Here is a 115,343-nt window from a genome sequence, read left to right on the forward strand (position 1 = left end):
TGGTTCATTGCCCATGAAGAAATTGCGGGCCACGGACATCAGCGGGATCATCGCCAAATGCTGGTGCACCGTTGCGATACCAGCGGCGATGGCGTCACGCGGGTCATCGAACTGCAGGGGCTGCCCTTCAAACTCGATCTGTCCTTTGGTCGGTTTGTGGACACCTGACATGGTCTTGATGAAGGTGGATTTGCCAGCACCGTTATCGCCGAGCAGACAATGACATTCACCGGCATATACTTCCACCGTAACGCCGGCCAGCGCGATGACGGAGCCAAAGTGCTTTTCGATATTCATCATCCGGATGATGGGATCGGACATCAGCGTTCTCCCGTAATGACACGGCGGATATAAGTGTTCAGGATCACTGCCATGAGCAGGATGCACCCGAGGAAGACGCGAAACAAGGAACTCTCCACGCCAGCAAAGAACAGGCCCTGTTGCACGACGCCGAAGATCAGCGCTCCGAGTGCCGCACCGATGACCGAACCATAACCGCCGGTCAGCAAGGCTCCGCCGATGACAACGGCAATAATGGCCTCGAATTCTTTCAGCAGGCCGCGATCGGCACCTGCGGATCCGAATTCCATGACCTGGCAGGTGGCGAAGACGGTCGCGCAGAAGGCCGTGAACATGAACATCAGGACCTTGACCCGAGCCACCGGCACGCCGGAATTGCGGGCCGCCTCTGCGTCGCCACCGGCAGCGAAGATCCAGTTGCCGAACCGGGTTCGGGTCAGGAGAACATGGCCGAAAATGATGAGCGCGAGAGCCCAGACGACCAGCATCGGAATGCCATCAACCACGGGCTTGCCAATATTGGTGCCACGATCAAAGACGGTGAGGATGCCGGCATCGCCCAGCCATTGAAACAGCGGCGCCCCGATTTTTCCGCCGAAGACCGTCGCGAGCCAATCGCCTTCAGCCGCATCGCGTATGCCGCCGATGATGGTTTTACGCTCGATCGTTTGCGGCAGGTAAATGGTGAACCCGCGTAGGATGAAGAGAGAGGCAAGTGTCACAATAAAGCTGGGAAGTCCGGTGCGAATGACGATGTAGCCATTGAGGGCACCGATGAGGACACAGATCACAAACGTGACGATGATGACGATCCACATCGGCCAGGCCAGTACCACGCCGAAGATCGCGATCATCATGCCCGCGAAACCGATCATGGAGCCGACCGACAGGTCGAACTCGCCGGCGATCATGAGCAGGCAGGCGCCAACCGCGATGATCATGAACTGGGCCGAGACCAGTCCCCAGTTGAGGATGCCCTGGCCTGAGAACATGCCGCTGCCGGAAGCAAAAACGGCAAAAACGGCAAAAACGATGATGGTTCCGCAGATCCCGCCCAGTTCCGGCCGGATCAGCCAGCGGCGAAATGCCGACATTTCTTTGATGCGCTCGTCGATGACGGCGTCGCCTTGTGTGGCGTCAGACATGGCCTGTCCCCAGTTTCACTCGTCGATTGATGGAAGTGGCCGCGCCCTGCAAGGGCAAGCCGCAGCCAAGGCGGTCCACACGCCCAAGGCGTGTGCACGCGCCAGAACGATCCTCAGACCGTCGGGATCAGCGATACTCGCCGGCGAACTTCTCGACCTTGACGAGACCGTCCTTGGTCACGAAGCCCGGGCCGGAGTTGATGTTGTTGCCCGGCAGCACGCCGTAGCGATCCCAGTTGGCGAGGATCACGACGGGCATGTAGGCCTGCAGGAACGGCTGCTGGTCGATGCCCCAGTTGATCACGCCGTCCTTGATCGCTTTGACGATTTCTTCGCCGAGGTCGAAGGTGCCGAAGTGGACGGCGCCGGCCATCCCGTTTTCCTTGAGCGCCGCGATGGTCGGATCGGCGGAGACCGGCCCGAGCGTCAGGATCCCGTTCACGTCCGGATTGGCGGAAAGATAGGCAAGCACCTTGTTCTTGATTTCCGCCGGGTCGGTGCCGGAATCCATCATGGAATTGCCGAGATCGATGCCGAGGCCGTCGGCGTAGCCGCGGCAGCGTTCGCCGACAGTCGGTTGCTGGATGGCGTGGTTGACACAAAGGAACTTTGTCACGCCCTCGCTCTTCGCTCGCATGCCGGCGGCGACGCCGGCATCGTATTCCGGCTGCCCCACATACATCAGCGCACCCACTTCGCGCGCCTGGTCCGGGGTCCCTGTGTTCATGATGATGACATCAATGCCCTGGTCGACGGCGGCCCTGATAGGCCCCTTGAGCACATCGAAGTCTGCGAGTGTGGTGATAATGCCGTCCGGCGCCGAGGCCGCAGCCTGCTCGATGATGCGGGCCATGTCGGCAATATCGCCGGTCGGCGGATTGCGGTATTCGACGTTCGCTCCGACCTGCTTGCCGGCCAGCGCAATGCCGTTCTTGATGGTGTTCCACCAGGTGTCGCTGTCTGGCGCGTGGCTGACAAGCACATAGGTTTCGCCCTCGGCTTGGGCCGTCGAGACAGCCATCAGCGGGGTCAGTGCGACGGTCACCGTCGCCAGAAGTGTCTTCATCACGGATTTCATGGTGTTCCTCCCGGGTAAATATCCTCGCGGGGCGGCAATCCTGTTCCCTTGACCGTCCCGCCACATTAGGGAACCACATCTTGCGGAATTTTGCAACCGCTTGCAAAAATTGTATTGCCCCTGCGGCCATGATACAGACCGGATGAGACCCCAAGCAAACGACTCGGATGGAGACAATGACTTGCCGGTGACCTTGAACGATGTGGCTGCCCGCGCCGGCGTTTCGCCCTCCGCGGTATCGCGCACTTTCACCGAGGGCGCCTCGGTCTCGCAGAAGACCCGACACAAGGTTGAAAAGGCGGCGCGCGAACTGGGCTACACGCCAAGCGCCCTGGCCTCCGCCCTGAGCACCGGGCGCACCAAGCTGATCGGCCTCGTCTCAAACAACTTTCACAATCCGATCTTCCTGCAGGTCTTCGACCTGTTCACCCGGCACCTGCAGGAGCGCGGGCTTCGGCCACTGCTGGTCAACCTCTCGAACGAGATCGACCCGGCGCAGTCGCTGCGGATGCTTCGACAATACTCTGTCGACGGGGTGATCGTGGCCTCATCCACCCTTCCCCCGCATTTTGCCGAGGCGTTCAAGAACGCCGGCATGCCTGTGGTTCACTCCTTCGGGCGCTGGTCTTCGTCCCCCAACGTCAATGTGGTCGGGATCGACAACGTCACTGGCGGCCGTATCGCTGCAGACACGCTGATCCAGCGCGGCTACAGGCGGGTGGCTTTTCTTGGCGGACCGGAGCAGGCGACATCGACGATCGACAGGCGCGCGGGATTCCACGAGGCGATCCGCGCGCATCCCGCCATGCGCTACACCGAATCCTTTGCAAGCGCCTATTCCTTCGAGGCGGGGCGGGCGGAAATGCAGCGCCTGATGGCGGCGGGAGATCTGGCCGAGGCCTATTTCTGCGGCGACGACGTGCTGTCGATCGGCGCAATGAGCGCGCTGAAGGACGGCGGCCTTGCCATTCCCGACGACGTCGGGATTATCGGGCTCAACAATATGCAGATTGCCGGCTGGGAAAACATCGCCCTGACGACCATCCATCTGCCGGTGAAGGAGATCATCCAGTCATCGATCGAACTGGTCGTGTCACTGATGGAGGACTCCGAGCGCCACCCCGAAGCCCGCATTTTCCCGTGCCGGCTGGTGGAGCGCAAGACCTTGCGCCCCCTGCCCTAGCGGATCCTCAGCGAAACATCGTTGGCCGAGCATCGACCCAGACACCGCCGCGCCCGGCCGAGTCCACCGCAGCGTGCACGGCCGCCATCGAGCGCAGCCCGTCCGCAGCGCTCGGCAGCGCCGCCCGGTTTTCCCCGGCAATGGCAGCCGCCAGATCGACATAGATATTGGCGACGGCCAGCGGGAAGCCTTCCGGATGGGCGATCGCGACGCGGCTGAGGCGGGTCGCCTCGTCCGACAGGCCGGACTCGCCCTTTTCCATGATCTGCGTCCGACCGCCGACCGGAGTGTAATACACTTGGTTCGGCTGCTCTGACGCCCAGCGCATGCCGCCGGTCTCACCGAAGACCTGAATGTCGAAACCGTGCTGGCGGCCAATGGCGACCGACGAGGTCCATAGCCGCCCGACGGTGCCGCCCTCCATGCGGAAATTGACCATCGCATCGTCTTCCAGCGTACGGCTATCGATGGTGGAGGCAAAGTCCGCCGACAGCGAGCGCACCTCGTCACCGGTGATGAACGATGCCATGTGCAGGGCATGGATGCCGCAGTCGGCAAATTGGCCGGAAATGCCCGCCATTGCCGGGTCGTAGCGCCAGCGCACGCGCGGATTGTCGGCATCGGCTGCATTGCCATGGTGGCCATGGCTGAAATTGGTAATGACGAGCCGCACCTTGCCGATCTGGCCGCTCGCCACCATGTGCCGCATCTCGCGCACCATCGGATAGGCGCTGTAGCAGTAATTGACGGCGCAGATTCGGCCGCTTGCCCGCGCCACACGTACGATCTCCTCGCCTTCCTCGACCGTCATCGTCATCGGCTTTTCGCAAAGGACGTTGAATCCGGCCTCAAGGAAGGCCTTGGTGATCTCGAAATGGGTGGAGTTCGGTGTGGCTACCGTAACGAGATCGACGCGGTCGTCACGGCCGCGCTCGCCGGCCAGCATTTCCGTCCAGTCGCCATAGGCCCGGTCGGCGGCACAGCCCAGGCGCTGCGCATATTCGCGTCCCTTCTCCGGATTGACGTCCAGCGCCGCCGCGGTCAGGGCGAACAGGCCATCGGCCTGGGCGCCGAGCCGATGAGCCGGGCCGATCTGACTGCCCTCCCCGCCACCGATCATGCCCCATTTCAGCTTCTTCATGTCAGCGCTCCTCACTTGAACCCGATTGATTCGAGATATTCGCGGTTGGCAATTGCATCGACCACCGGCCTGCCTCCGAGCGTCGGATCGCAATCCTGCTCGACGGTGCACCAGCCTTCGAAGCCATGATCGACCAAAACGTCGCGTACCGCCGAGAAATCGACGCTGCCCTTGCCGAGATTGCAGAAGATCCCCTGGCCGCAGGCATCGTAGAAGCCAGTGCGATTGGCCACCACATCGGCGCAGACGACAGTGTCTATATCCTTGAAATGCATGTATGAAATTCGTCCGGCGTGGCGCTTCATGAACGCCACGGGATCGAAGCCTGCATAGGTGTGATGGCCCGTGTCGAAGCAGATCTTCAGCACGGACGGATCGACCTCATCAAGCAGTCGCTCCAGTTCCGGCTCGAAATCGATGAAGCCGGCGGCATGGGCGTGGATGCCAACCGTCAGGCCGAACTCCTCCGCGCCCAGCCGCGCGACGTGGGCGATGCGGTCGCGGAAGGCCCGCCATTCATCCGGCCCCATCTGCTCGGCCTCGCCGGCACGCCCCGCTGTCGGCGCACGCCGCGGCGAGATGCTGTCGATCAGCACGAGATGCCGGGCACCATGCGCGACCAGCGCCTTGCAGGTGCGCACGGACGCGTCAAGCACGTCGTCCCACTGGGCCGGATCATGAAACGGCCGGAACACGACGCCACCGATGAGCTCAAGATCGTGCTCGTCAAGGGCCTCGGCCAGCACCGCCGGGTCTTCCGGCATGAAGCCGACCGGCCCCAGTTCAATGCCCTTGTAGCCGGCCTGCGCGCATTCCTTCAGCACCGTCTGCCAGCTGGGATTGCGCGGGTCGCTGGCAAATTCGACGCCCCACGAGCACGGGGCATTTCCGATACGGATCGTCATCGGACAGTTTCCTTTTCTAGATCGATGAGATGGCAACCCACCGTTTTTCGGCGGCAGAGTGCAGGGCGGCGGCGACGATCTGATTGACGATCATGCCGTCTTTGAAGGAAGGCCAGGCCGACTTTCCTGTGGCGATAGCCTCAAGAAAGTCGCGAGCCTCGATGATGATCTGGTCCTGGTAGCCGGTGCCGTGGCCCGGCCCCTGGCAGAACGGCTGGTAGTCGGGATGTTCGGGGCCTGTCAGGATCTTGCGAAACCCACGCTGTGCGGCCGGCCCTTCGGCGAGATAGAGCCAGAGCGCGTTCTGATCTTCCTGATCGAAGCGGATCGCGCCCTTGGTGCCGTGCACCTCGTAGGCGTATCCCATCTTCCGCCCGGTCGCCACGCGGCTGAAAAAGAGGTGACCCATCACGCCGCTCTCGAAGCGGCACATGAGATGCGCCTGGTCGTCGTTGGTGACCGCGCGCATACCCTCCGGCGATGGGCGCTCCTTGTGAACGGTCTCGATCTCTGCGCTGAGCGACGCGATAGGGCCGAGCAGGGTCAAGGCACAATTGATCATGTGCGGGGCGAGATCGCCCATCGTGCCATTGGACACGCCCTCGGTCCGCCAGGTGGCCGGCGCCAGCGGATCAGCCAGGAAGTCCTCGGTGTGCTCGCCCCGGAACCAGGTCACTCGGCCGATCGCCCCATCCTCGATCAGCTGCCTTGCAAATTGCGTTGCCGGCGTGCGGATGTAGTTGAAGCCGACCAGGTTGACGGCACCCGCCTTATCCGCCGCCTCGACCATGGCCTGGCTGTCGGCCAGCGATGCGCCCAGCGGTTTTTCGCAGAACACCGGTTTGCCGCGCGCGAAAGCCGCTTCGGCGATCGCGCGATGCTGCGACTGCGGCGCCGCGATGACGACGGCCTGAACCATCGGGTCATCGACCAGTTCCTGCCAGTTTGCCGTCGCCCGCGAAAAGCCGTAGGCGGCCCGATAGCGCTCCGCCGTATCGGGGCTCGAGGCGGCGACCATCTCCAGGCGCGGCCGAAGCTCGGTGTTGAACACGGCACGCACGGCCGCATAGGCGACCGCGTGGGCCTTGCCCATATAGCCGCCGCCAATGATGCCGATTCCGATCTCGGTCATGCTTCCCTCCCATCCGCCAAAAAAACTTTTTGCAAGCGGTTGCAAAATTGGTAACGTGGGTTCAAGCTTTAATCAACGGCCTAAATGTGTCGGCTAGCCAAAAAAAGATAGCCGGTCGAGGGAGAGACATGACCAAGCCCGTAGAAACCGTACGCCTGACGACCGCGCAGGCGATCGTGCGCTTCCTGGTGAACCAGTACGTCGTGATCGACGGGCGGGAGACAAGGTTGTGCGGCGGCGGATTCGGCATTTTCGGCCACGGCAATGTGCCGTGCCTCGGCGAAGCCCTCTATGCCGTTCGCGACGAGCTGCCGCTCTATCGCGGCCAGAACGAGCAGAGCATGGGCTTCGCCGCCGCCGCCTATGCCAAGTACCACCTGCGCCAGCGCTTCATGTTCTGCACCGCCTCGGCCGGACCAGGCACCGCCAATCTCCTGACGGCCGCCGCACTGGCGCATGCCAACCGGCTGCCGATGCTGATGCTGTGCGGCGACAGCTTCGTCACCCGGCTGCCGGATCCGGTCCTGCAGCAGCTCGAACACTTCAACAACCCGACGCTCGGCGTCAACGACGCGTTCAAGTCCGTCACGCGCTACTGGGACCGGATCACCCACCCCGCGCAGATCATCCAGGCGCTGCCGGCGGCAATCGCCACCATGCTCGATCCGGCCGACTGCGGCCCGGCCTTCATCGGACTTCCGCAGGATGTTCAGGGCTGGGCCTACGACTACCCGGTCTCCCTGTTCGACAAGCGCATCCACCGGATTCGCCGCCAGACCCCTGACGTCGCCGAGATCGCCGACGCCGCCGCGCTGCTGAAGACGGCACAGCGGCCGATGATCATCGCCGGCGGCGGCGTGCAATATTCCCAGGCCGTGGCCGAGCTCACCGCCTTCGCCGAGCGTCACGGCATCCCCGTCGTCGAAACCATTGCCGGGCGCGCGAACCTCCTCAACGATCATGAGCTCAACATCGGCCCGCTCGGCGTCACCGGTTCGAACAGCGCCAACGCCATTGCCGAGAAAGCCGATGTCATTCTGGCTGTCGGCACCCGCATGCAGGATTTCACGACAGGCTCCTGGACTGCCTTTGCTCATGACGCCCGCATCATCGGCCTGAACGCGGCCCGTCACGACGCGATGAAGCATCTGTCGCTGCCGGTCGTCGGCGACGCGAAACTCGGCCTGCTCGCGCTTGGCGAGGCGCTCGGCACCTATCGGGCGCCCGGCACATGGGTCGAAGCCGCCGCGGGCGAGCGCAAGGCGTGGAACGCCTATGTCGCGACGAACGTGGCGCCCGGCAACCGGCCCAACTCCTATGCTCAGGCGATCGGCGTCGTGAACGCACTGTGCGACAAGCGCGACCGCGTTGTTGCTGCGGCGGGTGGACTGCCCGCGGAACTGACGGCCAACTGGCGCACGCTGGAGGTCGGAACGGTGGACGTCGAGTTCGGCTTCTCGTGCATGGGCTACGAGATTGCCGGGGGATGGGGTGCGCGCATCGCCCAGTCGGAACGTGAACCGGACCGGGACACGATCGTCTTCGTCGGCGACGGCTCCTACCTGCTGATGAATTCCGACATCTACTCCGCGGCGCTGACCGGCAAGAAGCTGATCATCCTGGTGCTGGACAATGGCGGCTACGCCGTCATCAACAAGCTGCAGAACAACATGGGAGGCGACAGCTTCAACAACCTGATCGCCGATTGCCCGACCATTCCCGCCCCGTTCACGGTGGACTTCGAGGCCCATGCAGCCGCCATGGGCGCCGAGGCCGTCTCCGTGACCAGCCCGGAGGAACTGGGCAACGCCTTCAAGGCGGCCAAGGCCAGCAGCCGCACCAGTGTCATCGTGATGAAGGTCGACCCCTACGAGGGCTGGACGCAGGAGGGACATACCTGGTGGGAGGTCGGCACGCCGCAGGTCTCTGGAAGTGAGCGCGTTCTCGACGCCCACAGGAAGGTCGAAGACAGCCGCCATCGTCAGAGGAAGGGCGTATGATGGACCGGGTATTGTCCGGCATCGGACGCAACAGCTTTCTCGTCGTCGGCCGCGTAGGCATGGATACTTTCCCGGAACCGCCAGGCACGGCCATCGAGGACGCTGAACTGCTGCGCGTCGACATCGGCGGCTCGGCCGCCAACATCGCCGTGGGGCTCGTCAAGCTGGGCGGAGTGGCCGCGCTCGCCACCCGCGTCTCCGACGATGCTGTCGGCCGCTATTGCGTCGCCAGACTGCGGCGATACGGCGTCAGTGCCGATCACGTCCACCCGGTCTCCGGTCCCGGTGCCTCTGAGCGCCGCAATTCCTTCGCCATCTATGAATCGCGACTGGAAGGGCACCAGAGCGTCATCTACCGCAATGGCGCCGCCGACTTCGAGATGGATGCCGCCGACATGGACGCGGTCGACCTGGCGCCCTATGGCGCGGTGATCGCGGCGGGCACGGTGTTCGCCGCCGAGCCGTCACGGAGCGCGGCCTTCCACGGGTTCAAGCGGGCAAGGGCCGCCGGCATGCCGGTGATCTTCGATGTCGACTACCGGCCCTATTCCTGGCCCTCGCCGGAGGTCGCAAGTTCGGTCCTGTCGGAAGCGGGTGCGCTTGCCGACATCATCGTCGGCAACGAGGAGGAGTTTGGCTTCATGGCCGGCGGCATCGACCGCGGCCTGGACATGGCCCGCGACCTGGCGCGCACGAGTGCTGCCATGGTGGTCTACAAGATGGGCCATCGCGGGGCGATCACCCTGGTCGGCCAGACCGAAACCCGGACCGGAATCTACAAGGTCCAGGCGCTCAAGCCGACCGGTGCCGGAGACAGCTTCATGGCCGGCCTGCTGTCGAGCCTTGCTGACGGCCGTGAGTTGACGGAAGCGGTCCTGCGCGGATCGGCCTGCGCGTCCATCGTCGTCTCGAGGCCAGGCTGCGCCCCGGCCATGCCGACCCGCCTGGAACTTGACGCGTTCCTTGCCTCGCATCTCGGCCCTGAACTGGTCGACTGAAACGGAGAGCCCCTTCATGCACATTCCGCCCTATGACAATCGCAACGAGCCGATCGTCGGCATAGACCACAAGCTGGTTCCGCTGAACTATTTCAACATCGTCAAGCTCAGGCGCGGAGAGACGTTCGACTACCGGCTCGCCGGTTACGAGACCTGCATCGTTCCCGCCACCGGCACAGTAACTGTGGAATGCGCCGGAGAGACATTCGCCGACATCGGCACCCGCGTCACCGACGTCTGGGATGGCGATCCGGAAGGCGTCTATGTCCCGACCGATGTCGCTGCCCGCATCACTTGCCGGAGCGAAACGGCGGAGGTCTTCGTGGCGGGGGCGAAATTTGCCGAGACGCTCAAGCCTTTCGCCGTGCGCGCCCAGGATCTGGACGTGGTCCAGTACGGCTCGGACGAGACCAAGACCCACCGCAAGATCAAGCATGTTCTTGGAAGCGCCTACCACGACCGGGTCGGTCGTTTGCTGGTCAGCGAACTCTACACCGTCGGCACTGGTGGCTGGTCGGGCTTTCCCAGCCACAAGCACGACACCGACCGGCTGCCGGAGGAGACCCGGCACGATGAGACCTACAATTTCCGCTTCAAGCCCAACCATGGCTCCGGTCTGCAGATGCTGCAACGTGTCGACAACGAACCGGGTGACGCCTACCACGTCGTCGACGGATCGACGATCGTGCTCGACAAGGGTTACCACCCGTGCTGCGTGCTGCCGGGTTACGAGATGTACTATTTCACCGTCCTCGGTGGCCTCAGCCAGCGCAGCCTGAAGCAGTATTTCCAGCCCACACATGCCGATCAGTTGAAGACCATTCCGGGCATCATGGACATGGTGGCGAGGTTCAAATGACCGTCGCCACCCTGGCCGAAGCCCTCCAGCCCGCCTTGCAAGGCGGCTATGCCGTCGCCGGACTGGTCTGCCTCGGCTGGGAAGACATGCGCGCCTATGCCCAGGCGGCCGAGGCGGAAGCGTGTCCCGTGATCCTTCAGGCAGGACCCGGATGCCGGGCGCATACCCCGCTCCCGGTACTGGGGGCGATGATGCGTTGGCTCGCCGAAAGCGTCAGCGTGCCGGTCGTGCTGCATCTGGATCATGCCTACACACGTGCCGAATGCGAAGAAGCAATTCGTTGCGGCTTCACCTCGGTCATGTTCGACGGATCGAAGCTTTCTCTGGAGGATAATATCGCGCAAACCCGCTCCATTGTGGCCATGGCACACGCTGCCGGGGTCTCATGCGAAGGCGAGATTGGCTTTGTCGGATATGCGGGAGGCGCAGGATCGAAGGGGACTGAGCCGGCAGAAGCCGAGATCTTCGCGCGCGAGACGGGCGTCGATGCCATGGCCATTTCGGTCGGCAATGTCCATCTTCAGATCGGGGTCGATAAAGGCCTTGATGAGGATCGCATTGCTGAGATTTCCGAGCGTACCAGCGTTCCGCTCGTCATTCATGGAGGATCGGGGGTTCCCGTCGCACAACGCGCCCGCCTGGCAAAGAGCACGACGATCTGCAAATTCAACATCGGCACCGAACTGCGACGAGAATTCGGAGCAGCGCTCCGCCATTCTCTGGCGGCTCAGCCCGACAAATTCGACCGCATCGAACTGCTCAAGCCCATCCACAAGCCCCTGATGATTGCGGCTCGACAGATAATCCGCAACATCTCGAAGCCTATGGTGAACGATCAGGATGAGTGAGGTCGTCGACATCTTTCCAAACGACGATGCCATTGCTCGTCTCGTCGACGCGCTGCGCGATCGAACAGAACGATGAAGGGTTGTCCACCGGCCCCGCGACGTGACACTGGAACCCATCGCCTGATGAGCGATGATCGGTTCATCAGCCGGCCAGCGGCACGCTGACCCGTTCCCGGCTCTGTCCGGAGAGCACGGCGAGGCCAATGCCCAACCGTGTTACGGAACAGACACACGACTGAAACGACCGCGATACCGGCACGACCAGGCGGATTGAGGCGCAGTCAGCGAGGACTGCCGATCAGCCCCTGGCGACAACACCATATCGGCGCAGGATCTCCGCAATCTTCGCGTCCTGCTCCGGATCCGGCAGCAGCGCCGGCTGCCGACTGGCGCCGACTGTCGCATCCTGCAGGTAAAGCGCCCGCTTGACCATGGCCGGAGCGAAACCAAGGGCGTAGAGATCCGTGCGAAAGGCGGCAAAGACCGCCTGCTGGCGCTCGGCCTCGGTGAGATCGCCGCTATTGTAGCCCCTCAGGATACCGGCCAGCACATCGGGCAGGGCATTGCCGAGACCGGAAATGCAGCCCGCAGCGCCGTTCTGCAGCGCCCAGAGCACGAGATGATCAGGACCGGAATAGACATCGAAGCCCGGCATGTCGCGAGACACGGCGAGATAGGCTTCCAGTGTCTCCTTGGCACCACCCGAGTCCTTGATGCCGGCGATGTTGCCATGGGACGCAAGCTTGCGCGCCGTCTCCGGCTCGATGTGGTTCTGCGTGCGGGCCGGAATGTCATAGAGATAGATCGGCGTCTTTACCGCATCCGCAACCGTCGAGAAATGCCTGACAAGGCCGTCCTGGGTGCAGGCGATGAAGAAGGGCGTGATGACGGCGATGGCCGTCACGCCAATACGGTCAAATTCCTTCGCGAGCTTGATCGTCTCGAAGGTCGCAGGCATGCCGGCATTGACGATCACGTCGACGCGCCCGCCGACTTCGTCGACCACCGCTTCGGCAAGCGTCACCTTTTCCTCAAAGGTCAGCGCCGAGAAATCACCATTGGTGCCGGCACACATGATGTTGTTGCCAGCCGCGACCTGACGGCGGACTTGCGCACGTGTGGCTTCGTAATTGATCGTCTCGTCCTCGTTGAAGCAGGTGACGAGCGCGACGAAGGCCTTTTTCGACATGGGTATTCTCCGGTAATTCTAAAGGTTAGGAGGCGCGGCTCAGACGGGCAGCGCGGTTCTGCGCCTGCACATCTGGATCGGGATCGAGCCCGGCAGCGAGCAGCGCCTGGGTATAAGGCTTCTGCGGTGTGTCGAAGATTTCGCGCACGGTCCCAAGCTCGACGACCTCGCCCTTCTGCATGACCATGACGTGATCCGCGAAGTCGCGCACCACGGGCAAATCATGCGCGATGAAGATGAAGGCGATGCCCATCGTCTTTCGCAGCCCGTCGAGAAGCGCGATGACCTGCGCCTGGACCGACACGTCGAGCGCGGATACGGCCTCGTCGCAGATGATCAGCTGCGGCTCGAGCGCAAGCGCCCGAGCAATCGCGATGCGCTGGCGCTGTCCGCCGGAAAACTGGTGCGGGTAGCGACCCATATGCTCAGGCCCCAAGCCCACCTGGGTCAGCAGTTCGGCAACCCGGTCCCGCCACTTCGCCTTGGGCAAGATATCGGGGTGGATGACCCAGGCTTCTGAAATGAGCTGGTAGACGGTCATGCGTGGATTGAGCGACTGGGTGGGGTCCTGGAAGACCATCTGCAGGTCGCGCCTGAGCTTGTAAAGCTCCGCCGGCGACAGCTGGAACAAGTCCCTGCCCTTCCACAGCGCGGTGCCCGAATCCGGTTCGTCGAGCCTGAGCAGGATGCGGGCGAGCGTCGATTTGCCCGAACCGCTTTCGCCAACAATGGCAAGAGTCTCGCCGGCCAGAAGGTCGAAGGATACACCCTTCAACGCCGTGAAGGCACCATAGTTCTTATGCACGTCCCGCACACGCAAGACCGGTTCTTTACCCTTCAGCGGTTCATGCATCTCGCCCTTGCCGGGCGCTGCAGCGATCAGCTTTTTCGTATAGGCATGCCGCGGGTTCTTGTAGACCTCACGCACCATGCCGGCCTCGACCAGAACGCCCTTCTCCATCACCACGACACGGTCCGCGATCTCGGCCACTACGCCGAGATCGTGCGTGATGATAAGGACGGCCATTCCGGTCTCGCGCTGCAACTCCTTGAGAAGCGCCAGCACCTCGGCCTGCACGGTGACATCGAGCGCGGTTGTCGGCTCATCCGCGATCAGAAGGTCGGGACGCAGGGCGAGCGCCATGGCGATCATGACACGCTGACGCTGACCGCCGGAGAACTCGTGCGGATATTTGTCGAGCGCATGCGCGGGGTCGGGAATGCCGACGCGTCCGAGAAGCCGGAGCGCCTCGGCCTGCGCCTTCGCGCGCTCTGTCCCATGGGTGGTGAGGGCCTCCCGGATCTGCCAGCCGACGGTGTAGACCGGATTGAGATGGCTGAGCGGATCCTGGAAGATCATCGCAATCTTGCGACCGTTGATTTCGCGGCGCTCCGACAGGGGCATCGTCAGCAGGTCGACACCATCAAGCAGGATCTCACCCGAGGAGATGCGACCGGGCGGCATGTCTATGAGGTCCATGATCGCCGAAGCCGACACCGACTTGCCCGACCCGCTTTCGCCGAGGATCGCCAGCGTCTCGCCGCGATCCAGATGATACGACATGTCGCGTACGGCCTTCACCACGCCAACCGCGGTATGAAATTCGACCGAGAGGTTGCGGACTTCGAGAAGATGGTCAGCCATGCTTGGCCCCTTTCATTTCCAGGCGCCAGCGCTGCACCGGATCGAGCGCAATCCGCAGCCAGTTGGACAGAAGGTTCAGCGACATCGTCGTGAGGATGATCGCGAGCCCCGGCCAGAAGGAAAGCCACCAGGCATTGGTGAGATATTGGCGCCCCTGGCTGATCATCAGGCCCCAGGTGATCTCCGGCGGCTGGATGCCGATGCCGAGGAAGGACAAGGCACTTTCGGCAAGCATCACATAGGCAAAGTCGAGTGTGGCGAGCGTGGTCAGGGTCGGGAGAACCACCGGCAGGATGTGCCGGAACAGGATGCGCTTGCTCGATGCACCCATGACACGTGCCGCCTGCACGAACATGCGTTCGCGGATTTCCAGCACCTCCGCGCGTGTGGTGCGCAAATAGACCGGGATCCGGGTGATCGCGAGCACCATCATCAGATTGAGGATCGAAGACCCCAGGATATAGAGGACGATTACAGCGATAAGCAGCGACGGAAATGACATGATGACGTCTGCGAGACGCATGATGATCTGGCTGACGCGCGGCGTGGTAAAGCCGGCGATCAGGCCCAGAACCGTCCCGACGACAGCCGAAATCAGCACGGCACCGGCCGCGACCATCACGGTGTTCTGGGTAGCCACGATGATGCGGGCCAAGAGCGGCCGACCGAGCGCGTCAGCCCCCATCCACCAGACCCATGCCCTCTCGAAATCGAAGGGCGCTGCATTTCTGCCACGCAGGTTCTGCTTGGTGGCAAGATCACCAAGCCAGCTGGGGCCAATGACGGCCATCACCAGGATGATGAGAAGAAAGATCGCGGCGCAAAGCGCGAACTTGTCGGCGAGCAGCATGCGGAACATGCGTTTGAAGAAGGGAGGCTCGTCGATGATGACGGTGGCGTCGATGGACATCGTGTCCTCCTCAGTTCCGGATGCGCGGATCAAGCAGCGCATAGGCGAGGTCGATCAGCAGGTTCATGAGGAAGATGGCGAGCGCCGTGACAAGGATCGCGGCAAGCACGACGTTGAAGTCGCGCTGCAGGATGGAATCGATCATCAGCTTGCCGACACCGGGAAAGCCGAAAATGGTCTCGATGATGACGGCGCCGTTAAGCAGGCTCGCGGCCTGATCACCGATCACGGTGATGACGGGCAGCATGGCATTGCGCAGCGCATGAATGAAGATGATCGGGGTGGATTTCACACCCTTGGCCCGCGCAGTCTTCACATAGGCCGAGGAGAGCGCGGTGATCATCGAACCCCGCACGACCTGAACGATAATGCCAAAGGGGCGGACGAAAAGCACTGATATCGGCAGGATCCAGTGCCAGATCGAACCGGTCCCCGAAGTCGGCAGCCAGGCGAGGTTTACGGCAAAAACGACTATGGCAACGATCGCCAGCCAGAAATCGGGAACCGAGGCCCCGACGAGGGACACGATCGAGGAAAAGCGATCGAAGAAGCCGCCGGCCCGGAAAGCGGCCAGCGAGCCGACAACGATGGCTGCAACCGTCACGAGGCTCATGGTGATGACCGCGAGCCACAGGGTCCAGACGAAAGCCTCAAGCACGACGTCCAGTGCCGGGCGCGCCTTGCGCAGGGATTCGCCGAGGTCTCCTGTCATGACATCGCCGACGTAGCGGCTGAACTGCACGAGCAGGGGATCATTGAGACCATGCAGTTCCCGGAACTGGTTCTTCATCTCCTCCGAGGCTTCCACCGGCAGGAAGAGGGCCGCCGGATCGCCTGTCAGTCTGGAAAGGAAGAAGACCATGACCACGAGCCCGATCAGGGAGATCAGACTGGCCACAGCGCGTTTTCGGATGAAGCTCAGCATGGCGTCCTCGAAGAAAGCGGTGCGGCGGGATCATCCCGCCGCAGGACTTGCAGTGAACAGGACGGCGCGTGCCGCCCGACGATTACTTGATCTTGATCTCGGAGAGCTGGAGCATGGAATTCGTCGCCATCGTCGGCTTGAAATCCAGTCGCTCGGAAACCCGCGAGAAGCCGACCATGTGGAAGAGAAGCACATCTGCGACCACTTCGTCATGCAGATAGGCGATCAATTCCGACCAGAGCTTTGCCCGTTCGTCACCGACGGCAGCAGAGGCGCGCGTGATCAGATCGTCCACCTTCGGGTCGGAGAAGCCCGACTGGGTGCCGTCCGTCGCGTATTTGAAGAACATCGAGAAGGACGGATCACCTTTCGAATTGTCGTGCATGGCAGCGACGATCCGAGGGCCCCGGCCTTCTGCAAAGGGCTTCGAATAATACTGCTCGTGTTCGGCCACTTCGACGAACTTCAGATCGATCTTGAACCCGACCTCCTGCAGCTGCTGCTGGATCGCCTCCATGATTTCGGTGACGTTCGGGAAGTTTGCCGAACGGGCGACGATGGTGATCGGCGTATCGACCTTCACGCCGTCCGACTTCGCCTCCTCGATCAGCTTCTTGGCAGCATCAGGGTCGTAAGCGGGCACCTTCACGTCCGGATTCCAGCCGAGCGTCGGCGGGGGCACGATGGCCGTGGCGAGCAGTGCGCTGTCCGGCAGCAGGGTCCCGAGGAAGGCTTCGCGATCGACAGCAAGGTTGAGTGCCCGGCGAACACGGACGTCGTTCAGCGGCTCGATATTGTGGTCAATGCGCAGATAGACGGTTTCGCTGTCGAGGTAAGAGAAGTCGGTCGCCGGATTGGTGGCTTCGACCTGCGAGATCGACGGCGACAGATCTGCCTCGCCCGCCTGAACCATGGCTGCGCGTACGGCAGGGTCAGCGCGGAACAGATAGGTGGCTTCGGTCACCTCGGGCTTTGCGCCCCAGTAATCGTCGCGGCTCGTGAGGACAATCTGCTGCCCAGGTGTCCAGTTGCTCAGCTTGTAGGGGCCTGTGCCAACCGGTTCGCGGACGAATTCCAGAGGTGTCTCCTCGGGCACAATGGTGACGAGCGACAGAAGCAACGGCAGGATCGGCTGCACCGGATCGGCCTTGAAATCGACGGTGTAGTCATCGACGACCGTCGGTGTCACGGTCATGCCGCCGAAGTAGCGTCGGGATTCGCAGCTGTTCTTGTCACTCATGATGCGGTCAAAGCTGTGCTTGACGTCCTTGGCATCAAAGGTGCTGCCGTCGGAGAACGTCACACCCTGGCGCAGATGAAAACGCCAGCTGCCATCGGCATTCTGCTCCCACTTCTCGGCAAGGCGCGGCTGGACGCCGGTGCCGCCGCGCACATCGAGCTCGGTCAGCGTCTCGCTGACGTTTTCCATGATGATGCGGCCGATGTTCGAACGCGTCGCCATGCAGGGCTCAAGCAGATCGGCCTCTTCCGGCAACACCACCTTGATCGGCCCAGAGCCGGCATAAGCCGGGGAAAGGGTGGTGCCCATGACCAGGGCACACAGCAATGCAGTCTTTCTCATTTCCATTCTCCTCCCAGATGAATTCAGTTTGAAGCTTTCACGCCTTGCGGGCGCCCAGCCATGAGCGCGGCGAGACAGATCGGGATCGCTCCGACCACAGTGGTCAGAGCAATGCTTTCGTTGAACAAGGCAGAACCGCCGAGTGCCACGAGAGGTAGGCGCAGAAAATCGATCGGCGCGACGACGCTTGCGGGAGCAATCGACAGGGCATGCGTCATGAGGCCCATGCAGCTGGTACCGACCACGCTCTGAAGGGCGAGCAGCGCCAGCTCCCAGTTTCCCGGCATGGCGAAGAAGGCCACAGCGAGCGATAACGAGATCGGCACGGCCAGCGACAAGCTCCAGACGACCAGGGTCGAGGTCGCAACGCCACGCGTCATCGATTTCAGGATCAAGTGGATACCGGCTTGCAGAAGCGCGCCGACAAGACCGAGCCCGATAGCCGGCGCAAAGCCGGACTGAGACGTGCCGACAATGATCATCGCACCGGAAAATCCGGCCAGCCCTGCAGCGAGCACGGCACTTCCGTGGACATGCAAGTTCCCGACGCCGGACGCGGCCAGCACCGCCGCCGCCCCGGTCGCGAAGAGCTCTGCTGCGGAAACCCGCTCGCGCCTCCCTTCTACCTGCATGACACCCTCCCCGGCCGACCTCCACGTCGGCATGCCCAAACCATCCAACTTCCACCCGTTTTTGTCAAATGATTTTCCAATGTAAAAATTCGCCATGCGACGACGTCATTATTTACTATTTATTTTCAGCTTGTTAGATTATTTAATTTTCACAGGTAACCAATTTTACGACATAAACAAACTTGACAACTTTGTAGAAATGGCAGATTTCGGAGGTCAAGAGGAGCGTTCCATGACACCTGATGACATCGCCCGGCGCATGACCGGCGCACTCACCGCGAAAGATGCGGGCCGGATCGAGGCGCTGCTTCCATCCCCGATGGTCCAGAACCACGCATCCTTCCTCCACAGGCAGGCGAACGGAAGCCTGATCTGCGCCTGGTTCGGCGGATCGCTCGAAGGAAAATCCGACATTTCGATCTATGCTTCCGTGTTGCCAGAGGGCGCATCAGCCTGGGGACCGCCGCAACGGCTGAGCTCCGACCCTGACCATTCCGAGCAGAACCCCGTCCTGTTCCAGGCACCTGACGGTCGTCTGCTCCTGCTTCACACGTCGCAGCCTTCGGGAAACCAAGATGAATGCCGGATCAGGATGGCGGAGATTAAGACGGATGCCGCCGACCCGACGCGGTTGACCGCTGCGGAAGGGCGCTATCTCGACCTGCCCCAGGGCTGCTTCGTGCGCGCGCCGGTCATGATCCGCGAAGATGGCGCATGGCTTCTCCCCATTTTCCGCTGCATCCCGCGCCCGGGGCAAAAGTGGAATGGCAGCCATGACACCGCAGCCATCGGCATCAGCAAGGACTCTGGCGTGACCTGGGCGCTCGACGAGCTCCCCCGGTCGATCGGCTGCGTGCACATGTCTCCTGTAACCCTTGGCGAAGACAACATGGCCGCCTTTTTCCGCCGTCGCCAGGCAGACTTCGTCTACCGCACCGAGAGCAGCGATGAAGGTCAGACCTGGAGCATCCCGGCACCGACAGACCTGCCGAACAACAACTCCTCGATTGCAGCAATCACGCTCAGTAACGACCGCATTGCGATCATCTGCAATCCTGTCAATGCCGCGGCCTCCCCTGACCGTCGAACCTCTCTCTATGATGAACTCGGAGAACAGGACGACAGGCCGGAGGCGGACCCGACCGGCGGCTGCACCCCCATCTGGGGCGTGCCGCGCGCGCCTGTTTCCGTTTGCATCTCGCACGACGGCGGTCGCACGTTCCCTCATCGCATCCTGATCGAGGATGGACCGGGAACCTGCCTGTCGAACGATTCCACCGATGGACGAAACAAGGAAATGTCCTATCCATGGCTCCTGGCCGAACCGGACGGATCCCTTCACATCGCCTATACCTATCACAGACGCGCGATCAAATACGTCCGGCTCGCCCCCGGCTGGGATCGTCCCGAAGACGGAGCATGACATGAGCGGCACTATCGGCATCACCATGGGCGATCCCTGCGGCGTCGGGCCCGAGATCTCGGTCCGGGCTCTGGCCGAAATGTCGGCCGAGGATCGCACAGCGACCCGGATCTACGGCAATCTGGCAACCCTCGAAGCGGCACGAAAGGCACTGAAGGTCGATCTGGACCTCACGCCTTATGTTGTCGACATCGAGATTGAGGGCGCCCCGCTTCCCTGGGGCACACTCAGCCCGGTCGCCGGCGACGCGGCCTTCCGCTTCATCGAAAGAGCCGTTCGCGATGCCGAAGCCGGAAAGATCGGCTGCATCGTTACCGCCCCGATCAACAAGGAAGCGCTGAACCTCGCCGGCCACCATTATGACGGCCATACGGGCATGCTGCGCAGCCTGACGGGGTCCAGGGCGGCCTACATGCTGCTTGCCTCCGAACGCCTGAAGGTCATTCACGTCTCGACCCACGTCTCGCTTCAGGAAGCTATCCGCCGGGCGACCACCGAACGCGTTCTGGCAACCATCAAGGCCGGCAATGATCATCTCAAGCGCATCGGCTACGAGAAACCGCGTATCGCGGTTGCCGGCGTCAATCCGCATTGCGGCGAGAACGGTCTTTTCGGCACGGAAGATGACGATCAGATCGCGCCCGCAGTCGCAGCCGCCCGCGCCGAAGGCATCGATGTGCTCGGACCGATCTCGGCCGACACGGTCTTCTACCGGGCCTATTCCGGCGCCTTTGATCTTGTCGTCGCCCAGTATCACGATCAGGGCCATATCCCGATCAAGCTGGTTGCCTTCGACACGGCGGTGAACGTCTCCGTCGAACTGCCAATCGACCGCACCTCTGTCGACCACGGCACCGCCTTCGACATCGCCGGCAAGGGCATTGCCAATCACGGCAACATGAATTCGGCCATTGCCTATGCCCGCAAGCTGGTCGCCGGCAAGGTCAAGCAAGGATGACACCGATGACCGCATCCATCACCCTCCACCAGCCGCGCCGCCTCATCGTCGGTGCAGGCACGATCGGTGAGGTCGGCAGCCTCGTCTCCGACGCCACATCTGCCTTGGTCATCGCGACACCGATCACAGCAGGTTTCATTGATCGCCTGAGCCTATCCGGCAAGATCGAGGTCTTCGACGCCATTCCCGGAGAACCGGATGTGGCGACCCTTGAAGCGGCGCTTGCGGTGGCGCGCCGGGTCAGACCTCAGGTCGTCGTCGGCCTCGGCGGCGGCTCCGTGCTTGACGTCGCCAAGCTTGTCGCGGTCCTCTGGGACAGCGAACAGACACTCATCGACGTCGCGGGGCCCAACAAGGTCAACGGCCGCAACACCCGGCTCGTTCAGGTGGCGACGACGGCCGGCACGGGCTCGGAAGCCGGCATCCGTTCGCTGATCACCGATCCAGTGAAGGGGAACAAGATTGCGGTCGAGAGCCCCCACATGATTGCCGATATCGCGGTCCTCGATCCGCAATTGACTTTCACTGTGCCGCCGGCCGTCACGGCTGCCACTGGCGTCGATGCCATGGCCCATTGCGTCGAGGCCTTCACCAACAAGCGCGCCCATCCGATGATCGATGGCTTTGCCCGCATGGGCTTCCGCCTGGTCGGCAAATATCTCGCCCGCGCCGTCAAGGATGGCTCGGACACCGAAGCCCGCGAAGCCATGATGCTCGCCTCATACTATGGCGGCATCTGTCTGGGCCCGGTCAACACGGCGGCTGGTCACGCCATCGCCTATCCGCTCGGCACGCGCCTTGGCCTGCCACATGGCCTGGCCAACGCAATCGTCTTCCCGCATGTGCTCGCTTTCAACCAGCCTGCGGTTCAGGACAAGACGGCGGAAGTGGCCGAAGCACTCGGCTTCAGCGCCGGATCACGCGACGCCCTGCTCGAAAACGCCTGCCGTTTCTGCACCGAACTCGACATCGAGATGCAGCTCTCTCGGCACGGCGCGGACGAGGATGCTCTGGCAGGCTACGCGGCAGAGGCCCACGCCAATCGCCGACTGATGGACAACAATCCTGCCGACATGGCCGTCGAAGATGTGTTGGCGATCTATCGAGCAGCCTATTGAGCCGTCCGGCGTCGCGGCAGAGTGAAAAGGGCCGCCGGCCCCTTGTTCCCTTCAGGATTTCGCGCGTCTGAAGGTGGGCACTCACCCCTCGGACTGGGCTGCCAGAGAAGCACTCGTCTGGAAGAGACGCGCACGCGAACCGGTCAGATGGGCATGCATGAGTTCTTTCGCCCGGGCGCCTTCCCCTGCTGCGATCGCCGTCGCAATCGCTTCGTGCTCGGCAAACACGCGCGACAGCCCGGCAGCGTCACGCTTGACCGAGACACCGTGGAAACGCATGCCGACGGCAATGTGGTCCTTCAGGGCCTCCATGGCGGTCGAGAAATAGGTGTTGTTGGCAGCACGGGCGATGGCGACATGGAACTGGAAGTCGGCATCCTCGCGATGGGCTTGACGGTTGGTGGCATCGCGCATCAGTTCGAGCGCCTCGCGGATCGAGGCGAGTGCCGCAGGCGTGTGGCGCATGGCGGCAGCTTCTGCCGCAGCCGGCTCAAGCGTCAGGCGAAACTCATAGCAATTGAGAAGATCCGCAACATTTTCCAACTGGCCAAAGCCGAGCGGCTGTTTCATGCCCACGGACCGCACGAAACTGCCGGCACCACGCCGGGAGTAGATGAAACCCTGCTCGCGAAGCCGGCGCAGGGCTTCCCGGATAATGGGGCGCGACACTTCGAATTCGATCGCGAGATCATGCTCGGTCGGCAGCCGTTCGTCCGGTTGGTAAGACCCCGACTTGATTGCCCGATGCATGCGCTCGAACACCTGATCCGCCAGGCTCTTGCGTGCCGTTCCGCTCTGAAGTCCCATTCCTAGCCCCTGACCCCGTCCAGTTTTCCAGCAAGCTTCGCCAGGGTGTCCGGCTGCCCGAAGCCCCCCGATTTGGCGATGATACAATGACCTTTGGCATGAGCCAGACCAAGGCCCGGCATGCATTCGCCCTCCAGGCGGAAACATTCAATGCCCATTCTATCCAGAACCTCTTCTGCTGTCGCACCGCCACACAGGAGTATGGTCTGCGCCTCGCTCGTCAAGCGCGGATGAACGCTCCTTGCCAGATTGGCCGAGACTTCCTGGGGCGAAATTCGCGTCTCCCCATCGGTCGCCTGCACCAGGATCATGGGTGCAGAGCCTGGCACCGAAGGCGCCATGACACCGTTTGGAGCGGGATTGAAGGCAACCATGTCGAGCTGTCGCAATTGCTCCGCCTGCTCGACGGTAATCCGGTCATGCGAGCCGATGACGAACAGGCCTTTTCCAACAGGCGGCGCGACAAGCTCGCCATCAGCCCGCCCCGTCATGCGACAGGCGAGTGCCTCGGCAAGGCCCCTTGCCCCGACCAGGAGATCGACACCGCCGGCCTTGGCCGTTTCCAGCACCTCGAGCAGGTCTTCCTGTTGCAGCGCGTCAGGAATGAGTGCGCGGGCTGCATGCTGCCCCAACACGTCTGCGATGGAGATCGGCGTCGCAACGCCGAAGCCCTCGATATATCCATCTCGCACCACCCGTTCGAATGCGGGGATGGCAGGCGCGACCAAAGCGCGCCGATAGGAAATCGCATCCAATTCCCGTGAGATATGACCTTTGAGCCGAGAATCGATCTTCTTGAACAGGGTAACCTGAGGAGGCAGCAACCCGAGGGCCTGTCGCATCGCCTGAAACGCCTTTTCCCGAGACCCCTCGCGGGACGCCAGATTGATCGAGAGAACCTCCGGTGACAAGGCCAGTCCCTGGGCGACCGCGCCGACTTTCAGGACGACTTCAGTGCGAAGTCCCCGTGCCGCGAAAGGGGCGGCTGTATCCAGTGCGCCGGTAAGATCGTCGGCAAGGATGACGAGCACGAAATCATTCCTAGTTGTTATCTTCGTGTTCGGAATATGGCTTTATTTTCATGGGAATGCAAATAAATACTAACAAATTATCGCCAGACACGTGCCGCTTCGTCACAGTCGAACGACCTTGGAAACATGAAGCAATCTGCATGCGAGAATACGAAGCAGCGCTCGCATGTTGAGCGCTGCTCCGTATCCAAGTTCGGGCAACAGATCGCTAAAGTCGCGAATGTGGTTGTCGACATTGCGACTGCGTGCTTTCGGCCTTCCGGTGTATCCCGGGCAAGGGCCGTGGCGATGAAGGCGCAGACAGCCCGGCGCCCGCTCTTTCCTGCAACTGCTGAATGCCCCCGTCGGGGCCTTCAAGGCGAACCGGCGTGGTTCGAAAGCTCGGGAAACAGCTGCCGGTGCGAAACGGCAGCATTGCGCGAGGCGCCGTTGCAGACCCAAAAAACCTGCGTCGACCGGACCGTCGGGAAGATGGACCGCCAGCGCAACCGGCAAATGCCGGCTTTTCTGACGACCCCGCCACCTGTTCCCTCAGCCACCGCCTCAGCGGCCCAGCCAGCCACCATCAACCATCATGACGGTCCCGTTTACGTAATTCGACGCGGAGGACGAGAGAAACACGACCGGTCCGGCGAAGTCTTCCGGCTGCCCCCAACGGCCAGCCGGTATCCGCTCAAGTATGGATCTCGAGCGATCAGGATCGTTGCGCAAGGCTTCGGTATTGTCGGTGTCAATATAGCCAGGCGCAATTGCGTTGACATTGACGCCTCGACCCGCCCACTCATTGGCGAAAGCCTTGGTCAACTGACCGATAGCGCCCTTCGAGGCAGCATAGCCAGGAACGGTGATGCCACCCTGAAAGGTCAGCAGTGAGGCGGTGAATATGATCTTGCCGCTGCCGCGCTCAACCATATGTCGCCCGATTTCCCGGGTCAGGACGAACTGCGAGGACAGATTGACCTCGATGACCTCATCCCAGATCGCATCGGAATGTTCTGTAGCAGGTGCGCGTCGGATCGTGCCGGCATTGTTGATCAGAATATCGATCCGGGGATTGTCCGCCAGAATCTGCGCGGCAAACGCCGTCACGGCCTTGCGATCGGCGAAATCGCATTGATAGCCGCGAAAGGATCGACCAGCGGCCAGAACATCGCCTTCGACGTCACTTCCGCTTGTTTCAAGGCTGGCGCTTACGCCGATAATATCGGCTCCCGCTTCGGCGAGCGCCTTGGCCATGCCGCGCCCAATCCCGCGTTTGGCGCCGGTAACAAACGCGGTTTTCCCGGAAAGATCAAAACTTGTCATAACGCTCATGCCGGCTCCTCCGAAACCTGAATCATCGACTTCATCGCATTGGGGTTCTTGGTCAGCGCCTCAAAGGCACCCTGAATCGCGTCGAGCCGTTGAATATCGGTAATGAAATTGTCGCAATCCACAACTCCGTCTTCCAGCAGAGCCATGGCCTGCTCGAAATCCTGCGGATGATAGACCCGCGCGCCAAGCATTTCCAACTCGCGCCAGAAGAACTGGAACAGATCGATCTGCGGCTTGCTGGCATGGATCGCCACCATCACGATCCGGCCGCGCGTTGCCGCAACGGCCGTCATCAGGTCGACACCGGGCTGCGTGCCCGACACCTCGAACACGACATCCGCGCCCTTGCCGTTCGTCGATTCCGCGACAAATGCCGCGGCATTGACCAGCTTGGGATTGACGGTGCGGAAACCCAGCTTTTCAGCGAAGGCCAGCCGGTTCTCATTGATCTCCGAGATCGTGACTTGGCCGCCGGCATGGCGGGCAACCAGCGCCACCAGCAGGCCGATCGGTCCACCGCCAATGACCACCACATCCTCGCCTGGCTGGAGGCGCGCGCGCTTGACGTCGTGGCAGGCCACCGCCAGAGGTTCGATCAGGGCCGCATGCCGCAGGCTCAGATTGTCCGGCAGGACATGGATGGTATGGGCCGGCACATTCCACTTCTGCTGGAACGCGCCCTCCGTATCGATGCCAATGAATTTCAGGTTATGGCAAATGTGCTGATGCCCCGCATCACAAGCCGGGCAATGGCCACAGGCGTCGAGCGGACGCACGACGATACGCTGTCCGGCGGCGAGCCCCTCGACGCCCTCACCGATCGCTGAGATCGTGCCGGACATTTCATGGCCGACCGTGCGCTCGAAGCCGACGCGCTTGTCCATGTGCCCGAGATAGATATGCAGGTCGGTTCCGCAGATGCCGCAATAGGCGACATCGATCTGAACTTCGCCTTTGGCCGGCGGCGCAACCTCGCGGGCTTCGAGTGTAAACGTCTTGTTGCCGCGATAGACGGCCGCTTTGCTGGTCATGGGAACCTCATGCTTTCAAAGTGTTTTCGGATTCGAGCTTCGCCCAATCGAAGGTGACCCCGATACCAGGAGTGTCAGGAGCCACGGCCATCCTGTCTTCGACCACAAGCGGCCGGGTGGTATATTGGTCGATGGGAAAGGAATGGACCTCAATCCAGCCCGCATTGCTGCGCGCCGATACCAGGCTGACATGGAGCTCCTGCATGCCGTGGCTGCAGATCGGCACGCCATGTTCCAGCGACAGATCTGCGACCTGCAGGAAGCCGGTGACGCCACCGCAATTGGAAGCGTCGGGCTGCACGAAGCTGAGTTTGGCTTGGTCGAAGGCATAGCCGAACTCGTGGATGGTGTGCAGGTTTTCGCCCATGGCGAGTGGCATGCCGGTTGCTTCGGCGATGCGCGCATATCCTGCATAATCGTCGGGAATCGTCGGCTCCTCGAACCAAAGCAGATCATAGGGCGCAAAGGCCTTCGCCGCCTCGATCGCCTGATCCACGCTCATTGAGTAGTTGGCATCGACCATGAAGGCGACATCGGGGCCGATCAGCTCGCGCACCGCCCTGATGCGCTCCAGATCCTCTGCAAGGCTTGGCTGACCGATCTTGATCTTCACCCCGTCGAAGCCGCGCGCGATATAGCTGCGGATACTGTCCAGAAGCTTGGGCAGCGGGAAGTTCAGGTCGATGCCTCCGCAATAGGCGCGGCAACGATTGGAAGCGCCGCCCGCCATCTTCCACAGCGGTTCGCCCAGACGCCTGCCGCGCAAGTCCCACAGTGCGATGTCGATAGCCGAAATCGCGAACGAGGCGATGCCGCCCCGCGCGACATAATGCACATGCCACTGCATGGCATCATAGAGCTCCTCGACCGGTTCGGCATCGCGGCCGATCAGGAACGGCGCCAGATCGTGTTCGATCATCGCCGCGATCGCGTGACCACCCTTGCCGCCCGTATAGGTATAGCCCGTCGCGGTAGCGCCATTCTCCAGCGTGACAGTGGCTGTGATCAATTCGAAATGATGGTGATCGCCATGCTTGGCATCAACCAGCACTTCGGCAAGCGGAATATGAAACAGTCTCACTTCGATTGTGCTGATCTTGGTCATTGCGTCATGCCTGTCTTGCGCGGACCGGAGATCCCGCGCGTTTGAAGAAGAATAACTGCAAACAGGAAGCCACCCCGGATAACCATCTGCCAATAGGCGCTCATGCTGATCGTGCCCCGGCCATTCTCGAAATTGAGGATATTGAACACCAGGCCGAGCAGCAGCGCACCGGCAATGGTGGCCGGGATTGACCCGATGCCGCCCGTCAGGAGAGTCCCGCCAACCACGACGGAGGCGATGGCGGAGAGTTCCCAGCCGACGCCCTCAAGCGGTTGACCGGCGCCGAAACCGGATGCGAGGAAGACACCCGCCAGTCCGGCACAACCGCCACTCAGCGCATAGACGAAGAGCTTGGTGCGATCGACATCCAGACCCATCAGTCGCGAAGCGTCTTCCGAACCGCCGACGGCGAGCACGACGCGGCCCAGTGAACTGTGCTCGAGAAGCACCCACAAAGCGATGGCAACGCCGGCGACGATCAGGATAGCCCACGGAAAGAGCCCGAATGCGCTTTCCATGCCGAGACGGGTGAAATTGGATCCCCAATCGACCGCAATGGTCTCCGCGCCAGAGATGATCAATGCCCCGCCCTTTGCGCCCAGCATGGTGGCGAGCGTGGCGATGAACGGCGGAATGCGCATACCGACGATGAAGAAGCCGTTGAGAACTCCGATCAGCACGCCGGTGGCGACACCGCAGGGCAGCGCCACCTGAATGCCATAGGGCGACATATAGGCGGCAACGACAGAGGTGAACGCCGCCACCGAGCCGACCGACAGATCGATACCGCCGGTCAGGATGACGAAGCACATGCCGAGCGAAATCAGGATGAACATCGCATTGTAGTTGAGGAAGGAACTGAAGTTGTACGCCCCGCCGAAGTTGTCGTAGCGCAGCAAGCCAAACAGGATGAGCATGGCAAGCGCGATCCAGACGCCGGTGGTCTGCGAGTTGCCGCGCAGATAGCGGCGCAGATCGAATGCCGATTGATCAAGCATCTCCTAGTCCTTTCGTCCTTGCTGGATGTAGACGGCGAGGATGATGATCCCGGCCTTGGCGACCAGAGCGACTTCGTCCGCAACGCCGTTTGCGAGAAGCGTGTATCGAACCAGCTGGATGATCACCGCTCCGAGGATGACGCCGAAGACAGGGGCACGCCCCCCTTGCAGCAGGGCGCCACCGACCACGGCTGCTGCAATGGCATCCAGTTCCATCAGATTGCCGATGCGCGCTGCATCAGAGGCGGAATTGATGGCCACGACGATCAGGCCGGCGAGTCCCGCCAGACCGGCGCAGATGACATAGGCGCCGATCTTGATGCGCTTGACCGGCGCGCCCGTCAGCCGTGCTGCCGTCTCGTTGCCGCCGACAGCGAGCAAGTAGCGACCGAACAGGGTCCGGTGCACGAGCCACCAGATGACAATCGCCAGAGCCAGGACCAGCCAGCCCTGAAACGGCAATCCGAGGATCTTGCCCGTTCCGAGATAGCTGAACGCCTTGTTGCTGAAGGTCTGCAGATTGCCGTTGGTCAGCACCTGGGCGATGCCCCGGCCCGAGATGAACAGGATCAGCGTGGCAATGATCGGCTGCACATTCAAAAGGCTGACGAGCGAGCCGTTGAAGACCCCGCAACCGAGCGCCACCACCAGCGGCACGGCGATAGCCGCCGTCAACCCGAGAACCGGATAGGCCTGGGCGAATTCGGAGGTGAAGATCAACGGAGCCAAGGCCCCGGCCAAGGCCATGACAGCGCCGACGCTGAGGTCGATGCCGCCGGTGGCGATCACCAGCGTCATGCCGACGGCGACGATCGAAATCGTCGCCACCTGACTGATGTTGACGAAGAAGGTTTGCAGGCTGACGAAATTCGGCGTGACCATGACATTGAACAACAGGATCAAGGCAAGGGCGATCAGGCTGCCATGCTGCCGGACAAAACCGGCGCCAGACGCATATGTTCGCGACGGGCTCGCGAGAGGAAGCTCGGTAGTGCTCATGCTGCATCTTCCTGATGATGGTGGGCAATAGCTGCAACGAGCGCGTTCTCGGTAATGCCGGGATTCTGTAGCTCCGACACGGTATGCCCGGCCTGCAGCACGACGATCCGGTCGGCACCCTCCACGAGTTCCTCAAACTCGGAACTGATCAGCAAGACACTGCCGCCTTTCGATACATAGTCACGTATGATGGACTGAATCTCGAGCTTGGCCCCGACATCCACACCGCGGGTCGGTTCGTCGAGAATGAGCAAGTCCGGTTCATTGGAGAGCCAGCGCGCCAGCAGCACCTTCTGCTGATTGCCGCCCGACAATTCTCTGATCGGTTGCTCCATGCTGGAGGTCTTGATACCGAGAACCTTGATGTAATGTTCGACCAGAGCGCGTTCGCGCTTGCGGTCAATGGCGCCGGCCCAGGTCAGTTTGGGCAGAAGCGCCAGCGTCAGGTTCTCGCGAACCGACATGTCGGGCACGATGCCCTCGGCCTTGCGGTCTTCTGCGAGGTAGCCGAGACCTGCTGCGATCGCATTGGCCGGGCTCCTTGGCTGTGACAGTTGATCGCCGATACGCATCTCGCCCTTCACCAGGGGATCGACACCGAAGATCGCCCGCGCCACTTCCGTGCGCCCGGACCCCAAGAGACCACCGAGGCCCACGATTTCACCGCGCCGAACCGTCAGCGATGCATGGCGCAGGCTGCGGCCCGTTGCGATATCGGTTGCCACCAGCAGCAGTTCGCCAGGTTCGCTCTCCGCGCCGCCAAGGCTGGTCATGCCAGCCGCGGCGATATCGTCCGGATTGCGGCCGAGCATGTCCGCGATCAGGTCCAGCTTGGTGCAATCGGCAATGTCACGACGACCGACCGTCACGCCATCGCGCATGACCGTCACGCGGTCGCAGATCTCAAACAGCTCTTCGAGAAAATGGGAAATGTAGAGCACCGCAATGCCAGCAGCTTTCAGCGTCCGCACGACGTCGAACAGAATGGAAACCTCTCGGTCGTCCAGCGATGACGTCGGCTCGTCCATGATGACCAGCTTGGCATCCAGCGACACGGCTCGGGCAATCGCAACCAGTTGCTGGACCGCCGTGGAATAGCTGCCAAGCGGCGCGCGCACATCGATGTCGATACCGAAACGCGTGAGGATCTCGCTCGATCGCCGATGCGCTTCCGGCCAGTCGATCAACCCGCCGAAGCGGCGCGGTTCGTAGCCCATCACGATGTTTTCGGTGACGCTGCGCAAGGGCACCAGATTGAGTTCCTGGTAGATCGTGGCGATCCCTGCATCCTGCGCCTCGCGCGGACCTGCTATGTTGAGTTCCTTGCCGGCAAAGTGAACAGAGCCCGCATCCCGGCGATAGACCCCCGTCAGGATCTTCACCAACGTCGACTTGCCAGCGCCATTCTGGCCAATCACGGCATGCACCTCACCGGGCGCAATTTCGAGCTGCGCTGCCATCAGCGCTGCCACGCCTCCAAAGGTCTTTGATATTCCGTCCATACTGACAAGCGGCTGCATTCCATACCTCACGATCGCGCCGGGAAAGGAGCCAGGAGAAATGCCCCAAGGCACCTCCCCTGGCACGGAAGGATCAGTAGGCTTCAGCGATATGATCGGCCGCGTTTTCCTTGGTGAAGATCCGGTCCTTGACCTGAACCCAGGGCTCGATCTTCTCTCCGGCGGCGTAACGCTTCATCACGTCGCAGGCGAGCGGACCGAAGAAGGGCGAGCTTTCCACCGTCACACCCATCTTGCCATCGGAAATGGCCTGCAGGGCATCACGCGTACCGTCGATGGAGACGATCGTGACGTCTTCACCGGGCTTGCGGCCGGCAAGTTCCAGTGCCTGGATCGCGCCGATCGCCATTTCGTCATTGTGCGCATAGACGATATTGACGTCGGGATGGGCCTGGAGCAGCGTTTCCATGACCTGACGCCCGAGGTCGCGGGCGAAATCGCCGGTCTGCGATGCGACGATCGTAAAGCGCGGATCCTTCGCAATCCGCTCATCGAAGCCCTTCTTGCGATCATTGGCCGGAGACGAGCCGGTCGTGCCTTCCAGCTCGACGATCACGCCCTTTTCCCCCTTGAAATTCTCGATGGTCCATTCGGCAACGCGTCGACCCTGATCGACGAAATCCGAACCGAGAAACGCGACAAAATCTTCCCCGGCCTTGGCGGAATTCGGATCGACGGAACGGTCGACCAGGAAGGTCGGGATGCCGGCGGCCTTGGCCTTCTTGACCGCTGGGATGAGCGGCTTTTCCTCGCGCGGCGGCAGGAACAGGACATCGATGCCCTGGGCGATCATGGAATCGACATCGGCAACCTGCTTGGCAGCCGAGCCGGCTGCATCCGTGGCGATCAGGTCCCAGTTGCACTTCTCAGCCGTGTCATGGAACGACTTGGTTTCGGCAATGCGCCACGGATTGTTGCTTTCCATCTGGGAAAAGCCAACTTTGTACCGTTCCTTTTGAGCCAGCGGCGGCGGCTCAGCCGAGACTGTGACGGCGGATGCAGCAAAGCCGAAGATGGCCGCCGATGCCAGAAGCAATGTCCTGTTCATGTGTTTTCCTCCACTTGGTGCGACGGACCTCCTCCGTCGCGGTTGCGTTGCGGCCCGTCGGAACCTCAACCCGGGGACTATCCCCAATTCAGATAGAGCGTCTGCTTACGCAGATAGCCGTCAAACCCATACTTGCCGTCCTCCCCGCCAAGGCCGGATTGACCCCAGCCCGTATGGAAGCCCTGGAACTGTTCGCCATTGGCGCGGTTGAAATAGATCTCGCCAAATTTCAGCGCCGCCGGTGTACGCATCAACCGCCTGTAATCGCGGGTGAAGACATAGGCCGAGAGGCCGTAGTCGGTATCATTGGCAAGGGCGACTGCCTGTTCGAAGCTCTCGACTTCCATCGCCGCGACCACCGGACCGAAGACCTCCGTCTGCATCACCGGCGAGGCATTGTCGGCAACCGACAGAACCGTCGGCGAATACCAATGTCCCTTGGCAAAAGCGCCGTCCTTCAGCGGTCCACCCGGCAGAAGGATTTCGGCCCCTGCCTTGACCGCCTGATCGACGATCTCCTTGATCTTGGCGATTTCCGCCGAGTTCACCTTCGGGCCGAGATCCGGATCGGTCATCGGATCGCCGATCGTGAGCCGCGCGGAGCGCAGCACGAACTTCTCGAGAAACTCCTCGGCAATGGCGCGATGAAGATACATCCGCTCATTGCAGGTGCAGATCTGTCCGCAATTGGTGTAGCGCGCAGCCACGGCCGCCTCGACCGCCGCATCGATATCGGCATCGTCCATGACGATGAACGGCGCCTTGCCGCCAAGTTCCAGGCGGAGCACCTTCAGGGTTTCGGCGGCAGTGGCGAAGATCTCCTTGCCGGCGCGCGTGCTGCCGGTCATCGTCACAAGAGACGTCACCCGACTTTGTACCAGAGCACGGCCAACCACTGGCCCACGCCCGGTGACAACATTGAACACACCCGCTGGAAGACCCGCCTCGTCGGCCAGCAGCGCCAGAAACAACCCCGAAAGCGGCGTGACCTCATGGGACAGGAGGACCACCGTATTGCCCGCCACCAGAGCCGGCGCCAGCTTTCGCGCGGCAAGCGCTGCCGGATAATTCCACGCCGTCAGGGCCACCACGACGCCAAAGGGATGACGGCGAATCTGGATTTCCTCGTTGATATTGTCGGACGAAACTATGTCGCCCTCGATCCGCCGGGCATTGCCGGCATGGTAACGCAGGAAACCGAGCACAGCGCCAACTTCACCCCTGGCCTGGCCAATCGGCTTGCCCTGCTCCATCGTGATGATCTGTGCGAGTTCTTCTGCGCGCATCGCCACTCGGTCAGCCAGCTTCACGACGAAGTCGGCTCTCTGAACAGCCGGAAGGGCGGCCCAGGCGGGTTGCGCAGCCTTCGCTGCATCCAGTGCGACATCCGCATCCTCGGCGACGCCTTCCGGGATCGTGGCAATGAGGGATTCATCCGCGGGATTTTCCACCGCCAGGGCGTTGCGGCCGGCGCCGTCGATCCAGCGCCCCCCCACATACATCATCCCCTGTATAGGGGTCCCGCCGCCTCGCTCGAACCGCATTGCCAAACCTTTTCGTCGTACCAAACTTACGCAGAACCTAGATAATGGACGCACCAAAAGTCAAGTCGACTTAGGCAAGATTCTAAATTTCATGCATAAACACTGGTATTTCAGCGCAAAACCATTGATTGCCAGATCGAAAACGGTAGATTGCTGCTAGATTTTAGACAGACCAAAGGCGGCCATCATGCGCAACCAAACCGCGGAAGACAGCAGACAAGGCGGACGTGCCGCCGATTGGGTCATCGCCAACATCCAGGAGGACATCCTCTCCGGCGCGCTTGAGAATGGCGCGCCGCTTCCGGCCGAGCGGGAGTTGATGGAACGGTTCGGAACAAGCCGCACCGTCGTGCGCGAAGCAATCACAACGCTTTCGAGTCGCGGCATGATAGAGGCCCGCCCCCGCTATCGCCCTGTCGTGCGCAAGCCCGGCTACGACACGGCCTTGTCCACAGTCGGCAGCATCGTCAAGCTGCTCATCGGTGAGCCCAGTGGCGTCCGAACGCTTTATGAAAGCCGCGTCTTCATGGAACGCGCCCTGTCGCGCGACGCCGCGCGTCTGGCAACGCGTGACGACATCAATGATCTGCGCGCGGCGCTGGCGGCCAATCACGACGCAATCGACAACTCGGTTCGCTTCTACAATACCGATGTCGCCTTCCATGGGGTGCTCTACCGGATTCCGCGCAATCCGATCTTCCCTGCCGTCCACGAGGCCTACACCTCCTGGCTGGCACCCCACTGGGAGCGCATGCCCCGCTCGCCGGAACGCAACCGCATGAACTATCTCAGCCACAAGGCGATCTTCGATGCCATCGTCGATCGCGATGGCGATGCCGCCGAGAAAGCGCTGGAAACGCATCTGTCGGCTGCGTGGGAATATGTGCGCGGCACCTTCGAGGTTCAGGACTGATGACCGATCGCTACGACCACATCGTCATCGGCGGCGGCGCGGCAGGCTGTGTTGCAGCCGCCCGGCTGGCGCGGGACGGAAAGGCAAAGGTCCTGCTGCTGGAAGCCGGCCATTCCAATCGGCATCCCCTTCTCGACATGCCGCCGGGCATCTTCAAGATGATCAACGGCTCGCGTTACATGCGCTATCACCGCACTGTCGCACAGCCTCATCTCGACGGTCGCGTCCATGAGATCGCGCAGGGAAATGTTCTGGGCGGCGGTTCGTCGGTCAACGCACAGGTCTATATGCGTGGCAGGCCAAGCGACTACGACGAGTGGGATACATTGCTGGAGGGCAGCAATGACGGGGTCGGCTGGGGCTGGAAAGATGTCCTTCCGCACTTCCGCCGGATGGAGGGCAACAATCGGCTCGGAGGCGACCTGCATGGCAATGAAGGTCCGCTGCTCGTGTCTGATCCCGGGCATATCGACCAGACCTCGCGCTGGTTCGTCCAGGCTGTCCAGAACATGGGTGTCCCCTTCAACCCCGATTTCAACGGAACCAGTCAGAAGGGCGTGGGCTTCTATCAATTCATGAATCGCGACGGCAAACGGTCCTCATCGGCCTATGCGTTCATCGAACCGGAGAAGAACAACCCCAAACTCACGGTGCAGTTGCGCTGCGAAGTGTCCGAGATCCTGTTTGACGGTGATCGCGCCTGTGGTGTCGCGTTCCACAAGGACGGCGGCCCGAGACAGGAAGTCCATTGCAGCGGCGACATCGTTCTGTCGGCCGGCGCACTGGTAACGCCCAAGCTTTTGATGCTCTCGGGCATCGGCCCGTCGGATCATCTGGCCGAGCATGGCATTGCCTGCCGGCACCATGCGCCAGGTGTCGGGCAGAACTTGATAGACCATCCGGAAGTCCCGATGTCGGTCTATCTGAACGGAGCTTATGGCTATTATCGCCAGGGCGAAGGCTGGCACATGCTACGCAATGGCCTGCAATTCAAGCTCTTTGGCACCGGGCCAATCACCACGGCTGGCGTTGAGGCTGGCGCTTTCATCAACCCGCACGATCCGGACGGGATACCGAGCATCCAGGCCTTTTGCGTGCCGATCGTCTATGTCGATCGCGACCGGCGCGACCTCGTGAAGGATGGTTACGGCCTGACGATTACCACCGTGGTCGTTAAGCCGCGATCACGCGGCGAAGTTCGTCTTGCCTCCGCCGATCCCGCAGCCCCGCCCCTGGTGTCGCCCAACCTGCTGAAGGATGATGCCGATATGCGCGAGATGATTGCGGCGCAACGCTTCTTTCTCAAGGCGTTCCGCCAGTCGCCGCTGGCGTCCAGAGTAGACAGGATAGCGTTGCCGCAAAGTCCTGATCTGTCCGACGAAGGGCTTCACACCCACTGCAAGGCCTTCGTCAAGACCAACTATCACCCGGCCGGCACCGCGCGCATGGGCCCGGATGGGGACCCGCTCGCGGTTCTGGATGCGCGGATGCGTGTGCGCGGGATAAGGGGACTCAGGGTCTGCGACATGTCTGCGGTTCCTGATATCAATGCCGGCAACACCAATGCACCCGCCATGATGCTCGGAGACCGCTGTGCCGACATGATCATGGGCCGGATATAGAACTGCAGCGGAGCTCGCGTTGGACTCGATGCGAGTGTACCGCGGCGTTCTCGCAAAGGTCCTCGGCTCCTCGCGTCATTCCCCGGCCAGATCGCGGATGGCCTGCATGACAGCGGCAACGTGATCAGTGTCTTTTGCCGCGGCATGGGGATTGGCAAACCGCCCGCCGTCATTGTCGTAATACTGGCCTGAAGCCTTGGCGAATTCGTCCGACAGCGCGGCGCGGCGCAGGATGTCGGCGCCGATGCGCAGGTCGTTGCCTGCAACACCGAAACCTTCCTTCACCATCTTCGACGCCAGCAGCGAGCCGGGGTTCACCGCGACGAAGACCGGGCCATCGGGATGCTGCCGCGCCATTTCCTGCGTCCAGATCGTGATCGCCAGCTTGCTTTGCGCATAGGCACCCATGTGATCGAGCGCGACCTCGCCCCGCAGCGCGGCCAGATCGACCGGAGCTTGCGCAGCCGAGGACAGGTTCACCACACGACCATCCCGCGAAAGGCACGGAAGCAGGGCCTGCGTCAGCACATACGGCGCAATGGTATTGACCACGAAGCGCACATCCAGTCCTTCTGGCGTTCGCGTCTGCGATGTCTTGTAGACGCCCGCATTGTTGATGAGGACATCCAGCCTGTCATGGCGCGAAAGAATTGTCTTGGCCAGCGTACGCACCTCATCCAGCCGCGCAAGGTCGGCAAGGTAGGTTTCGGGGGTGCCGCCCAGCTCGCGCGCCACCGCTGCCAATTTGTCGGAGCTGCGTCCGTGCAAAAGGACATTGTGTCCCTCTGCAGCCAGCGTTCGAGCCGTCAGAAGTCCGATACCGTCGGTCGCGCCGGTAATGAGAATGGTCTTGGCCCTGGTCATGATTGTTCCTCAGCATTGGAGAATTCCGGTAGCAGCGCCTCGGCAAGGCGATGCATCGTGTCATCGATATCGGCGCCGCTGAAGCGAAGATTCAGCGCGACATGGTTGATGCCGAGGTCGCGCAGTTCGGCAAGATAGCGCTTGAGGAATACCGTGCCGGATTGGAAGCCCAGATGGATCGGCCGCGGCGGGGCATCCGGCTGCTCGACAAGATCTACATAGAGTGACTGCATCACCGGTTTGTCAGGCAGTCCAGCCTCGGCAATCCGACGACGATAGTCCGCAACCACTAGGCCCTGCGCGGCAGCATCGCGCGGATAGGTCATCCAGCCATCGCCGTTCCGGGCCACCCACTCGGCCGATTGCTGACTGCTGCCGGTGATCAGCAGCGGCAAGCCACCGGCGGTCGGTTTCGGAAGCATGTCGATCCCGCCCGTCAGGATGCCTTGTGCTGTCTCTATACGGGGGTAGCTCTCGGCCATCGCGCGGATGTAGTCCACGCTGTCGCGAAACCGCGCGCCGCGATCGGGGAAGGACATGTTGAGCGCCGGGTATTCGTCGGGCCGGTCGCCCGAGGCGATGCCGAGCAGAAGCCGCCCGCCAGACAGCGCATCCGCCGAGGCGGCGGCCTTGGCCACATGCGCGGGATGGCGCAGCGGCAGCACCATGCTGGCCACTCCAAGCGCGATATTGCGCGTCGCCATGGAGAGCGCGCCGAGATAGACAAAGGGATCGAAGACCTGCCCGGCGTCACCGAAAGACGGCACGTTGAACGGCACATCGCGCAGCCAGAGTGCCGAGAAACCCAAACTGTCGGCCAGTTGTGCGCGTTCGATGTGTCGCGTCAGATCCGGAACCGGGTCGTGGCCATGCGGGTCCAGCGGCACGACCAGCCCGACGCTCAGGCGCCCGGGCCGAAAGACCGCGTTGTAGGCGCGGTTCAGGGTCTGGAAGTTCCTCATCTCGACCTTCTCCAGCATGTCTTCTCTCCCGTCGCCTCTATTCCTCGCTGGACGGCACAACGTCGAGCACGGAAGTATGAACCATTTGGAAGGCTCCTTTCCTTGCGGCTGTCGAACCTGAACGTCAGAACCAGCTGACCGTTTCCGCCATGCTGCGACGGGTCTTGGGAAATTCGGGATCCTTGGCGCGGTAGCCGAAGGCGAACATCACCGCGGGTTTCCACTTGCCGGTGTCGATTTCGAAATGCTGCGCCAGCGTCTGGGTCGTACGCCCCATGTCGAAACCTTCGATCGGGCAGCTATCGATGCCGATCAGGGCGCCCGCGGTCATCATGTTGGCCAGAACGATATAGGCCTGCTTGCCCGACCAATCGGTGATCTGACGATCCGTCGTGATGCCGTGGTCGGTGGTCTGGAACTTGCCATAGGCGCCGTTGAACATCTCGATCACCGGTTCGGGCAGCTTCTTGACCGTCCGGTAGTGATCCACAAGGTAGTCTGACCCAGCCGTCATCGTCTCAGCGGTACTGGCAAGTATGATGCCGAAATGGCTCGCCGTGCCCAACTGACCGGCAGAACCATTCATGATGCCGTTCGCCCCCCAGGAGAACTCGCGGAACAATTCCCGCTTTTCCGGGGTCTGGATGATCAACACCTTGAAGGGCTCGTGCCCGAACGAGGTCGGCGACAGCCGCGCGGCCTCAAGGATCGTCTCGAAGGCCCTCTCGTCGATCTTGCGTTCGGGGTCGAAGACCTTGGTGGCATGGCGGAAGTTGAAGGCGTCGATGATCTGGGCCTGGATGTCGGGAAGAATCTTGGTGATCGCGTTCATGGCTCATTCCATTGGTGCTGTGTTTCGCTGCCCAACAGATATCACTTGCAATTTTGAATTAAATCAGCAGCCTCCGGAGTTCAGTTTTCGGATTTTGGATATAATGGTGATGGATACTGACTGCTTGCGTCTGTTTGTTTTGGCAGCCGAACGGCTCAACATCAGCGACGCCGGACGCGCGCTTGGTCTGGCTCCGGCGGTCGCGAGTGCGCGTCTTGCAAAACTTGAAAACGAGCTAGGCGTCGAGCTTTTGCGCCGCACGACGCGCAAAGTTTCCCTGTCGCTCGACGGATCGGATTTCCTGCCCTACGCCCGGGAAATCTTGGCGCAGGCGGATGCCGCGCGTGCCGCCTTGGGTGGTGCCGGGACGGATCTGAAGGGAACGCTGCGCTTCGCGGCTCCGAGCAGTTTCGCACAGCTCCACATCATGCCCCTGCTGCCTGAATTTTACGCGCGCTATCCCAATCTCACACTTGACCTGCGGCTCTCCGACACACGCTTCGACCTGATCGAAGGCAGTTTCGATCTTGCGCTCAGAAGCGCGCCGCTGACCGACAGCAGCCTGAAGGGGCGCAAGCTTTCCGACGACACTCGCATCCTTTGCGCATCGCCGGGCTATCTTGAAAGCCGTGGGACGCCTGTCTCGCCATTTGAACTGGCGCGTCATCAGTATATCGCCTGGAGCAACCTGGAGCCGCGTAGCCTGGTAAACGCGACGGGAGAGACCGCGGTGCTCGAGCCAGGCCAGATGACCTGCCGTGCCATCGTCGATGATGGCGATGCGCAGCGTGAGGCGACCATAGCCGGTGCCGGGATCTCGGTGAATTCACTCTGGAGCGTCGCCCACGAGATCAAGTCAGGCAGACTTGTTCGGATCCTTCCCGGCTGGCGACTGAACGAGCCCACAGTGCTTTGGCTCGTCTATCCGAAATCAAATGTTCTGACGCCGAAAACCCGTATTTTCATAGACTTTGTGACCGACCGGCTGGGCAATCGCCCCGAGTGGTCCGCCTGAAACTGCCGGCTGTCGCGGCCCGAGGTATCAACCAAGCGCCTCGATGCTGGCGCTTCAGCAATGCGTGCCGGATTGCGCGACCGGGACGCAAACACGCTCGCTCCCCCAGTGGGAAAGAGAGCTCAGGGAAAGAGAGGAGAAGCAGGGATTATCGAGCCCGGCTTATGTCCGCGATCATCATGTTGCGACAAGAACTTCCACGCCACGGCGCTCGAATTCCTTGGCGACACGGTCCGGTATGCCGTCGTCTGTAATCAGGGACTGGATGACGTCCAGCGATCCGAGACGGGTGAACGACGACCGCCCGATCTTTGTTGAGTCCGCAACCAGATAGACATGGGCTGCCGCCTTGATCATCGCTTCCTTGAGCTGCAGATCGGCAAAGCTCGGATAGGTCAGCCCGGCCTCCAGATCGACGCCGGCCGTGGCGAGAAAAAGCTTCCCCGCGAAAATATTGCTGAAATACTCAACCGACTTGTCACCCGACAGGGACAGCGTCGGCGATTTGAACTGGCCTCCCGGCATATGGACGGCGAAAGTCGGCACCGCCCCCAAGATGATCGCGATGTTGAGTGCATTGGTGATCAGGGTGAGGTTGCGGCGATTCGCCAGCCGCATGGCGATCTCGGTCGTGGTCGTGCCCGCGTCGAGGATCAGCGTCTCGCCATCCTTCACCAGACTGGCGGCCAGAGTGCCGATCTTGCGCTTCTTGTCCATGTTCTCCTGGTGATGCAGGGCCATGGTGCCCATCTGGGGCGCGGCGGAATTCAGATAGGCGCCACCATGCTCGCGCGTGATGAACCCTTCGTTTTCCAGCCGTTCGAGATCCTGACGGATCGTCGCCTCGGAGACGTGGAATGCAGTTGCCAGCTCGCGCACGCGCGCCGAGCCCTCTTCCTGCAACCATTCGAGGATACGCCGACGCCGTGGCTCGGACAGCAAGCCCACCATGGATTCGGAAGAATCGTTTTCTGTCTTCGCGTCCATGTCTCGACAAACCTCGAATTTCGCAAGCAAACAGCAGTGTTTCGATCTTAACCCACGGCTCCCTTACAACAAGTGCCCGTCAGTTGAAATACTCATCACGCTTGGTTCTGCAGGACCACACGGGCCTGCAGCTTCTGCTGCACCTGATCGACCACGACGGCAGCGATGATCACGAGTCCCTTGATCACGGTCTGCCAGAAGGAGGAGACGCCCATCATGATCAGGCCATCGGCCAGGATACCGATCACGAATGCGCCGACGATCGTCCCGCCAATGCGACCGCGGCCACCGGACATGGAGGTTCCGCCGAGGACGGCCGCGGCAATCGCATTCAGTTCGAAGGTCTCGCCCGTCGCCGGATGGCTTGCCTGCAGCTGCGAGGCAATGATGAGGCCGACCAGAGCGGCACAGAAGCCGGAGAACATGTAGACGAAGAGCTTGATGCGATCGACATTGACGCCGGACAAGGCAGCCCCGCGCTCATTGCCACCAACCGCATAGATGTGACGACCCAGCGGCGTCCGTGTCGCGAGATAGGCGGCGGCGAGCGCAACGACCACCATGATCCAGACCGAGAGGGGGAAACCGAGCAAGCTCCCCGAGCCGATCAGCCTGAAGGTGTCGGAGCCATACTCGGCATTGCCGGCAAGGTTCGGGAACGTCCGGCCGTCGGAGAAAAGAAGGGCAGCACCTCGGGCAACATAGAGAATGCCGAGCGTCGCGATGAAAGGCGCGACATTAAGCTTCGTGATCAGTAACCCGTTGATCAACCCGATCAGGATCCCGACGACAGCGACGACCAGGCAGATCTCGAGCGTGTTGAACTGCAGGCTCCAGCCGATCTGCAGGTCAATGCCGTAAAGCACCAGCCAGCCAGCAACCATGGCGCACAGACCGACGATCGAGCCAACGGAGAGGTCTATGCCGCCTGACACGATGACGAAGGTCATGCCGATGGCAAGCAGCGCATTCAGCGCCACATGCTTCGAAATGATCAGCATGTTCGCCCCCGTCAGAAAGTTTGGCGCAGCGACGGCGAAGAAGGCAAACACGAGAATCAGGGCGACGAAGGTGCGCATCTTCAGGAGAAGCAGCAGCATGGAGGTTTGCGAAGATGGACCGACAGCCTTGCTGCCGTGGGCGGTGACGGAACTGCTCATGAAGATTTGACCTTGTTCAGATTGGGCGTCGCGGCGGAGATGACGTCCGCGGCGGCGGCACCGGCCGGAAAGTCACCGGTGAGCCTGCCATTCGCCATAACGAGAATGCGATCGGAGAGAGCGAGAACCTCCTCCAGATCCGAGGTAACGAAAAGGATGCCGAGACCATCGGCCGCCAGCTTGCGCATGGTGCGGAAGATTTCGGCCTTGGCGCCAATGTCGATGCCGCGAGACGGCTCGTCCATCAACAGGATGCGTGGCTTGGTCATCAGGGCCTTGCCGATGACGACCTTCTGCTGGTTGCCGCCCGAAAGGCTCGACACGGGATGTTCGAGGCTCGCGATCTTGATCGCCATGCGCTTGACGAATTCTGCGGCCTTGGCCGCTTCCGCCTTCAAACTCAGGTGGAAGACCCGGGTGAAATCGCCGAGCGACGAGAGCGTGAGATTTTCACGAATACTCATGATCTGCACCAGACCGTCGCGCTTGCGGTCCTCCGGGATCAGCGCGAGACCGCGCCTGATCCGCCCGGACACACTACGCTCCTTGACGCGCTCTCCGCCAATGAAGAGCCTGCCTGCCGAGGCAGGATGCTGCGCCATGATACATTCCAGAAGTTCCGACCGTCCGGCCCCCATCAATCCGTAGAGACCGACAATTTCTCCCGATCGCACCGAAAGCGACATGTGATCGACCACATATCCGCCGGCAGGGCTGGGCAAGCAGACATCTTCGACGCGGAAAATCTCGTCGCCGAGCGAAGTGTGCTCGGTCTTCGGAAACTCCTTGGAGGCGCTGCCGATCATGTTCGAGACGATCCAGGGAATATCGACCCCCTCCATGGAGCGTGCGCCGGTGATCACCCCGTCGCGGAGGACGGTGATATAGTCTCCGATCCGGATCAGTTCTTCGAGCCGGTGGGAAATATAGACGATGCCCACACCCTGGCGCTTCAAGTCGCCAATGACGCGAAACAGCACCTCGACCTCGGCGGCAGAGAGGGCCGACGTCGGCTCATCGAGGATCAGGATACGTGCGTCTTCGGCAAGCGCTTTGGCGATCTCGACGATCTGCTGCTGGCCTATCCGCAAGTTGCCGAGCGGCATGTCGGGATCAATGTCCTGCTCCAGACGCTTCATGAGCGCAGCCGCGACGGCCCGTTGGGCGGCCCTGTCGATGTGGACCCCGCCGACCGTCTTCTCGTGGCCGACGAAGATATTCTCCGCGACAGTCAGGTTGGGAAAGAGATTGAGCTCCTGAAAGACGATACCCACGCCATGGCGCGCCGCATCCGTGCGGTCGGCAAAAACGACAGGCTTGCCGTCGAGTGAAATGGTGCCACCATTCAGCTGCTCGACCCCCGCGATAACCTTCATCAACGTCGACTTGCCGGCACCGTTCTCGCCAACCAGAACGTTGACCGCCCCCATGCGCAGATCGAAATCGACATTCTTGAGGGCTTGCGTTCCCGGATAGATCTTCGACCCGGAGCGGATCGTGAGCCCGATGGGATGCGCCTCGCTCATGGCACGACCTCCACGCTGACAGGTGTCACGAGCGGCTTCTCGCCAGCGGAACGCAGAACGGTGGCGCCGAGAAACTCGACCGTCTTGCCGTTCAGCGCGCTGTCGGCTGATATCGTCGACACGGCACGATCATTCAGCGCGCGGCCAAGCCGCGCATATTCGATCTGATCGCGAAACGCAGAGAAATCATAGAGTGGTGTCGCGTCGCGAAGCGCCGAACCCTTCACGACGGGGCCGAGTTGCAGGATCGCGTCAGCCGTTCCGTCGCCGTCGAGATCGACTTCGGCAACCGCCGCCTTTGAGGCGCGGTCTTCGGCGACGACCCTGCCCTTGCCCTTGACCGCGAAATTCCAGCCACCGCCGGCACCACCGACGCGCAGGCCATATTTGCCACCCGCATCATCCAGCCCGGCCGTCACCGCATCGAGCAGGACGGAAAGATCGACTGCTGTTTCGGACAGGGTCGAAACGAGTTTCGCCTCGAAGGTTTCGGACACGAGCGCCTCGATCGGATCGACCGCCGCTTGATCGGCACTCTCGGTTTTCACAAGCTTGCAGCCCGAAAGGCTCAACGCGACCAGGAGGCCGGCTGTGAACAGGATGGGTTTCATCATCAAAGACCATTTTCTTCAACTGAGACGACCACCCGGCGCGCAAGCGCCCCGGGTGGTCTTCAGGCACGAAATCACTGCGAGATAGCAAATGTCTCGAGCTTGGAGGCATTGTCCTTGTTGACGAGAATGCAGTCCATCAGCTGCTTTTCATCGAAACCTGTCGAACCGGTCTTGATGAACTTGTCTGCCTGTTCGACCGCCAGCTGGGCCTGCTGATAGGCAGGCTGCAGAACAGTCGCCTTGATGCCGTCCTTCAGGATGGAATCACGGACATCGTTTGAGCCGTCGAAGCCGACAACGATGACGTCCTTGCGACCGGCAGCCTCGAGAGCGGCGTACGCGCCCATGGCCATGGTGTCGTTACCCGAGATGACACCCTTGATGTCGGGATGGGCCTGGAGCATCGATTCCATCACCGTATAGGCTTCGGTCTGTGACCAGTTCGCAGTCTGGCGAGCGACCATCTTCATGTCCGAATACTGGTCGATCACGTCGTGGTAACCCTGCGAACGGATGCCGGCATTCGTGTCGGATTCCTTGCCGACGAGTTCGGCGTAATTGCCTGTCTCACCCATCAGCTTGACGAACTCTTCTGCCCCGAGCTGCGCACCCTGGTAGTTGTTCGAGACGATCTGCGAGACGGCAACACCCGTCGCCGTGATCTCGCGGTCGATCAGGAAGGACGGAATGCCCTTGTCCTTGGCCTTCTGAACGGCCGCCACCGAGGCATCAGCACCGGCGTTGTCGAGGATGATTGCCTTGACGCCGGCCGCGATGGCGGAATCGAACAACTCGCTCTGTTTGTTGGCGTCATCGTCATGGACCATGATCATCGTTTCATAGCCAAGCTCCTTGGCTTTGGCCGCAGCACCGTCGGCTTCGGCCTTGAAGAACGGATTGTCGTGGCTCGGTGTGATGATCGCGATGGTATCGGCCGCCATGGCAAAGCCCGGCACAAAGCCGGACAGGGTCAATGCGCAAACAGATACGAGAAAACGGCGTGAAATTTTCATTAGAACCTCCCTTACTCCAAGCCACCTCCTTGTGACCTACTGCATTTTCTATCGAATGATTTCGATTGATGTCAATCTATTTTTGTTTGACTCTCGGCACTTACGTTCCTGGACTCGTCGGGTACGGACTTCGCGCGAATAAGACTCCATAAACGCTGCAATGCAGCAAATTTAGATCCGAACACGGAAAAGCTCTTGTCGCACACCTAAAATTATGGAAGATATCGAAATCAAACAAAAGCAAACGAAAGCCTTCCACATAGATCGCAGGCGCCGCGAAAGCATCGCGACCCGGGGCAAGCAGACCTGCGAACAGGTGGACGGATTTCTCTAACTGGAGGACGCACCCTATGACGACCCAACGCTTCGGCGCCGGAATCTGGCATTTCGCAACCTATGTCGATCGCTACGCGACCGACGGCTACGGCACTCCACGCAGTGTCATCGACGCGATTGACCTTGCCGGCCAGGTGCGCGACCTCTCGGTTGTCGACATCAACTACCCCTTCTTCGGCGGAGACTTCACCAACGCCGAGATCAAGACCGCTCTCGACCGCAACAATCTCGGCGTCATCGGCATCACTCCGGAAATCTACACCCGGGAATTTTCCAAGGGTTCCTTCACCAATCCGGATGCCGGCATCAGGAGACGGACCCACGAACTGGTCACGGAAGCCTGCGACCAGGTTCGCTATTTCGGCGCTGACTATGTAAAACTCTGGCCAGGCCAGGATGGCTGGGACTATCCCTTCCAGGTCGACTACGGCACGTTGTGGAAGCACTCGCTCGACGGTGTCGGCCAATTGGCGAGCGAAAACCCCGATCTGAAATTCGTCATCGAGTACAAGCCGCGCGAACCGCGGGTTCGCATGAGCTTCGGCTCTGTCGCCCGCACGCTTCTCGGCATCGAGAAGATCGGCCTGCCGAACATCGGCATTCTCCTGGATTTCGGTCATGCGATCATGGGCGGGGAATGCGCCGCCGACAGCGCGCAGCTCGCCATCGACTATGGTCGGCTCTTCGGCATGGACGTCAACGACAACTACCGCAGCTGGGATGATGACCTTGTCGCGGGCAGCCTGCATCCGATCGAGTTGTTCGAATTCTTCTACGTGCTGAGGAAGAACAAGTGGGAAGGTGTTTGGCAGCTCGACCAGTTCCCCTTCCGCGAGGACAGTGTCGCGACCGCCAACCACGCCATCGACTTCCTGAAAGCCGCAGACAAGGGTCTTGAGACACTTGATCTCGACGCCCTGAAGGAAGCGCAGAGCCGACACGACGCGATCTCAGCCTTGCGGATCGCCCAGAAGGCTCTCTTCGGCGCCATGTGAGCGCAGGTTGCAGTGGGGTCCTCCCCAACGGAAAGGCTTGTTGAATGCTGAAGAACGATACCGTTCAGACCATCCGCGAGAAGGCGCTATGGATGCGCCGTCGCGCCTTCAAGATGGTCTATGACGCCCAGCTTGGGCATCCGGGCGGGGATTTTTCCGCCATTGATATCATCGCCACGCTCTACTTCGGCGTGATGCGATACGACGCGACGAAACCGGCCCTCGAGAGCCGCGACCGGTTCATCATGTCCAAGGGTCATGCGACCGGCGCGCTTTACACAGCACTCTGTGCAGCGGGCTACTATCCCGAGGATTGGCTGGATACATACATGCAGCCGAACTCCAGACTGAACGGCCACCCGAACAGGAATTACCTGCCAGGCGTGGAAACCAACACCGGGCCGCTCGGACATGGCTTGCCTGTCGGGCTCGGCATTGCAATCGCCGCCCAGATCTCGGAGCAGGCTCATCGCACATTCGTACTGACTGGCGACGGGGAACTGCAGGAAGGCTCCAACTGGGAGGCGGCAATGACCGCCGGCCATCGAAAGGTCGAAAATCTGACCCTGATCGTTGACCGCAACCGTCTTCAGCAGGGAATGGGCACCGAGGAGACCAATGGTCTGGATCCCCTCGACGAAAAGTTCAGGGCCTTTGGCTGGGAGGCATTGATGGTGGATGGCCATGATATCGGCGCCCTCCTCGACGTCCTGGCGACACCGCGCATGGGCAGGGGCCGTCCGCTCTGCGTGATTGCCAATACTGTGAAAGGCAAGGGTGTGTCCTTCATGGAAAACAAGGCATCCTGGCACCATGGCGTGCCTAATGCCGAACAGTACGGAATTGCTTTGGAGGAACTCGTCTGATGGCCGCTCCCGCCAAGAAACAGGAAGGTTTCCACGACTGCCGTGACGCCTGGGCTCGCACGCTCGAGGACCTCGCGGCCCGGGATCCGCGGATCGTCGCCGTCGTCAACGATTCCGTCGGCTCGTCGAAGCTCGGCGGCTTTCAGAAGGCGTTTCCCGAGCGTCTGGTCAACGTCGGCATCGCCGAGCAGAACATGGTCGGCGTCGGCGCCGGCCTTGCCAATGGCGGCAAGATCCCCTTCGTCTCGGCCGCCGCGTGTTTCCTGACCGCTCGCGCCCTGGAGCAGATCAAGGCAGACATCGCCTATGCCCGCTTCAACGTGAAGCTCGTCGGCCAGTCGTCCGGCGTGGCCTATGGCGAGCTTGGCCCCACGCACCACTCGATCGAGGACTTTGCCTGGCTTCGTCCGCTCGACGCCGTCACAGTCATCGTGCCTTCAGACGCCTGGGAAACGGCAGAAGCGGTCAAGTGGGCAGCAGCCCATGAAGGTCCTGTCTATCTGCGCCTGAGCCGCATGCCGGTGCCGGACCTTGACATCAAGAACCGTATCTTCCGCCACGGAAAGGCCGAACTTGTTCGAGACGGCAGCGACGTGACCGTGATCGGCTGCGGCACCACCGTGCACCTGGCGCGTCAAGCTGCCGAAAAGCTTCAGGGCGAAGGCATTTCGGCCCGCGTCCTCAACATGGCGACCCTCAATCCGCTCGACGAGGAGGCGCTCGCTGCCGCCGCCGGCGATACCGGTGCGATTGTCACCGTGGAAGAAGCCAATATCCGCGGCGGTCTGGGCGGCGCTGTCGCCGAATACACGGCCGGACATCAGCCGGTCCCGGTGGAGCGGGTCGGATTTCCCGGTTTTGTCGTCACCGGCTCCGTGGACTTCCTCTTCGAGCATTACGGCATCACAGCCGACGGGATCGCCGCGGCAGCCCGCCGGGCGCTCGCGCGCAAGCGGTGAGCACGATGGCGCAAGACAGGCCGCTCATCCTTGCCGTCGACCAGGGCACGACCAACACCAAGGCCGTGCTCATCGATGCCTTGGGCAAGGTCGTTGCAAAGGCCTCGGCACCGCTCGCATCGAACTATCCGCGACCAGGCTGGGCCGAGCAGTCGGCCGATGCCATCTGGACGAGTGTCCAGTCCGTCATGGCCGACATCGTTGCGGGCAACCACGGCTCCATCGCCGGGATCGCCATCAGCAACCAGAGAGAGACCCTTGTGGTCTGGGATTCCGAGACCGGCGAACCGCTCGCACCCGCCATTCTGTGGCAGTGTCGCCGGACTGCGGCCGCCTGCCAGGCTTTCATCGATACCGGACATGATGCGACCGTCGTCGGCCTAACCGGTTTGTCGATCAACGCGCTCTTCCCGGCATCGAAGCTCGGCTGGGTGATGGAACACGTGGCGTCGGCGCGGGATCTCGCAAAACGCGGACGTCTGCGTGCCGGCACGGTGGACAGCTGGCTCCTGTTCAAGATGACGGGTGGAGCTGTCTTTGCAACCGACCATTCCAATGCCTCGCGCACCATGTTGTTCGACACGGCGAAACTGGAATGGAGCCCTGAACTCTGCACCCTCTTCGACGTCCCGGCCTCGGCGCTCCCGCGGGCCCTGCCCTCGAACAGTCGCTTCGGCCATACCGAGGCAGGGACAACTGCGCTGCCAGCAGGCACGCCGATCCTTGCCATGATGGGTGACAGCCACGCGGCTCTCTATGGCCACGGCGTCCGCGCCCCGGGCCTGGTCAAGGCGACCTTCGGCACAGGCTCGTCACTGATGACCCTGACTGACAGGCGTGTGTTGTCAGGGCATGGTCTCTCGAGCACGATCGCCTGGTCGGATGGTTCCGGCGTCGCCTATGCTCTTGAGGGGAATATCACCGTTTCGGCACAGGCCATTGCCTTTGCCGCGACCCTGCTGGGTCTCGACGGCCCGGCCGCCCTGTCCGATCTTGCGCAATCCGTCTCCGACAGTGGCAAGGTGGTTTTCGTCCCGGCACTTGCCGGTCTGGGTGCGCCACATTGGACGGACAATGCCACGGGCACGATTTCCGGGATGACCCATGCGACCATGCCGGCCCATGTCGCCCGCGCAACGATGGAGGCAGTCGCCCTTCAGATTGCCGACGTCTTCGAGGCCATGCAGCAGGATGTCGGGCTTGCTCTGTCCGGACTGATGGCGGATGGCGGTGCGTCGACCAATGATTTCCTCATGCAGTTGCAGGCGGACATTCTGGACCGGCCGGTATTGCGCGGCGATCAGCCGGAAGTCGGCGCCATCGGTGCAGCGGCGATGGCCTTCCACTCATTGGGGATCAGCCCCCCAGAGCCTTCCCATGCTCGCCGGTTCGATCCCGGGACCATGCAGACCGAAGCGCGCGCCGACCTGCTGACGCGGTGGCGCGAGGCGATCACACGCGTGAAGTCACCTGTTTCGAACGCCGTTTGAATGTGGCCGAAAGATCAGCTCTTTCGGCCAAGGCAAGGCATCAGGCGGCGACCGCTTCGCCGCTTTTCTGTCCGGAAATATGAAGAGCAAGATCGGCGATCGTGATCAGCGGCAGCTGATGTTTCAGACAGAACTCGCGCAATTCCGGCAGCCGCGACATGGTCCCATCGTCGTTCGCGACCTCACAGATAACGCCTGAGGCCTGAAGGCCTGCGAGCCTTGCAAGATCCACCGCCGCTTCCGTGTGGCCCGGGCGACCGAGCACGCCGTCAGGATGCGCGCGAAGCGGAAAGATGTGACCAGGACGGGCGAAATCCTCGGCCTTCGATGTCTCGTCCAGCAGCGCGCGAACGGTCGCGGCCCGGTCCGCCGCCGAAATCCCGGTCGTCGTGCCATGGATAAAGTCGACGGACACCGTGAAGGCGGTCTTTAGATATTCCGTGTTGCGCGGCACCATCAGCGGAATGTCCAGCGCATCGAGCCGTTCACCCTCCATGGCAATGCAGATCAGACCGCGGGCATGCTTCATCATGAAGGCAACGGCTTCCGGGGTAATCTTTTCCGAAGCGATGATGATATCGCCTTCGTTCTCGCGATCCTCGTCGTCCACAACGACGATCATGCCGCCCTCAGCGAGCGCCGCGATTGCATCTTCAATTTTCGAGACTGTCATTTCCATGCCTTTCAAGGGTATCCCGCTTTCGCGGCAAAACACGACCCTGCGGTCGCAATTTTCCCTTGGGCGAACAAACGCATGCACCCGGCCTTGCAGACGGGTCGACACACCTTGTCCTCTTCCATCCGGACTATACCGTCGGCTCCGGCATCGCACCGGATCTGCTGCCTTCTGCCGAGGCAGAAGCGCTCGCGGGCTCCCGGCCAAGCCGGATACCGCCGGTGGGGAATTGCACCCCGCCCTGAGAACAGCGGAACCCTACAACCTCAGTTGCGTCCATTTCAAGCCCAGTTTTCAACATGGCTGGCAAGACGGCATGAACCGATTCCTGCAGTTGACCGGACGCGAACGCATGACCCGCTCTTCTTGAAGGTCAGAACGAGTTCGCCCGCAGGCTCTGGGCCCGTGAGTTTGGCCTGCTGCCGGTTTCATGCACACTAAGTTAAGGTGTTCCTTCTGAAACCGAAGAGCATGAATGCAACCAAGGAAGTTCAGCCGCGAGTGCAAGCTTAAGGCGGTGAAGCTGGTCAAGGAGCGTGGGGTCGCTGTTGCCCAGGCCACTCGTGACCTTGATGTCCACGAGGATGTGTTGCGCAAATGGGTTCGCGATTACGGCGACGATCCCAGCCAGTCTTTCCTAGAAAAGGCCAGATGAAGCCGGGAAGCTTGAGATTGATCGGCTCCGTCGTGAAGTCGCCAAGTTGAAGGCGGGCGCGACATCCTAAAAAAGACCGCAGCCTACTTCGCCAGAGACGCGATATGAGACTCGCGTTCACTGCAAAGCACCGTTCGATCTGGCCGGTGGCATGGCTCTACGAAGCGCTAGGGGGTTCTTTTTCAGGTTTCCATGCCTGGCTCAATCGTTCTGCGAGTGAACGCGCTCACTATGATGCGGTTCTGCCGGACAAGATCAGGTAGAGCTTCAAAATCAGCGACCGCACTTATGATGCTCGCCGCGTATGGAATGACGTGCTGGAAGAAGGGTTATCCTGTGGTCTCCATCGTATCGAGCGGCTGATGCGCTTAACTGCGCTCAGGGCGAGGCGAGACGGCGTGGCTTACCGAAAGATGCCGGTGACCGTGCCGTCATCATGCCAAACGTGCTGGACCGTCAGTTCATGACAAAGCGGCCGAACCAGAAATGAGTGGCGGACTTCACCTATATCTGGACAGCAGAAGGCTGGCTGTATGTCGCGACCGTTATTGACCTGTTATTATGCCGTGTCATCGACTGGTCGATGAATGGAAACATGACGGCCCAGCTTGTCACTGATGCGCTGATCTTGGCGATCTGGCGTCGAGGAAAACCAGACGCGCTACTGCATCATTCTGATGAGGGAAGCCAAGGCAGATTCAACCGGTCGCCGCAACACCCTCCATCATATCTGATTTGAGCAAACCGTCGAGCGCCTCTGTAGGTGTACGCCAGCCCAGCGATTTGCGTGGTCTGCTATTGAGCGCATGGGCTACGGCGCTTAGTTCATCGGCGCTATGGTGGCTGGGATCCGTCCCTTTTGGAAAGTACTGACGCAGCAGGCCATTGGTGTTCTCGTTGCTCCCGCGCTGCCATGGGCTTTGAGGGTCGCAGAAATAGATATCGAGCCCAGTGTCGATGCGCAGTCGAGCATGCTGAGCCATCTCCCGCTCCCCGGTCCCAGGTCAGTGATCTGCGAAGTTGTGCGGGTAGAACCATGATGGTGCCTGCGATCGCGTTGCGGACGGCTTCGGCCCCACGGCCGGCAAGCGCTGGACCGTTTTTGACAGACTTGTCCATCCCATGACCTTCCATGCGTGGGAGGTGCAGGAGCATTGTGAACCGTGTCGTCCGTTCCACAAGCGTACCGATTGCTGAGCTGCCGAGCCCAAGAATAAGATCACCTTCCCAATGGCCGGGTACCGCTCTTTCGTCGATCTCGGACGGACGATCGCTAATCGTCAACGCATCTGTCATGAAGGATTTGCCATGGCTACGAGCACGTTCGCGAGGCAGCCGCAGCGCTCGTCCGGAACGAAGGCAAGCAGATAGTTCCCGCTTCAAGGCACCCCGGCCCTGAATGTAGAGCGCCTGGTAGATAGCTTCGTGGCTGATGCGCATGGTCGGGTCCTTAGGGAAATCCAGCACTAGACGCCGCGCAATCTGTTCAGGGCTCCAGGCTTTGGACCAGCGTCGACTTTGTCGATGAACAGCACGCCTTCCTTTCCATACCACGACGGGGCCATCGAAGGCGATGCCGCCGGGCGTGGCTATGAGCCCGGCAAGCCGATCTTGCACGTAGTCACCAAGCGCCGCATTCGTTGCTAGCGTTCCTGTCTTCGGTCGACGTGCTCGATCAGCATGCCATTGTGCAGTAGTGGCCCGATAGCCGAAGTCTCCGCTCCGTGTCGCCGAGTTGCGCCTGATCTCGCGAGAGATCGTGCTGGGCGACCGTCCCAGCTTCCGAGCGATAGCACGCACTCCATTGCCCCGAGCGCATTCCAAAGCAATTTCCTCACGTTCCCGGAACGTCAGGTTGCGACCCGTGAGTGGTGCCGCTACAGGCGCAAGATGTGTAGTATGCATGCCACCTGAACTCCGCAACCGCCGGATACCAACAGGGCCAGAGATGGCTGCTTCGACGGCTGCTTCTTCACTCGACAGACCTGCCGACACTCCGTGCCAGAACCGGCACAGGCGCTCACGCTGCCACACCGGTGGCCGACCTGGCGAGGACAATTTGCGCCGCGTTGATAGCTCCAACTTCCGCCTTCCCGTCACCATAGACACCTCCAAGTTTGGGGTGTTGCGGCGACCGGTTGATCTGCCCTATATACGTGCGCGCGGTTCCAACGCCTGCTCAACGAGCCGCTCTGGAAGAATTTGGACCACGCCGCAATGAAAGCTTCTCATCACTGAAAACGGAGAGAAAAGCACGAAAGGTTTATCGCTCGAGAAATGAGGCCAGAGCGGATGTGTTCGATTAAATCGAGCGCTTCTAAATCCGAAGCGCTGCACGACACTGGGCTATCTCAACCCCATGTCTTTGAAACCAAGGTGGATTTTGCTTAACCCAGTGTCCGAAAAACCGGCAGTAGGCAAGGGAGCTGCCCGGTAGCGGAGTTTGGGCTCGGTTGCAGCCGGCATCACCGGCATCAAATGTACGAATGGAAAGAATTTCGGCACATTGAGCGCCAGACACAGCACCGAAGCCGATAAGGCGCGATGCTTTCGCCGTAGAGTTCCTCCAGCGGCGAAAAATCTGACCCAAGATGCCTGTCAAACTCTGGGATTCACATTGCCAAGCCAAGGTGGCGCATTGGTCGAGAAATTCGAATCTGGCGGACTAATAGAGGGTGGCTGCAAGCCAAGGTCGAGCCTTGGATTGCACTTTGAAAACGACGAGCTTTGCCTAAGCAAAGAGATCGAGCCAACCTCGCGCGAACGCGTTTGGCTGCCGATCACTGTTCGCTTTTCAGCCTAGACCAAAAAACGACAGGACAGCGACAACGACGACGACCAGACCGACGAGGTAAATAATACCATTCATGTGTTTTCCTTTCCTGTTGCCTCCATCAGAACGCCTCCTGACGATGTTGGTTCCTTATCGCAGTCTCCCGGTTTAGAGCTGCTGGATTAAGAAGGGTCGACCACTCTGAATGAAACGCGAGCACCCTTTACAAATTTTGCAACTGCGGGGTGTCTAGAAATGACCCATGAAGCTTCCTCTACTGAAGTGAGCTTCGGTCGAGGGCCCGCATGTATTCGAGCAGGACGCTGCACGCATCCCGCCGTGACAGGCAGAATCCTCGGTGCTGCATGGTCATCTCAAATCGTCTCCCGGTACCATGTGGCATAGGTCGAATTCTTGACAAGCTTTCGGTTCTGGTCTGGCTCGCCATCGGCCCACCAGACCGGTCCGCGTTCTCCAAGCTCGACCTTCGCCTTGTCCACACGCTGTCGCGCCACTGCCATCTCTTCAGGCTTGTCCTTAGCATCCCGGACCGCCCGTCGCGCGGACATCAGTTCGCTGACGAGGCGCTCCCGCTGATCATCAGGAAGCCGCGGATCGCTCTTGCGCCAGAGCCGCCCTTTGACCACGAAATATCTGCCGTCAGGTGTGTCAGGATAATCGCTCATCGGTCTCCTCCCGAATCCAGGAACATTCCTGCGGCCTCAAGGTTTCAGTGTCGAGGTCGCGGCGTGTCAAACGGACATGACCGAGATGGTGGACGCAGCGGTTTTTCCGTTTTCTCGCTGTGGGCAACGAAATGCCAGACGAGCGCCCAACCGGTCCGCCGCGATCTCACGCATCAGCAGGAGGAAAACTATGTCGACGCGTGAGCTTATCGATACCGGAACCGACAAACGCTATGTGCGCCGTGACGAGGATGGCAAATTCAAGGAATCCGTCGATGTCGGACGCTCCCTGTCCGCCGACAAGCGTCACGATGCGAAGAATGATGCGAAACCTGGCGCGGGGGACAAGGGCGACCACAGACGCTGAGCCGTCAAGATCGCCACCTGCAAGGTGAAGGTACGAACAGGCGCCTCGCAACGCTCCTGCGTTGGCTCGAAGCATCTCCCGATGTCGGCTGCCTGCAGGAGCCGGAAGCATCGCCCCCCCACATCGAGGCGGCAATCGATGCGATGCTTGTCGGCTGCCTTTTGTGGCCATCCTGATGCCGTTCGAGACTGTGCCTTGCACTGATGCGTGAACGCTCATAATCTGGGGGAAAATCACAAGGGAAGAAAGTGGGAGTTTCCATGAGACATTACAAATCCATCTTTGGCGCTGTTCTGGCGATAGGTTTGGCAACATCCGCAGTGGCACAGGACATGTCCTTCTTCCGCATCGGCACAGGCGGCACAGCCGGCACCTATTATCCAATTGGCGGATTGCTCGCGAATGCGATCTCCAACCCACCCGGTTCGCGCACCTGCGAGGAGGGCGGCTCGTGTGGCGTTCCCGGTCTCGTTGCTTCGGCGCTGTCGGCGAACGGATCAGTTGCCAATATCAACGCCATCGCCAGCGGCACCCTGGAATCGGGTTTTGCCCAGTCGGATGTGGCGACATGGGCCTATACCGGTACTGGCATCTGGGAAGGCAAGCCCGCCGTTGAAAATCTTCGGGCGATTGCCAATCTTTACCCGGAGAGCATTCACCTCGTGGCGAGCGCAGAGTCCGGCATCAAGAGTGTTGCCGACCTCAAGGGCAAGCGCGTCTCGCTGGACGAGCCGGGCTCTGGCACCTTGGTCGATGCAAGGGTCATTCTGGAAGGCTATGGCCTGTCCGAGGCAGACATTACGCCTGAGTACCTGAAACCTGATCAAGCGGCAGACCGTATGCGTGACGGCGCCATGGATGCCTTTTTCTTTGTCGGCGGCTATCCTGCCGGCGCCATTGCCGAGCTTGCAAGCCAGCACGACGTGAAGCTAGTTCCGATCTCATGTGAAGATGCGCCGTCGATCTGCGAAAAGTACACGTTCTTTGCGGCGGACAACCTTCCCGGCGGCACCTATGAAGGCAATCCCGACGACGTGAAGACCTTGGCCGTGGGTGCACAATGGATCACGAGTGCGGATCAGCCGGAAGAACTGATTTATGGAATCACAAAAGCGTTGTGGAACGACAACACCCGCAAGCAGCTCGATGCTGGCCACGCCAAGGGTAAGGCCATCACCAAGGAATCCGCACTGAACGGCGTCGGTGTTCCGCTGCATCCGGGTGCAGAAAGGTTTTACAAGGAAGCAGGTCTCCTGAAGTAGACAAGACCGATTGCTTGTCAAACGAGAATGATCATCGAAGGGCCGCGCAGTCGATGCGCGGCCCTCTGTTTCGCAAGCTTCAGATAATCCTGGTGGGACAATGAGCGTGGATAAACAAGAGCTGGATGCGAGCAAATCTGTCCGTCATTTGACAGCGGATGAACTGCAAGCAATCGAAGAAGCCTATGATCCGGAGCTTCGCTTTCGCGTTCTGGCCTGGCCGCTTACCATTCTCACGGCGGCGGTCCTGTTCTTGCTGTCGTGCTACCACTTTTACACTGCAGGCTTTGGCATTCCCCAGGCAACGGTCCATCGCGGACTGCATCTCGGTGTCACGCTATTTGTCGTCTTCCTGAGTTTTTCGGCGTTCGGCAAGAAAGAGACGAAGTCGGGTGCCCTCGCCCCGTTCGGCCTACCGCTCGTCGACTGGGTGCTCGGCGTTGCCGGTCTGATTGCCGCCCTCTATGTTCCATGGATTTACAACGATCTTGCCTTCCGCGTCGGAAATCCCTTGCCCATCGATGTCATCATGGGAACGGTCCTGATCGTGGTGCTTCTGGAAGCGGTACGCCGCTCCATGGGCTGGCCGCTGCCAGTGATCGCCCTTCTGTTTATTGGCTATGCCTATTTTGGCAGGGCAATGCCCGGCATCTTCGTGCATCCGGGTGCCAGCTGGTCGGGAATCGTTAACCACCTCTATCTGACGTCTCAGGGGATCTATGGCACCGCGCTTGGTGTCATAGCGACCTATGTTTTCCACTTCGTGCTGTTCGGCGTAATGGCAACCCGGATCGGGCTCGGACAGCTGTTCATTGACGTGGCATCGGCCCTCGCCGGCCGGTATGCCGGCGGCCCGGCGAAAGTATCGGTTCTGTCGTCAGCCCTGCTGGGTTCGATTTCGGGATCGTCGATTGCCAATACGGTGACAACAGGCGCGTTGACCATTCCGGCCATGATCCGCATCGGCTATCCCCGCCACTTTGCCGCAGCCGTTGAAGCCGCTGCCTCGACGGGTGGTCAAATCACGCCTCCTGTCATGGGAGCCGTGGCATTCCTGATGATTGAATATCTCGGCCTTCCGCTGACCACCATTCTGACCGCTGCCCTGGTGCCGGCCTTCATGCATTTTTTCGGAGTGCTCGTGCAAGTGCATCTGGAAGCCCGTCGGCTTGGTCTGCGCGGTCTGTCGGCTGCTGAACTGCCAAATGCCTGGAAGGTCCTGAAGGAAGGCTGGCTATCGGTCGCGCCCCTCGTCGTTCTGGTCGCAATCCTGTTGTCCGGACGAACGCCATTCTCTGCCGCCTTCTGGTCGATCACGGCATGTATCGGCGTTCTCGTTATCCAGCAAATTCGTGCAAGTGGCGTAGCAGACGGCCTGCGCGGTACAGCCCATGGGGTTTGGGAAGGCTTTATCCTCGGAGCCAAGCAATCACTCTCGGTGACTGCTGCAGCGGCGCTTGTTGGAGTAGTCATCGGGGTAGTGACGCTGACTGGCGTCGGGTTCAAGGTCGCCTATATGGTCACTGGCATTGCGCAGGACTGGGCAAATTCGGTTCACAACCTGCTCGCATTTCTGCCCTTCGAACTGATGGGCGTTCCGACACTGACACTGCTTTTCACCCTGATCCTGACGGCCATAGTCTGTATCCTGATGGGCTGCGGCATTCCAACAACCGCCAACTACATCATCATGGTTGCCGTTGCCGCACCGATCCTTGGCCTCTTGGGGGTCCAGCCGCTGGTCGCGCATTTCTTCGTCTTCTACTATGGAGTCCTGGCCGATGTGACGCCGCCAGTTGCGATGGCGGCCTATGCCGGCGCCGGCATAGCCAACGCCAATGCCTTCAAGGCGGGCAATACCGCCTTCCGGCTGAGCATGGGCAAGGCTTTGGTCCCCTTCGTGTTTGCGTTCCAGCCTGCTTTGCTGCTCGTGACCGACAATTTTACCTGGACCGCGTTTTTCCTCGCGTTCGGCGGAACGGTCCTCGGCATCTGGGCCTTGGCGGCGGCCGTGTCCAACTGGTTGTTTGCTCCGCTTCGTTGGTACGAGCGCGTTGCACTCGTTCTGGCGGCCATCTTGCTCGTTGCGCCCGATCTGAACGCAACACTGGTTGGGATACTGCTTATGGCGCCGATTGCGGCCAGGCAGTTGCTGCAGAAGCAGTCTCAAGCGTCGGGCTGACCAAGCATCGTCGCAACTTTAAGGGCGCCGTTTCCCCTGTGATCGATGCCCCGCATCTGAAGGCAGCACAGCGCTTGCTTGGCCTTGCCGACGATCCATCCAAAGGCTGATCGGCATGACAGCCCTATACGGCCCAGCAGTTCTGGCCCCGAGATTCTGACCACTGAGAGCGATTGGCACGGAACCGCATCTGGAGTGAAGGAACACGGACGTCAACGGTTCCGAATCGCTTCCGACTTTTGGTTCAGTATAGAAGGTGAGGGATCGGCGTGATGGAGCAGCAGTTCATCATAACCGCCCAGAACGATCTGATGGCGCGCATGGCATCCGGTTGAGATCGACACGGAGGTCAAACGCCAAAAGCTCCTCGTGGCTTGTGCCGAGGAGCTTACCGCAAATACTTAGCTTGTGAGCCAGTCTGCCCGTGGCTTCAGCAAACGTCGGGCAAGGCGCGCATTGACCTTGGAGAGCGGCAGCCTTTGGACCATCATGAAGCGCTCGAAGCGCCTTGTGATAGGCGCCCTGTGGGTTCATAGACAATCCGCTCCACGCCCTTCGTGCCGATCCATCGGACAATGGCGGCAAATCCCTTGCGGTCATTGGTAACCTTTAAGGTTCCTCCGTCCGGCAGGCTGTGCAGATCGATATGGTCCTTCGAGATGTCCGCGCCGATGGTAATATCCGTCATCTTTTCTCATCTCCCATGCTTGTCATCCGAGCCCGAAGCTCGGGTATCCGTTCAGGACGATTGGAAAAGATGGGGGCGATCAAACTCTGGCTCGGCCCGGTATTCGTCAGAATGGCGGCCTCGCATTTCACGATCCGTCCCCCATCGCCGGAAGAGGATGGCCGTTCTCTCCGGCGCTTCTTTATCTCACGAAGAAGCAAGAAGTTCATAAGAGAAGCATGTCCGGCGAAAACGGAGTCGCCCTCAATGCTCTATCTCTTTGTTTTCACGCAAAACCGCTTCGCACTTTTGCTGGAATTGCTTGGATTTCGGTCAGGCGTCGACGGTGCCGTCTCTCGCATCATGAACGGGATCAGAGGAATTGACCGGAAGCGGGACCGACAACGAGGCCAAGGCGGCCATGCTGAAGTTGATTGCAGTGTCGCTCTCTTGTCTGTCTCGACAGCACCGCAAAGCGCCGTAGCCATTCTGTGCCGGCCATAGAGACTTGTTTGGCTCCGCGTTTTTCTCGTCGCTCTGCATAAGTCCCTGACAAGCCCCAGCCGCATGGTCGCCTGTTGCTTTTCGCCGGTCAGCAGAGGTGAAGGCTTGACCTCGCCAACATGTCATACAATAAAGGATAATTCATATTACAAGTTGATGAGGAGGAGTCAGATGCTGAACGTCGAGACCAGACAGGCGGTCCATCCCGAACACGCGAAAGCACTGGATACTGAAGGGCTGCGCCGGCACTTCCTGGCCGAGAACATGTTCAAGAGTGGCGAGATCCATCTGATCTACACGCATTATGACCGCTTCGTCATGGGCGGCGCCGTCCCGGCCGGTGGTTCGCTTACGCTCGACAAGGTCGAAGAGACGAAGACGCCGTCCTTCCTTGACCGCCGCGAGATGGGCGTGGTCAATATCGGCGAACTCGGCACGGTTTCTGCGGGCAACAAGACCTACACGCTGAGCCGTGGCGACGTACTTTACCTCGGTGCGGGCTCCGGCCCTGTCACTTTCGCCGGAAACGGCCGCTTCTACATCACGTCTTGCCCAGCGCATCGCAGCCTGCCCGCGCGCCTCGTCACGCTTGCTGACAGCAAGGAAGTGAAGCTCGGCGCAGTCGAGACGTCCAACAAGCGCACGATCAACCAGTTCATCCATCCCCTCGTCATGGAGAGCTGCCAGCTGGTGCTCGGTTACACGACGCTTGAAGACGGTTCAGTCTGGAACACCATGCCGGCGCATGTGCATGACCGGCGCATGGAAGCCTATCTCTATTTCGGCATGGACGAGACCTCTCGCGTCCTTCACCTGATGGGTGAACCACAGGAAACCCGTCATCTGTTCATCGCCAACGAGGAAGGTGCGATCTCGCCACCGTGGTCCGTCCATTCGGGCGCAGGCATCGGCACCTACACCTTCATCTGGGCTATGGCCGGTGACAATGTCGACTATACGGACATGGAGTTTGTCCAGCCGGCGGCACTCAGATGAGCCGCGCCTTTTCCCTTCACGGCCGCAAGGCCCTGGTAACCGGCGCCAATACAGGTCTCGGCCAGGCGATCGCCGTCGGTCTGGCGACAGCTGGTGCAGAGGTCGTGTGTGCTGCCCGCCGCGCGCCGGACGAAACGCTTGCCATGATCGCGGACAGCGGTGGCAAGGCACAAGCGCTTCAAGTCGACTTCAGCGATCCCATGGTCGCCTGCGACATTTTCGGGGGTCAGGATATCGACATCCTGGTCAACAATGCCGGCATCATCCGCCGGGCTGACGCCACCGACTTCACCGAAACCGACTGGGACGATGTCATGGACGTCAATCTCAAGGCGGCGTTCTTCACCAGTCAGGCTTTTGCCCGCGCACTTTTTGCCGGGGGCAAGCCGGGAAAGATCATCAATATTGCCTCGCTTCTCTCCTTCCAAGGCGGCATTCGCGTCCCCTCCTACACGGCCTCGAAGCACGGCCTTGCCGGGCTGACCAAGCTGCTTGCCAATGAATGGGCAGCGCGGGGTATCAACGTCAATGCGATTGCACCAGGCTATATTGAGACGAACAATACCGAAGCGCTGCGCGCCGATCCGGACCGGAATAAGTCGATCCTCGAGCGCATTCCAGCGGGGCGCTGGGGACGGGCGGAGGATATCGCAGGCGCTGCCGTCTTTCTTGCGGCTCCTGCTGCCGACTATGTGCATGGCGCAGTCCTCAACGTCGATGGCGGGTGGCTGGCGCGCTGAGCCTTGGGTATTTTACAGCCACACTCAATCAGGACGCCCGACCGGTGGCTGCCAGATGCACTTGCTGTTCCGCTTCGTCGAGTTTCATCAAGCCACCGTGCCGGCTTTGGCGCACCTTGGCGATATGTTCACGCGGGCTGATGCCGATGGTGCGCTTGAACATGCGGGAAAAATAATAGGGATCAGCATAACCTACTTCCGCAGCCGCCGAGGCAACGGGCAGGCCCGCCTCAAGAAAGTGCATCGCCCGTTCCATCCGCTTGAACTCCTGAAACTTCCGCGGCGTGCGCCCGATCCTCTTCTGGAATTCCCGCAGGAAATAATCCTGGTTGTAGGGCGAATTTTCCACCGCCTTCCCCGCTATCCCGGGGTCGAGAGGATGGGCCGAAATCATCGACGCCGCCTTCATCACGGCAAGATTGATCGCGTCGGATCCTTCCGGCTGGAAGGTCGCCTGGTCCCGCCACCCCATAAACGCGTCCTCAACATAGGCGATCAACAGCACCATGAAGAGATGATGCTGGGCCAATGTCACCGAAGACGGCGGCGCACTCTGGCGGTAGTGGCGCACCAGAGGCTGCAGCAGCGACCAGCGGCTCAAGCGCACCTTCGGGTTCAGATCCATCTGTGCGAGAAGGTTGTGTCGGCCATAAATGTCGAGGCTGAAATGCTGCGCCACGCCGATATAGGTTTCCGTCTGCTCGTTCCATCCCAGGAAGCGCTCGTCGCGCCGAATGAGCATCGCGTCACCCGGCTCCATCATGCGCGGCTGTCCGGCGACATGATAATGCCCCCGCCCTTCGAGACAGATGACCAGATCCTCAACGGGGTTGGTCTTGTCGATCTGCCAGGTGTGAGAATGCTCCATCCGGATCGCCGCGCGCGTCAGGGTGAGCGACAGGGCGGCAGGCGGAATGGCGGACAGAATTCCACCTTCAATTTTGTCCATCTTTTTCCTCACGTTCGTCAATGTATTCTGATGAGCATTTGGAGGAATGTCACGGTGCAAAGCAAAACTTGCCAGCCGATTTTCAGGGAGGAGATCGGATCGCAGGAAGAGCGGCCCGAATGGGTCGGGATATCTGCGTCGATATGGGAGTCGAACTTGTACGAAAATGTATCTCAAGAAATGATCGCGTCAGGGCCATCCGAGATGGTGCCATGAAGGGTAACCGGCTTCTGGGCTATGCCTATCTGGCGCCTTACATCATCGGCCTGATGGTGTTCACGGCGATCCCCTTCGTGGTCTCATTCTATCTGAGCTTCACCAGCTACGACCTGATGAACGAGGCGCATTGGACGGGGCTTGCCAACTACGAGCGCCTGCTCACCCGCGACCGCACCTTCGTGAAGTCGCTGAACGTGACGTTGATCTATGTATTCCTGACCGTGCCGCTGAAGCTTGCCTTCGCACTCTTCATTGCAGCGATTCTCAATTACCGGCTGAGCTTTATCGGTTTCTTCCGTACCGCATTCTATGTGCCGTCGATCCTCGGCGGATCGATCGCGATTGCTGTGCTTTGGCGCTACATCTTCGCAACCGAAGGCCTGGCCAACATGGCGCTCGTGACCGTCGGGCTTGATCCTGTTGACTGGTTCGGCGATCCGACCAATGCGCTCTTCACCATCACGCTCCTGCGCTGCTGGCAGTTCGGCTCGGCCATGGTGATCTTCCTGGCAGCCCTTCAGTCAATCGACAAGTCGCTTTACGAGGCCGCAGCGATCGATGGTGCCGGCAAGATCCGTACCTTCTTCTTTATCACGCTGCCGCTTCTCACCCCGGTGATCTTCTTCAACCTGATCATGCAGATGGTCCAGGCGTTCCAGGAGTTCAACGGCCCCTACATCATCACCCAGGGCGGGCCGCTCAAATCCACCTATCTCCTGCCTCTCTACATCTATGACGAGGCCTTCAAGAAGTTCAACATGGGCTATGCCTCCGCGATTGCCTGGGTGCTCTTCGTGATCATCACCGTATTGACCCTCCTCGCCTTCTGGTCGTCGAAGAAGTGGGTTTATTACGCCGGCGACAAGCGGAGCTGAACCATGTCAGACCTTTCGACCCTGAACGATCTACAGGCCGCGCGCCGTCGTCGCCTCGCTATTGCATCGACCATGCTGCGCTACACGCTTTTGCTCTTCGTCGGCTTCGTCATGCTCTATCCGCTGATCTGGCTGGTCGGTGCGAGCTTCAAGACAAATTCCGAGATCTTCTCCGGTGCAGGCTTCTGGCCGCAACAGGCGACTGTGGATGGTTACGTGAAGGGCTGGGAAACCTCGACGCCGTACACATTCGGTCGCTTCTTCTGGAATTCCTTCCTGATCATCATGCCGAAAGTAATCGGTACGGCGATCTCCTGCACGCTTGCAGCCTATGCCTTTGCCCGCTTCGACTTCCCGTTCAAGAAGTTGTTCTTCGGCTCGGTGATTGCGATCCTGCTCCTACCGAATGTCGTCACGCGCATTCCGCAATACATGCTGTTCCGCGATCTCGGCTGGCTCGACACCTTTCTGCCGCTCTGGGTGCCCTCCGCCTTTGCAGGGGATGCCTTCTTTGTCTTCATGCTGGTGCAGTTCCTGCGTTCGCTGCCGCCTGACATGGAGGAGGCTGCCAGGGTCGACGGAGCGAATTCTCTGCAAACGCTTCTCTACATCGTGGTGCCGATGCTGGCACCGGCCCTGATTTCGGTCTGCCTGTTCCAGTTCATGTGGACGATGAACGACTTCCTGGGGCCGCTGATCTATCTGTCATCGGTCGACAAATACCCGGTGAGCCTGGCCCTCAAACTGTCGATCGACACGACCGAGGCCTTCGAATGGAACCGCATCCTGGCAATGTCGGTCCTCACCATTACCCCCGCGCTGGTCGTCTTCTTTGCGGCGCAACGATACTTCATCGAAGGGATCTCGTCCGGCGGGATCAAGGGCTGAGCATGGCAAGAGTACAGTTGAAAAACCTCGAAAAGACCTATGGCAACGCCTTCAAGGCCGTGCACGGGATCAACCTCGACATCGAGGACGGCGAGTTCATGGTGCTGGTCGGCCCATCCGGCTGCGCCAAGTCCACGACGCTGCGCATGGTGGCCGGGCTTGAGGAAATCTCCGGCGGAGAGATCCTGATCGGCGACCGTCGCGTCAATGACCTGCCACCGGGCAAGCGCTCCATCGCCATGGTCTTTCAGAACTACGCGCTTTATCCGCATATGAAGGTGCGCAACAATCTGGCCTTTGGCCTGAAGATCGCGGGAAAGTCGAAGCCGGAGATCGCAAAAGCGATCGAGCGAGTGGCCAAGATGCTGGAAATCGAGCCGCTGCTCGACCGCCTGCCGAAGCAGCTATCGGGTGGCCAGGCCCAGCGCGTGGCGCTCGGGCGGGCATTGATCAAGCAGCCCGGCGTCTTTCTCTTCGACGAGCCACTCTCCAATCTCGACGCCAAACTCAGGGCCTCGATGCGTGTACGCATCACCGATCTCCATCGGCAGCTGAAGGCCGGTGGTCTGTCGTCGACGGTCATCTACGTGACCCATGATCAGACCGAGGCGATGACCATGGGGGACCGGATCTGCGTCATGCAGTCTGGCCACATCATGCAGGTCGCGACCCCTAAGGAGCTCTACAATCGGCCGGCCAATCTGTTCGTGGCTGGCTTCATCGGCAGTCCCGAAATGAACTTGGTCGACGCCACGCTGGACGGTCACCGCTTTGCCATCGGGAGCCAGAGCATGCCGCTTGGCGAGGGCCTGTCCAGCCGGCTCTCGGCCCGACCGGAAAATGCGGTCGTCGGCATCCGGCCGCAACATTTGTCATTGGTCTCTGATGGGGAGGGGTTTGATGCCCGGCTGACCAATGCCGAGTTCATGGGCCACGAAGTCTATCTTCACGCGGAGCTCGAGGGGCACAAGTTGGTCGCTGTTGTCGGCGCGGCCGATTACGAGACGCTCGGTGGTGCTGCAACGGTGAGGCTGCGCCCCGATTTCGCTCACATCCACATTTTCGACAAAACCGACGGCCGCAACGTTTCGCTGTGAGGAGGCAGCGTGCGGCTATAACCCAAGGAGGAATGACAATGACATTGAAAATGACCCTGACGGCTCTGGCCGGTGTAGCCTATGGCGCGCTCATTGCGGCAACGCCTGCCCAGTCGGCGGAATTGCGCATGTCGTGGTGGGGCGGAGAAAGCCGTCACGTCGCCACCCAGAAGGCAATCGAGGCCTGCGGCGCCAAGCACGGGCATACCGTGAAGGGCGAGTTCACCGGCTTTGACGGTTATCTCGAAAAGCTGACCACCCAGATGGCAGGTCGCACCGAAGCCGACATCATGCAGGTCAACTGGCCCTGGCTGCCACTCTTTTCGCGGAGTGGCGAAGGGTTCGCCGATCTCACCAAGCTCACCGCGCTTGACCTTTCCAACTGGCCCGAGACCGACCTGAAGGCGGGTTCGATGAACGGTGTCCTTCAGGGCGTGTCCGTCTCCACCACCGGCCGCGTCTTCTTCTTCAATCAGACGACCTTCGAAAAGGCCGGTGTCGCCATTCCGAAAACCTGGGAAGAGCTGTTCGAGGCGACCGCCACGATCAAGCAGAAACTGGGCGAAGACTACTACACCTTCAACGCCGTCAAGGAGACTGCGCAGCTCGTCGTCACGCTCGCTGTTGTGCAGAAGACCGGGAAGGATCTCGTCGATCCCGCGACCAACCGTGTCGCCTGGACCCCGGAAGAGCTGGCGGCCGGCATATCTTTCCTCGGCAAGCTGGTTGAGGCCAAGGCCATCCGCTCGCAGAAGGAAGAGGCTGCAGACGGCAACGTCAACCTGTTTGAGAAGCCTGCCTGGTCGGAGGGCAAGATCGCCGGATCCTACGAATGGGATTCGACCTATTCGAAATATGCCGACCCTCTGAAGGAGGGGCAGGTTCTGGCGCCTTCCGCCATGCTGAAATTCGCCGATTCGGTCACGGATGGTGTCTATCGCAAACCCTCCATGGTCTTCTCCATCTCGCGCAATTCAAAGAACCCGGAAGCCGCAGCCCAGATCCTCAACTGCCTGCTGAACGAGCCGGAAGGTGTCGATGCGCTCGGCACCTCGCGCGGCCTCCCCGCATCCAAGGCAGCCGCTGCCCGTCTCGGTGATAGCGGCGAGGCGGAAGTCCGCGCGGCGAACGCCATCGTCATGGCCGCGTCCGGTCCGCTCGTTTCGCCATTCAACGAGCATCCGGAAATCCGCGCCGCCTTTATCGATACGCTGGAGGAATATGCCTATGGCCAGATCAGCGCCGAAGATGGTGCACAGCAGATCATCGACACGGTGAACGACGTACTCAAGAAATTCGACTGACAATGACATTGCCCGCCGCGACTTCAGCGGCGGGCCCTTCATCCCATGCGGGCGCCGGCCCGGAGACTATATCATGACCCGACCTTCCATCCTCGCGTTATCCGCGCGAATAGCAGCGCTATGCCTGCCGCTCCCCGGGGCGCGCTATCATCAGGAGGAGCCGCTGGCGTTTCGCCTAGCCTCCCTCGACGGCGGCAGCGATGCATGGACCAGGGAGGGTCTGGCCGAAACCGCTGTTCTTCTCCTGCATGATCTCATCCCCGGAACCAACTATCAATTTGAAGCCGAGGGTTTCGAGGTCCTGACCTTTTCGACACCGCCCTGTGCTGGCCTCGTCGATGCGGCCGACTTCGGTCTTCTGGCCGACATCAAACTGGACGATGGCAACGGCGCCTTGCGGAATGCCGAGGCACTTGCCCGCGCTGTCGAAGCCGTGCCCCGAGGCGGTACGCTTGTCGTGCCACGGGGCATCTGGACGGCCTATCCCATCGCATTGAAAGGTAACATGACCCTCCATCTCGCCGAGGGCGCGGTCTTGCGCGCTCCATCCACGCGCCTCGGCTGGCCGATCCTGCCAGCGCGTGACGACATGGGACGCATGCTCGGCAGTTGGGAAGGTCTGCCCGCTGCCTGTTTCGCGGCTCCCGTCCATGCCGTGAATGTCGATAATCTCACCATCGAAGGCCGTGGCATTCTCGACGGATCCGGTGCGGAAGGCGATTGGTGGACCTGGCCGAAGGAGACGCGGGGAGGCGCACGCCGCCCGCGTGGCCTTCATCTCGTCTCAAGCAGTGATGTCACGCTTCTCGGCTTCACCATCCGCAACGCTCCGTCCTGGACCATTCATCCCCAGGGGTGCGAGCGGCTGAGAGCCGCCGGCCTAAATATCCTTGCCCCGCATGACAGCCCGAATACCGATGGTTTCAACCCGGAATCCTGCCGCGACGTCCTCATCGCCGGAACCCGATTTTCGGTGGGCGACGATTGCATCGCGGTGAAGGCCGGCAAGCGCGGTGACAAGGGTGAAGAGGATCACCTGTCAGAAACGCGGGGCGTCCAGGTCCGCCACTGCCTGATGGAACGGGGCCATGGCGGTCTCGTCATCGGCTCGGAAATGTCGGGCGGCGTCCATGACATTGCCGTCGAGGATTGCGAAATGCGCGGCACCGACCGCGGCCTGAGGCTGAAGACCCGGCGTGGTCGAGGCGGGCTCATCTCCAATATCGCCATGCGCCGCGTGCTGCTCGATGGCGTCCAGACAGCACTCTCCGCCAATGCCCATTATCATTGCGATGCCGATGGGCATGCGGACTGGGTGCAGAGCCGCGCGCGCCAGCCGCTTGGGACGGGCACGCCGCTGATCGACGGCATTACTGTGGATCACGTCGAGATCCGCTGTCTCGCCCATGCGGCCGGTGTCTTCCTCGGCCTGCCCGAGGCGCCGATCCGCAACGTCCGGATTTCAAACTTGATCATCCAGTCCCATGACCCGCAGGCCCGTCCAACGCCGCCGATCATGGCGGATCATGTTCGGCCGATGCTTCACGAAGCCATTCTCGTCGAATGGGCTGAGATCGCCTGCGACGATCCGGGCCTGATCAGCAATGCCGCCATTTCCCTTAATTCCCCGCACGAGAGCTACCGATGACCCTTTCCGACTATTTCGACCGCTTCGCCGAAGGCTATCAGCCCTATAAGGGGGCAAGCTGGTGCTACGAGGACGGTTGCATCTATCGCGGCTTGGAGCTTCTGTCGGCTTCGACCGGTGAAGCCCGCTGGATGGCACATCTGCATCGACTTGCCGACCGCCAGATCGGTCCGGACGGTGCGCTTCTCGGTTATGAACCGCGCGAATACAATATCGATCACATCCTGTCCGGGCGCGCGCTTTTCGCGCTGCATCGCGATACGGGAGAGGATCGCTATCTGCGCGCCGCCGACCGCCTCTTTTCCCAGTTGCAGACCCATCCACGCCTCCCCGCCGGCAATTACTGGCATAAGCAGCGATACCCGCATCAGGTCTGGCTTGACGGCCTTTACATGGGCCTGCCGTTCCAGATCGAATACGGGCAGGTGACGGGTCAGCCGGGTCTGATTGTTGATGCATTGCAGCAGTTCGCGACAGCCCTGGCGTTGACATCGGCTCCCGGTGGTCTTTTTGTGCATGGCTATGACGATGCACGCGCCCAGACTTGGGCCGATCCGCTGACGGGCAAGTCGCAAGCTGTCTGGGCCCGTGCCGTGGGTTGGCTCGCCATGGCGCTTGTCGATGCGCTGGCGCTTTTGCCGATGGACGAAGGCAATGCGACACTGCGTTTGCGTCTTGCTTGCCTGCTCGACGCCATCATTGCCCGCCAGACCGGGACCGGCCTCTGGATGCAGGTCCTCGATGCCCCGGATCTTGAGGGAAATTACGAGGAAACCTCGGCATCCGCAATGTTCGCCTATGCCCTGTTGCGCGCGGCCAGGTTGGGCCTTGCACCCGGTTCGGACACTGTGTGTCTTGCCGCAGCAGGTCGCCGGGCGTATGACGCGATCCGTGACTTCAAGCTTGAAACAGGGGCAGACGGCATTGCCCGCCTTGGCGGGATTGTCCATGTTGCCGGTCTGGGCGGTTTCGAAGGTCGCTACCGCGACGGCTCGCCCGGATATTACTTGACGGAACCCGTCGTTTTCGATGATGCCAAGGGTGTTGGCCCGCTGATGATGGCGCATTCAGAAGTGGTGATCGCCGGAGAGAAGACGGGAAACGGGTTGTGGGGCCGAAAGCTCTCGTAAACTCCTCACACCGCACGCATATCGGTAATCCCCCCGTTTTCAACGGGGCTCCGCAGTAAAATTCACGCGGCCATTTTCAGTGTCTGTGCGGGGTTATGCCGCCGATGCCCATATTGGGCCGTTCGTTGTTATACGTGCAGAGCCACTGCGTGGCGAATTCCTGCGCCTCCTCGATGCTTCGATGATGTACTGGTCGAGCCATTCATGGCGGACAGTGCGGTTGTAGCGCTCGACATAGACATTCTGTTGCGGCTTTCCGGGCTGGATGTGGCTCAAAGCGATTCCTTGCGTTTCGGTCCATTCCATCAGTTAGCCCCTGACGTACTCAGGCCCCATACGAATGCCGAACGGTTTGCCGCGCCCATCGATGATCCGGTTGAGACTGCGGATGACGCGTTCAGCAGGCAGCGAAAAATCTGGTGATGTCACGTTGTTTGACTGAGGCCTGATGAAGCGCTTTCGATCGGGTCAGGCAGTCGTGCCAGTTACGGCCTTCCAATGGGCCATTGCGCGCATCCGATGAGTTTGGGTGGTGAGGGCCGAATGAAGCGCCCCGGTGTATTGGCTTCAATGCAGGCGTTCCAGGATTATACGACCGGTCTGCGCGAACAGCACGCAAACGAGTTCGCCCGCCGTGTGAGGGCGGGTGAGTTCAAGGACAGGGCAGAGAAGATGGCGTACCTCAACCGGTTCGAGGCCCTCCTCGCTGAGGAGGAAGCTTCATGGCGCCGGTTACAAGTCACGTTGGTTGCGGGGGCCTGATTGCACAGAGACTTGTACAAACCCGCCTGAGGATCGTTACAGCGAGCCCTTTGAGGCAGTCGCAGAGACATGGACTTAGCTGCCCGGTGGCAGCGTAAGGGCCGGCACACCAAAACGTCAATCTCGCTCATACATGGCGCAGTCCACATGCGTTATCATCGCTGGGCAAGGCGCTTTAAGGCGCGGTGTGGCGATGAACCATATCCTTGAACTTTGCTAGATCGCGGTAGACGTCGAAACGCATCCGATCCGAAATCGTCCCTGATCAACCATCCGGCGCGAAAGCGTTTGTGAAACAGCAGCTTCTGGATATTCTCTCCTTCATGGAGCAAAGGACCAACCTTATTCGGCAGTTCTACGGCATGGCGGCCGCCGTGCTCATCATAGGCACGTTGATTATCGGCTATTGGGTGACCGCAGCGGTCGAAAACGGCGTTAAGGTAAATGCGATCTCGATCAAGGCGATGTTCGTAACAGATGCCATCACTCCTTTAGCGCAAGAGCTCGAATACGCCTCTACTCTTCGACCGGAAAACCGGGCCAAGCTCGACAGCCTCTTCGGTCAGGGTTTGCTCAAGACGGAAATTGTGCTCTTCCAGATCTGGTCAACCGACGGCACGATCGCTTACAGCAATGACACGAAGATCATCGGGGAAAAATTCAACCAGACCGACGGCATGAAGCACGCGCTGGAAGGCGAGACTTATGCCGACTTCGACAATGTCCTTGATGAACTCAGTATCTCGGAAACATTGAGAACAGCACCGCTTCTGGAAATCTATACGCCTCTCCTTTCGCCCCAAACCGGGGCCGTCATCGGCGTGGCCGAATTCTACGCCGATGGAACAGCATTGCGGGCACTACTCGTGAAAACCAAACGCGAGGGCTTGCTCATCGTCGGTTCGGTGGCGCTTGCCATGCTCGCGGCCATCTACCTCGTCGTATTGAGGGGCGCGGAGACAATCGCGCGACAAAGACATGCGCTCGACGAGAAGCTTCACGAGCTGTCAGGTCTGCTCACAGAGAACCAGCGCTTGGCTCGCCGGGTAAACAAGGCGAATCTGAAGCTTGCCGAACTCAATGAGAATGCCCTACGCAGGATCTCGGCAGACCTGCATGACGGCCCTTTGCAACTTCTGTCCTTTGCCGGGATGCGACTGGAATCCGTCGATCCGGCCAAGGAGAGCCCCGATCTCGTGCCCATCAAGCAGACGGTCGATGATGCCATGCGGGAAATTCGACAGATCTGCCGTGGCCTCTCCCTGCCCGAGATCAGCCAGTGGAACCTTGCGACCGTGGTGCATACTGCGATCGAGAGCCACGAAAAACGAACGGGGATCAGCGTCGCTCGCGAGGTGCCGGCAGAACTTCCGCCGCTGCCGCTCGCAGCCAAGACGACCGTCTACCGCTTCATTCAGGAAACCTTGAACAACGGTAGCCATCATGGGCACTGCTCAGCACAGAGTGTGACGGTAGGGCTCGAAGAACGCCGGTTGAGAGTGGCCGTGTCCGATGATGGCATCGGTTTCGACCCGGCGGCCCAGACGAACGGGCTCGGCCTTGCAGGTTTGAAGGAGCGGATCAATTCGCTCGGTGGCGACTTCTCGCTCAAGACCGCGAAAGGATCCGGCACAAGCGTCGTGATGCTTTTGCCGGTAGAGTTTGCAAAGGACGCAGCATGATCAGCATATTGATTGCCGATGACCATCCGATTTTTCGACAAGGACTTGCACTGACATTGGCAGAAGCGGAGGACTTCAGGCTCTGCGCTGAGGTTGCTACGGCAGAAGATGCCTATCGAACGACTGTGCAACTGAAACCCGACCTTCTCCTGCTCGACCTCTCCATGCCGGGCGGAGGCCAGTCCGTCATTGAGCAAATCGTCCGAGAAGCGCCTGATACCCATGTGGTGGTATTGACCGCATCGGAAGACAGCGTCGATCTTTCGGCAGCCATCAGTGCCGGCGCAAGTGGCTTCATCGTAAAGGGGGTCGGCGGCCGCTCGCTGATCAATATTCTCCGCGACATCCGCGATGGACAGCACTACATCACCCCGTCCCTTGCCAACCGTGTGCTGGGAGAACTTGCACAGGGCGGCGCGCCGGGCAACCTTGAGCAACCAGGTGCGCGCGCGCGGCGTGAGCGTCTGGAGGCTCTGACCCCACGCGAGCGGGAGATCATGGCCCTTGTTGCCAAAGGCTCGTCAAATCGTCGGATCGCCGAACAGCTCGGCATCGAGGAAAAGACGGTAAAGCATCACATGACCCGCATTCTCGCAAAGTTGAAGGCCGTCAACCGAACGGAGGCGGCCATGCAGTTCCGTGATTTCGAAAACGCGATCGAAGAGAACTGATGCTCCTTCCCAATCACTCCTCTCGGAATGCCCTGGTGATCTGGTCGGTGAATGGCTTCGCGAGGAACGAGATGACAGTCCTTTCTTCGGTCTCGATATAGACTTCGACGGGCATGCCTGGCGTGAGCTTGGTTGCGAGGTCGCCGAGGTCGTTCGGGGAGAAGGTGACGCTGGTTTTGTAGAAGGGCAGGTTCGTTGCCTTGTCGATGATAGTTGCGCCTGGGATGATATCGACGGCGCCGACGATTTCCGGCGTGGTCTGCCGATTGAAGGCGGTGAAGCGCATGCGCGCGGTCTGGCCGACGAAGACACGGTCGATGTCGGTTGGGGCGACCTTGACATGGACGTTGAGCTCGCTGTTGGCAGGTACGATGGCCATGATCACCTGGCCCGGTGCGACAACGCCGCCGACGGTATGTGCCTGCAGGTCGTAGATCGTGCCGCTTTCCGGCGCCTTGACCACCGTGCGATCGAGCCGGTGGGTAAGCTGCAGCGCGCGCTGCTCGAGTTCAGTGAGCCGGTGGCGTCGCCTTAACCGAGTTTGGGATGCGGTAGTCTCTTCGACCTGAACTTCACGCATCAATCGACAAAGCGATTTCCCGCCAGGTCGAGATGGCGTGAGTGCGAAGCTGGCGATGGTCTGCGGCGGTCAAGTCTTTGCGGTGAAGAAGGAAGAGATTGGCGATCTAGCCGTGAGTGGAGACGAAACGCTGACATTGCCGCGCGGACTTGAAGCGCATCATGCGCCGCTCTCGTCGTCGCACAGCAAGATGGGAATTTTCAGCCTGGTTGTTCAATCCCTTGTGCGAGCGATGTTCGACCTTCGGCATCAAATCCGCCTTCGCAGCCGAATAGGAACGCAGCTTGTCGGTCAGCATCACGCGCGGGGCGATACCTTGACCCTTGAGCAGTTTGCGCATCAGACGCAAGGCTGCTGCCTTGTTCCTTCGGCTTTGCAAGAGGGCGTCGAGAACGTAGCCGTTGGCATCGACGGCGCGCCACAGCCAGTATTTCTTTCCCTTGATCGTCACCACCATCTCATCGAGCTGCCACTTGTCGGCAAACTGGCCTCGTGAGCGGCGTCGGAGCTGATTGGCGAACTTCAAGCCAAATTTCGCCGCCCATTCCGAGACGGTCTGGAATGAGACGTTGATGCCGCGCTCGGCCAACAGATCTTCGACGTCGCGTAAACTGAGCGGAAATCGGAAATACAGCCAGACCGCATGGGTGATGATCTCGGCAGGAAAGCGGTGGCGTCTGAAGTGGGCGGCAGGGAATTCGGTCATGACAATCCGAATATCAAGTCGGCTAAAACAGGCGGTTAAGGCGACGCCACCGACGTGGCCCATTGCTGACCAACAACTGCGGTCGGGACGCCAGCCCACCGACTCCCCCAGAAAAGGCCACGCCAGTATTAACCGAATCTTAAACAAGACCTTCCTGAAAGGTACTGGCCATGGTAAGTTTATCCCTAGAGGGGTAGGGGTTATGCTTGTACGTGTCGCGTTTGTAGACGATCACCCGATACTGTTGGAGGGCCTGGTCAGCCTGTACAGGACCAAGGCTGATCTAGATGTTGTGGCCATGGGTCACACCACCGTGGATGCCTTGAATATCGTCGAGGACCACCACCCGGACGTGATCGTCATGGATCTGAGCATGCCGGGAGATTCCTTCGCCGCGATCGATGTTATGCTCGCGTCCTATCCTGCCACCAAGGTGATCGTTTTCACGGCTTCCAGCGCGATCCAGCCTGCCGTGGAACTCATCGAAGCTGGTATCAGCGGTTATGTCCTCAAGGGCGCATCGTCTTCGGATTTGCACCACGCCATCATCAGCGCGCATAGCGGCGAGACTTACATCACACCCGGCTTTGCGACCAAGGTGATCGTGTCGATGAAAACGTCGGAGATGCGTCGCAAGGCACAGCCGCGTGAGCGGCTACACCATCGTGAAGAGCAGATCGTCAGTGGCCTGCTCAAGGGCATGACCAACAGGGAAATCGGCGTCAGTCTGAACATCAGCGAAAAGACGGTCAAACATTACATGACTTCACTGATGAGCAAACTCAACGTCCGCAATCGCGTCGAACTCGTGATCGCCGTGAGGAACCGGACGTCACCACGGGACCGGGTCGCAAGCTGACACTTCAGTCGACATTTCCAATCGGCAGGCTCGCAACCACGAATGAACCGTTTCGGCGGGGGAAGTAGCGGACCCGACCGCCAAATGTGCGAACGCGTCGCTTCTGGCTGACCTTCCCCAATCGAGCCCGCTGCACCTCACGTTTTGACGAGAAAACCGGGCGCTGACCAATATCCACCACCGCGACGAACAGGCGTCCGCTTTTGTAGCTGCAACGCACCATCTGAGAATTGCCGTTAGCGTGACGATAGCTGTTCATCAGCCCTTCGAGAACGAACCGGTAAAGGCATATCGACAGATCGGGAATGCGCAGGTCCGTGCCGGCGCATCCAGTCAAAACCGTTTCACGTCCCGTGATCTCGAGATAACGCTTGGTTGCCAACTGAAGAGCTTCGTCGATGGAGGCGTCCTCAAGCTCGGGAAGCACCAACCCTGCCGACAGGTTACGTACCTCATCGAGAACACTGCCCACGAGATCCAGGATCTTGGTCAGGGCATCCCGCATCTCTGGGGAGACATCCGGCCTCGGCGTGACCAGATCGCTCAAGCGCAGTTTCAGGAGCGTGAGAAGCTGCACCGATCCGTCATGCAGGTCCGCACCGATCTGATCCAGGATGCGCTCGTTCAGCTTGCCGGCTTCTGTCCGCGCATTGTCGGCAAGGAGGCGCAGGCGATTGTTTTCGACCGACAACTCGATGGCGTTGCGGAGACTTTCCTTCAGAGTTCTGCGCTGCTGTTCGATAAGCTGCGCGCCTCGCCGGACCACAAGATAGAGCAGTGACAGCATCGGCACAGACAGCAGAAGGACGCCAGCCATCGACGTTTGCCGGGTCTCGGCAATCTGCCGTTCGAGCACTTCGGATTCTTCGTAAACCTCGCCCGCCAGCAGAACCTCGCCCTCGGGCGACCTGACGAGAGGACTGTAAACCTCCAGAAGAGACTGGGCTTCCTCTTCGTCCGTATAGCTGTGCTTGGCAACCGTGGTCCGGGAGACGATCGTCTCTCCGGCCAGGGCTCGTTCGAGCTCCTCGAAAAGCTCTGGCCCGTCCGCGGGCGCAAGGGGATAGACCTGTCGGCCATCGGCAGACCAGATCTTGATGTTGGTGACACGCTGCCCCGGAGGCCCGGTCCCGATCAGGCTGGAAACACGGGCCTGAAATTGCTCGTCGAAGCGAAACTCGCCGTCCTCAGCGCGCTCCAGCAGGGGGGCGACGAGGGTCTGCAATCTGACGGCTCCTGCAGAGCCCGCAGCATTCAGAGCCGCCTTCTCGACCTGCGCGGCGACAAACAGGCTCACGCCCGTCATCAGGCCAAAGACGATCAGCGATGCAGCAATCAGGAACTGTGCCGATAGCGACAGGGATTTCAGCCTGAGCCAAGCGCTCTCGACCAGGGATGGCGGCGCAGGTTCAGGTAAAAACGCATTCCACTTGGTGTTCATCACACCGGGCCGAGTTCTGTCGAGAATTTCAGCATCGGCTCCCCTCCCTCCCCGCGCTTTCACACGCACTCGTTCTAATGCCTTTTCCTGCCTACACTTGAGTTTGGATTGATGCACGCTTCTGTCTTCTTGTCGATCAAGTTCGACAGAAGTTCAGACCAAGGTCCGAACTAAATTTGGACTTTGATCCATGTTTTCGCGGGACCAAGTACCCTTACCATTCCGCGTGGCTGTGAGACTCTGCTTGCCTGACAAAACCCTGACAAGACGTACAGGGACGAACACCGGAGGCGGGGGCTTCCCCGGATAAAATCATGGTCCAGGTCAACCAGCACGATCTCGAATTCATCTTGCGCCAGATCAAGATCGCAGAGGCGAACTCGGTCGCTCACTCGGGCAACAACGCGAGGGCTTTGACCAATATCTGGGTCGATGAACTCGGCAATGTTGTATCGGAAGGCACGCCCGGCTCGACGCTCGCCATCAGCGCCGAGCACGTTCCCTACGGTCTGCGCACCGTCGACGGCAGCTTCAACAATCTGGGTGCCGGCCGCGAAAACTGGGGTGCTGTCGATCAGCCGTTCCTCGACCTGCTTGGCGACGAGTGGCGCGCAACCGACGGGGACACCTTCCAGAGGTGGCGTCGCCTTAACCGAGTTTGGGATGCGGTAGTCTCTTCGACCTGAACTTCACGCATCAATCGACAAAGCGATTTCCCGCCAGGTCGAGATGGCGTGAGTGCGAAGCTGGCGATGGTCTGCGGCGGTCAAGTCTTTGCGGTGAAGAAGGAAGAGATTGGCGATCTAGCCGTGAGTGGAGACGAAACGCTGACATTGCCGCGCGGACTTGAAGCGCATCATGCGCCGCTCTCGTCGTCGCACAGCAAGATGGGAATTTTCAGCCTGGTTGTTCAATCCCTTGTGCGAGCGATGTTCGACCTTCGGCATCAAATCCGCCTTCGCAGCCGAATAGGAACGCAGCTTGTCGGTCAGCATCACGCGCGGGGCGATACCTTGACCCTTGAGCAGTTTGCGCATCAGACGCAAGGCTGCTGCCTTGTTCCTTCGGCTTTGCAAGAGGGCGTCGAGAACGTAGCCGTTGGCATCGACGGCGCGCCACAGCCAGTATTTCTTTCCCTTGATCGTCACCACCATCTCATCGAGCTGCCACTTGTCGGCAAACTGGCCTCGTGAGCGGCGTCGGAGCTGATTGGCGAACTTCAAGCCAAATTTCGCCGCCCATTCCGAGACGGTCTGGAATGAGACGTTGATGCCGCGCTCGGCCAACAGATCTTCGACGTCGCGTAAACTGAGCGGAAATCGGAAATACAGCCAGACCGCATGGGTGATGATCTCGGCAGGAAAGCGGTGGCGTCTGAAGTGGGCGGCAGGGAATTCGGTCATGACAATCCGAATATCAAGTCGGCTAAAACAGGCGGTTAAGGCGACGCCACCTCCGCGCTTACTCTTCTCGGAATGCCCTGGTGATCTGGTCGGTGAATGGTTTTGCGAGGAACGAGATGACAGTCCTTTCTTCGGTCTCGATATAGACTTCGACGGGCATGCCTGGCGTGAGCTTGGTTGCGAGGTCGCCGAGGTCGTTCGGGGAGAAGGTGACGCTGGTTTTGTAGAAGGGCAGGTTCGTTGCCTTGTCGATGATAGTTGCGCCTGGGATGATATCGACGGCGCCGACGATTTCCGGCGTGGTCTGCCGATTGAAGGCGGTGAAGCGCATGCGCGCGGTCTGGCCGACGAAGACACGGTCGATGTCGGTTGGGGCGACCTTGACATGGACGTTGAGCTCGCTGTTGGCAGGTACGATGGCCATGATCACCTGGCCCGGTGCGACAACGCCGCCGACGGTATGTGCCTGCAGGTCGTAGATCGTGCCGCTTTCCGGCGCCTTGACCACCGTGCGATCGAGCCGGTGGGTAAGCTGCAGCGCGCGCTGCTCGAGTTCAGTGAGCCTTGCCTCGACCGAGACGATCTCCTTTTGCAGTTCCGTACGGCTGGTCTGGTCGACCGACATCAGTCGGACCTTGAGCTCGCTGATCTGACCTTCTGCTTCGGCAACACGGGCGAGAAGATCACCGATCGTGCCTTCGATGCGAACCATCTGACGGCGAAGCCCACGCAGTTCGGCGGCCTTGGCGAGCCCCTTCTGGACCAGCCCCTCCTGCATGGCGAGCTCTTCTGCCAGCAGCTCGTTTTCTGCAAGATTGGCCTTTTCCTGCTCTCTCAGGCCGTCGATCTGGTTGCCCAGCTGCGAGATCTGCATTTCGATCTGCTGCTTCTGGTTTGCCCGCATGACGCGGTTCTCGTCGAAGAGCTTGGCTTCCTCGCGCATGACCTCGGGAGACAGCTCCAGACCCTCGAAGGAAAGCACGTCGAGACCGTCACGCTCGGCCACAAGCCGGGCCATCATCGCCTTCAGCTGGGCGACCTGCGATGTGACGATGCCGAACTCGATGCGCAGCTGCGTGTCGTCGAGGCGCAGGACGACGTCGCCTTTGTCGACCACGGAGCCGACCTTCACCGGGATCTCGACGATCGTGCCGCCATCGACATGCTGGACCTGCTTGGTCTCGCCGATGACGACGAGTTCGCCCTGCGAGATGACGGCGCCGGCAAGCTTCGCCTGGGCCGCCCATCCGCCGATCCCGACTGTCAGGGCAAGACCGAGCATGGTCGCTGCGAGCATGCGTCCCTTCAGCCCCTTGCCGGAGAGCGAGACTTGGCTGTTCTTGTCATCAAGGCGCTGTGTCATGGTGTGTCCCCTTACGCAGTTTACAGTTTCGGCCCGAAGCGGTGCCGATCACGAGGTTCGGATCAGGCCACGAGCCCTTCGGTCTGGCCGGGAAGATGGAAGGCCGTCAGGATCAGGTCGTCCTCGTCGAGATCGTGCGCACTGATGATGACGATCTCGTAGTCCTGATCACCGTCGATATCCGTCACGAGCTGCAGCACCTGGTGGCCGGCATCGTCGTCGTCGATCATTTTCTTGTAGAGCTTGACCAGGGTCTTGTGGTCGTGGCGATCGAGCTCGAGTGTGCTCTCGCCATCATCGAAGTAGAGCCGGCCCAGTTCCCGCTCGAGCTTCGACAGATCGACCTTGTCGCCGACATCGAAGTCGCGGATCTGGTCGAGGCCGGCCCCGTAATTGCGGATGGAAGCGACCGAGCCGAAGACGAAGTTGTCCTGACCGCCCTGACCATACAGAATGTTGACGGCGGAACTGGCGGTGATCGTGTCGTCCCCCTCGCCGCCGACGGCATTCTCGATCGAGGTCAGGCGGTCTTGGCCGATCTCTTCGCCCATGGCAACGCCCGCCTCGAGGTCGATCTCGACGGCCATGGTCGCGGACGATGCATCATAAGTGTCCGCACCTTCGCCACCATGGATGACGTCGTCGCCATCATCGATGCCGGGTGCCGGCGCATGATCCATCGGCATCTGCGTCAGACTGCGCGCTTCAAGAACGGTCTGGGCACCTGCGACGAACACGTCGTCGCCCTCATCGCCGACCATGACGTCATCGCCGGCACCGCCGGCCAGCGTATCGTGGCCCGTGCCGCCGTCCAGCACATCATTGCCCGCATCTCCCGACAGGACATCGTCGCCGGCTTCGCCGAACAGCCGGTCGTCGCCGTCACCACCGGACAGGATATCCTGCCCTTCGCCGCCCATCAGGCTGTCGCGTCCGGCCTCGCCGAACAGCATGTCGTTGCCGGCCTCGCCGAACAGGACATCGTCGCCATCGCCCCCGAAGATACGGTCATCGCCGTCACCACCATGAATGACATCGCGGCCTTCGCCACCGATCAGCACGTCGTCGCCCGCACCGCCGAGGATCAGGTCGTCGGCTTCGCGCCCATAAACCGTGTCGTTGCCGGCGCCGGCATCGATCAGATCCTTGCCCGGCGTGCCGAGGAGAATGTCATCTTGATCGGTTCCGGTGATCTCGGTGTCGGCATGCGCACGCAGATCGAGAAAGCCCTGGCCCTGGACCGACGCCTTGCCGTCGCTCAGCGTGAAGGTGAGGTTCACCAGCCCTTGGCTGTCGCGTTCGGGGATATAGATCCAGGCATCGTCGCCATAAGCGCGGATCTCGCCCGATGTCGCACGGATGGCGGAGATGGTCAGCGGATCGCCGTCCGGGTCTATGGCTGCGCGCGCAAGGTCGGCCCACATCAGAAGCATCGACAGGTTGACGAGGCCCGTTCCCAGATAGATCGGGCCACGGGACAAGGGGGCACGATTGGCCGGCGCCGGCGGGTTCCCGGAAGTGCCCCCATTCGAGGAGCCCCCGCCAGACGAACCATCGACCGGTAGACTGCCGTCATCAGGCGTGTCGCTGTTGCCGTCTGCCGCCTGTCCAGCGGCGGGGGCATCGTTGGCAGCACGCGGAAGGCCGAAGGTCGCAAGCTTCGGCTTGGCCACGCTTGGCGCCACGAAGCGAAAGCCGTTGGCTGCGACATCAATCGACACACCCTGGAACGGGCGTCCGGCATAGTCGCCTTCAAGCATAAAATCCTGGGCGTTGAAGCGGATCGAGGAGTAGAGCCGGCGCGGCGGCTCGACCTGCTCGACCACGTCCTCGTAGGCCCGCTGGATCTGCTGCCAGAAGGCGGCGATGTCCAGCCCGGCCTCGGGCGCATCCTCAACCGGTGCAGTCGTGCCATCATCGAGCGCCACGGTCTTCCGGTCGTCCGGGGCTTGTGCATTGGGCGCCGGATTGACGATCTCGCGCAGCCGCCCGAGATAGGCGCCGAGCCCCATGGAGAGCACGGCGAAGATGCCCGGCGACCAAAGCGTGCGATCCGGAGCGTCAGGGAGCGCAAACTTGCGCGCCGGCGCCTTGGCCGATTGGGCGTCGCCGTGGCCGAGCTTCAAGGCTTCGTCATGATCGGTAATGGAGCTTGCCATGATCCCTTACTCCGCCGCGATCGGCATCAAGCGGGTCGGCCGCAGCGGCTTCTCCTGCGTGTTGGCCGGAACCTTGATGATCTCCTCCTTCGGCCCGAAGGAGACGAGTTTGCCGCCCTGGACCACGCCGACCATGTCGACGGCCTGAAGTGCGCTCGGGCGATGCGCGACGATGACGACGATGCCACCACGCTCGCGCACCTTGACGATTGCCCTCATCAGCGCCTCTTCGCCCTCGGCATCGAGATTGGAGTTCGGCTCGTCGAGCACCACCAGGAAGGGATCGCCGTAAAGCGCGCGCGCCAGCGCCACGCGCTGCCGCTGGCCGGCCGAGAGCGACTGGCCGCTCGGGCCGATCTGGGTCTGGTAACCGTTCGGCAATCGTACGATCAGATCATGGATGCCGGCGGCACGAGCAGCCCGGAAGATCATCTTGGAATCGGCATCCGGATCGAAACGGGCGATGTTGTCGGCGACCGTACCGTCGAGAAGGGCCACTTCCTGGGGGAGATAGCCGACATTCTCGGTGAAGAAACTGGTCGGCCACTGCTTGAGATCGGCGCCATCGACGCGAACCGAGCCGCGCAGGAGTGGCCAGATGCCGAGCAGCGACCGCGCGAGCGTCGTCTTGCCGCCGCCGGATGGACCGATCAGCGCCAGCGCCTGGCCAGCCGTGAGTTTGAACGAGACATCGCTCAGAAGCACGGTGCCGGTCGTAGGTGCCACCGTCGTCATGCCCTCGACGACAAGATCCTCGCTCGGCGCCGGCAGGTCGAACTGCGTCGGCGGACGGTCGAGCACGGCGAGCGTGTCCTTGATGCGCGACCAGGAGCGGCGTGCGGCGATGACGCCCTTCCACTGGGCGATCGCCTGGTCGACCGGGGCGAGCGCCCGGCCGGTGACGATCGAGGAGGCGATGATCGCACCCGCCGACATCTCGCCCTGGATCGTCAGATAGGCCCCAAGACCGAGGGTCGCCGACTGCAGCATCATGCGCAGGACCTTGGAGATCCCGGCAAAGGTGCCGGCGATGTCGGAGGTGGCAGTCTGGGTATCGAGATGACGGCGGTTGGCGCTTTCGAAGCGGTCGATCGCGCGGTCCGTCATGCCCATCGAATAGAGGATGTCGCCGTTGCGGACATGGTTGTCCGAGACGTTGTTGCGCTGAATGGCGGCCCGCGTCATCTCCTTGGCGTGCCGGCGTGACAGAAGCTCGGCCGCGATCGTCAGACAGGCGAGGAAGGCAGCCCCCCCGAGCGTCAGCATGCCGAGCACCGGATGCAGCATCCAGACGAAGACCAGATAGACCGGGATCCAGGGCAGGTCGAAGAGAGCGACCGGCCCCGCACCCGACAGGAAGGAGCGCACCGTATCGACGTCGCGGCCGCGCTCGGAGGCTTCCGCCGCGGAATAGCCGAAGCGCGGCATGTCGATCACCACCCGGTGCACGAGCGGCGCGATCTGGCGATCGACATTGGAACCGAAGCGCACCAGCATCTGCGACCTCAAGATGTCGAACATACCCTGGAACAGGTAGAGACCGACCGCGATCACCGAGAGCCAGATCAGGGTCGGCACACTGCCGCTGGTCAGCGCCCGGTCATAGATCTGCAGCATGTAGAAGGCGCCGGTCAGCGCCAGGATGTTGATGATGCCCGAAAGTCCGAAGACGAAGCCTGTCACCAGGCCTATACCGGACAGTTTGTAGCTTGACTGCTTGTTCATGGCTTCCCCCACTCAACGTCTGTCTGTCTGCCGGCCCCGCCAGGCCGGCAGTTCTGCCATGTCGTCCTCAGGATACGCCGAGGAAGTCGTTGATCGTCAGGTTGTGGCGGCCATGCAGCGAGAGTTCGAAGTCGGCTGCATTGTCCCCTTGCGTATTGCCCCGGATCACCGTGAACTCCTCGCCGTCGCGCATCTCGTGCGTGATGGTCACGTCGCCGATTGCATCGATGGTCTGGCCTGCCTCGAGATTCATGGCCCCCATGCCGGTAAAGTCGATCCGGTCGCCGGTCTGGAAGCCGTAGATCGTGTCGCCATCCGCATTGGCTGCCGATGTGAACTTGAAGACATCGTCGCCAAGCCCGCCATCGATGATGTTGACCGCAGACGAGGCTGTGATCGTGTCGTGGCCGGAACCGGCGATGAAGTTCTCGAAGCCGTAGAAGCTATCCGAGCCCGTCGTCCCGCCGGAAACCGAGCCGCGGCTGTTGAAGCCATTGCCGAGATCGACCGTCAGGTTGGCGCTGGTCGCTGCATAGTCCAGCGTGTCGATGCCATCTTCGCCGTAGTAGACGTCGTTGCCGTCATTCAGCGTCGCAATGACAGTGTCGTCGCCGTCACCCGCCCAGACATGGTCGTCGGCTGCTCCACCCTCGATCACGTCGTGGCCGGCATCGCCGAAGATCAGGTCGGAACCGGCACCGCCGAAGACGATGTCGTTGCCACCGCCGGCATGCACCTCGTCATCTCCGAGCCCGGCATTGATCACGTCATTGCCATCACCGCCCGACACAACGTCATCGCCGTCCTCGCCACGCAGAATGTCCGAGCCGCCCTGACCAACCAGAACATCCGTACCAGCACCACCCAGGATCGTGTCATCTCCACCAGCGCCAAGCAACGCATCCGCAGAAGACGTGCCGATGAGCACGGTTGGCGTCGGACCCGTGGTTGGAGGCGTGACGACATCGCCGTCGTTATCGGCATCCTCCTCCTCGACCTCGTCATCATCGTGATCATGTTCCGTACCGGCATCGACGAGGATCGGTGCCTCACCCGTGAAAGTCAGCGAGTGACTGCCGTTCGACAGCGTGGTCGTGCCGTCAGCATTGTCGATTTCGCTAAAGTCTTCCGGGTTGGTGTCGGGTGCGACTTCGACGACGTCCTGCGGACGCATTGCGCCGACGATAGTGTCATTGCCGCCATTCGATCGGAAGACGATGCGGTGGGCTGAGCTGAGGGCCGAGATATCGACGACGTCATCGCCGGACGAGCCGTCGATGGTGATCGTCGAGTAGTTCAGGCTGGTGCTGTCGAAGTTGCCGATGACTTCGATGATATCGCCACTCTGGGTCGGACCGCCATCAAGACCGCCATTGTTATTGTCCGCCGTCACCGGCAACTGATCTATGACGATTTCCTCGATGCTGGCGAGTTCTGCAACGACCGTTTCGGAGCCGTTCGCCAGAGCACGGGTGATAACGATCTCCGTTGTCGGCAGGAAGACCGTACCCAGCGCTACGGCAAGCGACGCATTCTGGTTGTTGGTGACAGCATAGATGCGGAACCGCTCGGCACCCTGCACACCAGACAGACGATAGGTGTCGTTGCCCTGCCCACCATCTACAATATCGCGGCCCTGGTTGCTGGTCTGGTTGATCGTATCATCGCCGCCACCAGCGAGAATGACGTCATTGCCAGCGCCGCCATCGATGGTGTTTGTACCATTGCTGCCGACCATGATGTCGCCACCATTGCTTCCGCTCAATTGTCCGTTCGTGTCGTAGGACAGCGCCACCGTCGCGGTGTCGTTGTTGCTCCCTCTTGCCGTGTAGCCAAACGATCCACCTGCACCACCGTTGGTCGGATCGATGAAGGCGACCGATCCCGGATTGGTGTTAAGGCTGAGGTTGCTCAATCCGTTTGGTCCCGATACCGCCGTGACATCGAGCGTATTGTCCGGATCGCTGTCGTTATAGAGCAGTGCCCATTCCGGAATGACAATCGCCGTGCCCCGACTGATATTGGTAATGACGGTGTCGTTGTTTGCCACCGTCGGGTCATCGACGGGCGTGATCGTCACCGTATGGGTGGCAGGCGTGCTCTCGAGACGCCCGTCATTCACGGTGACTTCAATCACGCGTGGGATGATCGACGGGTTGTCGGAGCCATTAGAGAAGGTCACTGCCTGGATCGCCGCCTGATAGGTTGCAAGCGTCGCCTCGCCGGCGAGTGTTACCACGATTGCGCCGCCCACTTGCGAGATTGAGGACGTGATCCCGCTCGGCAGGTTTGCTACCGCGAGGTTATCGCCCGATTGCGCGTTGGTCAGCACCACCCGCGCGGATGCGAGGGTTTGTCCATTGTCCGTGATCAGAGGTTCGGATCCAATCGAGATCGGGTCCTGGTCTTCGATGAAGGTGCTCGTGATATCCCGGTTGGGCGGTGTGACCGGCTGCGTGCCGCTCGCATTGATCACCAGATTGTCGACAATGAAACGCTCGGTATTGGCGCTGAAGAGGCCATCCTGATCAAGCGTACCCTCAAGTCGGAAGCGAATAGCTGAATTCGGACCAGATATGGCGTCCGTTGGCAACGCGACCGTCTGATTGCCTCCATTGCTGCCATCGTATGTCGCCAGAGTCACGAAGTTCACGCCGTCTGCCGCGAATTCGAAGTGAAGGCGCTCGTTGTCGTTTCCAAGCTGAATGAAGCCAAGTACAAGATCTGACCCGGGAGAAATGGCGTCATCCGCAATGCTGAAGCTCACCGTCGCGGACTGCATGCCCGAGAGATCGAGAGATCGGGTGATCGTCGCACCGTCAGCTGCATTTGGATTGAAGCGCAACTGGTTGCTGTTTGCTCCGTCGATCTGGACGTTGCCGGCAGTCACAGAGGTGCTGACATCACCGGCCTTGACCCACGCACCGGCAAAATTGTCGGTTCCAATGTTGTTGTTGCCACCATTTGCGGCGTTGAAGTTGTCCGCAAAACTGCGGGTGACGGTATCGAAGCCATCGAGCGAAATCTCGGGCGCGATGTTGCGCAAATCCAGGACCTGATCGGCAAACTGGATCTTCTCGATGTTGAAGAGGCGATCGGTACCTTCAGCTTCGAGATTGCGACCCGATACCGGATCGATGACGCCGACAGTCGGATTGACATGGGTAACAGTGACGCTGCCGTCTTCGTTGTAGGTCACCTCATAGTTTTCGAAATTGTCGTAATAGACGGCGGTATCGACATCATCCTCAGCGCCTCCATCGACGATTTCGCGAACCATCGACAACTGGTTCGGCGCGAACATACGGCTGAAGAGCAGGCTGTCGAGGGTTGCGCCGCCCTTCTGTGCCACAGCGCCGGTTTTCAGCATCCCGTTGACGAGATCCGATTCCAGATAAACCGGGCCAGCCAGGCTATCGGCCGTGTAAGGACCTCCGGGGGCATCGATGCGGATACGGACGTTGAGCCACTTGTCGCCATCGATGATGTCGTCGCCGCCCATGCCGCGGATCATGTCGGAACCACCGCCTCCCAGCAGGATGTCAGAACCATCAGAGGTATCCATCACGGCAATCTGGCTGTCGCCATCGGCATTGGTCGGATTGGTCAGCGTGAAGCGCTCGAGATGCGCCACCAGTTCACGCAAGCCGGTTATGTTGTCGACGTTCTTTTCGAGAAGCGCATTGGAGAAGCTTTCGATCGGAGCGTCGGGGGTGACCTGGGCCGCGTTGCCGGCCGCATCATAGCCACCGATGACGACGTCACGGCCGGTCAGTGTGTCGTTGTTCTTCCAGCCTGACAGACCTTCGACAAGGTCGTAGCGGTCACGGAGAATGTTGTTCTGCTGGTTGACGAAGATGCTGACATTCATGTCGGCAACGGCGTCATAGTCATTGCCCTTGAACGTCGTCCAATCGAAACCGGCCATACCGTTACTGCGGTTGATGCCGATTCCCTGGACCATGATGTCGTCACCGGATTCCGCGTCGAAATCGGTATCGTTTTCACCCGAGATCATGATGTCGTGACCGATGACGCGGGAATTGAAGAACAATTCCGAGTTGTCACCCGTCAGGGTATTCATGTTCCCCTGGCCTTCCATCCAGTCATTGCCTTCGTTGCCGTAGACGACGCCGCCGCCACCGGAGGCCGCGCGGATATAGTCGTCGCCTTCGCCGCCGAAGATGCTCTTCGCCTCCGAACCGCCGGAGAGAATGTCGGACCCATCGCCGCCGAAGATGAGGTCGAGGCCCATGCCACCGTTGATGAGATCGTCGCCGGCTTCGCCCTTCAGCACGTCCGCAGCGCCGATATCGGTGCCACTGTCGGTGATGATGTCAGAGCCGTCGCCGCCATGGATGTGATCGACGCCGAAGCCGCCTTCGATGCGGTCGTCGCCGCCCTCGCCCCAGATCGTGTCGTCACCGGCACCACCGATGATCGTTTCAGATCTGTTGGTGCCGCCGAGCACCACGTGCTCGCCGCCATTGTACTTGATGTAGTCCTCACCGCGGGTCACGAGACTGTCGGTTCCGGTAATCGCCGAGATCACATCGGGTGCACGAGTGGGATCGGCTGAACCGAGGCCCTCATTATACTGGCGCGACTGGTCCATCTCGATGACGTAGTCGGCGGTCTGGAACGCCGCACCATTGATATGGAGGCCTACCTCCTCGGTATCCGTATTGCGACGGATCAGGTCGGCGAAACTGTCACTTTCCAGTTCCGTCAGCAGATTGAGACCCTGAGTGCGGCTGAGATAGTAGAAGCGATCACCATTCTGGAGCTTCTCGATCTGCAGTTCGAACACGAAAGTGAAGGTCGAGCCCAGCATGCCGCCGAAGGGCATCAAGGCCTCGGCGAGACCGCCGATCCAGAAGTCGACCTTGTTGAGCCCTGTTTCAGTATTAGCCCAGGAACCCGATGAGTTCAGGAAGTCGAGGCGAGCCTCGCGTTCTGTGGACGTTTCACCTGCCTTTCCGAAGACCAGATCCCAAGCCGCGTCCCGCTTTGCCTCGGCTGTGGTCGCAGAAAGGATCGTGGAATGGGTGCCGTAGGCTGCGATGAAGTTGACGATCGACAGCGGGTTCTTGAGATTTTGGGCGAAATCCACCCAGCTCTCATAGGGCTTCAGATAGGTGTCCTGTGTCTGATCGTAGATCTGCCGGCGCGCGTCGTTGAGCGAGGGAACACCGGTCTCCCGTGCGCGGGCAATATTGAGTGCCGCCAGATCGAGCGGCAGGCCGACCAGATTGTCGCGCAGCGCGCTGGTCATGAATTCGTCGATTTCGTTGCCGGCCTGACGGGTCATGCCGCGTAGGATGGCCCCAGCTGCAGCATGCGCATCAACGCCTTGGGCGTCGAACATCACGGGGTCGAGGAATGCATCGATCAGGCCCTTCTCTTCTGCTTTGACCTGACCACCGGCGAACTTCAGGATATCGACATTCTCGTTGAGCATCGAGTGACCGAACCGGTAGACGACCTGTGCAAACTCTTCGAAGATCGCCCCATCGATCTCGACGGAATTCGAGAAGACAAAGGGATCGATCTGCGGCGCAATCGCACGGACGAACTCCTCGAAGACGAGGTGCTGGTAAACCATTTCGGTCGAGAAGCGAGCCGCCTGAAACAGGCGTTCGCCATCCCAGACAAGGCCGGCACCGCTGGTCGGCATCGTCGAGACATCGGTGAGCAGCCACTCGTTGAGAAACGCGACATCGCCTCCGGCGAGCAGACTTGCCTTGATCTCCTCCACCTGACGATTGTGCTCGCCATGGAACATGGCATGCGTTGCAGTCAGCGCAATGTTCTCGTTTCCACGTCCGTCACCGACGATGAAGTGACGGTCGAGAAGTTCGTTGTCGTACACAGTTCGGACAAACTGGCCGGGGTAGGCGCCGGGGATCATCGAGTCCACATCATCAATACCCAGTGTCGTGTCCGAGTCAGGCCTCAGCAGGCCGCTGAACCCGTTGTTAGGGTTTCCATCCAGATCGTATGTCCCAGGGGCAGCCTCATGCGCAATGTCGTTGAGGAAGGCGCGGCCGGCGGGCACAGCCTGCATGGCATCTGCCAGGTTCTCCGGGTCCCCTTCGACGGGGCCTTCTGGTGTCAAAAGCAGCGGAAAGCCATTTTCGCCGCGAACGAATTCGCCATACAGATCCGTCACAATGGCCGGCACCGCGTGAACGTTCATATCATGCAGCTTGATGCCAAGGATGGTTTCAGCCTGAACCTTGATATCCTTCCAGGTCGGCGGACCGCCGGTTGCGCTTTCGAGCATGTGACCGGTGGCAACGGGCTTGCCACCCACCAGAACATATTCCCGCAGAAAGACCTGATGCGATGGGTTCGACGTGTAGACCTGGTTCAGATCGATCCATGGCGTGGTCTCGTTAGTGTGATCGCGCACGTCGTCGGCGGTGCCCAACTCACCGTCGGCACCCGGGCTGTTCGTCGCGCGGGTAAGTACCATGAAGTTTGTGAAGCTGTTCGGGTCATAGAGGGGATCATCTGGCTGCAAGGGGATATAGACCGAACCTGCTCCGCCCTTGGTCGTCAGATCGAGGCCATGGTCGAAGAACTGGCCGAAAATGGTCATGAACCCATTGAAGGACGCGGTGTCCCCCAAGTCAGCCGCAATGTTCTTGATGAAAACGTTGTTGCCGTCCATTTCGACGCCATGCGAGGTTAACTCCGCCAGCACGGCGGCGTCGGCGGCGGCGGCCGCAACTTCGGCCGCCGCCGTAGCACCTTCGCCGGTCAGGATGGCCTCACGGATGTCTTCAGCCGCAGCAAGGGCGTTATTGGCTGCGTCAAGAGTCGTCTCCGCGACGTCGACGGACACGTTTGCCGTCGCCACGTCCAGATTGGCAACAGTCAGATCCGCCTGCGCGTCGCTCACCGCTCCTGCCAGGGACTGCTGCTGTTCGACGGCCGACTGAAGATCAGCGACAGCCGCTGACTGGGCCGCTTGGGCAGCAACGAGAGCCTCCTGTGCGTCTTCCAGGTCTTCGGCGGCGTTCTCATAGGCAAGAGAGGCATCGTCATAGGCATCAGAAGCTGCAAAGTAGGCGGCGGCATTCTCCGCCGACGCATTCGCCTGGAAGGCCGCAAGCGCCGCCTCCTTGGCCTGCTCGGCAAGTCCCATCTCGGCAAAAGTCGTGTTGCGCGTGGCGGTCGCCGCATCGACGATCGCCTGCGCGCCGATGACGGCGGCCTGTGCTGCCGCTGCCGCCGACTGGGCGGCAGACAGCACGGACGCATGACCCGCCAGTGCCGTATTGGCGTCGGCAAGTACACCCGAGGCTGTGGCCTGAGTGGCGAGCGCCGCTTGAAGCACGCCATTGGCGGCTGCCAATGCGTCTTGTGCATCCTGAACGGCTTCTGCGGCGGCAGTTACGACGGCATCAGCTGCCTCGGCTTGCTCCTGCGCGGCTTCGGCGGCGTCCTCCACTGCGTCATGGGCAGCCTTGGCGGCCGCCTGAAGCTGCATGATCTCGCCCACGATTGCCAACGCGTCGGCACCGACAATACCGACTGACGCGAGAGCTGCTGAAATAGCGGCCGGATTGTTCAAAGACTGGTCGGCGACAAGGTTGGAGATGATGCGCGGCTGGCTGTCGTAAACGCTGCCCGAAGTGCTGGCGTAGCTCGTCGGAGCCCCTGAACGCGGATTGGCTTCGGCGGACGCGAACTGTGCATCGAGCAGCCGGACCATCGGCTGATCGGCTGAGCCGAAATGGGTCATGCCCGGCTGAAAATTGTTGAAGGAGCCGTCTACGGTGCGCAGGCCGTAAGGCAAAAGCGGGCTCGACACGAGCTGCTCCAGCGCCACCCGCGGATCCGTGCCGGCATCGATCGCAGCGACATGGGCTTCGGCGATCTTGATCTGACGCAGAATGAAATCCAGGTCGTTTTTGTTAAGCTGTACCATGATGCAACCGGGTTTCCCCGCCCCTCTTGTTGATCAACACTGCCAGCCCAAGCTGGGCCACGAAGTGTCCAAGGTTGGACTCTGTTAGAGTTTAGGGAGCAGAACCATGTCGCTTGGTCGAACAAAAATCTCCCTCATGGTCCGAACAACGTTAGGGACTTTGTACCCTATTAGAGGAGGGAGGGTGATTGTGAGTCCGAACGCAAAAAGCCCCTCAACCGTAACTGTCAAGAGCTTCAACGCCAGCATTTGAATGGCGTCCGCTACAAGTCTCATTGGTTGCGGGGGCTTATCGCGCAGAGACTTGCATAAAGCCCGAGTTTAGAGCGGTGAACCAGAACATTTGCGGCGTATGCATAATTATGGAACCAACATTGAACGGCAACCAATGACCGGCATCACTCTCATCTTCTCACCCGCCAGGTCAAAGGCACTACGGATTGGCCTGCCCCCATGGGGTGATCCGGTTGGAATGTTAGTGCATGCTTGGCCTGCTGGCCACCGCTGGCGTTGATGCCGGTCCGTTTTGGCGAGGCCAAACAGAGGCTTCGGGAGACGGTGGCCTGTAGCCCAGCGATGAGTGCGGCCGCACGGTGTTGTAGTGACGTCGCCAGTTTTCGATGACGATCTTTGCCTCCTTGAGCGTGTAGAAGATTTCACCGTTGAGCAGTTCGTCACGGAGCTTCGAATTGAAGCTCTCGCAATAGCCGTTTTCCCACGGACTGCCCGGCATGATGTAGGCGGTCTTGGCACCCACCGCCGCGATCCATTCCCGCAATGCCTTGGCGATGAACTCCGGCCCGTTGTCGGACCGAATATGCGTCGGGACGCCGCGCAGGATGAACAGGTCGGAAAGCACGTCGATGACATCGACGGCCTTCAGCTTTCTCTCGACCCTGATGGCAATGCATTCGCGCGTGAACTCGTCGATCACATTGAGCATGCGGATTTTCCTGCCATTGTGTGTGCGATCCTCGACGAAGTCGTAGGACCAGACATGGTTTGGATATTCCGGCCGAAGCCGGACACACGAGCTGTCGTTCAACCACAGCCGACCGCGTTTGGGTTGCCTGTGCGGCACCTTCAGCCCCTCCCGCCGCCAGATGCGTTCGACCCGCTTGACGTTCACGATCCAGCCAGCCTGGTGCAGCATCGCAGTGATGCGACGATAGCCATAGCGGCCATACTGGAGAGCGAGCGCCGTGATGTCGGCGGTCAACGCTGCTTCGTCATCCGGGGTCTTGGCGATCTTGCGCTGCGTCGAACGATGCTGACCGAGAACCCGGCAGGCCCGTCTCTCGGACACGCCCAGTTCCTCGATGACATGATCCACGCAGGCGCGGCGGCGGGCGGGGCTTAGAAGTTTCCCTTGGCGGCCTCGGCAAGGATCATCTTGTCCAGCGTGAGATCGGAAACGGCACGCCGGAGCCGGGCATTCTCGGCCTCCAGCTCTCTCAACCGCTTCACCTGGTCTCCCTTCAAGCCGCCGTATTCAGACCGCCACCGGTAGTATGTAACTTCCGTCACGCCTATCGACCGGATCGCCTCCGCAATCGATTTTCCCTGCGCATTCAACACGTCAACCTGACGGAGCTTCGTGACGATCTCTTCTGCCTTGTGTCTTTTCCCTGCCATTTCAATGTCCTTCCTCGGCTCAATAGCCATACTTCAAGAAGGATCACTTTTCAGGGGGCAGACCAGAAGGTGGCATCGATGATGCCCTCCGAAGAAGGCGCTGTCGGTGATCCGCGCATGACCGAGCGCAACCGTTGCGCCCTCCTCGCCGGCGGACCGGAAATGTTCGGGGCGAATACACGAGGTGATCTTGCTTATCGCCCGCGGGCTGCCTCTAGTAAAGAGTGCCTAGTTGGAGGCCGGCTTCGGACAGTCAGGTTCACCGGCCCAATGCGGCCGTTTCGAGCTCACTCGCCCCATTGACCCGCCAAACCGCACGATGCCGTGCCCTTGAGCTGGCGCCCATCAGTACGCTGCCAAGTAAAGGGCAAGCGCATCGGCCTCCGTAACTGGAACCGGATTGTTCCCAAGAAGACGAGTTTGCAGCATAGCATCGCGCGCGAGCTGCGGGAGCATGTTCGAAGCTACGCCAGCATCGCGAAGGCGGCGCGGAGCACCTGAAGCATCCATCAGTTCGATTAGCCGCCGCACGAACGCCTCCGCCTTTGTCTCATAACTGGCATCCTTCGGAACATCCGCGCCGACAGCGTCTGCAAGCTGCGCATACAGAGGCGCCGCCGCCTTCATGTTGTACTCAAGCACGGGCTGCAGCATAAGCGCGTTCGAGAGCCCGTGTGGGATGTGATAGCGGCCGCCGAGTGGATAGGCGAGCGCGTGGACCGCAGCTACCGGCGCATTGGCGAAGGCCTGCCCGGCAAGCATCGCACCAACTAGCATGGCTTCGCGCGCGCCTCGGTTCGACCCGTCAATGCAGGCGGCAACAAGATTGCCAGACAGCAGGCGGAGCGCTTCGCGGGCAGCGGCATCTGACAAGGGGTTCTTTCTCTGTCGGCTGGTATAAGCCTCAATCGCATGAACCATAGCATCAATACCAGTCGCGGCAGTGTGGAGCGCCGGCAGACCGAGCGTGAGCTCGGCATCGAGCAGCACACGATCCGCGTAGAGCTGGTCAGCGACCACGCCCATCTTCGAATGATCGGGGCGGGTCAGGATTGTGATGTTGGTGACTTCCGACCCAGTGCCTGCAGTCGTCGGAACCTGCACCAAAGGAAGGCGAGAGCCCTTAACCTTTCCGATGCCGTAGAGGTCCGAAAGCGGCTGCTCGCTCACGAGCATCACAGCGGCGATTTTCGCGACGTCCATGGACGAGCCGCCACCAATTCCGAGCACGATCTCCGCCTTCGCGTCCCGCCCCTTTGCCACACACTCGAGCAGCACTTGCTCTGGCGGATCGGCAACGACCGCATCATAAATCGTGAAGGCGAAGCCCGACGCAAGGAGGGACGCCTTTGCAGGCTCCAGCACGCCACCCTTGTGCAGGCCGCTATCCGTGACAATCAGCAGTCTGCGTGCTTGGAACCAGCTCCCCAGCAGCTTGCCTAGATTTGCGGCCTCGCCCCATCCGACATGAACTTGCCCAACTGTGGTGAAGGAAAACGGGGTAGAACTCATGAACTGTATTCCTCGAGAACTGCCGGCTGCTGCCGCAGGGAAACCTCTACTAGGCGTCGGCGTCAGATCACACCTTCGACCTGGCGGGTCGCGAGCTCGCTCGCGAGCTTCTGCTTATCCAAAAGGGTCTCACCTGGACGAGGGCGATACCAGACAGCTGTCCAGTTCACCGCGCCCAGCATGCCTTTAACGGCTATGGATGCGTTTTCGGCACGAATGCTGTTATCCGCCTGACCGCGCTGGAAGACAGTCATAAATAAGCGCTCGAAGTCGCGGCGGATCGACATGATTTCGTCGAGTACCTGGCGCTGAGAGAGCGTGGTTGCGCCAAGTCGATGCATGTGCACGCCCTGCACCACAACAGCAAGATAGGCGATGTTCTGCAGCATGGTGATGGCGTGCGCTTCCAACATCGCTCGTAGCGTCTCTCTGCCCGTTCCGCCCGTCTCCATCGCCGCACACACGGCCTCGTTAAGGCGGTGCATGCCCTCGCGGTGGACGTCGAAGAAGAGGTCGGTCTTTGACCTGTAGTAGTGATAAATACGGCCTTTGGTGGCACCCAGCCTGCGCGCAACGTCGTCGATGCTGGTGCCCTGGAAGCCCATCTCCATGAAGCACTGCGCCGCGACGTCGAGAATATCGACATTGTTGTCGGCGCTTTCACCATCGACATTCTTGCGGCGTGCTCGGATCGGCCGCCTTGGTCGCCCGGCTTCGACAAGAGCTTCTTCATCGCTAAGTCCGCCCTTACCCCCCTCTTCGATCCGTGCGTTAGGCATCAAACTTCTCCAATGTTCACTCCGCCTGCATATCAGCGGATTTGGGCCGGCTGTGCAATCGCGTCGGCCTGACTTCCCGAGCGACACGCTAGACGTCCGCCTTTAAACATACTACGGAGTATGTTGCAATCACTGACTGCCTAGCGAAATGTTCAAGGAGGGAAAAAACTGGATGAATGCACCAACGAGCAACGACGCATCATTGATCTCGGACTGGATCACGGTGGATCAGCCATTCGTGAACCGCTTTGCCGATGCAGTCCTGGATCACCAATTCATTCATGTTGACCCGGAACGCGCCAAGTCCGAGGGGCCGTATGACGGCACGATTGCACACGGCTTCCTTTCGCTGTCGCTGCTAACCCATTTCACCCACAGCGCGATGACGCCGCCCCCGACCGGCGTGGTCGAGGTCAATTATGGCTTCGACAAGATCCGCTTTCTCGCGCCCGTGCCGGTCGGGTCGCGTCTGCGTGGCAAGTTCACGCTCATCGCTGCTGAGGCCAAGGGCGATGGCACACTGCGGCGGTTTGCCGTTGAAGTCGAAATTGAAGGAAACAGGAAGCCAGCCGTTGCTGCGGAGTGGCTGGTGCTGGTTTTGCAAGGAGAGAACCGATGACAATCAGCTTCAAGGATCAGGTTGCAATCGTCACAGGAGCTGGCGGTGGGCTCGGGCGCTCGCACGCGCTGATGCTGGCCGCGCACGGCGCGGCGGTGGTCATCAACGATTTCGGGGGCGCGCGTGACGGCTCCGGTGGATCGACCGCAGCCGCAACGGCGGTCGTGCGCGAGATCACCAGCGCGGGCGGCCGTGCGATTGCCGACGGTGGAAACGTGACATCCGAGGCCGACATGCAGGCGATGGTCGACCGTACGCTGGAGGAATTTGGCCGGATTGACGTCCTGATCAATAATGCGGGCATCCTGCGCGACAAGACCTTCGCCAAAGTCACGATGGAAGATTTCCGCGCGGTGGTAGATGTCCACCTGATGGGCACCACAATCGCCTCAAAGGCGGTCTGGGGCGTGATGCGCGAGCAGAACTATGGTCGCATTCTCGTCACGTCATCGACGTCGGGTACCTACGGCAACTTCGGGCAAGCCAACTATGGGGCGGCGAAGATGGCGCTGCTTGGTCTGATGAACACGCTGCACCTGGAAGGCTCGAAATACGGGATCCACGTGAACGCGATCGTGCCCACCGCCGCCACTCGCATGACCGGAGATATGATGACCGATGAAATGCTCCAGATACTGGCGCCGGAGCTGGTGTCGCCAGCGGCGATATGGCTCGTGAGCCGCGACGCGCCGTCTCGAACCGCGCTGCTTGCGGGTGCTGGGACCGTTGCCCGCCTTGCCATTGTCGAGAGTGAAGGCGTTTGCTTCGCCGGCAAATCGCTGAGCCCGGATGATATCGCGGCCAACTTCGACCGTATCGCTGACATCTCCGCATTGATCGAACCGACGGAGGGCCTGCGCCACGTCGACCGCATTATCGAGAACGCACGAAGAGCTAACGGTAAGGCCTGATCCATGAGTGAACGCTTGTCTGCCCTGCCTCGTCGCGCCTTTCCCTGGTCCCAGGAAGCGGTTCTGCAATGGGAAGATTCCGACATCTACGGCCACCTCAACAACGTGGCCTACCTGAAATACTTCGATACGGCGCTTAACATGGCGCTGATCGACCACGGCGCTCTGGACCCGTCGCGGTGCGCGACCGATCCGATCGGCCTCGTCGTCAAGAATGGCGCAGAATTCTTTAGCGAGATCACGTTTCCGACCCGTCTTTGGGTCGGCGCTCGTGTCGAGAAGGTGGGCCGGACAAGCCTCACCTGGGGTTTCGGGCTTTTCGCCGCCGATCAAGACCTTTGCGCCGCGCGCGGTACTTATGTGCACGTTTATGTTGACCGGCAGACGCGCCGGCCGATCGAACTGACCGACAAGCTTCTTGCCTGCGCCAACGCGCTGGCGGCGCCTGGCGACAACTGATTTCTGGAGCAACGAAATGAAAGAAGCCGTCATCATTTCCACAGCGCGCACGCCGATCGGCAAGGCCTATCGCGGTGCCTTCAACGCCACCACAGCGCCTCGCCTGATTGGACATGCGATCGAACATGCGCTCAAACGCGCTGGTGTCGATCCAGAAGAGGTCGAGGACGTCGTCGTCGGTGCTGCCTTGCAGCAGGGCACGACGCATATGAACATCGCTCGCACAGGACTTCTCCGCGCCGGCCTGCCGGTCGGGGTGCCCGGCCAGAGCGTCGATCGACAATGTGCGTCCGGCTTGATGGCGATCGCGATCGCCGCCAAACAAATCATCGTCGACGACATGAAAGTCACGATCGGGGGGGGCGTCGAGCAAATCTCGCTTGTTCAGAACGCGCAGATGAACGTAACACTTTGGCGCGATCCATGGATCGATGCCCGACTGCCGCAGACATACATGTCGATGCTGGAGACAGCAGAGATCGTTGCCGATCGCTATGGCGTCAGCCGCGAGGCGCAGGACGAGTATGCGCTGCAATCGCAGGCACGCACAGCAGCAGCGCAGGTGGCAGGGCGTTTCGACGCCGAAATTGTGCCGCTCACCACGGTGATGCATGTCACCGACAAGGAGACGGGCGCCGTATCGACGAAAGACGTCACGATCACCAAGGATGAGAGCAACCGCCCCGAGACGACGCTCGCAAGTCTCAGCAGCCTCAAGCCCGTCTTCCGCGACGGCCAGCGAGTGGCGGAAGGCCGCTTCATTACTGCGGGCAATGCCTCGCAGCTGTCAGATGGTGCGTCCGCCTCGGTTCTGATGGAGCGCAGCGAGGCCGAACGGCGCGGTCTTTCCCCACTCGGTATCTATCGTGGGATCGCCGTTGCAGGCGTCGGCCCAGAGGAGATGGGGATCGGGCCAGTTCCAGCGGTGCGCAAGCTCCTTGCACAGCGTGGTCTCGAGGTCAAAGACATCGGTCTTTGGGAGCTTAACGAGGCCTTCGCGGCGCAGGTGATCCCTTCGCGCGACCAGCTCGGCATTCCGAATGAGTTGCTGAACGTTGACGGCGGAGCGATCTCCGTCGGCCATCCCTACGGCATGTCGGGTGCACGGATGGTTGGCCACGCCCTCATCGAGGGCAAGCGCCGCGGCGCACGTTACGTCGTCGTCACCATGTGCGTCGGGGGTGGTATGGGCGCTGCCGGCCTCTTCGAGGTTCTCTGACCCAAACTGCCGGAAGCTGAAAGGCCGGTGGAGCGATCCATCGGCCTTTCAGCTTCGCCAGAGGTGGAATTACTTTGCCAGGCCAATGCGCCGTTCGATGTGCGGCAAGGGCAAGAGAGACGCGCCAAACCTTGTCACCTGTTCAAGACGGATACTGGTCTCATCGAGAAAAGCGGCAGCCTTGGGCTCGCCTGAAGCGCGCGTGACGTGCAACAGCACCTGCTCGTTCCAAGCCAACTGATTGCCGGCACTGTCATGCATTTCGAGATAAAGATGCATGCGCTTTGTATCCGCCGCCAGGACATGCAGGGTCAGTTCGAGGGCTTCCCCTTGATGACATTCGCGCTGGTAACCAATGCGCATGTCGAGCGTGTAAAGTGTGGCCGCCGTTGCAGCCCGGTAGTGCTCGTCGAGGCCGATCGCGTCCATGAAGGCGGTCACTGTCTGCGAAAACGCAATCGCATAGGCGAAATCGGCCATGTGGCCGTTATAGTCCACCCACTGCGGATGGACACTGTCGGCCCGGGAAAAGGTTGCAGTTGCACGACGATTGCTCATTTCTTACGGCGCTCCATCAGATGCAGGATTTCGCCGACGACGCCGCGGCGGAAGAGGAGCACGCACACCATGAAGGTTCCGCCCAACACCATCGTCACCGGCATGCCGGACGTGGCGAGGAAGTTCTGCATGCCGACGAGAATGCCCGATCCGACAACCGGACCTGCCATCGTGCCGATGCCGCCGAGCAGTGCCATCAGGATGACCTCACCCGACATCTGCCAGGCAACGTCGGCAAGCGTCGCAAACTGGAATAGTAACGCCTTCAGCGCGCCTGCCAGACCCGTCAGTGCGGCCGACATGATGAACGCGGCAAGTTTGTAGAGTTGAACCGAATAGCCAAGCGAAATGCTTCGTGCCTCGTTTTGCCGGATGGCACTGAGAATCTGGCCAAACGGGGAGTGGACGATGCGCCAGATCAGCGCCAGGCTCAGCACGGTGACCCCCGCGATGACGTAGTAGAGGTTCATGGTATCGTCGAGGTTTACGACGCCGAACAGATAGCCGCGCGAGAAGCCCTGAATGCCGTCCTCGCCATTGGTGAAAGGCGCCTGCAAGCAGAAGAAATAGAACATCTGCGACATGGCCAGAGTGATCATGGCAAAGTAGATGCCCTGACGCCGGATGGCGACAGCGCCGATGATGACGCCGAGCACGGCTGCCGAAGCGACGCCCGCGAGGATTGCAAGTTCCGGCGTCACTTGCCAGACCTTCATCGCATGCGCCGTTACATAGGCACTTCCCCCGAAAAAAGCGGCGTGGCCAAAGGATAGCAGACCGGTGTAGCCGAGCAGCAGGTTGAATGCTGCGGCAAAAAGAACGAAGCAAAGTAGCTTCATCAGGAAGACCGAGTAGAGGAAGGTTGGCAGAACCGCCAGTGCAACAAGCAGAAGCGTAAAAGTGATCGCAGGTACTGCGCTTCGCCGAGTTGGTATAATGACGGTGTCAATCTGGGTCGCCGACATGTCAGCTCTCCTTTCCGAAAAGACCGGCCGGGCGCAGCAGGAGTACGACCGCCATGATGACGAAAACGACGATGTTGGCGGCCTCGGGATAGAATACCTTCGACAGGCCCTCAATTATGCCAAGCATGTAGCCCGTTAGGATCGCGCCTAGGATTGAACCCATGCCGCCAATCACGACCACCGCGAAGACGATGATGATAAGGTTCGAACCCATGAGCGGACTCACCTGGAACAGCGGCGCAGCAAGGACGCCAGCAACCCCCGCCAGGGCGCAGCCGAAGCCGTAGGTAAGCGTCAACAGCAACGGCACATTGACGCCGAATGCCTGAACAAGCGTGGCGTTCTCCGTGGCGGCGCGCAGATACGCGCCGATCTTAGTCTTCTCGATGATCGCCCAAGTGCCGAAGCACACGACCAGCGAGGCGGCGACGACCCAGGCTCGGTAGTTTGGCAGTACCATGAAACCAAGGTTGGTCGCGCCTCGAAGAGCCTCTGGTGCAGCGAAAGGCTGTCCCGAAGTGCCGAAATAATGGCGGAAACCGCCTTCGAGAAGGAGCGCAAGCCCGAACGTGAAGAGAAGGCCGTAAAGGTGGTCAAGGCCATAGAGCGCCCGCAGCATTGTGCGCTCGATGGCCATGCCAACCGCAGCGACGATGAGCGGCGCGAGGAAAAGCGCACCCCAGTAGCCGATGCCGCCATAGGTGAGCAGCATCCAGGCTACGAACGCACCCAGCATATAGAAGGCGCCATGGGCAAAATTGACAATGCGCAGCAGACCGAAAATGACGGCGAGACCGAGCGACAGAAGCGCATAGAATGAGCCATTGATCAGCCCGATCAAGAGTTGTCCGGAAAGGACGGGCAGCGCCACTCCGAAGATAGTCGTCATGGCGTCACACCCCTAAGACTGAATTGAGCGTCTCGGTACGGGACGTCAGTTCCGAGACAGAGAAATTGTCGATCACCTGCCCGTGGTCCATCACGTAGAAATGGTCGGCGATGCGAGAGGCGAAGCGGAAGTTCTGTTCAACGAGAAGTACGCTGACCCCATGCGACTTGAGCACCTTCAGCACTTCGCCGATACGCTCGACGATCACCGGGGCCAGTCCCTCGGTCGGCTCGTCGAGCAGGATCAGCCGTACACCGGTGCGCAGGATGCGTGCGATCGCCAACATCTGCTGTTCACCGCCAGACAGCTTCGTGCCCGGGCTCATGCGCCGTTCAAGCAGGTTCGGGAAGATCTCGTAGATCGTCTCGATGCTCATTCCGCCCTTTGCTACCACCGGCGGCAGAGTGAGGTTTTCGTTGACCGTGAGGCTGGCGAAGATGCCACGTTCCTCCGGCACGAAGCCAATGCCCCTATGGGCGATCTTGTGGAGCGGTACGCGCATGATCGAGTTCTGCTCAAACTCGACAATGCCCTTGCGCTTGCGGATGATGCCCATGATGGCGCGAAGCGTGGTGGTTTTACCCACGCCGTTACGGCCAAGAAGGGTCACGGTCTCACCGGGATAGACGTCGAGATCGACACCATGAAGCGCATGGCTTTCTCCGTACCAGGCCTCAAGATCGCGCACCTTGAGCTGTGGCGAAGTGGAGTTTCGCGCGGGCCGGACCGACACAGTCGGCGTTTCAGTGGCTGTCATTTTCGGATCCCATGTAAGCTTCGCGCACGCGCGGATCGGCGCTGACGGTCGCATAGTCGCCACGCGCGAGCACCTCCCCTCGCTGCAGCACGGTGATCTCATCACCGATGTCGCCGACCACCTTGAGATTGTGCTCGACCATCAGCAAGGCGCAGTCGCACGAAACGGCTTTGATCAAGTTCGCCATTTGCTCCACGTCCTCTTGCCCCATGCCGGCCAGCGGTTCGTCGAGGAGGAGGACACGCGGCTGGAGCGCCAGCGTCGTCGCGATTTCCAGAGCGCGCTTGCGCCCATAGGATAGATTGTTGGCGTTCAGATGCGCCATGTCGGCGAGGCCGACGCGGTCAAGAAGCTCCAGAGCCTGTCGGTTGAGGCAGTCGAGGCTGGAGAGCGAACGCCAGAACTGTCGCGAAAGATGGTTGGGACGCTGCATGGCAACACGAACGTTATCCAGTAGCGTCATGTCGCCGAAGGTGGCCGAGATCTGGAACGACCGAACCATCCCCATGCGAGCGACGCTCGCCGGATCCATTGCCGTAATGTCGGCCCCGTCGAACAGGATATGACCGGCAGTAGGCCTGTGGAATTTCGTCAGCAGGTTGAACACGGTGCTCTTGCCGGCGCCGTTGGGGCCGATCAGCGCATGGATCCGGCCGTGAAAGACGTCAATGTCGACATTGCTAACGGCGAGAAAGGCCCCAAAACTCTTGGTCAGCCCCCGTGCCGAAAGAACGGCACGTGGGTCACCGCCATCGGCAGGGGCCGCAGCAGGTTGGGTGGTCATGATTGCGGCATCACTTCTTGACGAGTGGGCAGGTGCTGTTGTCAAGCGAGGCAAACGCGTCCTTGCCTGGGATCGTGGCAAGCACCTCGTAGAGGTCACCTTCGGAGGTCGACTCCGACGGCTTCTTCACCCGGACGAGGAACATGTCATGGATGACGCGACCGTCTTCACGCAAGGAAGCGTTGCGGTTGAAGAAGTCGTTGATGTCCATGTCGCGCATCGCGTCCATCACCTTCGAGCCGCTCTTTGCCTGGCCGGACGCTTCTGCCGCCTTCAGGTAGTTCATGACGGCCGAGTAGACGCCGGCGTGAACCATGGTCGGCTTCTTACCTTCCATGCGATCGCTGTAGCGTGCCGACCACTCTCGGGTCGCATCGTCCATATCCCAGTAGAAGGCGGTGGTCAGGGTCAAATCCTGCGCGATGTCGAGGCCAACGCCTTGAACGTCGGTCAGGAACAGCAGCATGCCCGCGACCTTCTGTCCAGCACCGGGGACACCGAATTCCTGCATCTGCTTCAGGGCCGTCATGGTGTCACCTGATGAGTTCGCAAGCGCAATTACATCTGCACCCGAAGCCTGAGCCTGAAGGATGTATGACGAGAAGTCGGTGGTCTCGCGGGGATGGCGGACCGAGCCGACGACCTCACCGCCGGCTTCAACGACGGCCCGGGTCGTGTCAGCCTCGAGCGCATGCCCAAAGGTGTAGTCCACGGTGATAAAGTACCACTTCTTGGCGCCGTCGAGCGTCAGGGCGCGGCCCGTACCATTGGCCAAGGCATAGGTGTCCCAAGTCCACTGGGCAGTGGAGGGCGAACAGGCCTCGGCGGTCAGCGCAGAGGAACCGGCAGTGGAGATTAGGAAGGCGGTGTCTGTCTGACGGGTGATTTCCTGAACAGCCATGGCGACGGAGGATGTTGGGACGTCGACGACAGCGACGACGTTCTGAGCATCAATCCAGGTGCGTGCCAGCGTTGAACCGACGTCCGGCTTATTCTGATGATCGCCTACGATGACCTCGATATTCTCCCCCAGCAGCTTGCCGCCGAAATCCTCGACCGCCATCTGCGCCGCGATGACCGAACCTTGACCTGCGAGGTCGTAGTTCATGCCGGACATGTCCGTCAGAACACCGATGCGGTAAGGGTCCGCGAAGGCAGTCGTTGCCGACAGCGTGCACACCGCCGATAGGATGATAGTCTTCAGCTTGTTCATGATCATTCTCCTCCTTGTGGCACGAATGTGCCTGATGTGCGGATGCCGCGCTCCCCCGCCCGGCTCCGTTTCGTTATCGGCTAGCACCCTCGACGATGCGCTGCGCCAGGTAGAATAGATGACCCTCGCTGGCTGCCGCCCAATTCTGGCGGGCATGGCCGTCGATGGCCGATTTCGTGACGCGAAGCGCCAGCTGAGGCACGTCGGCCAGCTCCGCCGCCCAGCGGCGAGCTGCGGCTTCTGCTGTTCCGTCCTCGACTACGCGGTCGCAAAGGCCAAGCGCCAGGGCTTCCTGCGCCTCGATTTTCTCGTCACAGAACAGGATGCGCTTGGCTCGCGTCGAGCCGACGCGCTCGACTAGCAGCGGCAGGCCGCCCCAACCAAGGGTCATGCCGAGGCGCACTTCCGGGAAGCGAAGATAGGAAGAGGCTGCCATCACGCGAAAGTCCGCGGTCAAAGCGAGAATTGCGCCACCACCAATTGCGGGTCCTTCGATGGCTGCGATGACCGGCTGCGACACCTGCAGCCAGGCGCCCGTCATGCGACCACCGGCATTCATGGCCTGCGAGCGTTCGACATCGCCGGAACCTGGCTTCCAGAGCGCTTCGTCCTTGAGATCCACGCCAGCTGCGAAGATCTTAGGCGCGCCCGTCAGGATCGCGACTGCGATATCGGCGCGCCGGCTCACTTCGACAGCCGCCGCCTCAAGGCCCCGGATGAGTTCGGCATTGAGGGCGTTCGCCTTTCCTTCCCGATCAAAACGAACCGTCGCAATCGCGTCCGCTACTGCTGTCGCCACTCCCGCCATAAGCCCTCCCCGGCCTTTTAAACACGCAGCACATCTCAGAAACTGCTTTGACATACTACCGAGTATGTTGCATATCTGATTTCAACATTGCAAGGCATTTTTTTGTCGGGCACATAGCGACTGGGGAGGAGCCCACCGCTTGTGAAAACACCCTGAGGGAGGAGACGCGGACATGACTATTGGCAAGGCTTGCGCATTGGACGCAGCCCTCGATCGCGACAGAGCGGTGCTTCGCTATATTCTGGACTTCTATGGGTCAGAGCGCCCGCAGGCCCCATTCGTGCATTTCTGGCCGGGTGACGAATGGAGCTATGGTGAGACGCTGCAGCGCGTGCGCCTCCGCGCCACGACCCTCGCCGAAACAGGCGTCAAGCGTGGCGACCACGTACTCTGCCTGATGGGCAATGGACCCGACCTTCTTTGTACCTGGTTCGCCATCAACTATCTTGGTGCGGTCTATGTGCCTATCAATACGGGCGCACGTGGCAAGATGCTGGAGCACATTCTCGCCGATGCCGACGCGCCTCTGCTCGTCGCCAGCGCCCCATTTGTCGAACGCCTTGGCGACGTGTCGCCAGGCAAGGTGAAGACGGTGTTGGTGGTGGATGGCGAGCCGCAGGCGATTGCCGGGCTGGATGTTCGCCCGCTTGTCGATCCGGAAACGGAAGATGCAGCACTGCTCGAGCTTTCCCACCCGATCGAGCCATGGGACCTCTACGCTATCATGTACACGTCCGGAACGACCGGAAACGCCAAGGGCGTGATGAGCAGCTACACGCAACTCTATACGATGGGCCCAGATGCGTTCGACTGCGTCGACGATGACGATCGCTGCATGATCTGCGGCCCGATCTTCCACTGCGGCTCTACGCTTTATGTCTACGCGATGCTGGCACGCGGCCTTTCAATCGGCATGATGCGCGAGTTCAAGACCGGTACGTTTTGGCAGGCAGTCCGCGACACCGGCTCGACCTATTGCCTGCTGCTCGGCGTCATGGCGAGCTTCCTTCTGAAGCAGCCGCCGTCAGCAAATGACAAGAACCATCCGCTTCGTCGCGCATTCATCACGCCGTTTGGTGAGGATGGCCCGCTCTTTGCCAGCAGATTTGGCGTAGACGCGTGGACGATCTACAATATGACTGAAATCTCGAGCCCCCTGGTGGCAGGCCCCGGCATCACGAACAAGGGCGTCACGGGCAAGCCTCGTCCCTGGTACGAATTGCGTTTGGTCGACGCAAACGACATCGAAGTTGCGGACGGAGAGGTCGGCGAGCTCGTCGTGCGCACCCACCGGCCTTGGGCGCTGATGCGCGGCTACTATAACAATCCTGCCGCAACAGCAGAAGCAATGCGCAACGGCTGGTTCCACACAGGCGACGGCTTCCGCCGCCAGAGCGACGGAACCTATTATTTTGTTGACCGGCTGAAGGATGTCATCCGTCGACGCGGCGAGAATATTTCTTCTTTCGCGCTGGAGAGCGAAGTGCTGAACATCCCCGCGATCCGCGAATGTGCGGCTGTCGCGGTACCCTCCGAGTTCAGCGAGGACGATGTACTGATCATCGTGACACCCGTCGAAGGGGCCACCATCGACCCAGTCGAGGTGACCAATGAACTGACAAAATCGCTACCACACTTCATGGTGCCACGCTTTGTACGCATTCTCGGCGAACTGCCGAAGACGGCCTCCGGTAAAGTGCAAAAGCACATTTTGCGGTCTCAAGGTGTCACTTCCGACACATTCGACCGTACCGCGTTGGCCACGGGCCGTGCCGGCGCCTGAATGGTAAAACCGATGCCGACAATGGTTTCTTGACTTTGGCAAGTTTGGCGGAGCTGAATGCACCAAGTCTAACGAATAAATGCTCTTGAAAGGAGTCGAACCCACGTCCTGTCTACCCGCCCCCCGAAGTAGCTGAAACTGCCACTACTGGCGTAATGAGTTCATGCTGTGGTGCGCCACCCATGCCATGAACCAGCACATGATCAAGATCTCCCGCCACGTCGCGGAAAATGCCTACGCCGTCCTCATCATGAACCAGACGGGCATCTGTCCAACAATCTCGTGGTCCCAGAAAACATCACCATAGTACCACCGCCGCCCAAATCACCCGAGCTGAACCCGGTCAAAAAAATCTGGCAGTTCGGAGGGACAATTGGCTCTCAAACCGCGTCTTCACGTCCTACGAGGATATCGTCGACCACTGCTGCTAAGCTTGGCGAACCTTACAGGATCGACCGTGGCAGATAATGTCGATCGGCCGACGCAAATGGGCGCAAGGGTTCTGATCAATGACGGTTGGTATCAGACCGGTGGCGCGGTCGCGCGCTCGTCGATGCGCTGCCTCAGCGGGGTCACTCCCTCACAATCATTCCCGAGCCCACTCGTGTCTTCGACGGGTGTGGGGTCGGAAACTCCAAACAGTGATTTTGAACCTGCAAGGTCTCGTGCGAGACATAGCCAGCTACCGCGGTAAACATCCCGCGGTAGCTGCCCAGTCTACGTCAGCGAGCGGGCGGGGCGTACATCAGGCCGCCCTCATTCCACAGGCGATTGAGGCCGCGATCAATCTTAAGCGGGCTGTCCTTGCCGAGGTGACGTTCGAAGATTTCGCCGTAGTTGCCGACGGCAGAAATCGCCTCATAGGCCCATTTCGAAGCGAGCCCCAACGTCTTGCCGGCCTCGCTCTCGATGCCGAGGAAACGCTTCTGCGCGACTGTCCCGCTCTCGGCGAGGGAAGCCGCATTCTCCTTGGTGATGCCCATTTCCTCGGCTTCGATCAGCGCAAACAGCGTCCACCGTACGATCTTGAACCACTGGTCGTCGCCCTGGCGCACGGCCGGGCCGAGCGGCTCCTTGGAGATGATCTCGGGCAACACCACGAAACGGTCAGGATCGTTGAGCGTCAGGCGCTGGGCGTAGAGCGCGGAAGCATCTGTCGAGTAGACGTCGCATCGGCCGGTGTTGAAGGCCTGGATCGTCTGGTCCGGCTTTTCGAAGGCGATGACCTCGTACTCCATCTTGTTGGCGCTGAAATAGTCGGCCATGTTCTGCTCGGTCGTCGTGCCGGTTTCTGTGCAGATGGAGGCGCCGGAGAGCTCCTTGACGCTCTTCACGCCGACCTCCTTGTTCACCATGAAGGCCTGACCGTCATAGTAGTTGACGCCAACGAAGCTCATGCCGAGATCGGTGTCGCGCGAGAGCGTCCAGGTCGTCTGACGAGAGAGAAGGTCGACTTCGCCCGATTGCAGCGCCGTGAAGCGGTCCTTGGTGGAAAGCGGCACATAGGCCACCTTGTCCGGGTTACCGAGTGTGACCGCAGCGACCGCCCGGCAGAAATCGACGTCGAAACCGCCCCAGACGCCGTTCTTGTCCGGCCCGGAAAAGCCGAGCACGCCCTGGCTGACGCCGCAGCGAACCTCGCCGCGCTCCTTGATGACATCGAAAGTGCCGGCATAGGCCGTGCCGGCGGCAAAGGCTGCGGCCGCGAGGGCCATTATGGTAGTCTTCATGGTGTTCTCCTCCTTGATTGATCCTTTTGGCATGCTTCTTCCCGGCCGGGGGATAGCGCCCCAGCTGACTGGGTTTGAAAGAATGATGTCTGGGCCTTAGCCGAGCGTCTTCTCTACGCCGGCGAAGGTTTCCTCAAGCACGGCGATCAGATGATCGGCGTCGCGCCTGGAGAAGATCATCGGCGGGCGCATCTTCAGCACGTTGTCATGCGGGCCTTCGGTGCCCATCAAGACGCCGCGGCAGCGCGCACCGTTGGAGACGGCGCGGGCGAATTCGGTGGCGGGCGCCTTGGACTTGCGGTCCGTGACAAGCTCGATGCCGATGAAGAGGCCGAGGCCGCGCACGTCACCGATTGCCTGGTAGCGCTTCTGCATGTCGCGGAAGGCGTCCATCAGGTAATTGCCGACGGCAAGCGCATTGCCGCGCAGGTCCTGGCCCTCTATGACGTCGAGCACGGCAAGGCCGACGGCGCAGGAGACCGGGTTGCCGCCGAAGGTATTGAAATATTCCATGCCGTTGTTGAAGCTGTCGGTGACTTCGCGGGTCGTAACGACGGCGGCGAGCGGATGGCCGTCGCCGATCGGTTTGCCCATGGTGACGATGTCGGGCACGACGCCCTGCGTTTCGAAAGCCCACCAATGGCTGCCGACGCGGCCGAAGCCGACCTGAACCTCATCGGCGATGCAGACGCCGCCCGCTTCGCGCACCATCCGGTAAACCTCTTTGAGATAGCCCTCCGGCAGGAAGACCTGGCCCGCGACGCTCGCGATGGATTCGGCGATGAAGAAGCCCGGACCTTCGCCCTTGGCCTTCATGGCGGCAATTTGTTCGGCGACGCTTTCGGCAAATCGCTTGCCGTGCTCCTCGATCGGCCAGTCCGACGGAGCACGATAACTGTCCGGCACGGCAGCGATATAGACATGCGGCTTGGGGCCCTTGCCGCCCTTGCGGCGGAACTTGTAGGGGCTGATGTCGATCAGCTCCTGCGTCGTGCCGTGATAAGACCAGTCGAGCGTAATGGCGTTTTCGCGGCCGGTATGGGCGCGCATCATGCGCAACGCCAGGCTGTTGGCTTCCGAGCCGCTGTTAACGAAGCCGGCGACCGTCAGCTCCTTCGGCAGCGTCGCCGTGAGTCGCTCGGCATAGGCGACGATGTTATCGTGCAGGTAGCGCGTGTTGGTGTTGAGCGTCGCCGCCTGCCGGGCCATCGCCTCTACTACGGCGGGATGGGCATGGCCGATGTGGCAGACATTGTTGAAGCAGTCGAGATAGGCCCGGCCGCTGTCATCGATCAGCCAGACGCCTTCGCCGCGGACGAACTTGATCGGCTTGTCGTAGGAGATCGAGAGGTTCGGCAGGAGCAGCTCGCGCCGCATCTTGACGATCTCCTCATGCGAGCGACCCTGGCGTTTGTAAAACTCCTTAGTGATGCCGGCGAAGGTGCGGGCATCGGGAAAGAGTTCCGCCCAGACGTCGAGATAGCGCGGCTCGCCGACGCCAAGGATTTCGGTGGCAGAAAGCGTAGTGTCGGTGGAGATCTGTAGGTGGAGATGAGGCGCCCAACCGCCGTTTTCCTTCGGCGCGCCCATTTCGCCGACCAGCGCGCCAGCTTCCAACCGGTCGCCGGCCTTCAGGCGGTTGACGGCTTCATGGGCGAGATGGCCCCACAGCGAGATGAAGGGCGGGCAGCCCTCGGGCTCGTGGCGCAGTGCGATCAGGCAGCCATAACCGAGTGGATCCCTCTCGACCTCGACGCTGACGACAGTCGCGGCAAGCGGCGTGAAGACCCTAGTGCCGGCGGCTTGGAAGAGATCGAAGCCGAGATGGTGCGTGCGGCGCGCGCCTTCGATGAAGCGGGAGACGAACATCTCGCCGGCATAGACGGTACGTTCCTCGGCGAAGGGGCCGATGCCGAGCTCGACGCCGGTCTCGCGGCAATAGGCCTCCCAGATTGCTTGCGCCTCGTCCGGCCGCTCGGCGGCGGAGGCGATCGTCATCGGATGGACGGGGTCCGCAAAAGGCACGAGCGCGGCGGGATAGGTCGCCGCGGGCTTTTCGAGGAGGGGCGCGAGCGACTTGCGGTTTGTCTCGATCCAGTCGATGACCGCGCGGGCGCCGGGCACGGCCTCGAAGCCGCAGGCCTTGCGCAGGATGGCGGTAGCGAAGCGCGGGTTCATGCGGTCGAGCTTGCGCAGCAGCGTCCAGGCCGGGCGCTCGCTGATCGTGAGATACGGATTGTCCTCAGCGTTGACACGGCGCGAGGCGGAGATGGTCACCGATGTGATGAGGCGCATCGAGATGAGGTCGAAGAGGAGATCGACTTCCTCTTCAAGCAGCGGATACTCGGCGTGGAAGCCCCTGATGATGGCAGCGGTGGCGCCGATCGGGTCGGCATGATTGAGACCGGCATAAGCGGCGGCGATCGCCACCTCCGCGATAACCGGCGTGTGCAGCGCATCGCCGAAATCGATCAGGCCGCAGATGCGGTCGTGGTCGGCGTCATCAACCAGCACGTTCCAATCGTTGGCGTCATTGTGGATGACGGCGGCACGCAACGTCGGAAGGCGCGACGCGACGGTGGTGAAGCGCTTGAGGAAGCGTTCGACGAGGGCGCGGTCTTCGGCATTTGCTACATGCGAAAGGCGGCCCGCCGAGCGGGCAGCAGTGCGGATGTCCCAGTCGAGATCGCGCAGCGCGCCGGGATGCATGAAGCCCTTCAGGGCGGCGTCGAAGCGACCGAGCATGCGGCCGAGGGATTCGAGCGCGGCTTCACTGCGGTCCGTCTTGGCGAGCGGCTCGCCCTTGACCCAGCTGACAAGGCGGATGCGGTGCGCGGCGCCGTGAGTATTGGTGATGCTGACCAAGCTTTCGCCTGACAGCGTTGGGCGGATATGCGGCACCGGCAGATCGCCGGCATGGGTGGCGAGATGGGCGAGGAGTGCAGTCTGGAAATCGCTTTCCACCGCCGGCTCGGCTGCATTGACGATCTTGAGGATGAAGGTCCCCTCGGCCGATTCCACCTTGAAATTCTGGTCTCGTTCGCTAGCGAGCGGCGAGACCTTGCCAGCAAGACCATAATGTTCCTTAAGCAGGTCGACTGCGGCTTCGAGGGTAAAATTCGGGCTCGTCTTTAGTATGTCGTTCATGGCAATCCTCTTCTCGATACGAAGATTTGCATGGACGGCCCTTTGACGCACCCGGCATTATGCCGGTTGTGCCAGCACTGTGTATGTAATAACCGTCATCTTGTCGGCGTGGCGGAGAGGAACATTATGCAGGGCACGGACAGCATCGACCGGATGATCCTCAGCATCCTCACCAAGGAAGCCCGCATCCCCATGAAGTCGCTTGCCGGGCGCATAGGGCTGTCCCGCAGTGCGACGACGGAGCGCGTCACGCGACTGGAAAAGGCGGGTATCATTCGGGGCTACCGCGCTGATATCGGCCAGCTCGACGACGGCCAGATCCAGGCCTTCCTGCTGGTGACGCTGAAGCGCACGCCTTCGCTCGGCGTGCTGGACCGGCTGGCCGGCTTCGCCGCTGTGCGCAAGGTGTCTTCGGTAAGCGGCCAGCTCGACCTCGTCGTGGAGGTTGAGGTCAGATCTATCAACGCGCTGAACGAACTGCGGAACGAAGTCTCAGCGATGGATAGTGTAGATGACTTGACGAGCTTGATTGTACTACGGCGAGAGATAGAACGGAGCTAAAGTAGGCTATACGTTTGAGTGCAATCCGCTAGTGCTGATGGCCGTGAGACGATCGAGGCGCGGAACCAGCCAGTCATCGTGATCACGGCTCAGACACTTCAGCGTCCGACACTTGAGCTTGGGGTTCAGAACTCATCGCCCAATTGAGCGACCTTCAATCGGCGATGGCTCGCCAGGAAGAGCGGTACTCGTATAGTCGGCTTGCATGTCTCCGGCGCGCAACTGTTCGCGGGTCAGTGTTTCCACGGACGAGGCGTTCTGCATTACAATCAGCCGGTCGCACAGATAGGAAATTACCGCGAGATCGTGGCTGACGATACCGATGGTAAGGTCCAGTGCCCGTCGCAACCAATTGAGCAGGTTTAGGATTTTCGCCTGTACGCAAACATCGAGCGCGGAAGTCGGCTCATCGAGCATGAGGAACGGAAGGCATCATCTACAACCGTGCTCTCATCGACCTCGCCCGCCACTACGGATTCCATCCTAAGGTGTGCAAAGCCTATCGAGCCAAGACAAAAGGCAAGGTCGAGCGGCCGTTTCGGTACATCCGCGAAGACTTCTTCCTCGCTCGTTCGTTCCGCAATCTCTGCGACATGAACGCTCAGCTCCGGCATTGGCTCGACACCGTCGCCAATCCAAGGAAGCACGCGACGACCCAGCGTGTTGTTAACGAGGCCTTTGCCGAGGAGCGGCCGTATCTGCGGCCGCTACCCCTGGCACCGTTCAAATCCGTTCTGAAGCTGGAGCGCCGCATATCGCGGGAAGGCATGGTCAGCGTCGGCGGCATTACCTACAGCGTTCCGGATGCCACACGCAGTCGCATGGTTGAGGTCCACTCTCTCGCCGACGAAGTCCGCATCTTCGAGAACGGACCTGGCCGTCGGTCAGGGGAAGTTGTTTTAATTTGGGGGACGGCGGCCCGAAATCCGGGCCGCCTCCGAGAATGGTCTCCAGATCAGTTTTCATCAATCCAGCCCGTAAGTGGCCTCGTCAATCTTGTCGTAAATTTCTGATCGAGCGAGTGCGGCGAGAGCTTCCACGTCCTTGGTGTCAACCTTGGCAAGCAGGACATCCCATTTATCGACCAGAGCCTTGAAGGATGCGATAATTGCTGCCGGGTCTGTGACGCCTCGCTCCTTGGCGTTCGCAATCAACACTGCCTCATCAGCAGCGACAAATGCAGCCAGTGCATTCTTCAGCGTGTCATCAGCTTCGACAACGATCATGCCACCTTCCTTCGCAGACTGAACCGCAGCCTCAACGTCCTTATCGAACTCAACCCTGTGCTGCCCCAGATAATATGCCATCTGGTTGAACAGCACGCGCCGGTTTTCAGGCGAGAGAGATTGCCAGAACGCGGCGTTATACCCCCACTCGAACCCGGCGTAATAGTTACCAATCGCCAGCGTGTTCATGTGGGTGACAACATCCTTCAAGCTGAAGCTGTCAAGGGCATCCGCTGCTGCTACAGCGCAATCAAGGGACCCCGCATCAAGGCCCGTGTACATTTCGCTGGAAGGGATGGAGAGCGGCACGGCTTGGACATACTCCGCGAACCGCGACCATGCGCCTCCCGCCATCCTCAGACGTTTCCCCTTGATGTCTTCAATGGTCTGGATCGATGTGTTGCACTGCATAAAATATTCCGAGGTGGAATAGCCGCCGCCGTAAACCACGCCGTTTGCCTTCCATTCGGCCAATTGTTCGGGGTTGGTCAGTCCAAACTCTGTCGAGGCAAAGGCCATGACTAGCGGGTCGGTGTTGTAGAATGCCATATCGCCGACCAGATTGGCGATCGGCAGCTCAGACGGGGTATAGGTGCCAGCATGGTAGGTCACTTGGGCCACGCCGTCGCGAACTCCTTGCAGAGAAGCGGCAGGCGGCAAGAGAGAACCTGCGGAGAATACTGTGAAGTTAACTTCGCCGTTCGTCTCTTCGGCAACCCGTTTCGCAAAGTCCACATAAGGGCCGCGAACCATTGAATGGCGCTCGGCAAAGAAATGGTTCGCATTGTAATTTTCGGCCGACGCCGTCGATGTCATCGTGATGAATACGATGGCGGTAGATTTCAGAATAAACGTGGTCTTCATGGTCTTCCTCCCTTGGAATGTGCAGATAGTCTTGTGTTCAGCCTGCCATCAGCGACGGCAGGAAGAGGCTCAGCGCCGGAAAAGCGATAAGAAGGATCAGGGTCAGAACGTCCATCGCGATGAACCAAGTTGTCCCTGAAATTATGTCACCCAATTTCACCCTGCCCGACAGCGCACTGTGCAAGACGTAAAGGTTGAGCCCGACCGGCGGTGTGACCAGCCCGATTTCAAGCAGTTTGATCGTGATAATGCCGAACCAGACCAGATTGATGTTCGCGCTTTCCAGCACGGGCAACAAAACGGGCAGAGTCAAAAGCATCAGGCCAATCGAGTCGATAACCATACCCAAAATAATGAACAGCAAGGCCACCATGACAATGATTATGATTTGATTGTCCGAAACCGACAACATAGCGTCGGTCAGCGAGCCCGGAACTCCTGACAAACCCATGAAACGGGTAAACATGATCGCGCCAATCGACAGGAAAAAGATGGATGACGTAGCCACCACAGTTTGGCGGATAGCAGAAAGCATAGCTTCCCAAGTCAGACTGCGCCGGAAAACAGCGATCAGGATCGCCAATGAGGCACCAACGGCGCCCGCCTCTGTCGGGGTAAAGAACCCGCCAAAGATCCCGCCCAGCACGCCCATGATCAGCACAGGGAAAGGCCAGACTGACCAGACAAGGGTCCAGATGCGTGATACGTCAAGGACTTCAATACTGGCCGGCGCCAGACGAGGCGAAATGCTGCACCGAACTGTGATCATGCCCATATATATCAAGGCAGAAACTATGCCCGGAATCACACCTGCAATGAACAGTTGCCCAATCGATTGCTCGGTAAAGATTCCATAAAGTACCATAAGGATTGATGGCGGAATAAGCGACCCAAGAGTGCCCGAGGCGGCCACGACGCCGGTCGCCAGCGACGGGTGGTAATTTGCACGCAACATTTCCGGAACGGCGATACGCGACATTGCCGCCGTCGTTGCAATGCTGGAGCCAGAGGCCGCAGCAAACAAACCACAGGCCCCCACACTGGCCGAAGCAAGGCCTCCCGGAACGCGCGCGAGCATCAGCTTTAGAAGATCGAAGGCGCCTGTAGTCAGGCCCGTATTTGCGGCGACGAAGCCCATCAAAAGGAACATCGGAATAGCCGTAAGTGACCAGTCGCCAATGAAAGTGAAGGGCAGTGCACTGATGATTCCGAATGCGGCTGTCATGTTCAGCATGACCGAGATGCCAACAAAGGAAACAATCATCAACGCGACGCCAATCGACATGCGCAACATAAGCATACCGAAGAGACAGACGACCCCGATCCAGCCAATAGCTAATGTGCTCATACGGCGGAATCCATTTCATGCAGTTTGGTGACAGGACGGCCGCGCAAAAGCATAACGGCCCGCATGACCGCAGCGACGGCGGCCAACCCAAAACCCAGAGGCAACAGGCAGCGGGCTGGCCAGACGATGATCTCGCGGCTGCCCATGACGACTTCGCCGACTTTGAAGGCACGAACAGCGTCCAGTCCCGTCCGCCATGTCATGATCGACAGCATCCCCGCTGTAGCGACAAACGTGATCATTAAGCTGACCCGCTTCAGCCAGTTCGGAAAATGATTGAACAATAGATCTACGCTGATCTGCTCATCGTCGTATTCGACCAAAGCCATCGGCAACAGGACGATAGCGACCATATAGTAGTAGGATGAGATCTCGACCGTGCCTTGGATAGGAGCATTCCAGAACACCTTCAGGACAACGTCCAGCGTGATGTTGAGCATCATCAAGATGACCCCCAGGCCACCCACGAGCATAAGCCCTTGGGTCAGTTTGCGAAATGCACGATCCATAATCCCTCCCTGCGCAGAACCCACTCCTGAACGTCCGCACGCGTCCAAAATATTTCGCACAGATCACCTCACTTCAAATCGTAAAGCTTGATCGGGTGATCGCGCTTCGTTATCAGCATTTGACTTTGAGAGGAGATGGCAATGGGGCCAACCCGCATAGGGATCCGTCACTTGCGCTACACGATTGCAGTGGCAGATGCAGGGGGCTTCCGCGCTGCGGCAGAAGTTCTGAACATTGCGCAGCCTGCTGTCAGCAAGACCGTACAGGATACTGAACATGACCTCGGCTTTGAGATCTTTCAACGCGGAGGCAGTGTTTTTGAAATCACCGAAGCCGGACGGGTTTTTCTCGATGATGCACGACTGACACTCGCGACCTTTGAGCGAACTATCCGTGCATCCCGCCAAAATGATCTCGGTGCGCGCGGCCACATCATTGTCGGATACTCTGCACTAGCAACGTCGTCGCAGATCTCGGCCGGATTGGACAAGTTTCACAAACGCTGTCCTGGATGCCAGGTTGAGATGCACGTCATGTCGACAGATACCATGATGCGCAATTTGAAAACCGGTGAGATCGACATCGGCTTTCTTTTGTCTCATGGCAGCGTGCACGATCCAGAGGTGACTCAGATAC

General features: G+C 60.5%; 95 protein-coding genes, 8 pseudogenes and 1 riboswitch (2 of these 104 running past the window's edge). Of the genes and pseudogenes, 42 read left to right on the plus strand and 61 right to left on the minus strand.

What is annotated here, in order from left to right; genetic code table 11:
- The 3 genes from QTL56_RS12120 to QTL56_RS12130 form a co-directional block, all read right to left on the minus strand.
- On the minus strand, positions 1 to 321 hold the 5' end (the start) of the coding sequence (locus tag QTL56_RS12120; RefSeq protein ID WP_229576153.1) for an ATP-binding cassette domain-containing protein. 459 nt of this gene lie to the left of the window's left edge; 321 of the gene's 780 nt are visible here — the first part of the coding sequence; the start codon lies at positions 319 to 321; its stop codon lies beyond the left edge, outside the window.
- Positions 321 to 1,445, minus strand: a complete 1,125-nt coding sequence (locus QTL56_RS12125; RefSeq protein WP_229576154.1) for an ABC transporter permease — start codon at positions 1,443 to 1,445, stop codon at positions 321 to 323. Before QTL56_RS12125 ends, QTL56_RS12120 begins: the two co-directional genes overlap by 1 nt.
- A gap of 127 nt (positions 1,446 to 1,572) precedes the next feature.
- Positions 1,573 to 2,523 (minus strand): sugar ABC transporter substrate-binding protein, encoded by a 951-nt coding sequence (locus QTL56_RS12130; protein WP_229576155.1) that lies wholly within the window; start codon positions 2,521 to 2,523, stop codon positions 1,573 to 1,575.
- 187 nt (positions 2,524 to 2,710) lie between these two features.
- On the opposite strand from QTL56_RS12130, the gene QTL56_RS12135 reads away from it, so the two are divergent.
- Positions 2,711 to 3,706: a LacI family DNA-binding transcriptional regulator gene (locus tag QTL56_RS12135; RefSeq protein WP_229576156.1), complete on the plus strand. Its 996-nt coding sequence runs from the start codon at positions 2,711 to 2,713 to the stop codon at positions 3,704 to 3,706.
- Between the two features lie 7 nt (positions 3,707 to 3,713).
- Here the strand turns inward: QTL56_RS12135 and QTL56_RS12140 are convergent, their stop codons facing one another.
- The 3 genes from QTL56_RS12140 to QTL56_RS12150 are packed head-to-tail and all read right to left on the minus strand — an operon-like array spanning position 3,714 to position 6,884.
- Positions 3,714 to 4,847, minus strand: coding sequence for a Gfo/Idh/MocA family protein (locus QTL56_RS12140; protein WP_245137891.1), 1,134 nt, complete (start codon positions 4,845 to 4,847; stop codon positions 3,714 to 3,716).
- Positions 4,848 to 4,858: 11 nt separating this feature from the next.
- Positions 4,859 to 5,752: a TIM barrel protein gene (locus QTL56_RS12145; protein ID WP_245137892.1), complete on the minus strand. Its 894-nt coding sequence runs from the start codon at positions 5,750 to 5,752 to the stop codon at positions 4,859 to 4,861.
- A gap of 16 nt (positions 5,753 to 5,768) precedes the next feature.
- The gene (locus tag QTL56_RS12150; protein WP_245137893.1) at positions 5,769 to 6,884 is read right to left on the minus strand and encodes a Gfo/Idh/MocA family protein; all 1,116 of its coding nucleotides are present in this window, start codon (positions 6,882 to 6,884) and stop codon (positions 5,769 to 5,771) included.
- A 128-nt stretch (positions 6,885 to 7,012) separates the two neighbouring features.
- Here QTL56_RS12150 and iolD point away from each other — a divergent pair, with 128 nt between their 5' ends.
- From iolD to QTL56_RS20940, 5 genes and pseudogenes are all read left to right on the plus strand, one after another.
- On the plus strand, positions 7,013 to 8,884 hold the full coding sequence (iolD, locus tag QTL56_RS12155; protein WP_245137894.1) for a 3D-(3,5/4)-trihydroxycyclohexane-1,2-dione acylhydrolase (decyclizing): 1,872 nt from the start codon (positions 7,013 to 7,015) through the stop codon (positions 8,882 to 8,884).
- Entirely contained in the window at positions 8,881 to 9,882 is a 1,002-nt protein-coding gene (locus QTL56_RS12160) for a PfkB family carbohydrate kinase (protein WP_229576161.1), read from the plus strand. The genes iolD and QTL56_RS12160 overlap by 4 nt, the downstream gene beginning before the upstream one ends.
- Positions 9,883 to 9,898: 16 nt before the next feature.
- Positions 9,899 to 10,741: a 5-deoxy-glucuronate isomerase gene (locus QTL56_RS12165; protein WP_229576162.1), complete on the plus strand. Its 843-nt coding sequence runs from the start codon at positions 9,899 to 9,901 to the stop codon at positions 10,739 to 10,741.
- Positions 10,738 to 11,589, plus strand: coding sequence for a class II fructose-bisphosphate aldolase (locus QTL56_RS12170; RefSeq protein WP_245137895.1), 852 nt, complete (start codon positions 10,738 to 10,740; stop codon positions 11,587 to 11,589). Before QTL56_RS12165 ends, QTL56_RS12170 begins: the two co-directional genes overlap by 4 nt.
- A pseudogene (locus tag QTL56_RS20940) lies at positions 11,579 to 11,754 on the plus strand (IS256 family transposase); the annotation flags it as partial. The gene QTL56_RS12170 and the pseudogene QTL56_RS20940, both read left to right, overlap by 11 nt.
- A 133-nt stretch (positions 11,755 to 11,887) precedes the next feature.
- Here the strand turns inward: QTL56_RS20940 and QTL56_RS12175 are convergent.
- The 6 genes from QTL56_RS12175 to QTL56_RS12200 form a co-directional block, all read right to left on the minus strand.
- Positions 11,888 to 12,778 carry a dihydrodipicolinate synthase family protein gene (locus QTL56_RS12175; protein ID WP_245137896.1) on the minus strand — a complete coding sequence of 297 codons (891 nt, stop codon included), beginning with the start codon at positions 12,776 to 12,778 and terminating at the stop codon, positions 11,888 to 11,890.
- Between the two features lie 25 nt (positions 12,779 to 12,803).
- The gene (locus tag QTL56_RS12180) at positions 12,804 to 14,423 is read right to left on the minus strand and encodes an ABC transporter ATP-binding protein (protein ID WP_245137897.1); all 1,620 of its coding nucleotides are present in this window, start codon (positions 14,421 to 14,423) and stop codon (positions 12,804 to 12,806) included.
- Positions 14,416 to 15,333 carry an ABC transporter permease gene (locus tag QTL56_RS12185; RefSeq protein ID WP_245137898.1) on the minus strand — a complete coding sequence of 306 codons (918 nt, stop codon included), beginning with the start codon at positions 15,331 to 15,333 and terminating at the stop codon, positions 14,416 to 14,418. The genes QTL56_RS12180 and QTL56_RS12185 overlap by 8 nt, the downstream gene beginning before the upstream one ends.
- Before the next feature lie 10 nt (positions 15,334 to 15,343).
- Complete coding sequence (locus QTL56_RS12190; RefSeq protein WP_245137899.1) at positions 15,344 to 16,258, minus strand: ABC transporter permease; 915 nt, start codon at positions 16,256 to 16,258, stop codon at positions 15,344 to 15,346.
- Between the two features lie 82 nt (positions 16,259 to 16,340).
- Positions 16,341 to 17,840, minus strand: coding sequence for an ABC transporter substrate-binding protein (locus tag QTL56_RS12195; RefSeq protein ID WP_229576168.1), 1,500 nt, complete (start codon positions 17,838 to 17,840; stop codon positions 16,341 to 16,343).
- Between the two features lie 23 nt (positions 17,841 to 17,863).
- On the minus strand, positions 17,864 to 18,472 hold the full coding sequence (locus tag QTL56_RS12200) for an EamA family transporter (RefSeq protein WP_245137900.1): 609 nt from the start codon (positions 18,470 to 18,472) through the stop codon (positions 17,864 to 17,866).
- Between the two features lie 232 nt (positions 18,473 to 18,704).
- Here QTL56_RS12200 and QTL56_RS12205 point away from each other — a divergent pair, with 232 nt between their 5' ends.
- The 3 genes from QTL56_RS12205 to QTL56_RS12215 are packed head-to-tail and all read left to right on the plus strand — an operon-like array spanning position 18,705 to position 21,971.
- The gene (locus tag QTL56_RS12205) at positions 18,705 to 19,895 is read left to right on the plus strand and encodes a sialidase family protein (RefSeq protein WP_245137948.1); all 1,191 of its coding nucleotides are present in this window, start codon (positions 18,705 to 18,707) and stop codon (positions 19,893 to 19,895) included.
- Position 19,896: 1 nt separating this feature from the next.
- The gene (gene pdxA / locus QTL56_RS12210; protein ID WP_245137901.1) at positions 19,897 to 20,853 is read left to right on the plus strand and encodes a 4-hydroxythreonine-4-phosphate dehydrogenase PdxA; all 957 of its coding nucleotides are present in this window, start codon (positions 19,897 to 19,899) and stop codon (positions 20,851 to 20,853) included.
- A 5-nt stretch (positions 20,854 to 20,858) separates the two neighbouring features.
- Positions 20,859 to 21,971, plus strand: a complete 1,113-nt coding sequence (locus tag QTL56_RS12215; protein WP_245137902.1) for an iron-containing alcohol dehydrogenase — start codon at positions 20,859 to 20,861, stop codon at positions 21,969 to 21,971.
- A gap of 81 nt (positions 21,972 to 22,052) precedes the next feature.
- On the opposite strand, the gene QTL56_RS12220 is transcribed toward QTL56_RS12215, so the two are convergent.
- The 10 genes from QTL56_RS12220 to QTL56_RS12265 all read right to left on the minus strand — a co-directional run bounded on the left by QTL56_RS12220 (position 22,053) and on the right by QTL56_RS12265 (position 33,326).
- Positions 22,053 to 22,778, minus strand: coding sequence for a FadR/GntR family transcriptional regulator (locus QTL56_RS12220; protein ID WP_229576173.1), 726 nt, complete (start codon positions 22,776 to 22,778; stop codon positions 22,053 to 22,055).
- 2 nt (positions 22,779 to 22,780) lie between these two features.
- Positions 22,781 to 23,809, minus strand: coding sequence for a four-carbon acid sugar kinase family protein (locus tag QTL56_RS12225; RefSeq protein WP_245137903.1), 1,029 nt, complete (start codon positions 23,807 to 23,809; stop codon positions 22,781 to 22,783).
- A 543-nt stretch (positions 23,810 to 24,352) separates the two neighbouring features.
- Complete coding sequence (locus tag QTL56_RS12230) at positions 24,353 to 25,123, minus strand: SDR family oxidoreductase (protein ID WP_245137904.1); 771 nt, start codon at positions 25,121 to 25,123, stop codon at positions 24,353 to 24,355.
- Entirely contained in the window at positions 25,120 to 26,154 is a 1,035-nt protein-coding gene (locus tag QTL56_RS12235; RefSeq protein WP_245137905.1) for a zinc-dependent alcohol dehydrogenase, read from the minus strand. Before QTL56_RS12235 ends, QTL56_RS12230 begins: the two co-directional genes overlap by 4 nt.
- 7 nt (positions 26,155 to 26,161) lie before the next feature.
- On the minus strand, positions 26,162 to 27,259 hold the full coding sequence (locus QTL56_RS12240) for a mandelate racemase/muconate lactonizing enzyme family protein (RefSeq protein WP_245137906.1): 1,098 nt from the start codon (positions 27,257 to 27,259) through the stop codon (positions 26,162 to 26,164).
- Positions 27,256 to 28,257 carry an ABC transporter permease gene (locus QTL56_RS12245; protein WP_245137907.1) on the minus strand — a complete coding sequence of 334 codons (1,002 nt, stop codon included), beginning with the start codon at positions 28,255 to 28,257 and terminating at the stop codon, positions 27,256 to 27,258. Before QTL56_RS12245 ends, QTL56_RS12240 begins: the two co-directional genes overlap by 4 nt.
- Positions 28,258 to 28,260: 3 nt before the next feature.
- On the minus strand, positions 28,261 to 29,256 hold the full coding sequence (locus tag QTL56_RS12250) for an ABC transporter permease (RefSeq protein WP_245137908.1): 996 nt from the start codon (positions 29,254 to 29,256) through the stop codon (positions 28,261 to 28,263).
- Entirely contained in the window at positions 29,253 to 30,776 is a 1,524-nt protein-coding gene (locus QTL56_RS12255; RefSeq protein WP_245137909.1) for a sugar ABC transporter ATP-binding protein, read from the minus strand. Before QTL56_RS12255 ends, QTL56_RS12250 begins: the two co-directional genes overlap by 4 nt.
- A gap of 73 nt (positions 30,777 to 30,849) precedes the next feature.
- On the minus strand, positions 30,850 to 31,824 hold the full coding sequence (locus QTL56_RS12260; RefSeq protein ID WP_245137910.1) for an ABC transporter substrate-binding protein: 975 nt from the start codon (positions 31,822 to 31,824) through the stop codon (positions 30,850 to 30,852).
- Positions 31,825 to 31,901: 77 nt separating this feature from the next.
- The gene (locus QTL56_RS12265) at positions 31,902 to 33,326 is read right to left on the minus strand and encodes an aldehyde dehydrogenase family protein (RefSeq protein ID WP_245137949.1); all 1,425 of its coding nucleotides are present in this window, start codon (positions 33,324 to 33,326) and stop codon (positions 31,902 to 31,904) included.
- 229 nt (positions 33,327 to 33,555) lie between these two features.
- Here QTL56_RS12265 and QTL56_RS12270 point away from each other — a divergent pair, with 229 nt between their 5' ends.
- Complete coding sequence (locus QTL56_RS12270; RefSeq protein ID WP_245137911.1) at positions 33,556 to 34,281, plus strand: FCD domain-containing protein; 726 nt, start codon at positions 33,556 to 33,558, stop codon at positions 34,279 to 34,281.
- The gene (locus tag QTL56_RS12275) at positions 34,281 to 35,903 is read left to right on the plus strand and encodes a GMC family oxidoreductase (protein WP_245137912.1); all 1,623 of its coding nucleotides are present in this window, start codon (positions 34,281 to 34,283) and stop codon (positions 35,901 to 35,903) included. The genes QTL56_RS12270 and QTL56_RS12275 overlap by 1 nt, the downstream gene beginning before the upstream one ends.
- Before the next feature lie 75 nt (positions 35,904 to 35,978).
- Here the strand turns inward: QTL56_RS12275 and QTL56_RS12280 are convergent, their stop codons facing one another.
- The 3 genes from QTL56_RS12280 to QTL56_RS12290 all read right to left on the minus strand — a co-directional run bounded on the left by QTL56_RS12280 (position 35,979) and on the right by QTL56_RS12290 (position 38,561).
- Complete coding sequence (locus QTL56_RS12280; protein ID WP_245137913.1) at positions 35,979 to 36,767, minus strand: SDR family NAD(P)-dependent oxidoreductase; 789 nt, start codon at positions 36,765 to 36,767, stop codon at positions 35,979 to 35,981.
- The gene (locus QTL56_RS12285) at positions 36,764 to 37,747 is read right to left on the minus strand and encodes an LLM class oxidoreductase (RefSeq protein ID WP_245137914.1); all 984 of its coding nucleotides are present in this window, start codon (positions 37,745 to 37,747) and stop codon (positions 36,764 to 36,766) included. The genes QTL56_RS12280 and QTL56_RS12285 overlap by 4 nt, the downstream gene beginning before the upstream one ends.
- 106 nt (positions 37,748 to 37,853) lie before the next feature.
- Positions 37,854 to 38,561, minus strand: a complete 708-nt coding sequence (locus tag QTL56_RS12290; RefSeq protein ID WP_245137915.1) for an NAD(P)H-dependent oxidoreductase — start codon at positions 38,559 to 38,561, stop codon at positions 37,854 to 37,856.
- On the opposite strand from QTL56_RS12290, the gene QTL56_RS12295 reads away from it, so the two are divergent.
- Positions 38,548 to 39,576: a LysR family transcriptional regulator gene (locus QTL56_RS12295; protein WP_289393568.1), complete on the plus strand. Its 1,029-nt coding sequence runs from the start codon at positions 38,548 to 38,550 to the stop codon at positions 39,574 to 39,576. The genes QTL56_RS12290 and QTL56_RS12295 overlap by 14 nt on opposite strands.
- Before the next feature lie 177 nt (positions 39,577 to 39,753).
- On the opposite strand, the gene QTL56_RS12300 is transcribed toward QTL56_RS12295, so the two are convergent.
- The 5 genes from QTL56_RS12300 to QTL56_RS12320 all read right to left on the minus strand — a co-directional run bounded on the left by QTL56_RS12300 (position 39,754) and on the right by QTL56_RS12320 (position 44,876).
- Positions 39,754 to 40,563: a DeoR/GlpR family DNA-binding transcription regulator gene (locus QTL56_RS12300; protein WP_245137916.1), complete on the minus strand. Its 810-nt coding sequence runs from the start codon at positions 40,561 to 40,563 to the stop codon at positions 39,754 to 39,756.
- 95 nt (positions 40,564 to 40,658) lie between these two features.
- On the minus strand, positions 40,659 to 41,723 hold the full coding sequence (locus QTL56_RS12305; protein WP_245137917.1) for an ABC transporter permease: 1,065 nt from the start codon (positions 41,721 to 41,723) through the stop codon (positions 40,659 to 40,661).
- Positions 41,720 to 43,249 carry a sugar ABC transporter ATP-binding protein gene (locus tag QTL56_RS12310; RefSeq protein ID WP_229576190.1) on the minus strand — a complete coding sequence of 510 codons (1,530 nt, stop codon included), beginning with the start codon at positions 43,247 to 43,249 and terminating at the stop codon, positions 41,720 to 41,722. The genes QTL56_RS12305 and QTL56_RS12310 overlap by 4 nt, the downstream gene beginning before the upstream one ends.
- A complete protein-coding gene (locus QTL56_RS12315; RefSeq protein WP_229576191.1) occupies positions 43,246 to 43,863 on the minus strand; it encodes a DUF2291 family protein in 618 nt (205 codons plus the stop codon). Before QTL56_RS12315 ends, QTL56_RS12310 begins: the two co-directional genes overlap by 4 nt.
- 71 nt (positions 43,864 to 43,934) lie before the next feature.
- Positions 43,935 to 44,876 (minus strand): D-ribose ABC transporter substrate-binding protein, encoded by a 942-nt coding sequence (locus tag QTL56_RS12320; RefSeq protein WP_245137918.1) that lies wholly within the window; start codon positions 44,874 to 44,876, stop codon positions 43,935 to 43,937.
- A gap of 350 nt (positions 44,877 to 45,226) precedes the next feature.
- Here QTL56_RS12320 and QTL56_RS12325 point away from each other — a divergent pair, with 350 nt between their 5' ends.
- From QTL56_RS12325 to QTL56_RS12340, 4 genes are read left to right on the plus strand one after another with little or no spacing between them, the layout of a single operon-like run.
- Positions 45,227 to 46,207 carry a sugar phosphate isomerase/epimerase family protein gene (locus QTL56_RS12325; protein ID WP_229576193.1) on the plus strand — a complete coding sequence of 327 codons (981 nt, stop codon included), beginning with the start codon at positions 45,227 to 45,229 and terminating at the stop codon, positions 46,205 to 46,207.
- A 44-nt stretch (positions 46,208 to 46,251) separates the two neighbouring features.
- Positions 46,252 to 47,073: a transketolase gene (locus QTL56_RS12330; protein WP_245137919.1), complete on the plus strand. Its 822-nt coding sequence runs from the start codon at positions 46,252 to 46,254 to the stop codon at positions 47,071 to 47,073.
- Entirely contained in the window at positions 47,073 to 48,032 is a 960-nt protein-coding gene (locus QTL56_RS12335; RefSeq protein ID WP_245137920.1) for a transketolase family protein, read from the plus strand. Before QTL56_RS12330 ends, QTL56_RS12335 begins: the two co-directional genes overlap by 1 nt.
- Before the next feature lie 5 nt (positions 48,033 to 48,037).
- Positions 48,038 to 49,522, plus strand: coding sequence for an FGGY family carbohydrate kinase (locus tag QTL56_RS12340; RefSeq protein ID WP_245137921.1), 1,485 nt, complete (start codon positions 48,038 to 48,040; stop codon positions 49,520 to 49,522).
- 40 nt (positions 49,523 to 49,562) lie between these two features.
- Here the strand turns inward: QTL56_RS12340 and ribB are convergent, their stop codons facing one another.
- Complete coding sequence (gene ribB, locus QTL56_RS12345) at positions 49,563 to 50,195, minus strand: 3,4-dihydroxy-2-butanone-4-phosphate synthase (protein WP_245137922.1); 633 nt, start codon at positions 50,193 to 50,195, stop codon at positions 49,563 to 49,565.
- 112 nt (positions 50,196 to 50,307) lie between these two features.
- Positions 50,308 to 50,451, minus strand: a riboswitch (FMN riboswitch).
- Positions 50,452 to 50,673: 222 nt separating this feature from the next.
- Here ribB and QTL56_RS12350 point away from each other — a divergent pair.
- Positions 50,674 to 51,544 (plus strand): annotated as a pseudogene (locus QTL56_RS12350) (IS3 family transposase); the annotation flags it as partial.
- Positions 51,545 to 51,551: 7 nt separating this feature from the next.
- Here QTL56_RS12350 and QTL56_RS12355 read toward each other — a convergent pair.
- Positions 51,552 to 52,956, minus strand: a pseudogene (locus QTL56_RS12355) (IS30 family transposase).
- Positions 52,957 to 53,029: 73 nt separating this feature from the next.
- Between QTL56_RS12355 and QTL56_RS20930 the strand changes: the two are divergent.
- Positions 53,030 to 53,290: pseudogene (locus QTL56_RS20930) on the plus strand (IS3 family transposase); the annotation flags it as partial.
- Between the two features lie 710 nt (positions 53,291 to 54,000).
- On the opposite strand, the gene QTL56_RS12360 reads toward QTL56_RS20930, so the two are convergent.
- Entirely contained in the window at positions 54,001 to 54,312 is a 312-nt protein-coding gene (locus QTL56_RS12360) for a hypothetical protein (RefSeq protein WP_245137923.1), read from the minus strand.
- Between the two features lie 190 nt (positions 54,313 to 54,502).
- Between QTL56_RS12360 and QTL56_RS12365 the strand changes: the two genes are divergently transcribed.
- The 3 genes from QTL56_RS12365 (at position 54,503) to QTL56_RS12375 (ending at position 58,123) form a co-directional block, all read left to right on the plus strand.
- Positions 54,503 to 54,679 (plus strand): hypothetical protein, encoded by a 177-nt coding sequence (locus tag QTL56_RS12365; RefSeq protein WP_245137924.1) that lies wholly within the window; start codon positions 54,503 to 54,505, stop codon positions 54,677 to 54,679.
- Between the two features lie 260 nt (positions 54,680 to 54,939).
- Positions 54,940 to 55,941: a TAXI family TRAP transporter solute-binding subunit gene (locus QTL56_RS12370; RefSeq protein WP_245137925.1), complete on the plus strand. Its 1,002-nt coding sequence runs from the start codon at positions 54,940 to 54,942 to the stop codon at positions 55,939 to 55,941.
- Positions 55,942 to 56,041: 100 nt separating this feature from the next.
- Positions 56,042 to 58,123 carry a TRAP transporter permease gene (locus QTL56_RS12375; protein ID WP_245137926.1) on the plus strand — a complete coding sequence of 694 codons (2,082 nt, stop codon included), beginning with the start codon at positions 56,042 to 56,044 and terminating at the stop codon, positions 58,121 to 58,123.
- A 487-nt stretch (positions 58,124 to 58,610) separates the two neighbouring features.
- On the opposite strand, the gene QTL56_RS12380 is transcribed toward QTL56_RS12375, so the two are convergent.
- Positions 58,611 to 58,811, minus strand: a complete 201-nt coding sequence (locus QTL56_RS12380; RefSeq protein ID WP_245137927.1) for a hypothetical protein — start codon at positions 58,809 to 58,811, stop codon at positions 58,611 to 58,613.
- Between the two features lie 654 nt (positions 58,812 to 59,465).
- Here QTL56_RS12380 and kduI point away from each other — a divergent pair.
- Complete coding sequence (kduI, locus tag QTL56_RS12385; RefSeq protein WP_245137928.1) at positions 59,466 to 60,290, plus strand: 5-dehydro-4-deoxy-D-glucuronate isomerase; 825 nt, start codon at positions 59,466 to 59,468, stop codon at positions 60,288 to 60,290.
- A complete protein-coding gene (gene kduD, locus QTL56_RS12390) occupies positions 60,287 to 61,030 on the plus strand; it encodes a 2-dehydro-3-deoxy-D-gluconate 5-dehydrogenase KduD (RefSeq protein WP_245137929.1) in 744 nt (247 codons plus the stop codon). Before kduI ends, kduD begins: the two co-directional genes overlap by 4 nt.
- 28 nt (positions 61,031 to 61,058) lie before the next feature.
- Here kduD and QTL56_RS12395 read toward each other — a convergent pair whose 3' ends face one another.
- Entirely contained in the window at positions 61,059 to 61,979 is a 921-nt protein-coding gene (locus QTL56_RS12395) for an AraC family transcriptional regulator (RefSeq protein WP_245137951.1), read from the minus strand.
- Between the two features lie 212 nt (positions 61,980 to 62,191).
- On the opposite strand from QTL56_RS12395, the gene QTL56_RS12400 reads away from it, so the two are divergent.
- The 6 genes from QTL56_RS12400 (at position 62,192) to QTL56_RS12425 (ending at position 69,140) form a co-directional block, all read left to right on the plus strand.
- Complete coding sequence (locus QTL56_RS12400; RefSeq protein ID WP_245137930.1) at positions 62,192 to 63,073, plus strand: carbohydrate ABC transporter permease; 882 nt, start codon at positions 62,192 to 62,194, stop codon at positions 63,071 to 63,073.
- Positions 63,074 to 63,076: 3 nt separating this feature from the next.
- Positions 63,077 to 63,961, plus strand: coding sequence for a carbohydrate ABC transporter permease (locus QTL56_RS12405; RefSeq protein WP_245137931.1), 885 nt, complete (start codon positions 63,077 to 63,079; stop codon positions 63,959 to 63,961).
- Positions 63,962 to 63,963: 2 nt separating this feature from the next.
- Entirely contained in the window at positions 63,964 to 65,058 is a 1,095-nt protein-coding gene (locus tag QTL56_RS12410) for an ABC transporter ATP-binding protein (protein WP_245137932.1), read from the plus strand.
- A gap of 38 nt (positions 65,059 to 65,096) precedes the next feature.
- Positions 65,097 to 66,362: an ABC transporter substrate-binding protein gene (locus QTL56_RS12415; RefSeq protein ID WP_370660287.1), complete on the plus strand. Its 1,266-nt coding sequence runs from the start codon at positions 65,097 to 65,099 to the stop codon at positions 66,360 to 66,362.
- 73 nt (positions 66,363 to 66,435) lie between these two features.
- Positions 66,436 to 68,010, plus strand: a complete 1,575-nt coding sequence (pglA, locus tag QTL56_RS12420) for a polygalacturonase PglA (protein ID WP_245137934.1) — start codon at positions 66,436 to 66,438, stop codon at positions 68,008 to 68,010.
- Positions 68,007 to 69,140 carry a glycoside hydrolase family 88/105 protein gene (locus QTL56_RS12425; RefSeq protein ID WP_245137935.1) on the plus strand — a complete coding sequence of 378 codons (1,134 nt, stop codon included), beginning with the start codon at positions 68,007 to 68,009 and terminating at the stop codon, positions 69,138 to 69,140. Before pglA ends, QTL56_RS12425 begins: the two co-directional genes overlap by 4 nt.
- A gap of 62 nt (positions 69,141 to 69,202) precedes the next feature.
- On the opposite strand, the pseudogene QTL56_RS12430 reads toward QTL56_RS12425, so the two are convergent.
- Positions 69,203 to 69,557, minus strand: a pseudogene (locus tag QTL56_RS12430) (integrase core domain-containing protein); the annotation flags it as partial.
- A gap of 126 nt (positions 69,558 to 69,683) precedes the next feature.
- On the opposite strand from QTL56_RS12430, the gene QTL56_RS12435 reads away from it, so the two are divergent.
- From QTL56_RS12435 to QTL56_RS12445, 3 genes are all read left to right on the plus strand, one after another.
- Positions 69,684 to 69,902: a hypothetical protein gene (locus tag QTL56_RS12435; RefSeq protein WP_245137936.1), complete on the plus strand. Its 219-nt coding sequence runs from the start codon at positions 69,684 to 69,686 to the stop codon at positions 69,900 to 69,902.
- Positions 69,903 to 70,192: 290 nt separating this feature from the next.
- Entirely contained in the window at positions 70,193 to 71,584 is a 1,392-nt protein-coding gene (locus tag QTL56_RS12440; RefSeq protein WP_245137937.1) for a sensor histidine kinase, read from the plus strand.
- Positions 71,581 to 72,255, plus strand: coding sequence for a response regulator (locus tag QTL56_RS12445; RefSeq protein WP_245137938.1), 675 nt, complete (start codon positions 71,581 to 71,583; stop codon positions 72,253 to 72,255). The genes QTL56_RS12440 and QTL56_RS12445 overlap by 4 nt, the downstream gene beginning before the upstream one ends.
- Positions 72,256 to 72,268: 13 nt before the next feature.
- Here the strand turns inward: QTL56_RS12445 and QTL56_RS12450 are convergent, their stop codons facing one another.
- Both QTL56_RS12450 and QTL56_RS12455 read right to left on the minus strand, forming a co-directional pair.
- Positions 72,269 to 72,835 carry a beta-barrel domain-containing protein gene (locus tag QTL56_RS12450; protein WP_289393187.1) on the minus strand — a complete coding sequence of 189 codons (567 nt, stop codon included), beginning with the start codon at positions 72,833 to 72,835 and terminating at the stop codon, positions 72,269 to 72,271.
- Positions 72,828 to 73,541: pseudogene (locus tag QTL56_RS12455) on the minus strand (IS6 family transposase). Before QTL56_RS12455 ends, QTL56_RS12450 begins: the two are co-directional and overlap by 8 nt.
- Positions 73,542 to 73,743: 202 nt before the next feature.
- Here QTL56_RS12455 and QTL56_RS12460 point away from each other — a divergent pair.
- Complete coding sequence (locus tag QTL56_RS12460) at positions 73,744 to 74,400, plus strand: response regulator (protein WP_245138069.1); 657 nt, start codon at positions 73,744 to 73,746, stop codon at positions 74,398 to 74,400.
- Positions 74,401 to 74,404: 4 nt separating this feature from the next.
- On the opposite strand, the gene QTL56_RS12465 is transcribed toward QTL56_RS12460, so the two are convergent.
- On the minus strand, positions 74,405 to 75,958 hold the full coding sequence (locus QTL56_RS12465) for a sensor histidine kinase (protein WP_245138068.1): 1,554 nt from the start codon (positions 75,956 to 75,958) through the stop codon (positions 74,405 to 74,407).
- A 197-nt stretch (positions 75,959 to 76,155) separates the two neighbouring features.
- On the opposite strand from QTL56_RS12465, the gene QTL56_RS12470 reads away from it, so the two are divergent.
- Positions 76,156 to 76,527, plus strand: coding sequence for a peroxidase family protein (locus tag QTL56_RS12470; RefSeq protein ID WP_245138067.1), 372 nt, complete (start codon positions 76,156 to 76,158; stop codon positions 76,525 to 76,527).
- 3 nt (positions 76,528 to 76,530) lie between these two features.
- Here QTL56_RS12470 and QTL56_RS12475 read toward each other — a convergent pair.
- From QTL56_RS12475 to QTL56_RS12515, 9 genes and pseudogenes are all read right to left on the minus strand, one after another.
- A pseudogene (locus QTL56_RS12475) lies at positions 76,531 to 77,244 on the minus strand (IS6 family transposase).
- A 58-nt stretch (positions 77,245 to 77,302) separates the two neighbouring features.
- Entirely contained in the window at positions 77,303 to 78,607 is a 1,305-nt protein-coding gene (locus tag QTL56_RS12480) for an HlyD family type I secretion periplasmic adaptor subunit (protein WP_289393188.1), read from the minus strand.
- Between the two features lie 62 nt (positions 78,608 to 78,669).
- Positions 78,670 to 80,766 (minus strand): calcium-binding protein, encoded by a 2,097-nt coding sequence (locus QTL56_RS12485; protein WP_245138039.1) that lies wholly within the window; start codon positions 80,764 to 80,766, stop codon positions 78,670 to 78,672.
- A 6-nt stretch (positions 80,767 to 80,772) separates the two neighbouring features.
- The gene (locus QTL56_RS12490) at positions 80,773 to 82,491 is read right to left on the minus strand and encodes a type I secretion system permease/ATPase (RefSeq protein ID WP_245138040.1); all 1,719 of its coding nucleotides are present in this window, start codon (positions 82,489 to 82,491) and stop codon (positions 80,773 to 80,775) included.
- 67 nt (positions 82,492 to 82,558) lie between these two features.
- A complete protein-coding gene (locus QTL56_RS12495; RefSeq protein ID WP_245138041.1) occupies positions 82,559 to 90,430 on the minus strand; it encodes a peroxidase family protein in 7,872 nt (2,623 codons plus the stop codon).
- A 475-nt stretch (positions 90,431 to 90,905) separates the two neighbouring features.
- Positions 90,906 to 92,065, minus strand: a protein-coding gene (locus QTL56_RS12500; protein WP_245138042.1) for an IS3 family transposase whose coding sequence is annotated in 2 segments (ribosomal slippage) — positions 90,906 to 91,801 and positions 91,801 to 92,065 — 1,161 coding nt in all. Because the reading frame shifts where the segments join, the coding sequence is not laid out codon by codon here.
- Positions 92,066 to 92,098: 33 nt separating this feature from the next.
- A complete protein-coding gene (locus QTL56_RS12505; RefSeq protein ID WP_306424879.1) occupies positions 92,099 to 92,263 on the minus strand; it encodes a TOBE domain-containing protein in 165 nt (54 codons plus the stop codon).
- Positions 92,264 to 92,410: 147 nt separating this feature from the next.
- Entirely contained in the window at positions 92,411 to 93,577 is a 1,167-nt protein-coding gene (locus QTL56_RS12510; RefSeq protein ID WP_245138043.1) for an iron-containing alcohol dehydrogenase, read from the minus strand.
- A 62-nt stretch (positions 93,578 to 93,639) separates the two neighbouring features.
- Positions 93,640 to 94,356, minus strand: a complete 717-nt coding sequence (locus QTL56_RS12515) for a TetR/AcrR family transcriptional regulator (RefSeq protein ID WP_245138044.1) — start codon at positions 94,354 to 94,356, stop codon at positions 93,640 to 93,642.
- Between the two features lie 148 nt (positions 94,357 to 94,504).
- On the opposite strand from QTL56_RS12515, the gene QTL56_RS12520 reads away from it, so the two are divergent.
- From QTL56_RS12520 to QTL56_RS12535, 4 genes are read left to right on the plus strand one after another with little or no spacing between them, the layout of a single operon-like run.
- Positions 94,505 to 94,975 (plus strand): MaoC family dehydratase, encoded by a 471-nt coding sequence (locus QTL56_RS12520; protein ID WP_245138045.1) that lies wholly within the window; start codon positions 94,505 to 94,507, stop codon positions 94,973 to 94,975.
- Entirely contained in the window at positions 94,972 to 95,886 is a 915-nt protein-coding gene (locus tag QTL56_RS12525) for an SDR family NAD(P)-dependent oxidoreductase (protein ID WP_245138046.1), read from the plus strand. Before QTL56_RS12520 ends, QTL56_RS12525 begins: the two co-directional genes overlap by 4 nt.
- A gap of 3 nt (positions 95,887 to 95,889) precedes the next feature.
- Entirely contained in the window at positions 95,890 to 96,345 is a 456-nt protein-coding gene (locus QTL56_RS12530; RefSeq protein WP_245138047.1) for an acyl-CoA thioesterase, read from the plus strand.
- Positions 96,346 to 96,361: 16 nt separating this feature from the next.
- Positions 96,362 to 97,564, plus strand: coding sequence for an acetyl-CoA C-acyltransferase (locus tag QTL56_RS12535; RefSeq protein WP_245138048.1), 1,203 nt, complete (start codon positions 96,362 to 96,364; stop codon positions 97,562 to 97,564).
- A 69-nt stretch (positions 97,565 to 97,633) separates the two neighbouring features.
- On the opposite strand, the gene QTL56_RS12540 is transcribed toward QTL56_RS12535, so the two are convergent.
- The 7 genes from QTL56_RS12540 to QTL56_RS12570 all read right to left on the minus strand — a co-directional run bounded on the left by QTL56_RS12540 (position 97,634) and on the right by QTL56_RS12570 (position 103,538).
- Complete coding sequence (locus tag QTL56_RS12540; protein ID WP_245138049.1) at positions 97,634 to 98,122, minus strand: thioesterase family protein; 489 nt, start codon at positions 98,120 to 98,122, stop codon at positions 97,634 to 97,636.
- Complete coding sequence (locus QTL56_RS12545) at positions 98,119 to 99,087, minus strand: branched-chain amino acid ABC transporter permease (protein WP_245138050.1); 969 nt, start codon at positions 99,085 to 99,087, stop codon at positions 98,119 to 98,121. Before QTL56_RS12545 ends, QTL56_RS12540 begins: the two co-directional genes overlap by 4 nt.
- A 1-nt stretch (position 99,088) precedes the next feature.
- A complete protein-coding gene (locus QTL56_RS12550; RefSeq protein ID WP_245138051.1) occupies positions 99,089 to 99,976 on the minus strand; it encodes a branched-chain amino acid ABC transporter permease in 888 nt (295 codons plus the stop codon).
- 4 nt (positions 99,977 to 99,980) lie between these two features.
- Positions 99,981 to 100,733, minus strand: coding sequence for an ABC transporter ATP-binding protein (locus tag QTL56_RS12555; protein ID WP_245138052.1), 753 nt, complete (start codon positions 100,731 to 100,733; stop codon positions 99,981 to 99,983).
- Positions 100,720 to 101,517, minus strand: a complete 798-nt coding sequence (locus tag QTL56_RS12560) for an ABC transporter ATP-binding protein (protein WP_245138053.1) — start codon at positions 101,515 to 101,517, stop codon at positions 100,720 to 100,722. The genes QTL56_RS12555 and QTL56_RS12560 overlap by 14 nt, the downstream gene beginning before the upstream one ends.
- Positions 101,518 to 101,527: 10 nt before the next feature.
- On the minus strand, positions 101,528 to 102,730 hold the full coding sequence (locus tag QTL56_RS12565) for an ABC transporter substrate-binding protein (RefSeq protein WP_245138054.1): 1,203 nt from the start codon (positions 102,728 to 102,730) through the stop codon (positions 101,528 to 101,530).
- Positions 102,731 to 102,803: 73 nt separating this feature from the next.
- Positions 102,804 to 103,538 carry an enoyl-CoA hydratase/isomerase family protein gene (locus QTL56_RS12570; protein ID WP_370660288.1) on the minus strand — a complete coding sequence of 245 codons (735 nt, stop codon included), beginning with the start codon at positions 103,536 to 103,538 and terminating at the stop codon, positions 102,804 to 102,806.
- A gap of 172 nt (positions 103,539 to 103,710) precedes the next feature.
- On the opposite strand from QTL56_RS12570, the gene QTL56_RS12575 reads away from it, so the two are divergent.
- Positions 103,711 to 105,321, plus strand: a complete 1,611-nt coding sequence (locus QTL56_RS12575; RefSeq protein ID WP_245138056.1) for an AMP-binding protein — start codon at positions 103,711 to 103,713, stop codon at positions 105,319 to 105,321.
- Positions 105,322 to 106,043: 722 nt separating this feature from the next.
- Here the strand turns inward: QTL56_RS12575 and QTL56_RS12580 are convergent.
- Positions 106,044 to 107,051 carry an amino acid ABC transporter substrate-binding protein gene (locus QTL56_RS12580; RefSeq protein WP_245138057.1) on the minus strand — a complete coding sequence of 336 codons (1,008 nt, stop codon included), beginning with the start codon at positions 107,049 to 107,051 and terminating at the stop codon, positions 106,044 to 106,046.
- A 96-nt stretch (positions 107,052 to 107,147) separates the two neighbouring features.
- Positions 107,148 to 110,198, minus strand: coding sequence for an aminotransferase class III-fold pyridoxal phosphate-dependent enzyme (locus QTL56_RS12585; protein WP_245138058.1), 3,051 nt, complete (start codon positions 110,196 to 110,198; stop codon positions 107,148 to 107,150).
- Positions 110,199 to 110,324: 126 nt separating this feature from the next.
- Here QTL56_RS12585 and QTL56_RS12590 point away from each other — a divergent pair, with 126 nt between their 5' ends.
- On the plus strand, positions 110,325 to 110,759 hold the full coding sequence (locus QTL56_RS12590; protein WP_245138059.1) for an Lrp/AsnC family transcriptional regulator: 435 nt from the start codon (positions 110,325 to 110,327) through the stop codon (positions 110,757 to 110,759).
- Positions 110,760 to 110,891: 132 nt separating this feature from the next.
- On the opposite strand, the gene QTL56_RS12595 is transcribed toward QTL56_RS12590, so the two are convergent.
- Positions 110,892 to 111,176 (minus strand): ATP-binding cassette domain-containing protein, encoded by a 285-nt coding sequence (locus QTL56_RS12595; protein ID WP_245138060.1) that lies wholly within the window; start codon positions 111,174 to 111,176, stop codon positions 110,892 to 110,894.
- A gap of 14 nt (positions 111,177 to 111,190) precedes the next feature.
- Here QTL56_RS12595 and QTL56_RS12600 point away from each other — a divergent pair.
- A pseudogene (locus QTL56_RS12600) lies at positions 111,191 to 111,631 on the plus strand (Mu transposase domain-containing protein); the annotation flags it as partial.
- 93 nt (positions 111,632 to 111,724) lie between these two features.
- On the opposite strand, the gene QTL56_RS12605 reads toward QTL56_RS12600, so the two are convergent.
- From QTL56_RS12605 to QTL56_RS12615, 3 genes are read right to left on the minus strand one after another with little or no spacing between them, the layout of a single operon-like run.
- Positions 111,725 to 112,849, minus strand: a complete 1,125-nt coding sequence (locus tag QTL56_RS12605) for a C4-dicarboxylate TRAP transporter substrate-binding protein (RefSeq protein ID WP_245138061.1) — start codon at positions 112,847 to 112,849, stop codon at positions 111,725 to 111,727.
- A gap of 37 nt (positions 112,850 to 112,886) precedes the next feature.
- The gene (locus tag QTL56_RS12610; protein ID WP_245138062.1) at positions 112,887 to 114,197 is read right to left on the minus strand and encodes a TRAP transporter large permease; all 1,311 of its coding nucleotides are present in this window, start codon (positions 114,195 to 114,197) and stop codon (positions 112,887 to 112,889) included.
- Complete coding sequence (locus QTL56_RS12615) at positions 114,194 to 114,706, minus strand: TRAP transporter small permease (protein WP_245138063.1); 513 nt, start codon at positions 114,704 to 114,706, stop codon at positions 114,194 to 114,196. Before QTL56_RS12615 ends, QTL56_RS12610 begins: the two co-directional genes overlap by 4 nt.
- A 171-nt stretch (positions 114,707 to 114,877) precedes the next feature.
- Between QTL56_RS12615 and QTL56_RS12620 the strand changes: the two genes are divergently transcribed.
- Positions 114,878 to 115,343, plus strand: the 5' portion of a protein-coding gene (locus tag QTL56_RS12620; RefSeq protein ID WP_245138064.1) for a LysR family transcriptional regulator. Its footprint extends 383 nt past the window's final position; only the first 466 of its 849 coding nucleotides appear in the window; it begins with the start codon at positions 114,878 to 114,880; the stop codon falls past the right edge of the window.

Source organism: Peteryoungia algae, from assembly GCF_030369675.1.
Taxonomy (GTDB): domain Bacteria; phylum Pseudomonadota; class Alphaproteobacteria; order Rhizobiales; family Rhizobiaceae; genus Allorhizobium; species Allorhizobium algae.

Coding starts and splice junctions, on each gene's coding strand:
- QTL56_RS12415 (WP_370660287.1), top strand. CDS start 65,097: ATGACATTGAAAATGACCCTGACGGCTCTGGCCGGTGTAGCCTATGGC.
- iolD (WP_245137894.1), top strand. CDS start 7,013: ATGACCAAGCCCGTAGAAACCGTACGCCTGACGACCGCGCAGGCGATC.
- QTL56_RS12305 (WP_245137917.1), bottom strand. CDS start 41,723: ATGAGCAGTTCCGTCACCGCCCACGGCAGCAAGGCTGTCGGTCCATCT.
- QTL56_RS12575 (WP_245138056.1), top strand. CDS start 103,711: ATGACTATTGGCAAGGCTTGCGCATTGGACGCAGCCCTCGATCGCGAC.
- kduI (WP_245137928.1), top strand. CDS start 59,466: ATGCTGAACGTCGAGACCAGACAGGCGGTCCATCCCGAACACGCGAAA.
- QTL56_RS12340 (WP_245137921.1), top strand. CDS start 48,038: ATGGCGCAAGACAGGCCGCTCATCCTTGCCGTCGACCAGGGCACGACC.
- QTL56_RS12545 (WP_245138050.1), bottom strand. CDS start 99,087: ATGTCGGCGACCCAGATTGACACCGTCATTATACCAACTCGGCGAAGC.
- QTL56_RS12580 (WP_245138057.1), bottom strand. CDS start 107,051: ATGAAGACTACCATAATGGCCCTCGCGGCCGCAGCCTTTGCCGCCGGC.
- QTL56_RS12485 (WP_245138039.1), bottom strand. CDS start 80,766: ATGGCAAGCTCCATTACCGATCATGACGAAGCCTTGAAGCTCGGCCAC.
- QTL56_RS12435 (WP_245137936.1), top strand. CDS start 69,684: ATGAAGCGCCCCGGTGTATTGGCTTCAATGCAGGCGTTCCAGGATTAT.
- QTL56_RS12480 (WP_289393188.1), bottom strand. CDS start 78,607: ATGACACAGCGCCTTGATGACAAGAACAGCCAAGTCTCGCTCTCCGGC.
- QTL56_RS12450 (WP_289393187.1), bottom strand. CDS start 72,835: ATGCGTGAAGTTCAGGTCGAAGAGACTACCGCATCCCAAACTCGGTTA.
- QTL56_RS12270 (WP_245137911.1), top strand. CDS start 33,556: ATGCGCAACCAAACCGCGGAAGACAGCAGACAAGGCGGACGTGCCGCC.
- QTL56_RS12615 (WP_245138063.1), bottom strand. CDS start 114,706: ATGGATCGTGCATTTCGCAAACTGACCCAAGGGCTTATGCTCGTGGGT.
- QTL56_RS12555 (WP_245138052.1), bottom strand. CDS start 100,733: ATGACAGCCACTGAAACGCCGACTGTGTCGGTCCGGCCCGCGCGAAAC.
- QTL56_RS12400 (WP_245137930.1), top strand. CDS start 62,192: ATGAAGGGTAACCGGCTTCTGGGCTATGCCTATCTGGCGCCTTACATC.
- QTL56_RS12535 (WP_245138048.1), top strand. CDS start 96,362: ATGAAAGAAGCCGTCATCATTTCCACAGCGCGCACGCCGATCGGCAAG.
- QTL56_RS12445 (WP_245137938.1), top strand. CDS start 71,581: ATGATCAGCATATTGATTGCCGATGACCATCCGATTTTTCGACAAGGA.
- QTL56_RS12395 (WP_245137951.1), bottom strand. CDS start 61,979: ATGGACAAAATTGAAGGTGGAATTCTGTCCGCCATTCCGCCTGCCGCC.
- QTL56_RS12610 (WP_245138062.1), bottom strand. CDS start 114,197: ATGAGCACATTAGCTATTGGCTGGATCGGGGTCGTCTGTCTCTTCGGT.
- QTL56_RS12515 (WP_245138044.1), bottom strand. CDS start 94,356: ATGCCTAACGCACGGATCGAAGAGGGGGGTAAGGGCGGACTTAGCGAT.
- QTL56_RS12320 (WP_245137918.1), bottom strand. CDS start 44,876: ATGAAAATTTCACGCCGTTTTCTCGTATCTGTTTGCGCATTGACCCTG.
- QTL56_RS12360 (WP_245137923.1), bottom strand. CDS start 54,312: ATGAGCGATTATCCTGACACACCTGACGGCAGATATTTCGTGGTCAAA.
- QTL56_RS12585 (WP_245138058.1), bottom strand. CDS start 110,198: ATGAACGACATACTAAAGACGAGCCCGAATTTTACCCTCGAAGCCGCA.
- QTL56_RS12325 (WP_229576193.1), top strand. CDS start 45,227: ATGACGACCCAACGCTTCGGCGCCGGAATCTGGCATTTCGCAACCTAT.
- QTL56_RS12275 (WP_245137912.1), top strand. CDS start 34,281: ATGACCGATCGCTACGACCACATCGTCATCGGCGGCGGCGCGGCAGGC.
- QTL56_RS12410 (WP_245137932.1), top strand. CDS start 63,964: ATGGCAAGAGTACAGTTGAAAAACCTCGAAAAGACCTATGGCAACGCC.
- QTL56_RS12495 (WP_245138041.1), bottom strand. CDS start 90,430: ATGGTACAGCTTAACAAAAACGACCTGGATTTCATTCTGCGTCAGATC.
- QTL56_RS12370 (WP_245137925.1), top strand. CDS start 54,940: ATGAGACATTACAAATCCATCTTTGGCGCTGTTCTGGCGATAGGTTTG.
- QTL56_RS12145 (WP_245137892.1), bottom strand. CDS start 5,752: ATGACGATCCGTATCGGAAATGCCCCGTGCTCGTGGGGCGTCGAATTT.
- QTL56_RS12380 (WP_245137927.1), bottom strand. CDS start 58,811: ATGACGGATATTACCATCGGCGCGGACATCTCGAAGGACCATATCGAT.
- pglA (WP_245137934.1), top strand. CDS start 66,436: ATGACCCGACCTTCCATCCTCGCGTTATCCGCGCGAATAGCAGCGCTA.
- QTL56_RS12290 (WP_245137915.1), bottom strand. CDS start 38,561: ATGAACGCGATCACCAAGATTCTTCCCGACATCCAGGCCCAGATCATC.
- QTL56_RS12565 (WP_245138054.1), bottom strand. CDS start 102,730: ATGAACAAGCTGAAGACTATCATCCTATCGGCGGTGTGCACGCTGTCG.
- QTL56_RS12510 (WP_245138043.1), bottom strand. CDS start 93,577: ATGAGTTCTACCCCGTTTTCCTTCACCACAGTTGGGCAAGTTCATGTC.
- QTL56_RS12190 (WP_245137899.1), bottom strand. CDS start 16,258: ATGCTGAGCTTCATCCGAAAACGCGCTGTGGCCAGTCTGATCTCCCTG.
- QTL56_RS12330 (WP_245137919.1), top strand. CDS start 46,252: ATGCTGAAGAACGATACCGTTCAGACCATCCGCGAGAAGGCGCTATGG.
- QTL56_RS12605 (WP_245138061.1), bottom strand. CDS start 112,849: ATGAAGACCACGTTTATTCTGAAATCTACCGCCATCGTATTCATCACG.
- QTL56_RS12560 (WP_245138053.1), bottom strand. CDS start 101,517: ATGACCACCCAACCTGCTGCGGCCCCTGCCGATGGCGGTGACCCACGT.
- QTL56_RS12230 (WP_245137904.1), bottom strand. CDS start 25,123: ATGAGCGTTATGACAAGTTTTGATCTTTCCGGGAAAACCGCGTTTGTT.
- QTL56_RS12195 (WP_229576168.1), bottom strand. CDS start 17,840: ATGAGAAAGACTGCATTGCTGTGTGCCCTGGTCATGGGCACCACCCTT.
- QTL56_RS12570 (WP_370660288.1), bottom strand. CDS start 103,538: ATGGCGGGAGTGGCGACAGCAGTAGCGGACGCGATTGCGACGGTTCGT.
- QTL56_RS12200 (WP_245137900.1), bottom strand. CDS start 18,472: ATGCAGGTAGAAGGGAGGCGCGAGCGGGTTTCCGCAGCAGAGCTCTTC.
- QTL56_RS12530 (WP_245138047.1), top strand. CDS start 95,890: ATGAGTGAACGCTTGTCTGCCCTGCCTCGTCGCGCCTTTCCCTGGTCC.
- QTL56_RS12335 (WP_245137920.1), top strand. CDS start 47,073: ATGGCCGCTCCCGCCAAGAAACAGGAAGGTTTCCACGACTGCCGTGAC.
- QTL56_RS12180 (WP_245137897.1), bottom strand. CDS start 14,423: ATGGCTGACCATCTTCTCGAAGTCCGCAACCTCTCGGTCGAATTTCAT.
- QTL56_RS12525 (WP_245138046.1), top strand. CDS start 94,972: ATGACAATCAGCTTCAAGGATCAGGTTGCAATCGTCACAGGAGCTGGC.
- QTL56_RS12550 (WP_245138051.1), bottom strand. CDS start 99,976: ATGACGACTATCTTCGGAGTGGCGCTGCCCGTCCTTTCCGGACAACTC.
- QTL56_RS12185 (WP_245137898.1), bottom strand. CDS start 15,333: ATGTCCATCGACGCCACCGTCATCATCGACGAGCCTCCCTTCTTCAAA.
- QTL56_RS12215 (WP_245137902.1), top strand. CDS start 20,859: ATGACCGCATCCATCACCCTCCACCAGCCGCGCCGCCTCATCGTCGGT.
- QTL56_RS12375 (WP_245137926.1), top strand. CDS start 56,042: ATGAGCGTGGATAAACAAGAGCTGGATGCGAGCAAATCTGTCCGTCAT.
- QTL56_RS12205 (WP_245137948.1), top strand. CDS start 18,705: ATGACACCTGATGACATCGCCCGGCGCATGACCGGCGCACTCACCGCG.
- QTL56_RS12250 (WP_245137908.1), bottom strand. CDS start 29,256: ATGAGCACTACCGAGCTTCCTCTCGCGAGCCCGTCGCGAACATATGCG.
- QTL56_RS12160 (WP_229576161.1), top strand. CDS start 8,881: ATGATGGACCGGGTATTGTCCGGCATCGGACGCAACAGCTTTCTCGTC.
- QTL56_RS12405 (WP_245137931.1), top strand. CDS start 63,077: ATGTCAGACCTTTCGACCCTGAACGATCTACAGGCCGCGCGCCGTCGT.
- QTL56_RS12300 (WP_245137916.1), bottom strand. CDS start 40,563: ATGGACGCGAAGACAGAAAACGATTCTTCCGAATCCATGGTGGGCTTG.
- QTL56_RS12280 (WP_245137913.1), bottom strand. CDS start 36,767: ATGACCAGGGCCAAGACCATTCTCATTACCGGCGCGACCGACGGTATC.
- QTL56_RS12490 (WP_245138040.1), bottom strand. CDS start 82,491: ATGAACAAGCAGTCAAGCTACAAACTGTCCGGTATAGGCCTGGTGACA.
- QTL56_RS12260 (WP_245137910.1), bottom strand. CDS start 31,824: ATGAACAGGACATTGCTTCTGGCATCGGCGGCCATCTTCGGCTTTGCT.
- QTL56_RS12470 (WP_245138067.1), top strand. CDS start 76,156: ATGGTCCAGGTCAACCAGCACGATCTCGAATTCATCTTGCGCCAGATC.
- QTL56_RS12285 (WP_245137914.1), bottom strand. CDS start 37,747: ATGCTGGAGAAGGTCGAGATGAGGAACTTCCAGACCCTGAACCGCGCC.
- QTL56_RS12140 (WP_245137891.1), bottom strand. CDS start 4,847: ATGAAGAAGCTGAAATGGGGCATGATCGGTGGCGGGGAGGGCAGTCAG.
- QTL56_RS12240 (WP_245137906.1), bottom strand. CDS start 27,259: ATGACCAAGATCAGCACAATCGAAGTGAGACTGTTTCATATTCCGCTT.
- QTL56_RS12245 (WP_245137907.1), bottom strand. CDS start 28,257: ATGCTTGATCAATCGGCATTCGATCTGCGCCGCTATCTGCGCGGCAAC.
- QTL56_RS12595 (WP_245138060.1), bottom strand. CDS start 111,176: ATGCTCGATGAGCCGACTTCCGCGCTCGATGTTTGCGTACAGGCGAAA.
- QTL56_RS12150 (WP_245137893.1), bottom strand. CDS start 6,884: ATGACCGAGATCGGAATCGGCATCATTGGCGGCGGCTATATGGGCAAG.
- QTL56_RS12255 (WP_245137909.1), bottom strand. CDS start 30,776: ATGCAGCCGCTTGTCAGTATGGACGGAATATCAAAGACCTTTGGAGGC.
- QTL56_RS12175 (WP_245137896.1), bottom strand. CDS start 12,778: ATGTCGAAAAAGGCCTTCGTCGCGCTCGTCACCTGCTTCAACGAGGAC.
- QTL56_RS12130 (WP_229576155.1), bottom strand. CDS start 2,523: ATGAAATCCGTGATGAAGACACTTCTGGCGACGGTGACCGTCGCACTG.
- QTL56_RS12540 (WP_245138049.1), bottom strand. CDS start 98,122: ATGAGCAATCGTCGTGCAACTGCAACCTTTTCCCGGGCCGACAGTGTC.
- QTL56_RS12220 (WP_229576173.1), bottom strand. CDS start 22,778: ATGGGACTTCAGAGCGGAACGGCACGCAAGAGCCTGGCGGATCAGGTG.
- QTL56_RS12460 (WP_245138069.1), top strand. CDS start 73,744: ATGCTTGTACGTGTCGCGTTTGTAGACGATCACCCGATACTGTTGGAG.
- QTL56_RS12520 (WP_245138045.1), top strand. CDS start 94,505: ATGTTCAAGGAGGGAAAAAACTGGATGAATGCACCAACGAGCAACGAC.
- QTL56_RS12125 (WP_229576154.1), bottom strand. CDS start 1,445: ATGTCTGACGCCACACAAGGCGACGCCGTCATCGACGAGCGCATCAAA.
- ribB (WP_245137922.1), bottom strand. CDS start 50,195: ATGACAGTCTCGAAAATTGAAGATGCAATCGCGGCGCTCGCTGAGGGC.
- QTL56_RS12310 (WP_229576190.1), bottom strand. CDS start 43,249: ATGAGCGAGGCGCATCCCATCGGGCTCACGATCCGCTCCGGGTCGAAG.
- QTL56_RS12425 (WP_245137935.1), top strand. CDS start 68,007: ATGACCCTTTCCGACTATTTCGACCGCTTCGCCGAAGGCTATCAGCCC.
- QTL56_RS12265 (WP_245137949.1), bottom strand. CDS start 33,326: ATGTATGTGGGGGGGCGCTGGATCGACGGCGCCGGCCGCAACGCCCTG.
- kduD (WP_245137929.1), top strand. CDS start 60,287: ATGAGCCGCGCCTTTTCCCTTCACGGCCGCAAGGCCCTGGTAACCGGC.
- QTL56_RS12170 (WP_245137895.1), top strand. CDS start 10,738: ATGACCGTCGCCACCCTGGCCGAAGCCCTCCAGCCCGCCTTGCAAGGC.
- pdxA (WP_245137901.1), top strand. CDS start 19,897: ATGAGCGGCACTATCGGCATCACCATGGGCGATCCCTGCGGCGTCGGG.
- QTL56_RS12365 (WP_245137924.1), top strand. CDS start 54,503: ATGTCGACGCGTGAGCTTATCGATACCGGAACCGACAAACGCTATGTG.
- QTL56_RS12235 (WP_245137905.1), bottom strand. CDS start 26,154: ATGACCAGCAAAGCGGCCGTCTATCGCGGCAACAAGACGTTTACACTC.
- QTL56_RS12590 (WP_245138059.1), top strand. CDS start 110,325: ATGCAGGGCACGGACAGCATCGACCGGATGATCCTCAGCATCCTCACC.
- QTL56_RS12315 (WP_229576191.1), bottom strand. CDS start 43,863: ATGATGAAACCCATCCTGTTCACAGCCGGCCTCCTGGTCGCGTTGAGC.
- QTL56_RS12165 (WP_229576162.1), top strand. CDS start 9,899: ATGCACATTCCGCCCTATGACAATCGCAACGAGCCGATCGTCGGCATA.